Below are 115,343 nucleotides of genomic sequence, written 5' to 3'. Positions count from 1 at the left end.
TCTTACATGGATGGTGGATATCAATGATGCCGTCTGGGTTCATAGCGTTACTTGCAGGTTGGTTTACTACTGAAATTGGTCGTCAACCTTACACTGTATATGGAATTATGCGCACAATTGAATCATTTTCACCTGCGATTACCGGTCCTCAGGTTGCATGGTCTTTGATTGCATTTATCGTTATGTATACCCTTATATTTGGAGCAGGCAGTTACTATATCCTAAAACTTATATATAAAGGAATTCCTGTCATTAAAGAAGAAGAGCAATTTTATAAACACGGTATTGGAGCTTCAGTGATTGATGCTGGTACATCTGGAAAGGACAACAATCATGTTTGATTTTTCTTCCTTAATTAATTTACCCCTAATCTGGGGATTACTAATTGCCATAGCTGTTTTACTGTATATTTTAATGGATGGGTTTGATTTAGGTATTGGTATTTTACTTCCTTTTGCACCGTCAGATAAATGCCGTGATCACATGATAAGCTCAATTGCACCATTTTGGGATGGAAACGAAACATGGTTGGTATTGGGTGGTGGAGGGTTGTTTGCTGCTTTTCCTCTTGCATATTCAATATTAATGCCTGCTTTTTATATTCCAATCATTATTATACTGCTTGGCCTTATAGTGCGCGGAGTATCCTTTGAGTTTCGTTTTAAGGCAGAAGGAAAATACAGGCGATTATGGGATTATGCCTTTCATTTTGGGTCACTTGGTGCTGCATTTTGCCAAGGCATGATTTTAGGTGCATTTATACATGGTGTAGAAGTAAACGGACGCAACTTTTCTGGTGGCCAATTTGATTGGGCAAGCGCTTTTAGTGTAATGACAGGCATTGCTGTGATATTTGGATATGCACTTTTAGGTTCTACATGGCTCATAATGAAGACAGAAAATATAACACAAGAATGGGCACGCAAGGTTGCTTCTTATACGCTTGGTTTTGTAGGTATTTTCATGGGACTAGTGAGTGTAGTGACACCATTTTTAAATGAACGTATTAAAAACTTTTGGTTTAGCATGCCAAATTTTTATTATTTATTTTCTATTCCATTACTCACATCTTGGCTATTTTTCATGCTGTGGTTTGATCTTCAGAATACTAAACGGGAGTACCGTCCATTCTTTCTCAGTATTGCTATTTTTTTTATGGGATATTTAGGTTTAGGAATTAGTATCTACCCATGGATTATACCTTTTCAATATACCATTCTGGATGCAGCTGCTTCTGGGCCAAGTTTATCTTTAATGCTCATTGTTATAATACCGCTTTTACCAATCATTTTAACTTACACTGGTTATTGCTATTATGTCTTTCGTGGAAAATCAAATTATGAACACACATATTAAGGAGTTAGTGACCTTATGGTTAAAACGTTACCCTTAAATCAAGCAGTCGTTCAGGCAATGGCGTCAACTTAAGAGCCTTCATTAGCAAACCCTCCTATGGATTTTCTGAAAAGTTTTTGAGTATATTGTATTTTTAATTTGTAGAATAAGTTTTTTTCCTTTTTGCATGCTAACCAAAAAGGTTTCTGTCATCCTTCTTGTCATATAAGTAGCTTGACGCGGGCATTCAGTTTTCTTTATAATTTTCTTTGTGAAAGAACAAAAATGCTTATTTGTAACCATAGCTGGCTTACCAAATGCTGGGAAGTCTACATTAATTAACAGCATCATAGGCAAGAAAATTGCAATTGTCACTCCTAAAGTGCAAACAACAAGGACGCAAATAAGGGGTGTTGCAACATGCAACAACACACAAATTGTCTTTACTGACTCCCCAGGAATTTTCTCAGCAGAAACAAAACTTGAAAAAGCTTTAGTCAAATCTGCATGGTCGGCAGTTAAGGATAGTGACATCACTTTGTTGCTTGTTGATGTAAGCAATTATTTGAAAAATATAGAAAGAATTAAGACTATATTTATGCGGCTGCAGCGCACAAAAGGCAGATGCATTTTGGTTATCAATAAAACTGATTTGGTAAAAAGGCCTGAATTAAAGATGGCGCATGAGCATCTGAATTTGCTTTATAAATTTGAAAAGGTTTTTATGATATCAGCATTAAAGAATGATGGACTTTCTGATTTGATGAATTACTTGTCTGAAGTTGCATCGGTGAGCTCCTGGTTTTATGAAGAAGATCAAATAACCGATTCCTCGACAAATTTTTTATCAGCAGAAATTACGAGAGAAAAATTATTCTTGAACTTGCGTGAAGAATTGCCATACTCTACAGCTGTTATAACTGAACAATTTGAGGAAAAAAAAGATAAGAGTTTAGTCATCAAGCAGATCATATTTGTGTTGAAAGATAGTCATAAAAAAATAGTGCTAGGAAAAGATGGCAGTAATATTAAAAAAATTAATATCGAAGCGCGTGCTGAACTAGAAAAATTATTTGAGTGCAAGGTACACCTCTTTTTATTTGTGAAAGTGCGACCTTGGATCGACCGTCCGGAGGAGTATATAGGCAATGCTTAATTCTTTATTGGTATTTGATATTGAAACTATACCAGATGTAAATTCCTGCAAAAATTTACTCAATATTAGTGATGATAGTAGTGTAGAAGAGAAGAGGGATGCATTAACAAAATATCATCTTGAAATAACAAACGGGCAAAACTCTTTTCTGCGTCAGCCTTTTCACCTTGTTGTAGTTATTAGTTTTTTACTTTGCAATATAAGCTACCAGAGTGGTTATGAGGTGTTCACACTGCAAGAAATAAGATCTGGAGGCACACTAAATTCCAGTGAAAAGGAGCTAGTGAAAGGATTTTTTAACTACATATCAGAGAAAAAGCCAAGATTAGTTTCGTTCAACGGACGCACTTTTGATATACCAGTGCTGAAGTATCGTGCTATGGTCCATGGCATTCAAGCGGAATATTTTCATAAAGCTGGCGATAAGTGGAATAGTTATAATCAGAGATATAGCAGTGATTGGCATTGTGACTTACTTGAATCCCTCTCTGATTTTGGAGCTTCTGCGAGAGTAAAAATGAACGAAGTTTGTGCAGCATTTAATCTTCCTGGTAAGATTGGAGTTGATGGGTCACAAGTTATGGACTTATACGATAGCGGCAAGATACAAGAGATTCGAGATTATTGTGAAACAGATGTAATTAACACTTATTTGATTTACTTAAGGTTCATGCATCATCAGGGAAGGATTACTACTGAAAGCTACAACAAAAGTGCGGAAGAGCTGCTTTTAGAGTGCGAAAAAAAAGAATACCTAAAGAAATTTAAAGAAGAATGGGAAAGAACTTGTGGTGGAAAAATTTTACTTCCATAGAATAAATAGTCGAGTTATAATGCACTAACAAGCGAACCTCTGTACTAAATTTTGGTTAATATACACGTTGAGCATATTAAGAAAGTTGCTTTTAAGGTATTGCATTTTACTTTTATTTTCGTTATAAGGTTGCTTTAAGTTGAATTTTCAACATTTTTATACTATTTACATTTAAGATATGATTTCGAAATTTTTTGGGGGCACTTCATGAAAAAGTCTATGTATACTAGAACTGCTCTAGTTTCTTTATTAACTTTATGTTCTTTCAGCAGTTTTGCAGCTGACTTTCCTGATGAGAGTATGAAGGAAATAAAAAAGCAAGAGAGCACAAAAACTTCTGGAAAAACAGAAGTTATGAAAACATCAAATAAAAAACTGAAAGAAAAGATGGACAGAATATGTAATGCTTATCCAAGAAAAAAAGCTGAAGAGCTTAAGAAAAAGGAGGAGATGAGATTAGCAGCCGAACAGAAGAAAAAAGAGGAGATCAGGCTAGCAAATGAGAAAAAAGCAAAGCTTATAGAGGATTCAAAAGCGAAAGCTCTAAACGCTAAGAATTCTAATATAGAAAAAGGTAAAGTTTCAAAAACTAAGCGTTCTAAAACTAAGAATGCTAAAGTTGAAGCTAAAGATGTAAAGAAGGATGTAAAAGTTGTTAACAAAAATACAGAGGAAAAAGGTAAGGCAAGTCCTGTTGTTTCAGTTGGTGGAGTTGATATTATCGATACCAATCAAGGGCAAAGTAATTTAAGAATAACTTTTGGTGGTGTTGTTGATGCTCAAGGTTATGGTAAAGCTGGACCAAGTGGCGCAGATTATAAACGTTATAACGTTATGCCAAACAGATCTACAGAGTATTATGATGCCACTCCAGATATAACAAGAGGAGCAAATCCAATATTCTATGAAGGAATAGGAAATATTGGTGATTACAGCAACGATATGGGTATGATTGCTGATGCAATATTGCACCTCAGAGCAGAAAATAAGAATGAAGATTTAGGTCTTCTTTATGGTGCTGACGTGCAGTTTCATGTCCCAGTGACCGAAGGTAAGGGAGCTTCACAGGGTGTTTATGCTGCAAAAGGCAGAAGTGCGCATGTGTTTGTTAACTCAAAATATGGTGACGTGAAGCTTGGTTATCAATTTGGTCCTGAGGCTCTGATGAGACTTGATGCAACAAGAATTGCAACTGTTGACGGAGCTGCAGATAGTGATTGGTTCAGAAAAGTGAACTTAGAAGGAAGCGCTGCAAGCTTTCCATTTTATGTAACACCACGTCTTTACACTGAAAGTTTTTCGAGTGAAAGTGAAAAATTCTCTTTCCGCATGGCAGGGAAATATAACAAAGGCGTTATGACTACACTGCCATTTAGAGTTGCTTACTACTCACCAAATTATATGGGCGCAAGGTTTGGTATCAGTTATGCACCTCGTTATGATAGTAGTTTGTTTACTGTAAAAGAAACAGTTCCTTTTGAGGAGGATATAAGTGGTACCAAGGTGATAAAGCATAAAGAAGAGATAAAGCATGTCGGTCCAGACTATGAGCACATAGTAAGTGCTGGTGCATCATATGAATATGACTTTGATAAATATAACATAAAAGTTAAAACTTCTGCAGTTGGTGAATATGGCTTTCCAAAGCAACCAAGTAAAGATAAGCATCTTTATAAGGAATTTGTGGAGTATAATGATCTGATGGGTGTTAATTTGGGTGTAAGCGCTGATTATAAGATTAATGAAGATCAAGGCATAAAATTTGCTGCCTCTTTTGCATACTTGGGCAAATCTGGTCAACCGAAGGGTATTAAAATAAAAGGTAATGATGACTATAAACAAATTCCTGAAAAGGATCCTCAAGATCAAAGTAAGGACAATAAAGAGTATGAAAGAATTAAAGGCTTAGCTCAATTCGATAACAATACCATATATTGGACTGTAGGAGCTGGGTATCAACATGAGAATATCTACACAAGTTTGACGTACTTTGGCAGCAGAATGAATGACAAAGATATGCTTCATGATGGTGCACTTGGCGTTCAATATGATCTGTCTCCTGCATGCAGTAAGAGCAAATTTGTTCCTTACGCAGCTCTCCATTATTTTATGACTAACGAAACAGGTAAGCTGAAAGATGAGTCTGATGCTGATGTACCTTCTAACCAAGGAATTCTCCTTCTTACTGGTGTGAAGTTTTCTTTCTAACCAGCCAGTACACACCACAGTTAACTGTGGTGTGTATTTCCAGATGAAAATTTTATATTGAAAAAATTTCCAATATATGGTATAATAGCTTAAAGTAGAAGTAACAATATCATGGATATAACAGTAAATCTTGATGGAGAATTTGAGGAAATAGTACAGTCCCATTCCATGTTACAAAATCGTTCCGTACCACAACAAATCGAGCATTGGGCTAAAATTGGTCAAGTTGTTGAAGATAACCCGGAGCTAAGCTATAACATCATTAAAGAAATCCTTTCAGGTATTGAGGATGCTAAATTAGGCAATATTGAAGAGTATAAGCCTTTGTAGCCATATTCCATAAGTGCTCCTTTTCTATCGTCTCAGTGCCAATTTTTGTCATACCAGTATTTCTCTCCTTGTTATCCCAGCACCCCTTTCCTGTCATTCCAGTGCTTGACACTGGAATCCAGCTTTTGATCGAAAATGTTGTATAATGCACAATCAATTTTTCTGGATCCCAGTGTCTGGGCACTGCCTTTGTCTTTGAGGCAAAACCGGCTATAACACTTAACATACTGCCTTTACAAACAAATGTTTGTACAGCTGTATGTCAAGCACTGGAATGACACCCTATGGTCACCGGAATGACGCTTTATGGCTACTTAGATGATGAGAAAAGAACACACTGCCCTTATTCTACTGGCCGTATAGCTACTTTCAAATTTAATCAATTAAGCAGGAGGCCCCTATGCAAACCACACTAAAAAATCATTTAGCTGGAGAATTACTTACCACCGCTACGTGCTGGAAATTAAAGCTCGCAGGTGGAGAAGTAATGGGATTCACTGACTATGATGAAGATTTAAATATTGATAATATACTCTATAAATCTTCAAGTGGATTTACAGCCAGTAGTATAATATTAAACAGCGATTTAAAAACTGATAATCTAGGCTCTGTGGACAAAAAATATGAAAAGAGAGAAAAAGATGGTAGTTTAGCCTAATAGGTAAAAAATGGAGAAACTACCATATGCAATATTACATCAAAGAGGAAAATTGGAAACAAATTTTAGAGTTCATAAAAAGCGTAAAAGGAATGCACAGCAAAGATGAAAAACGTTTAAGAATATTCATAGAGGCAGTGTGGTACATAGTGCGAAGTGGTTGCCAATGGAGACTTTTACCAAAAACTTATGGTAATTACAGGAGTATACATAAGCGATTTAAAAGATGGTGTGAAAGAGATGTCTGGAAAAAATTGCTTGAATATACTAAACAAGAGCCTGATTTAGAAGTTGCTATAATCGACGGTACGATCATCCGAGCCCATCCATGTTCATCTGGATATACAAAAAACTCCAAGGATCAAGAAGCTTTAGGGAGGAGCAAAGGTGGCTTTACAACTAAAATACATGCGCTTGTCGATGCACTTGGAAATCCACTTAAATTTACTCTGACTCCTGGTCAAAGAAATGAAATTACGCAGGCACAAGTGTTGACCGAAAGTATCTATAACTCTACTGTAGTAGCTGACAAGGGCTACGATAGCAATGCCTTTGTTACAAGTCTTGAAGACAAGGGATGTACAGTAGTTATTCCGCCAAAACGGAATCGAAAAGTGCAAAGGTATTACGATGAGCATATCTACAAAGAACGTCATTTGATTGAGTGTTTTTTTGGTAAAATTAAAAATTTTAGGCGCATTTTTTCCAGATTTGATAAAACTGCTGAGGTTTTTATTGGTTTTCTCAATTTTGTTGGAGCTCTTGTATGGCTTCTCTAAAATTTTGTCCACAGAGCCTAGAAATTGAAGGGATATTAAATAGTATTGATATTAAAGAAGAAGATGTTTTATCAGGAAAGTACGACTTTGCAAATATTGAGATATTTCTTGTGAATTATAAAGACTTGACCCAAGAGACAATGAATCTACATTCAGGAACTTTTGGTAAAGTGACATTAAGTAGTGGAAGATTTATTGTTGAAATTAGAGGGCTCTCAGCAAAGCTTGAGAGAAGCATAGCAGAATTATACTCTCCTGCATGCAGAGCACAATTTTGCGATGATAAATGTAAAGCCGATACTAAAAAATTTAGTAAAATAAGTACAATCACTAAAGTAATAGATGAAAGAAGATTTGAAGACACAAATTTAACTGAGAGTGATGAATATTATAAGCACGGAGTAGTGAAATTCTTTGGCTCAACAGCATTTGAAGGTGTAGTAAAAGAATATAAAAATAAAGTAGTTACATTGTTTACTGTGCCTCCATACCAAATTTTTGCTGGAGATAAATATTCAATACTTGCAGGTTGCGATAAAACATTTCCAACTTGCAGAAGCAAGTTTAACAATACTGTGAATTTTCGTGGTGAACCCTATATACCAGGTTTTTATATTGTTTAGCAGCACAATTTTCAATATCATGAATACATGGAAAGGTGGCTGAGTGGTCTAAAGCACACGCTTGGAAAGCGTGCACATATGAAAATATGTCGGGGGTTCAAATCCCCCCTTTTCCGTAGGTTACTTCTAGGCTCTGTGGACAAAAAATATGAAAAGAGAGAAAAAGATGGTAGTTTAGCCTAATAGGTAAAAAATGGAGAAACTACCATATGCAATATTACATCAAAGAGGAAAATTGGAAACAAATTTTAGAGTTCATAAAAAGCGTAAAAGGAATGCACAGCAAAGATGAAAAACGTTTAAGAATATTCATAGAGGCAGTGTGGTACATAGTGCGAAGTGGTTGCCAATGGAGACTTTTACCAAAAACTTATGGTAATTACAGGAGTATACATAAGCGATTTAAAAGATGGTGTGAAAGAGATGTCTGGAAAAAATTGCTTGAATATACTAAACAAGAGCCTGATTTAGAAGTTGCTATAATCGACGGTACGATCATTCGAGCCCATCCATGTTCATCTGGATATACAAAAAACTCCAAGGATCAAGAAGCTTTAGGGAGGAGCAAAGGTGGCTTTACAACTAAAATACATGCGCTTGTCGATGCACTTGGAAATCCACTTAAATTTACTCTGACTCCTGGTCAAAGAAATGAAATTACGCAGGCACAAGTGTTGACCGAAAGTATCTATAACTCTACTGTAGTAGCTGACAAGGGCTACGATAGCAATGCCTTTGTTACAAGTCTTGAAGACAAGGGATGTACAGTAGTTATTCCGCCAAAACGGAATCGAAAAGTGCAAAGGTATTACGATGAGCATATCTACAAAGAACGTCATTTGATTGAGTGTTTTTTTGGTAAAATTAAAAATTTTAGGCGCATTTTTTCCAGATTTGATAAAACTGCTGAGGTTTTTATTGGTTTTCTCAATTTTGTTGGAGCTCTTGTATGGCTTCTCTAAAATTTTGTCCACAGAGCCTAGAATAGTATAAAACCCTCGGTCGCGCACACAACTGTACGAACATTGTAATATGGTACAATGTTACAACTATGCGGTGGTAATTTACGATAAATTCATGTAGCCATTTCAAATTTAGCCATACCAATGTCAGTAAATTGATTAAGCAAATAACACTTGAGTAGCAGTTCCTTCCCACGATTAATTTCAGATTTGTTCCGAAAATTAAACCCGAATGTTTGTTTCAGTCGCGAGAAAAAACTTTGTACATAAGATCTTTTTCCGTAGTTTGTTTGCCTTTTCCACCTCTTCATTCCATCTTCGCTGTATGACTTTATTAGTCTAATTGCAGCATTTCTCTCTGCCATACTTTGGATGCTCTGCTGCATTGTTTTTTTGGAGGAATTTTTGTCTTTATGCCGCATTCATCACACAATTTATAGAGTTTATGTCTGTCATATGCTCTGTCTGCATATAGTGCTTTTATGGCATGCTGAAAATTAACTCCTTTAAGCAAATCGCAAGCTCCATAGTGATCAGACCGTTACTGTATTTTGCAGCTATGGCTTTTTTGCTGTTTATATTCAACATTACATGCAATTTTCTTGTCTGTTCATAGCCACGATATTTTCTGTCAGCGCTATTTTCCTTGCTGTGTGTTGTTATAAATGCTGATGCTTGTGCTATCTATGGCAATTTCGATATCTTCCATATTATTTTTATCAATTCTGCAATCATTGATCTTAATATTAAGTTTTTTTTGAAGCTTGCGAATAGCTGATAACTGCCAAATCTCTTCCTATTTGTTGCAAATATCCTTTTATAAACCCGACTGTTTGTCTTAAGCCAATTCTAAAAAGATTAACGATTATATGGACTAAAATCACAACTTTATCACTATAAATATAGTTGCCGCCCTGCATTTTTGGACTATTTTCATACCAATTTTCGATAGCTTTATCGATGTAACGAAAAATATTTCCTCTTTTTTCTAGAAATTTGTTATATTCATGGCAGTTACTAACTCTCATTTTTTGTGGCATATTTTTTCTTCAACAGTTAAATAGCTATTTATAATGAATTTTGTCAGTAGCCACCAGATTTTTTCAGTTGCTATGCAACAAAGCCATCCCAGTGTCAAGCACTGGGATGACAGGAAAAGAGGCTATTTGGATGACATCTTTCTTCTTGGTATAAATTACTTTTATATCTCAATGTTCATACAGCTATGCACGTTGCTGCATAGTGGATGAGGTGTATTACCTCTAAGAGTATAGTTTTTTACATAATAATGTGATATTCTGTTCATAAATCAATGTTTCAACGTACAACAAGAACATTTTCATTGTGATTAAGATTTCTAGTATGTATATTAATAAATCTTGTTCTCAACTAAGTAATGAAAGTAATAATTATTATAATAATGTTATTGTGTAGCAACTATACAATGGCAAGCGAGCGAATAAGTCTAGTGGATAAAAAACTATCTCAAGGGTATGTAGCTCCAGTGCTTACAGAAAATAGCGTTATTTTACCAGACAAGCACGGCGCTTTATATTCCTTTGATATTGATAACTCAAAGGCTATGAATTGGAAATTACACCTCTCACATAGGAAAAAAATCGGTAACATGAGCCTATTGCGTCACGGAGGAAATGTTTTCTTTATAGTGGATAACGTTCTACACACAATAGATGCAAAAACCGGCGAGATTCAGTGGGAAAAAGAATTGAGAGCTCCAGTAAGAGGGAAAGCAGGAGTAATAAACAATAAATTGGCAGTATTGACTATTGATAATTATCTGTACGTGTTTGATATAAAAGATGGCAGCTCCGTTTGGACTTATCAAAACGGTATCAATGAGGTTCGAGGTTTATATTCCATATCGCCAGCAATTTCTAACGATAAAATAATAGCGCCATTTTCAAATGGTGAGTTAATAGCTTTTAATAAAGACGGTAAAAAATTGTGGAGCCAAAAATTGGCTACAAACCTTTTGGATACACAGCTCACAGATGTAACTACTACACCGAGAGTGCTTGGCGATACTTTAATAGCTACAAATAATTCTTATATTTATGGCATTGAGGTGAAATCAGGAAATATTTTATGGTCAAAGTCACTGCAAGTAAAAAGTGTATCAGACATTGAGTCATATTATAGTCCTCTTATTCCTGCAGAGAAACAAAAAGAAGGCGGAAGAATTTTTATAGTAACTGAAGATAATAAAATAATCGGCCTGGATATAAAAAATGGAGAAACAGTCTGGGCATCTGATTTAATAGAAAATACGCAATTGTTTGCTCCAATTGTGCATGCCCATACACTGTGGGTGACAAGCAATAAAGGTTCAATGCTTGCTTTTCCTGGATCTGAAAGTGCAGGAAAGGTAGTCAAAGTACCTGGTAATGTGTTTCACACTCCAGTGTTTACTCACGATAAAATATATGTAACAACTGAGGGAAATGGTGTTTATTCTTTAGAAAATAGGTTTGTTCTTTATGATTGATTATGATCTGATTGTTATAGGTGGTGGTCCAGGCGGTTATAAGTGTGCTATCGCTGCTGCAAAACTTGGATTGAAAGTTGCCTGCATAGATAAAAATAGCATTTTTGGTGGTACATGCTTGCGAGTTGGGTGCATACCTTCCAAAGCACTACTTCATTCTTCCTATCAGTATGCTCACACGAAAAATGATCTGTCGAAGCTTGGCATAAAAATTAAGGATGCAAGTTTCGATTTAAAAGAAATGCTAGGTTATAAGGACGCCAGAGTTCAGGAACTCAGAAAAGGTATAGAATATCTGTTTAACCTTCACAAAATCACTAAAATCAATGGGCTTGCTTCTTTTGACCAAGGTAATCTTGAAGTTTCAGTTGAAGGTAAGGTGCTGAAGACAAAAAATATAGTAATTGCAACCGGTTCTGACGTTATTTCTTTGCCAGGAATTAATATCGATGAGAAAGACATTATTTCTTCCACCGGTGCACTATCTTTAACTGAAGTACCAAAAAAACTTGTCGTAATCGGAGCCGGGGCAATAGGGCTTGAAATGTCTTCTGTATGGAGGAGGCTAGGGTCTGAAGTCACTGTAGTAGAATTTTTTGACAGAATCGCTGCAGCAATGGATGGAGAATTAAGTAAGTCTCTACTTTCTAGTCTACAAAAACAAGGAATAAAATTTTTACTTAGCACTAAAGTTGAGGAGATAAAACAAAGTAGTAACTCTTTGAGTGTGAAAGTTTGTTCTGTAAAAGATAATCAAACAAACACTATAGAGGCGGATAAGGTATTGGTGGCAGCAGGACGCAAACCATGTACTGATGGTCTTGAAAAAATAGAAAAAGATAATCGCGGTTTCGTTCAAGTTAACAACAGATATGAAACTAATGTGAAAGGAATATTTGCTATTGGTGATGTGATCGGTGGAGCAATGCTTGCTCATAAAGCAGAGGAAGAAGGGGTAGCAGTTGCAGAGATAATCGCTGGGCAAGTACCTCACGTTGATTATGGAATCATACCATCTGTCATTTACACTCACCCTGCGGTTTCTTCGATTGGTAAAACCGAAGAAGAACTCAAAAATGCTGGCCGTGAATACAAAGTGGGTAAGTGTCAATTTGCTGCAAACGGCAGAGCAAAAATAACTGATGATGCTGAAGGATTCGTGAAAGTGCTAACTTGTAACAGAGCAGATACAATACTAGGTGTGCATATCATAGGGGCATACGCTGATACGCTAATCAACGAAGCAGCAGTTGCAATGGCATACGGCGCAGCAGCAGAGGATATATACAGAATTTGTCACTCTCATCCTGATATAAACGAAGCTTTCCGTGATGCGTGCATCGATGCTTTCTTTAAAAAATAATTGTGGACCTCGGTTCAATCATTGAAAAATGGTATGAGTGGCTGAGGTGCAACAGATCTTATTCACCAAACACTTTGGAATCATACATGAGGGACTTGAAGGACCTCATAAATTTCCTAAGCACTCACATTGGTGAAGAAGTAAATGTCGGCACTTTGGAAAAATTGAGCGTACCTGAGTTAAGAAGTTGGCTTACCTCTCGTTACGCAAGAGGTGTAAACGCAAGATCCAACACTCGAGCACTCTCAGTAATCAGAAATTTCTTCAAGTACATAAAAAACAACCACAATATAGACAATGAAGCTGTATTTTCCTTATCAAGGCCAATTCAGAGAAGAACTTTGCCCAAAGCACTTTCAATATCTAATATAAAAGCTTTATTAAAAGAAATGAAACTATCCGACCTGGGTGAACCTTGGGTGGTAAAAAGAGAAATTGCAATTATCGTCCTGCTATATGGTACAGGCTTAAGAATCAGTGAAGCGTTGAACCTTAGGGTTAGTGATATTAACAATGAAAGTTTAATAGTAACAGGTAAGGGAGATAAACAAAGGCAGGTATTCATTCTTCCGGTAGTAAAAAAATGTATACAAGAATATGTAAAAGCCTGTCCTTACCTTGATGAAGCACAACATCTTTTTTTGGGAGTAAGAGGAAAAAAATTGGGGAGAACTTATGTCGCTAATCGTTTGCAGAAAATAAGGAGAATATTAAATCTGCCAGAAATCTTATCTCCACATGCATTTCGTCATAGTTTTGCTACTCATTTGCTTCAGGAAGATATTGATATAAGATCAATACAACAACTGCTTGGTCATTCGAGTCTTGAGACCACTCAAGTTTACACTCACCTCAATTATCAAGATGTTTTTAATATGTATAAGAATTTCCAACAAAGTTTGGAGAAGAAGCCAAAACCCTTGTAACTCGAGGATTATCTGTGGCACTACCAGGTTCTATATCTTTTTCATCTCCTTTGTATAAAAAATATCCTACTAAAAGAAGAACAAGTGCAACTGCTGCAAGACAAGCACCTATTACTGGATAATCGTATAAAACTGCTAAACATGCACCAACAGCAAACGCTCCAGACAACACAAAAGCAGCAGAAGCGTAGTTGCTTAGTTTTCTACCAGGAGAAATTGCTTGCGAGGATTTTTCGTTTTTATTACTCAGACTTTTAGGCTCTGTGGACAAAATTTTAGAGAAGCCATACAAGAGCTCCAACAAAATTGAGAAAACCAATAAAAACCTCAGCAGTTTTATCAAATCTGGAAAAAATGCGCCTAAAATTTTTAATTTTACCAAAAAAACACTCAATCAAATGACGTTCTTTGTAGATATGCTCATCGTAATATCTTTGCACTTTTCGATTCCGTTTTGGCGGAATAACTACTGTACATCCCTTGTCTTCAAGACTTGTAACAAAGGCATTGCTATCGTAGCCCTTGTCAGCTACTACAGTAGAGTTATAGATACTTTCGGTCAACACTTGTGCCTGCGTAATTTCATTTCTTTGACCAGGAGTCAGAGTAAATTTAAGTGGATTTCCAAGTGCATCGACAAGCGCATGTATTTTAGTTGTAAAGCCACCTTTGCTCCTCCCTAAAGCTTCTTGATCCTTGGAGTTTTTTGTATATCCAGATGAACATGGATGGGCTCGGATGATCGTACCGTCGATTATAGCAACTTCTAAATCAGGCTCTTGTTTAGTATATTCAAGCAATTTTTTCCAGACATCTCTTTCACACCATCTTTTAAATCGCTTATGTATACTCCTGTAATTACCATAAGTTTTTGGTAAAAGTCTCCATTGGCAACCACTTCGCACTATGTACCACACTGCCTCTATGAATATTCTTAAACGTTTTTCATCTTTGCTGTGCATTCCTTTTACGCTTTTTATGAACTCTAAAATTTGTTTCCAATTTTCCTCTTTGATGTAATATTGCATATGGTAGTTTCTCCATTTTTTACCTATTAGGCTAAACTACCATCTTTTTCTCTCTTTTCATATTTTTTGTCCACAGAGCCTAGAAATTGCCTTGCTTCAGCCTTTTTGTGTAGGGCTATTTTGCTTGTTGCAAAACCTGTTGCACTTATTTTCTGGTAATATGCTATTCTTGCAAAATCGTATGCATACTCCGAAGGCGCAATCTTTAGAGGGAAGAGTTTTGCTGATAATTTTACTTGATCGCCTATTTTAATGCCTTTTTCCACTTTGGTTCTAACTGATATTCTGATGTTATCTAGAGCTCTATCCGGTGTCATTCCAGCGCGTGACGCTGGAATCCATATCTTTTTTTTCTGGATCCCAGTATCAAGTACTGGGATGACAAAAGGGGGCACTGGGACAACAGGAGAGGATTTTGAGATAGTAGGGGATTTTTCAACAGAAAGCAGAAATTGTTTATATGAGCCCCTGTCGTTAATATCCTTCACTGTGGCAACGATGTTTTTTACATACCTCTCTTTATCGAGGATTTGAGTATTAACTAAAGCTGTTCTTAATTTACTAGCTGTAAATCCTATGAGCACTGCAATTAAAGCAATGCATAATATTGCGTATTTTCTGTATAATATTGCAATCAAAATTAGTGTGGGTAAAAGCAAAAGAAAAATAGATATGCAGCTTGGTTCAAAATTTAGGGAAAAATAGGTTAAAATCCCTACACACTGACACACAGGAAACCATAGTATCAAGTTATATTTTTCATTGCATATGTTATGACGTATATAACTAACTATTATGTCAAGAAAGGTTAGTAAATATACTAGTATACGACCCATAGCGGATTTTATCCTTGTATATCCTATAATTGCAAGTATAATAGCTAAATAAACAACGACGCGGGATGGAGCAGCTCGGTAGCTCGTCAGGCTCATAACCTGAAGGCCGTAGGTTCAAATCCTACTCCCGCAACCATTTTCCAACTGTGCGAATATTGTGGTTTCAGGTAGCTCATGGAAACGGATTAAACGAAAAACGACTTGACAAACTCCGCCAGCCCCCTTATCATGAAACTGAAGCTATTTATTTATCTTCTCTGTACAGATTAAATGACAAAAAAACTCACGTATCTGGTGTCTCATGTTTAATTTTTTGCACTATGTGCACTCTATGTCTTTATCAAATTTCTAGGTTTTTACATACACAAGCTGAAATACGCTTATAAAGCATTTAAAATATTAAAAAACGCCAACTTAAAATGGATAGTGAATAACTAGCTACCCTAGGGTTTCTTTTGCCTTTTTTTCTGTTTAGTAAATTTCTTAACGTTTATAATTTAGATTAGTTGCGGCTTAAAAGCAGCCGAATCGCGGTTATTAAGTGTTTAGAATAAAAAAACGCCATACTTGAAAGTATAATGTAAGTAATTAGCCAACCATGGGGCTTCTTTTGCCTTTTTTTTTATTTGGTAAATTTCTTAATATTTATAGCTAAGAGAGCCCAAGAGAGGTGTCATTCCAGCGCGTGACGCTGGAATCCCAAAAAAAGGATGATGTCATCCCAGTGCGTGACACTGGGATCCAGAAAACTTAACTTTAAATAAGTGGCTGCATAATAAAGACTAGATCCCAGTGTCACGCACTGGGATGACAGGAGAAGAAGGCTACTCGGATGACATGGCTAAAAGAGCCCAAGAGAGGTGTCATTCCAGTCTGGGATCTAGGCTCTGTGGACAAAAAATATGAAAAGAGAGAAAAAGATGGTAGTTTAGCCTAATAGGTAAAAAATGGAGAAACTACCATATGCAATATTACATCAAAGAGGAAAATTGGAAACAAATTTTAGAGTTCATAAAAAGCGTAAAAGGAATGCACAGCAAAGATGAAAAACGTTTAAGAATATTCATAGAGGCAGTGTGGTACATAGTGCGAAGTGGTTGCCAATGGAGACTTTTACCAAAAACTTATGGTAATTACAGGAGTATACATAAGCGATTTAAAAGATGGTGTGAAAGAGATGTCTGGAAAAAATTGCTTGAATATACTAAACAAGAGCCTGATTTAGAAGTTGCTATAATCGACGGTACGATCATTCGAGCCCATCCATGTTCATCTGGATATACAAAAAACTCCAAGGATCAAGAAGCTTTAGGGAGGAGCAAAGGTGGCTTTACAACTAAAATACATGCGCTTGTCGATGCACTTGGAAATCCACTTAAATTTACTCTGACTCCTGGTCAAAGAAATGAAATTACGCAGGCACAAGTGTTGACCGAAAGTATCTATAACTCTACTGTAGTAGCTGACAAGGGCTACGATAGCAATGCCTTTGTTACAAGTCTTGAAGACAAGGGATGTACAGTAGTTATTCCGCCAAAACGGAATCGAAAAGTGCAAAGGTATTACGATGAGCATATCTACAAAGAACGTCATTTGATTGAGTGTTTTTTTGGTAAAATTAAAAATTTTAGGCGCATTTTTTCCAGATTTGATAAAACTGCTGAGGTTTTTATTGGTTTTCTCAATTTTGTTGGAACTCTTGTATGGCTTCTCTAAAATTTTGTCCACAGAGCCTAAGGATTTTTATTTAATTTAACTGCATCTTTTGCTTTATCTAATAACCCATTAATAAAACCAATTTCGCTTGGTTTATCAAGCAAATCAGATGCAATGTTAGTATACTCATTGATAACAACTGGAACTGGCGTATCACAATTAGCTAACTCACATATTGCAACGCGCAAGATAGATAAGCTTATAAGATTTAACCGTGAGAGGGACCAGCTTGGGTGTAAGTAAGACTCTATTATTTTATCATATTCTTCACTGCTTTTTATAACCTTATATAACAAATTTTCTAAGAACTGATGTTCAAATTCTTCACATTCAAATATATCTTTCAACTTACTTATGTAGTCCTTAAGCTCACAATTTTCCAATTTAAAAGTGCTTTTGTTGTAACCTACAAAAATATTTGAATAAGCAATTTGTACGGCAAGAAACCTTGCCGTGCTTCTTTTTATACGCCACTTTTTATCTACCGGTTTTTCCTCCATTACTTTAATTTGTTGTATAAATCTATCATATGCAAAACAGTTGAGGCTGCATGGCCACCAACGTTCTTTTTGTTTTTGTCAGCTCTAATTAGTGCTTTATCTTTGCTGTCAGCGGTAATTACGCCCATACCAAGGGGCATTGCATAATGCATAATAACTTCATTTAAGCCTTCGATTACTCCTTTACAAACGTATTTATAATGATCAGTTTCACCGCGAATCACGCACCCAAGAGCTAAATAACCGTCGTAATTAGCATTTTTACTTTTGATCGCAAAAAGAATTGTAGCTGGTATCTCGAATGCACCAGGAACTTCAATTATGTCATAGCTTACATGACTTTCTTTTAATCTATCAACTGCACCTTCAAGTAAAAGGTTTGCTATTTCAGCATAATAAACCGAATTAACTATTAGTATTTTCGACATTTACTACCACTTTTTTTGTTAAAAACAACTTTATTAATGACTGTTGAATTAAAGTTATAATATTACTAAATATCCAATATATTACCAGGCCGGCAGGAAAAGAAGAAAAAATAAATACAGAAATGTAAGGTAAAAACTTCATAACATTTACTTGAATATCATCTTTATTGGTTTGATCTTTCTCACTTAGCTTCTGCTGAATTATCATAGTAATACCAAAAATTATAGGCAAAATGCCTATAGAAATAGGAAAGTTATAATTAAACAACCCAAATAATGTAAAGATGTTCGTTGGGTCAGGAGCTGAAAGATCCTTAATCCATAAAAAAAAAGGAGCATGCCTCATCTCTATAGTAACAAATAATACTTTATATAGAGCAAAAAATACCGGTATTTGTATTAGCATGGGAAAAATGCTCGACATTGGGTTTACGTTGTTTCTCTTGAACAACGCAATTGTCTCTTTGTGCTGCTTTAAGCTGTCATTTTTATACAACTCTTTTATACGAGTTAATTCAGGCTGCAGGCTTTTCACCTTGAACATCGAAATATATGATCTATTAGATAAGGGAAGCATCAAAAGTTTGATTACTAAAGTGAGCAACAATATTGCTAAGCCAAAATTCTTTAAAACGAAGTTAAAATATTCAAGCAGTAAAAACACTGGCTTGGTTATAAAATAAAGAACACCAAAATCTACAGCTTTATCAAATAAAGGTATATTGAGAGTATCCTTATAAGAATCCAGTAAATTCAACTTTTTTGCTCCAGCAAAAAAATAATTCACATTAGAAGTGCTTGCACCAGGAAGTATACTCTTATAAGACTTAACAAAATCTACTTGAAATTTATCAATATCATTAGCGTTAGTATGTTTAATGCTTACATTTATTTTATCAGATTTTTCAGGTATGATGGCTGTGAGCCAGTATTTATCAGCAAAACCAAACCAATTTTTTTCACTTGTACTTGCTTTTATTAAATGTTTTTTGGAAATATCCTTATATGTCCACTCCTCTAGTTTATTATCAAATGCACCCAGTACTCCTTCATGGGATATCCAATAAGATTCGTTGATATTGTCACGTTTACGGTTGATTTTACCATAAGGAACCAAAACTACATTATCTTTTGTATTGTTTTCAATAATTTGCTCAACCTTAAACATGTAGTTATCGTCGAGGCTAATTTTCATTCTAAACAAAATGCCATTCTCATTATCCCAGAGTAAATTGACCTCTTTTTGATTGAGTTTCTCTGCTTGCCAAACTGCCTTAGAATCTGGAACTTTAATCTTGTTATTCGGATCGAGCCACCCAAATTCTGCGAAATATACATCTTTTGATTCTGCAGGTGACAGTAACACCACTTGTGGAGAAGAAGAACTCGGTTCTAAGTGGTAATTAGTTAAAATTAAGTCATCAAACCTTGCACCTTTCAGAGCAATTGATCCTTTAATCATGTTATTGGTTAAACTAACCCTCTGTTCTCGAGTAGAATTAATAATTTCAGAACGATTTTGGTATATTATAGGAGCAAGGTCGTTAAAAGATTCGATATGTTCAATATTTTCAATCAATGGCTGGTTTTGGTTTGTACTAAAAAAATTATCATAAATAATACGCCAAGACACCATGATTAACATGGAAAGGATAGCTGCCAAAATTAAACTTTTTGCTTCTGACATGAAATTAAATCAAACATATCTTCTTAAAGTGTATACTAAATATTGTACTAAAACAATGAAATTTACTTATTTTTAATAATAACTTTTAACGCTAATCTTTAAAATTTATTTTAATAGCTTCAAATTTTAACAATATGAACGCGGTGAAAAATCTAGTTATTTGGTTACTAATAATAGCCGCCACTTCAATGCTTATTGATTCACAAAGGGACAAACTAAGCGACAGATTTCTCAGTACTTTTTTACCATATAAAGGAAGAATTCAAAATAGTGGAAGTATCGAATTTACGAAATCATACGATGGACACTTTTATATTCAGGCTCAAGTCAATGATAGCAATATAACGTTTTTGCTTGATACTGGAGCAACCGATATTGTTCTATCACAAAAAGACGCATTACATGCTGGTATTAACTTACAAAACGTTCAGGATTTTAAAATATATGAAACTGCGAAAGGTCAAATAAAAGCTGGAGTGGTTCAAATACCTCAAGTTAAAATAGGAAATTTTTTGATTAATGATGTACAGGCAAGCGTTAACACTCATTCTATGTCTCATTCACTACTTGGAATGAGCTTTTTAAGGTATTTTCATTTCACTATAAGAGATAATAAGTTGATATTATACCGCGACTAAATATTCCTATGATCTAAAGCTCTGTAGGTCAATATAGGAGCAGAAATAAATATTGCAGAACAAGTGCCAATCAAAATACCAAAAAAAATGATCAAGCTGAAGTCTTTCACTGCATCTGTGCAGATTAATGCCAAAGGAAGAGCAGCAAGAAGGGTTGTACCCGAGGTTAATATAGTGCGAAATAATGTAGCGTTGATACTTGCATCCACTATCTCACTCATCCGCCCACTTTTACCACTCTTGCAATACTCTCGAATCCGATCGTATATAATTACTGAGTTATTGATTGAATAACCAATGACAGTGAGGAGAGCTGCAACTGATGAAATATTAAACTCAATGCCAGTTAGGCTAATAAAACCAATAGTTAAAATCACGTCATGAATCAGTGCTGTTATTCCACTGAATCCACATTGCCAATTAAATCTAAACCAAACGTAAAAAAATATTCCAACAATTGCAATCAACATGGATAACATTCCTTCAAATATTTGTGTTGAGCTTATTTGTGGGCCAACATAGTCTATTTTACGATAGCTTATTGAGCTCCCCAGCTTTTCTTCTAGTATGCTTTTTATCTTTTTGATTTTATTTTCGTCTCCCTCATCTTTAAAACGCATGACTAAATTATCACCCGCTTTTGAACTCTGCACTGTAAAACCATTTTCTTTTAATGCATCGAGAATAGAGTGATTCTCATCTGAAGATTTTATCTCTATCAAAATTCCGCCTGCAAAGTCTATGCCTAAGTTCACTCCACGCAGCACAACAGTGAGCATTGAAAAGATGATAAGAATAATGCTAACGAGTGCAGTCAAATCCCTATATTTACTAAACTTGATATTGAGGTTATCTGGAATGAGTCTAAGTGCCATGCTATTTACTTAAACTTGAATTTTATATACTTTTCAAAAAATTCACTAGTTTATTTTGTGGTTGTTTGACTATGTAAATTTTTCTGTCAGTTGATTCTTGTCTGTCAATTAAGTTCTATCTAGTGCAAACTTTGCAATTTTGAAGTACATGACAAGAGCAAAATACCGCCAATTTGGCCCATCATTTTATCTCTGCAAGTTCATCCCGCCTTTGCTATGTTAGCAACGCAACCTAAGCTAGGTTCCTTCATAGCAGTGTTAGGTACACTGCCATATCTTTCAAAACTTTTATGCTCTACAGCTTCCTCAACACTTTTTCCTCCTAAAAGACAGTTTTCCCCTAAACTTTTTCCCTTATCTTTTAACTCATTAAGCCTTGCTCTGTTTTCCCCATCAATCTCCACTTTTATTTTATTGCTGTCTTTCTCACTAGGACTTAGATAAATACTTATCTCTCCTACCTCAGTGGTAAAAGACATTTCAATACCACCTTTTGAGACATCCATGTAATTTCTTTTTCCCCCTATTTCTTCTACATTTTCAACTCTTACTATACTTTCTCCAATTTTGAGAATGCCAACTCTTAAATTTAAGTCTTTGGCTTTTTCATTGTTTAGGATTTCTGCAACTTCAACAATACTATCTTGCGAGTATTCTACACAAAAATATCCATTATCCTTGTCTACTCCTAATACATTTTGAGTCTGCTTGCTTTTGTTTACAATACTTTCATATGCTAAATTATTAAGTCCTAAAATATTTTTATTCCTTTGACTTAAAATCTCTTTTTCTCTGTAAATACAATTTACATAATTATCGTGATTCTCTTTAGTAAATTTATTTAAAGTTGCACCCTCCGATATTACTTGTAATATCTTTTTCTCCTCTAGAAGTCTAAAATTCTCAGTAGAATCGACCCAATATAGTGCTTGTATTGTATTAATTATATGGTCTACAAAGGACTCGCCGTCTTTATATGGAAAAGTGAACATAATTCCTTGTTCCAGTGCTTGGCTTATAACTTCATCAAGTCTCCCTTTCAACTCCCCAATATCATCTTCTTCACATTCACCAGCTTCATCTGAATCACTAAGGATTTTATCCATTTCTTGCCAAATACTTTCATACTTTTCCTCTTCTGCTTTATTCAGTTCTATTTGGGCTAAAGAAAAAGAATCTTCTTTTATTATGTTTGTGTTTTCATCATGAAAACTCAGATGACTGTAGCGTTTACCACAATCTGTATCATAATGACCAACATCATCATCACCACAGTCCGAACTATCTTCTGAGTTCCCATCACTATCTGACCAATTGTCAACTTTCGAAAATTCTGAGCTTTTCTGTTCACCTTCAAAAGTCTGATTACTACCGTCAGCGCCCTTTGTCAAATTTTCTTTACTTTCACAAGAACCATCTGAACCATAGCCCTCGTTCCCTTTTGGATCTGAATCATCTGGATTACAATCAGAAGTTATTTCTGTATCTTCAGAAATCTGTTGATTATCACTTTCACCTAACAAACCACCATTTGTTGGATTACATACATTTTCTGTATATTTTTGATTATTTTGTGCTTCTATTTTCTCCTTTTCGTACAACAGTTCAAACTGATCAATTTCAATCGATCGTACTTGTGTCCTTGAAAGAAAGTCCTCTGGAATCTGATCCTCATCGTCAGAATTGTGACCTGAATCACAAATTACATGATCATTGCAGGTAGAATTGTGCTCTACTGAATCAGTACTTTCAAAAATTTGTGGATTATTACTTCCGTCTGGCAAATTACCTGATAAACCAGTCTGATGATTATTTTCACCTACCCAACCATCAGTTGTTGTTGGAATATATATTCCTGTATATCTTTGGCTATCAAGAGAATCATTAGTTAATTGTACTGCTGTATAAGTTGTCCGGTCATCCTCATCATCGGAACTAATACCTGAATTATGGCCATCACCTTCTTCAATCTTTTGAGTTTCTATATCGTGTTCATCTATTTCGCTCGACGAATCATAGTTGGAAGGGTTATACTGTTGATTAGAACGGTACGTAGTGAAAAGCACTTGACTATGATTATTACTGTTATCACTTGTACAAGAATCATCGGAGTGCTGTAGAGGAGTTTGTGCATTACTTTCAAGAGTTTGACGCCACTCGCTGCAAAGGTCCTTAAAATTGAAAGCAGTGCGTATAACTTTTTCCTTGCCTGATACCCCACCATTCATATTGTATAACCATTACTCACTAATCCCTTAGTGAATATCGTAATATATAGGTCTGTCAATAAAAAAATATAACTTTCTTTGGTTCTAACCTTTGCAAATCAGTATCTATAGCTCGGTAATTTCTCATACGTTGCACTCTGGACCTAGGCTCTGTGGACAAAATTTTAGAGAAGCCATACAAGAGCTCCAACAAAATTGAGAAAACCAATAAAAACCTCAGCAGTTTTATCAAATCTGGAAAAAATGCGCCTAAAATTTTTAATTTTACCAAAAAAACACTCAATCAAATGACGTTCTTTGTAGATATGCTCATCGTAATACCTTTGCACTTTTCGATTCCGTTTTGGCGGAATAACTACTGTACATCCCTTGTCTTCAAGACTTGTAACAAAGGCATTGCTATCGTAGCCCTTGTCAGCTACTACAGTAGAGTTATAGATACTTTCGGTCAACACTTGTGCCTGCGTAATTTCATTTCTTTGACCAGGAGTCAGAGTAAATTTAAGTGGATTTCCAAGTGCATCGACAAGCGCATGTATTTTAGTTGTAAAGCCACCTTTGCTCCTCCCTAAAGCTTCTTGATCCTTGGAGTTTTTTGTATATCCAGATGAACATGGATGGGCTCGGATGATCGTACCGTCGATTATAGCAACTTCTAAATCAGGCTCTTGTTTAGTATATTCAAGCAATTTTTTCCAGACATCTCTTTCACACCATCTTTTAAATCGCTTATGTATACTCCTGTAATTACCATAAGTTTTTGGTAAAAGTCTCCATTGGCAACCACTTCGCACTATGTACCACACTGCCTCTATGAATATTCTTAAACGTTTTTCATCTTTGCTGTGCATTCCTTTTACGCTTTTTATGAACTCTAAAATTTGTTTCCAATTTTCCTCTTTGATGTAATATTGCATATGGTAGTTTCTCCATTTTTTACCTATTAGGCTAAACTACCATCTTTTTCTCTCTTTTCATATTTTTTGTCCACAGAGCCTAGAGCGTGAGAAAGAAAAGTGTAAACAATTATTAGAAGAAGAAAATGAATGGGGTGATGAATTGGTAGGAATGCTTGATGGACTGGAAGAAAAAATTCGTGCTGATGAACAAAGGAGCTTCAACAATCAATTAACGGGAGAAATTTCTAATGAGTCTGGTAATGCTCCACAAAAGAAGAGCGGGTTATCAAAATCTTCAAGCGTTGATAATGAGTCTTATGTTCCACTGAGAGAGAAGACAACATTACTCAGATCTTTAAGCGTTGATAGTGGACTTGATAGCGATGAAGAAAATTGTGATAATGATTTATCTTTCAACATAAGTCCTATAAGTTCTATTGAGAAGGTGGCAGAGAGTAGAAACGTAGGTAGGGTATCATTGTGAAGATGGTTGGGGTTAAGTTGCAACTTAAGTGGGGCGCAAAAGGTCTTTTGTGTTGATAATAATTTAAAATCTATAGTAGACTAAAAAAGATTATTAAATTATAATATAACATATGATAAAAGACGAGAAATCGAAAACAATTTTTGAAGTGGAAGGGACAGTAACTGCTTTACTACCTGCAGCAGAATTTAGAGTGAAACTGGACAATGAACATGAGATTATCTGTCATGTATCAGGGAAAGTGAGAAGAAGTAAAATACGCATCATTATAGGGGATAGGGTGTTAGTTGAGATGAGCATTTACGATAGGAATGCGAGAAAGGGTAGGATCATTAGAAGGCTTAAAGGTACAAGTGACAGAACGATCTCTAAATAATCTTATTCTTGCTTCATCATCGAAAAGGCGTATAGCTTTACTAAAACAAATAAACATTGAGCCAGGTTTAATTTTGCCAGCAGATATAGATGAAGCCCCTTTAAAAAAGGAACTTCCGAAGGATTACTCAATCCGTATGGCAAAAAGTAAAGCGGAGAAAATACAAAGCTCAAATCCAAATTATTTTGTGCTTGGTGTTGATACAGTTGTTGCTTGTGGTAGAAGGATATTGCTCAAAGCTGAAAACGTTGAGCAAGCAGAAAAATGTATCCGCTTGTTATCAGGAAGAAGGCATAGAGTATACACCAGTGTATGTCTATTAACTCCCGATCAATCTAAACAACATATCAGGACTGTGGTTACAATAGTGAAATTTAAACGTCTCAGTGAACAAGAAATTAAGTATTATTTAGCATCAGAAGAGTGGAAAAATAGGGCGGGGGGATGCAATATACAAGGCCTAGCTGGAGTGTTCGTATTGTTCTTACGCGGCTCCTACTCTTCCGTTATAGGGTTACCATTACATGAAACCTATTGTTTGCTAAGCAATTATTTTAACTTCAATTTATATTGAAATACCTTTATTAGTATCTTTTTTTTGTTGTGACTCAGCAACCTGTTTAGCCCAATCTAGTGGTCTTTTATTTCTGTTAGCTAATGCAATTCTATTGCGATCATAACCATCAGTGTGTTCTGTTAAAGTATCTCCTCTTTCTTCTTCTATTACTCCAGCTTTCAGTTGTGCTTCATCTTTCTCTAGTAATTTATATAGTTCGCTATTTTTATCTACGGTTGGATTAGTGTCAGCATTTTCTCGTTCTGCCACTGTTTTTTCTAACCACTTACGTATAGGGTCATATTGTTTACCTTCTCCTATCTTTTCTAAAACGTTTTCTGAGAATGAATCTTTAGGAATATTTTCTTTAGTAGCCTGTTGTGCCGGTTCTCTTAACCCTTTATCCAATGCTTCTTTTAACTCACTCGTATCTCCGATTTCTTTTGGTTCAATGTTTTCTAAGCTCTTCTTTAACTGCTCAGGATTTACTTGAGATTGTTCATGATTGGCATGAGTTGGAGATGAATAGCCCGAATCGTTTGTTTTTATGTCTGTTGAGCTGTCTTTGAGCAACCCAACTTCTCTCAAGCGTTTTTTAGTTTCTTCGCTAATCTGACTCTGATCAGCTGGTTTTAACCCGAGATTTTCTTGACCTAATGTATTTTTAAGTTCTTCAAATAGAGTTAGATTACTTTGTCTAATATGTTCTTCTAATTTCCTTCCTACCTGTTTTAAATCTGTTTGAGATTTACTATCACTATTAGTTGGAGATATATAGCCTGAATCACTTATACTATTTGGTGTTGAAGCAGAGACACTAACAGTTGGACCTTCCACTATTTTTACATCTGCTAAATCGTCTTTTTGCAATCCATCTTCTTTATCTTGTGACAGTTTATCAGTAGGATCAACTTGCCTTAATCCTCTATTATCCTGCTGTGATCTATCTCTGATTTCTTTAAGAAGATTTTCAGGTGGAGTTTGATCACTTTGTTCAATGTTCTCTAAGCTCTTCTTTAACTGTTCAGGATTTACTTGAGATTGTTCATGATTGGCATGAGTTGGAGATGAATAGCCCGAGTCACTTTTATTATTGAGTGCTGTAGCAGAGAGCGGCTGTTCACTTTCTTTCCACTTAGCATCACTAGCATCTTGGTTATCACTGTTATCTGGAGAAGATGAATAAGGAATTTTGTCCTTTAATGTCTCTAACGGTGATGGGTTATTTTTTCTACTTCCTGCAATTGATGCTTTTCTATCATCAACATCAATGTGCCGTAAGTTGTTTTTCTTGAAATTTCTGATGTCTTGTAACAGATCGCCTTTGCTATTTCCTTCTTGTTGCTGGGTTTTAGGTTGTTGCTGATCATTAGGTGTTTGCTCACTTCTATCTGGTTTTTGGCTTCCAGGTACAGCATGTCCAAATGTAGGATTGTCATACCGTTCATCTTCTTGCCTATTATCTTGATTGTGGCTTACAGACTTGGTGAAAGTAGAACTATCTGAAGAATCAGAAGTTGCACCTTTTTGCTGATTATTAGGTGTTTGCTCATTTTCGCGCAAGTCATCTGGTTTTTGGCTTCCAGATTTGGCTCCCCCTTGCTCATCGAAAACACCTTTTTCAGGTGGTAGTGAACTAGTTCTAGGTGGAAGTGGCGGAGGAGTTTTTTTGTTCTGAGGATTCTCCTCAAAAAGCGATTGTAGGTTATAAACTTGACCTCCCGAATTTGCTTCTCGTGCTGCTTGTCTAAGCTCACGCTTTTCTTTAGCCTCCTGAGAATTAATTTTATCGTCAAAATCTTTTCCAATTCCGTTATCGTAAGACTGCCTTCTGCTGTTAGATTGTAGTCCAAAATGTGAATGGTGGTCTTCTTTTTTTTGAGTTATATCAGTAGCTTGAACGCTAACACCTCTATTAACATCAATTCTTGTCGTAGTTTCAGATGATAGCTCGTTACTGTCTTTATTATGTTGCATCTCATTCGCTTTTCCTTGTCCTTTCTCCCTGAATTGTATTTCATGCAAGAATAAACCACCTATTTTTACATCTCTGTTTACTTCTAACCGTTCTAGAGAAAAATCATCACCTTTAACAAGGTCTACACCGTTAGCATCAATCTTAATTTTGATCTTACATTCCTTCCCCTCCGCATACCACTTTAAAGTCATTTCATATGAACCATCAGTTACGACATAATGTCTTATTTTTTTCCCTTCTTCCTTGGCAACAAAACCATGCATTCCGCTCTTTCCATCACTATGCAATGTTGAAAATCCCGAGATTTCATTCTTCTCACAAAAATCACTATTTAAAAATTCGCTAATTTTAAACTCTTTTTTGTTATCTTCCAGCGTAATACTTGCGTGATTACCGTATATTGAAACTCCTGCAACATCATCAACATACTCTTTCAACCTTTCTTTAACTTCACTTTCAAGCTCTTGTCCAGCTTTCTTTGTCTTGTCGCATTTCTGAAGAATAACTCCATATGCTTTATCTTTGTTTTCTTCTTCGTCCCAATTCCAGTTGGCGTGTTTTGTTAAAAACTTTACTGTGTTAAAATCAACTCTAGCATTATAAATTGGGTCGTCTTCCTTTTTTATTTTATCAAATAAAGGAAAAATTTCTTGAATGCGCTCATTATAAATGTGTTCTTGTTGTGTATCGTTAGTGCCCATATATCCCTCACTAATAACCCTCTGCCTTTAGTTCTAGCTAATACTAGCTAATATAATTATCACAAGCATTGGTTGAATTTTTATTAAGGAAGGTTGTGTTACTAATGTGATGACACAAGCTATTTTATGGTAACATCAAACGATTTAAGTTGTCATTCCAGTCTGGAATCCAGCCTTTCACGAACCCCATCAAAAATGTTGTGTTTTAACATAAGATTAGCTATTTTTATGCTCACTAACTTAGTGCCAATCAAGATTCCTGGATCCCAGTGTCTGGGCACTGGGATGACATCCTTCTTGGCGGAAATCACTCTTATATCACAACAGCTGCATAGCCTAAATTGCTTTAGCTATAGCTCTGTTTTTGCAACTTCAAATATCTGCTACTCATAGTAAACACTTCTGGATCTTGAGAGGTTAGCTTGAGTATAGCGAGTATGTTGATAAACAACAAAGCAGCAATCGAGATATCAGCAACATCCCATAGCAACCGGACTTTACCTATCGCACCAAGCGGAATGATCATGGTAAAAATTACAATCCAGATTTTAGTGTATTTATTATCCATAGACACATAGCGTATTGTCTGTTTTGAGCAAAAAAACCAAGTAAAAATAGTAGTAAAAGCAAAACAAAACATTATGGCCATAATTAAATAGTCAATATAAGGCCAATTCATTGCCTTTCTAAAAGCAAATATGCACATGTTAGTGCTCTCTAAATCAGTGACCCAAGAATCTGTGACAAGCAGTACCATTGTTGTAATAAACACTATAAACGCAACTATAAAAGGCGATATTATCGTAATTAGACTCTGCTCAATAATAAATTTATTATTATTTTTCTTAGGAACAATTGAAGAATGTACGATTCCTTCAAGGCCAAGCCCTATATCTGTTGCAAAAATACCTCGCAAAGTTCCGACTTGAATAATAGTCAACATTTCTAGAATCAAACCTAGAGATAAACCAGAGTTAAAGCTACTGGTTGTAAAAAAACTGCTTGTTATTAGTTTTAGAGAAGGAAGAATATTTTCACTAAATTTAAATAATATGATACCGCAAAGTGTGAGGTAACTTACCGTCATTATCGGTATCATAGCCGATATAAAAATTTTAATTTTTTTTAAGCTGAGAGCTGCAACAACAAAAAATATTATGGCCATTACAATGCCACCAACAACTACAGGCACATCTATCATATTAAGTGGTATTGATAGAGAATTTACCTGAACAAGGTTACCAACTGTTATTGAAACCATCATCATGATAACTAGAAAGACAATTGTGGCCTTCCTAGAGTTAAACGCATCAGTCATGTAGGCTACAGGGCCACCTATAAACCGTTCGTTCTTTTCCTTTCTGGTTTTTATACTTAGATAACAAGTGACATATTTTATCACAGAAGTGATAACAATAATTATTGCCATCCATAAAATAGAGCCCGGTCCTCCGGTTTTTAGAGCAACAGCAGTTCCTGAAATATTTCCTACTCCTAAATTTCCCCCTAAAATTGTAAACAGAGCGGCTATAGAAGAAAATTTATTTTCTCCTTTTTTAGCTCCAAGGAGTGAAAGGGCGTATGGTAATCTAAATACCTGTAGCCATTTTAGTTTAATCGATAGGTAAACACCAGCAACTAGCATGAGTAATATTGTTGGCAGTAATAAAACAAACTTTACTATATCCATTTACATACTAAAAGTGAGTGTTTTGACTTAAGTATACATACAAAAGTTGAAAATACCCAACCTATTTTCTATGTATGACTTCGTTTCCGTCATTCTAGAAACCTTTTCTTGTCATCCAAGTAGCTGACACATAACTGTACGAACATTGTAATATGGTACAATGTTAAGACGATGTCATTCCAGTCTGGAATCCAGCTTTTAATGCAACCCCTCACCAAAAATATTGTGTTTTAACATAAGGTTAGCTACTTTTATACTCACCAACTTAGTGTCCAATCTGGATCCCAGTGTCTGGGCACTGGGATGACATCTTTTTTCTTGGTACAAATTACTCTTATATCTCAATGTTCGTACAGTTAGTGCGTGACACTGGGATCTAAATTTTTTATGCGAAACCATTATGTTTATATACTTGTAGGCCCAAGTTCCTCACATAGTGAACAAAAAAGTAAATGAGATTCCAGTGTCACGCACTGGAATGACACCTACCCCATGAGAACCCTATTTTTCATACCACTCATTTATAAGTTCATTGACATCAGAATCTATAAAATTCTTCAGTGGCTGTTTGATTTTTATCTCAGCATTTTTAGGGATGCACCTATCTTTACATATCGCATAATTTATATGGAAGTTAAGGTCAATATACCCTTGATTTGAAAACACATTCATCTTAAAGGGAAATAACACCATGTCCTCATATACGTTACTGATAAATATCTCTCTTCCTAGGCTCTGTGGACAAAAAATATGAAAAGAGAGAAAAAGATGGTAGTTTAGCCTAATAGGTAAAAAATGGAGAAACTACCATATGCAATATTACATCAAAGAGGAAAATTGGAAACAAATTTTAGAGTTCATAAAAAGCGTAAAAGGAATGCACAGCAAAGATGAAAAACGTTTAAGAATATTCATAGAGGCAGTGTGGTACATAGTGCGAAGTGGTTGCCAATGGAGACTTTTACCAAAAACTTATGGTAATTACAGGAGTATACATAAGCGATTTAAAAGATGGTGTGAAAGAGATGTCTGGAAAAAATTGCTTGAATATACTAAACAAGAGCCTGATTTAGAAGTTGCTATAATCGACGGTACGATCATTCGAGCCCATCCATGTTCATCTGGATATACAAAAAACTCCAAGGATCAAGAAGCTTTAGGGAGGAGCAAAGGTGGCTTTACAACTAAAATACATGCGCTTGTCGATGCACTTGGAAATCCACTTAAATTTACTCTGACTCCTGGTCAAAGAAATGAAATTACGCAGGCACAAGTGTTGACCGAAAGTATCTATAACTCTACTGTAGTAGCTGACAAGGGCTACGATAGCAATGCCTTTGTTACAAGTCTTGAAGACAAGGGATGTACAGTAGTTATTCCGCCAAAACGGAATCGAAAAGTGCAAAGGTATTACGATGAGCATATCTACAAAGAACGTCATTTGATTGAGTGTTTTTTTGGTAAAATTAAAAATTTTAGGCGCATTTTTTCCAGATTTGATAAAACTGCTGAGGTTTTTATTGGTTTTCTCAATTTTGTTGGAGCTCTTGTATGGCTTCTCTAAAATTTTGTCCACAGAGCCTAGGAGTTATACTCTTCTTCTCTCCTCACTTTCGGACATGATGCTCGAAAATTCTGAGTCAACTATTCAAGCTAGGGAAGCTATAATGAACCTTATAAAGTGTGGTAATTTCAATAATCATGAGGGGCGTGAGGAAAAAGCTGCGGTATTTTTTTCTAATGGAAGGGTTCCGATTAAGCGTGCGCTTGCAGGATTGATTGTCGATTGGCAACTTGGTTGTACAAAAAAGGAAGAGGTGTTAAAGGTACTACAGTTTGCCAAAGAGTTTTGTGCAGTTGAAAGTTTTATGTATTTTAAAAAATCTGTTGTTGATAACCTAAAAATGGTTGGTAGGGATGGTATGAGAAAAAATATAGACTATGGTAAATTAGCAGAAAAGTTGTTTGCTGAATTAGATACGGTATCCGTGCCTAACGGAAGAGGTGATTTTGGTGGAGCTGGTGACCCACAGTCTACACTAGGAAGCACTGAAGTTAGTAGTTTTTCTGGTCGCAATAAGTAGGAGTATTTTATGCATGGGTTAGTTAGAAGTTTAATAAATGGAAATTGTGGAGAATTCACGGAAAAGTTTGAATATTTCTTGGATTCATGTCCATCTTTTCTGCATTCAGTTGGCAAAGATCACTTTTTTCCTGCGTTCTTTTTTGGCATGTTTGCTACTGCACATGATTCTGGTGTTGCAAACAATGATGAAAGAATCTTCTTTCGTTTTGATAATGATCCAGGTAGTCCTGGAAGGGGAAATCTAAAGGTTGCAATTCTAACAACTGATGGAAATAACAGAAGAGTTGTAAGGTGCTATACTATTGCTGACAGAGAGAATAGCTACGGTTCTAGGTTTAGCCAGCAGGAAAGGGAGCAGCTGGAAGGTATCCTGCGAGATGAAGAGCTTGAATGGCAAGAGTATAAAACATTTATATGGGCGGATAATCAAGGTGAAGATGAAGAAGAGGAAGCAGTAAGATGTAGGATATTTCAGGCAGGACAAGGGCCGTTTACTGGAAATCATGCATCTTATTTAACTCGTAGACATAGTTTTCAAGAGATTACCAGAACACCTGGGCTGCAAAATAATTATTTACCGGATTTGATGAATCAGCTAGAAAGTGATGATGCAGATGATGTACACGACACTACTGAGGAAGTGTTTCAGCATATTATTGGTGTCTACGATAGATATAGTCAGGCATTGGACTTCTATGGTAGAGAGTCTGACTATCATGGTTTTGTTTCCGGTGTTTTGATGCATTTTAGATATCGCAATGTAGCCAATATTTACCTTGAGCTGTTTGTAGGTGGTGGATATGCAGATATTACTTCTATTGTACGTGGTACACAGAGGTTAATTAATTCTGTTCCCTGTGTAACTGAACTTAAGGCAGGCAGAAGAGCAGATAGGAATGCTGGCCGTGCATTAGAGCAGGCTGGAAATTATGTTAATGGATGTCCCGTTTCATCCATATCTATTCCAACATTATCACCAAGAGCTGTCTGCGCTGGAGTGAATTTCGATTTTGGTAACCCAGGACGTTTACAGCTTGGTGTGAGGGCTTTTTTAGCAAAAGGTTCTTCTTTAATGGAAAGATTATTTGAACCTGTAGAGGATGAGGAGATTGGAGAAAATGTTAGGGATTATCTACTCCATCCAGCCTTTGGTGTACCTGCTGTACCAGGTATTAGGAATAGGGGTGGTGTTAACGCTAGAGATAGAAGAATATTTCTCTATACAAGTGGATTTGCTTTCGCAAGTATTGCATTTGCAAAAGGAACTGTGCCAATAGAAGGAAATCGTGCAATAGTAGATAAGCACTTGTTTCACTATGACGGTAATGCAAAAATGTTAGATGAGCAAAGATACAATACACAAGTAAATATTGGAGATCGTGCTTTGACTATGGTTTTGCATGTATCACGAGGTAGAGACCAGAAGGAGGAGGTGATCGTATTTCATGTTCGCCACGTATTGGCTAATCAACTTTTTCCGGACAATGGATTGGATCTATCGCGTTGGCCGAATGCTATGGTACATGAAGTGGTGTGTAATTTGACCATAAATAGAAGGACAAGAGGAGTAAATGATAATCTTGGTTTAACTGTTAATGTAGAAACATTTGACTCGCCTGCTGACTACCTGCTTGATAGAGGTAATCAGCCTTTTCAAGGTGAGCTTTTACGAATAGGTGGCGTTAGTAATGTGCATCGCGCTGCAAATGTAATGATGAATACTGGCTGGGAAAATGAAGATCCAGACAGTCATGAACGGTTTTACCAAGCAATTTCCAACGTGCTAAATCCACCCCAGCCAAATAATGCAGGACTCCAATCATTAGCATGGGTAGTGAACAGAGATAATGCTAGAGAAGCTGGGTTTCATGCTGCATTGCATGGATTATTTTACACTTGCGATAATCCTGCTAGGGTAGTTAGTGAATTTCAGGTTGGAGGAGGAGGAAAGTTAGACTTAGTATTGTCACGAGCTATAGGAAGGATGGGAGGTACTCATCCGATTGGAACAGAGCTAAAGTTTGCTGCCACTGAAGCAGACGTACAAAATAGAGAAGAAGAAGCAGATGAACAGGTGGAGGGTTATCTGCAGAGTAGAGGGTTTGATCGCATTACTGATGGAGATAAAATGGTTTTCTCGTATGCCGTATTTAATGATCAAGCGCCAGCACCAGCACAAAATGTCCCAAATACCCTTATAGCAGTTAGTAATGTTCTACGCATAAAAGATAACTTAGGAATTGACACTGTGGACGACTTTCCTTATAGATAAAAGGGATTATTGAGAGTTTAATTGTCTGTCATAAATAGCAGACGCCGTCTTGTCAGTCAACAAAAAAATTATAAAAATTGTCTCATTGCCTAGGCTCTGTGGACAAAATTTTAGAGAAGCCATACAAGAGCTCCAACAAAATTGAGAAAACCAATAAAAACCTCAGCAGTTTTATCAAATCTGGAAAAAATGCGCCTAAAATTTTTAATTTTACCAAAAAAACACTCAATCAAATGACGTTCTTTGTAGATATGCTCATCGTAATACCTTTGCACTTTTCGATTCCGTTTTGGCGGAATAACTACTGTACATCCCTTGTCTTCAAGACTTGTAACAAAGGCATTGCTATCGTAGCCCTTGTCAGCTACTACAGTAGAGTTATAGATACTTTCGGTCAACACTTGTGCCTGCGTAATTTCATTTCTTTGACCAGGAGTCAGAGTAAATTTAAGTGGATTTCCAAGTGCATCGACAAGCGCATGTATTTTAGTTGTAAAGCCACCTTTGCTCCTCCCTAAAGCTTCTTGATCCTTGGAGTTTTTTGTATATCCAGATGAACATGGATGGGCTCGAATGATCGTACCGTCGATTATAGCAACTTCTAAATCAGGCTCTTGTTTAGTATATTCAAGCAATTTTTTCCAGACATCTCTTTCACACCATCTTTTAAATCGCTTATGTATACTCCTGTAATTACCATAAGTTTTTGGTAAAAGTCTCCATTGGCAACCACTTCGCACTATGTACCACACTGCCTCTATGAATATTCTTAAACGTTTTTCATCTTTGCTGTGCATTCCTTTTACGCTTTTTATGAACTCTAAAATTTGTTTCCAATTTTCCTCTTTGATGTAATATTGCATATGGTAGTTTCTCCATTTTTTACCTATTAGGCTAAACTACCATCTTTTTCTCTCTTTTCATATTTTTTGTCCACAGAGCCTAGGCTCTGTGGACAAAATTTTAGAGAAGCCATACAAGAGCTCCAACAAAATTGAGAAAACCAATAAAAACCTCAGCAGTTTTATCAAATCTGGAAAAAATGCGCCTAAAATTTTTAATTTTACCAAAAAAACACTCAATCAAATGACGTTCTTTGTAGATATGCTCATCGTAATACCTTTGCACTTTTCGATTCCGTTTTGGCGGAATAACTACTGTACATCCCTTGTCTTCAAGACTTGTAACAAAGGCATTGCTATCGTAGCCCTTGTCAGCTACTACAGTAGAGTTATAGATACTTTCGGTCAACACTTGTGCCTGCGTAATTTCATTTCTTTGACCAGGAGTCAGAGTAAATTTAAGTGGATTTCCAAGTGCATCGACAAGTGCATGTATTTTAGTTGTAAAGCCACCTTTGCTCCTCCCTAAAGCTTCTTGATCCTTGGAGTTTTTTGTATATCCAGATGAACATGGATGGGCTCGGATGATCGTACCGTCGATTATAGCAACTTCTAAATCAGGCTCTTGTTTAGTATATTCAAGCAATTTTTTCCAGACATCTCTTTCACACCATCTTTTAAATCGCTTATGTATACTCCTGTAATTACCATAAGTTTTTGGTAAAAGTCTCCATTGGCAACCACTTCGCACTATGTACCACACTGCCTCTATGAATATTCTTAAACGTTTTTCATCTTTGCTGTGCATTCCTTTTACGCTTTTTATGAACTCTAAAATTTGTTTCCAATTTTCCTCTTTGATGTAATATTGCATATGGTAGTTTCTCCATTTTTTACCTATTAGGCTAAACTACCATCTTTTTCTCTCTTTTCATATTTTTTGTCCACAGAGCCTAGGCTGTATTGTAAAACTAAAAAATACTTCCAACTCACATCCTGTATAGCGGATACAGATTATAGTTATGTTGATAAGTAAATTTCTGCTGTCTTGTATATATAAAACTAATTTACTTATCAACATACCAATTACATTCAATGAATTTGTGTAAGATGCCATTTTACATAAGATAGAAAGGAAGCATTTTTTGATTTTAAAGTACTAAACCTTCAGTTAACCTCCTGGCCCTGTAGTTTTTGATATGGTCAGGATCAAAAGCCTTTTTTGATCTTAAAATACCAAAAACAATATGAAGTAACTTACGCATTGCAGACCCAACTATGGCCATATTATGCTTACCCTTTTTCTTTAATCTCTGGCAAAAGCTCATAATAATAGGATTGTGATTCTTAGCTACTATGGCAGGAAAGAAAAGTGCCTTACGTAATGGTTGTGAACCGGATTTACTTAATCTGGGTTTGGCATATACAGATGAACCTGATGTTATATTTCTCGGTATAACTCCTGCATATGCTGCCAATTGTCTGGCATTTCTAAAAACTTCTATGTCAGGAACCTCAGCTAAAATAGCTACTGCTGATTCCTCTCCTATTCCTGGAATAGTCAGTAGAAGTTGAAAATTTTCCAACAACTCTTTGTGTTGCTTTAATAGTTCACGTACGGAGTTTTTTATTGTTTCTATTTTTTGAGCTATATTCATTGCAAGGTCTTCCCAAGCATTTGCAACTTCTTTGGGCAGTCTCTCTTTTTTTTCTAAGTGGTTATTTACTAATATCAATTCATCTTTTAACGCAACCGAGCAACGATAAAGATGTTTTAATTTTTTCAGTTCAGGAGAAGGTGGTGTCCAACGAGTAGGTTCCTGTCTTTGGCAACAATCAGCAATAATTTCTGCATCAGTCTGATCATTTTTTTGCCGTGTAAGCTTACTTCTTGCGTAGGATTTTATGCAATAAGGATTTACAACACTAACAAAATGTCCAGTATTGTGTAGAAATTCAGCCAAAGCTTCACTATAACAACCGGTAGCTTCCATGCAGGCTTTTACTTGTTCTACATTATGTTTTTGTAGAAAGCTCAGTAAACCTTGAAACCCATGATCATCGTTCTTAAAGCTCCTTTTCCTAGTTTCACGTTTTCCTTTTTTACTTATAAATGAGAGAAAAACATCAAAGCGATCTTTTGATACATCTATGCCAAGAAAGTTGTTGATCATATATAACCCCATACGTTACCATTAAAAATGAAAAGTAAGGCTAACCTTGTTAATACAGAATTAGAACCATTTAGGTCTTTCTAAGACGCCGTCCAGCCTATACTTTTGAGAGGGAGCTCTTATCTGCAAAACAGATTTTATATCTAAGGTTTATATCAGAGTTCCTCCCTTCTCCAACTAATGCTTAAGCTTAAAACATTAGATGCTTTTTTCAAGATACAAGGTTTATAGTTAGAATTGGTTGATAGTGTTATATTGACTACTTCATTTTGTAACCAGATCGGCTTTATTGAGTAGTGGATTACAGATGGGCAGGCAAAAAAATCCGTGTAGTAAGTTCAAAATCAATGTCGGAGAATTTTATAGAAGTGTCAAGTTGAAGTTGATGTGGAAGGAAAGAGACTATAAATTCTGCTATGTTGATTGCTTAACACTCTGAATCAAGGTTGCAAGTTTACTATCCTATCAGGCATCTTTATTAGGTTAAAAGAAAGTTTATGTAAACACCTGAACTTACTACAAAAACTCAAAAATTGCAAAATAATAAAAATATTATATTAAAATCAGCTTGACTCATATTATATATTGTACATAATATATCAAGCTAGGAGGAAAATATGGTTATTGCTGAAGCTATCAACGGGCAAAGTAAACAAGCGAGCAAAAAGCTAGAAGAGAAATTAAGTCCTGGACAAGAGTGGTCAGAAACAGACAAACTATTGGATGAAGAGTACGAGTTAATTAAAAAATATTTATGGGTTCCATCTGAATTAAATGGAGGTAGATCTCTAGTTGATGGTCAATGTTCATTTGAGGAGCTGGTGTGTATATGGCTTGCTCATACAACAAATTTGAACGAGAATCAAAAAAAGTTAAATAAAGAATTACTAAAAACTCTTAAGGGTATAGGTTCTTATCTTCATGAGTACGATACTAAAAAACTTGAAAATTTTTTAAAAAATAACAAGGACGATCAAGATTTAAAAGTTGTTCTTAACCTTAAAAGGGGAGAGTCAGGATTAACGTTATTGCATGCTGCTTCAAGACTCAATGATGATCAGAGCGGTCCTACTTTAGTCAATTTACTTCTACAAGCAGGGGCTGATCCTAATATAGAAAGCAATGAAGGGAAAACACCTTTACATTATGCTGCTGATAGTAACTATAGGTATCTCACTATAAATCTACTCTTGGAGGGAAAAGCTGATCCTAACATACGGGACAATAAACGAAAAACCCCATTACAAACTGCTATTGATAATAATAACTGCCACATTTTAGAATGCTTCTTAACTGACAATCAGAAAAAGTTGAGTAAAGAGCTGTATGATATACTTTTAGGTATACTCTCGCCTGAAGATTATAAAAAACCTCATGTTATAGGTGAAGTTTTTAATCGTCAGGCTATTGAAAATTTAGGCAAGTTTCTGGATAAACATAAGAATAGTCAGGATCTCAAAATGATTTTCATTGTTCAGGATAGAGTAGGTATGTCAAAAGTACTTAGTTATGCTAGAGCTACTTGCAAAGAAGCAGTGGATTTACTTCTAAAGGCAGGAGCAACTGATCCTAAAAAAGATGCAAATATGTGCAATAAGAAGAAAAAGTGTTTGCTTCCACCTAGGACTTTATGGAGTATCCCAAACCAACAGATAGTGCTAGGTGGATTTTTAAATGACATATCTCAAGTTGAAAGTATGGATCAACTGGAAAAAGTTGTAGATAGAGCTATAGATTTCGGAGTAATGTTAAATTTCGCTAAAAAATCTTCTCAAGGTGAAAAGTACAACTTTACAGATTATGTAATAAAAGAAATTAGTAGATTAGAAAAGAATCCTAAAGTTGCAAGTGATATAGTATGTAAGTTGGTATCGTGGGGAGCAGCGTGCTATACTAAAAACAGTATAGATGTAATTGGCGAACTGGAATTAGAATTTAAAGATCACAAAGCTAATATGATAAAAGCTCATGAAAAGTATGTTAATTGTACTCAGAAATTCCTGAAAATCGCAAAAAATGCGACCAACGGCAAGTTAAATCGTGCAAAAATGGATAACGCTACTTTTTACTTAGAATATTCAGAGGACAGTACAATAGATGTTGCACAAATTACAGATGGAACAAGGGATTTAGGGCTAACCCATGGAGATGTAAAGTGTGGAAGAAATATAGTAAAGATCGGTAATAGTGAAGTAGAGATTATCACAAAAGATGGTGTAAGGAATTACACAGATCTTACAGAAGGTGGTGATATAGTATTAACTTTCTATACCATTCAGGGGGAACTAGAGGTCAGGTTATATCCTGATACACAAAATAAAGATCTAATAAGAGTAGAGGTGAACGATCAAGATTTACTGGAGGAATTAAAAAATTGTAACGAAAAAATAGGTAAGAATTGCTTACTAGGGGGGTTACCAGTTGATCAAGCCATAGAACGAGGTTTCTTTACTAGATCAGGAAAACTTTGTCAATATTCCGAAACAGTTAGTTCAGCTGCTCAAACTGTAAATGAAAAGCAACAACTATTACAGGATTTACGCTATATTGAGTCTAATATTGTAAAAAAGGAGAAGAATTTTGACATAAAAACTCACCTGGTAGAAATCTTTAAAACTTTATCTAGATTCTGTGAAGAAAAAGGGGATATTTCTAAAACAGACTTAGCTAAAGCAGCAGAAAAGGAAAGTAAAAAATTGGGGTTAGAAGGTAAATATAACTGGAGTAAGATTTTTGGTTTAGAGAAAGGAGTTATTGAAAAAGCAGAAAAACAAGGTGATAAAGAACAAAAATCAAACATACCTGATAATTTCTATTTAGGACAAGCAATTGAAGATGGAAACTGTTTTTTTGATTCGTTTAGACAAGAACTAGAACAACAATTAGGGATAAAAGCTACTGTTGAGCAATTGCGACAATATTGTAAAGAGTTTGCACGAAATAACCCACCAGAATGGTTCATAAATGCTATTACTAACAGTCATGATAATAATGGCGTGGTGCGTAGGGAAACTCCAGATTTTTATGCAAAAAATATTCTAAATAACAATAGATGGGGTGATCCTGAGGTTGAAGGTAGAATACTTTGCGGAAAGTATGGTGTAAAATTGCATGTTGTAGAGAGTAATCCATTACATGCTACTGATGAACAACAAGATCCATCCTTGCATCAACTAATAGATAGTTTAGGATCAAGAAGTACAGGTGAGTATAATAGGATAGATTATGATGACAATAATGTCTTACATATAGTAAATAAGGGACATGATCATTTTGAACCACTGTTTAATAGTAATAAAATCTTGGCAAAATGCTATTCAAGCTTACCAAGGTGTAGTATGGACGAGTTAAAGATAGAATCTCACCAACATAAGTCACTACTTGTAAGTGGATCATAGCTCCGTATATGACTTGTTACACAGCAATGATGGAGGAAGTTTATTTAGATGGTTAAAAAAGAATTTACTTAGCACTTATGAATTTTCAAGTACGCTTTCAGGTTCAAAGGAAGCTGTAGATTAGTCCACATGTACTACTTTCTCGAGTTGTATGCTGGGATTTAGAGTATTGTACGTTGCATTTTTCGATTTCTATAGAATTTTTCCCCAGATCTATTATTAAAATGTGCAGCTAAAATTCGATACATTTTCTGCCATTGTCGTATCTAGCATGCTAAAATCTTCGTCATTTATATTGATATTTTTGCATAATTGAGTGTCAGCTTTTATAACATTGATTTGCTTTTTTACATCAATCTTGACTTCCTCAACATCTTTTGGAATGGCCCTTCGTATCAGCTCCTTCTGGCACGTACTCTTTCTGTTACTTTTGTAAATTAAGACGCCATTCCTTACAATTTTTCCATCTGCTCACTCCACAACACCGGTATTTCTCTCAAATCAACTAATTTCAAATTTCTTGGCTGCCTCCCATTTACTATATCTTTTTTAATCTTTGGTGCTAAATAATTTCACCTTTTCTTTCCCTATTAAGAACTTCACAAACTCAAGATTTTCATGGTTATAACTGACAGCATGGTGCACAGCCATCTTCTCGACGTACATAATTAACATTAGCCCCTTTATCAAGTTGAGCTTCTACTCCACTGCGGTCTTTTCTCTTGACAGCATCAAGAAGTAATTCATTTCTTAGTAAACTTTCAACTTCTTCATGTCCTCCATCATTTGCAAGTTCCAATGGTGATCTATTATTGGAATTTTTAATATCAATTCTTGCTCCTTTTTCTATGAGAAACTCTACAGCTGATAAATGTCCTTCCTTGGCAGCATAGTAGACTGATCTGTGGTTTTAGAATTAATAAATGATTCTTGTTGTTGCTTTTATATTAGAAGCTTTACAATCCCTAGGCTCTGTGGACAAAAAATATGAAAAGAGAGAAAAAGATGGTAGTTTAGCCTAATAGGTAAAAAATGGAGAAACTACCATATGCAATATTACATCAAAGAGGAAAATTGGAAACAAATTTTAGAGTTCATAAAAAGCGTAAAAGGAATGCACAGCAAAGATGAAAAACGTTTAAGAATATTCATAGAGGCAGTGTGGTACATAGTGCGAAGTGGTTGCCAATGGAGACTTTTACCAAAAACTTATGGTAATTACAGGAGTATACATAAGCGATTTAAAAGATGGTGTGAAAGAGATGTCTGGAAAAAATTGCTTGAATATACTAAACAAGAGCCTGATTTAGAAGTTGCTATAATCGACGGTACGATCATTCGAGCCCATCCATGTTCATCTGGATATACAAAAAACTCCAAGGATCAAGAAGCTTTAGGGAGGAGCAAAGGTGGCTTTACAACTAAAATACATGCGCTTGTCGATGCACTTGGAAATCCACTTAAATTTACTCTGACTCCTGGTCAAAGAAATGAAATTACGCAGGCACAAGTGTTGACCGAAAGTATCTATAACTCTACTGTAGTAGCTGACAAGGGCTACGATAGCAATGCCTTTGTTACAAGTCTTGAAGACAAGGGATGTACAGTAGTTATTCCGCCAAAACGGAATCGAAAAGTGCAAAGGTATTACGATGAGCATATCTACAAAGAACGTCATTTGATTGAGTGTTTTTTTGGTAAAATTAAAAATTTTAGGCGCATTTTTTCCAGATTTGATAAAACTGCTGAGGTTTTTATTGGTTTTCTCAATTTTGTTGGAGCTCTTGTATGGCTTCTCTAAAATTTTGTCCACAGAGCCTAGAACAAAAGAGTCAACAACTCCTATATTCACCACGACTTTACTTCCTCAGTCTACTTCTTCACCACAACCTACTCAACTTGCTATAGGGTCTAATAAGGCAGGAATGATAGGGGGATCTTTGGTTGGAGCAATAGGTATTGTTGGAATTATAGGATTCATAGCATATAGATATGTTAAGGGTCGTAATGCTGCTCCTGTATTAGAACTAACTGATTTGGGTTATAGAAGGCGATCATCTTCAAGTAGCGATGAAGAAATTTTTACCACTGGTAACAGAATGCGAACTATATATCAATCTGAAACAGTGCTAAATAGTATATCAGTAGAAAGTAGTAGTCGATCAAGAAGTAGCTCATCGTCTTCAAGCGGTGGACCAGGCTCTTGACTAACTGAAGCGGAGTCTAAAAGTGAAAAAAGCTTATCTTGGGATAGTGATGATGTGCCGGAATATCACCTTTAGCTATTTGTCTAAATGTTTTTAATATGTAGACTGTTAGGAAATTGTCTTTTGCTTTTGTGATTTTCATGTTAAAGTATAATTCCTAGGTGAAATAAGTAGCTGCTGTTGTGTGATAAACATAGCAGAGGAAAGTCCGGGCTCCAAGGAAAAATAGTGACGGGTAATGCCCGCCGGAGGTAACTCCAGTTATAGGGCTACAGAAAATTACCGCCTAAAATATTTTTAGGTAAGGGTGAAAAGGTGTGGTAAGAGCACACCATGGCAATGGCAATATTGGTAGTCGAGTAACCAACACTAGGAGCAAGATTAAATAGAAGTGGATTTTATGTTTTCCTCATATCTACTCGGGTAAATCGCATGCGGTAAATGGTAACATTTACTCCAGATAAATAGCTACATAAACAGAACTCGGCTTATATTTCACCTAGGCGTTCACATGATACGTGCGATATAAGCCATGCTATATTTAAATGTGTAGGCATTTCATGCGTTGTCCTTCACTTGTTCTGCTTGATAGCCATCACTACTTTCGCCTACATTAACATTAGAATATTCATCATCATCAATATACTCTTTCAGAACATACCCTCTGCCCCAAACGGTTTCTATGTAGCTTTTTCCATCATTTGCACTTTCAAGTTTCTTACGTAATTTGCACATAAAAACATCAACTATCTTGTTATCTGAAGGTTCATCTAAGCCATTGTAAAGATGATTTAAGAACATTTCTTTTGTTAATACTGTTCCTTTACGCAGTGCTAGCAATTCTATCATAGAATACTCTTTATTAGTAAGGTGAACCGTTTTACCTTTCACCTCAACAAGCCTGTGATCAAAATTGATATTTATATTACCAATCTTTATCACCGATTCAGGATGGCCTTTAGTACGACGCACTATGGCCTTAATTCGAGCTAATAACTCACTTTTATGAAATGGTTTGGTTAAGTAATCATCGGCACCATACCCGAGTCCTTTAGCTTTGTGATTGACAGCGGATATACATGAAAGTATTAAGACAGGAACTTTGATTTTTGCACTTCTTAGTCTTAGCAATATATCATATCCGTCAATATCACCAGGCAAGTGTATATCTAAAATAACTAGGTCATAGTAATCTCCGTTTGAGGAAACCATATTATTGTTATAATCTTGTGCAGAAGTAACAACGTCACAGAAATGTCCATCAGAAGTTAAGGCGTTAACCACAGTCTTTGCACTTACTTGATCATCTTCAATTAATAATATACGCATATTTTACACCCCATAAATAATTTATAATTTTAGTAATATATATAACTAAGGAAAGTAATAAATCAAATTTTTATTAACAAATGATCAAAATTACACTTATTAATTAATAGTAAATATATTGTTCCAAAGTTATATAAATAGATCTAAAATATAATAGACATACCATGATAGTAATAATATTTTTAGTAAATATTGAATTAAAGTTACTATTATTAAAAGAATACTTCGGTTAATAAATATTTAACTATTCTATATGTCTGTGTTATATTTTTAATTTACTTATCCTACTATTTTAAAGTATAAGTAATATTTTCAGGAATATTGTGTGGCAATATCAATTTTAGGTGCTGGTGCATGGGGTACAGCAATCGCAATTTCATTAGGTAGTAAGAAAGATGTGATTTTGTGGACTCGCAATGAAACTACATTTGAATCAATCAACGGGAAAAGAGAAAGTGACAAGCTACCCGGTTGTCGAATTTCTGATAATGTGTCAGTAAAATTGGCTATTGAAGACACAATTAATGCTTCAGTAACAATCCTCGCTGTTCCCACTCAGTCTCTGAGGAAGGTATGTCAGCAATTGCATAATTGTAATCTGAAAAAAGATGTAGCAATAATTTTAGCTTGTAAGGGAATAGAAAAGTCTACATTAAAATTACCTAGTGAAATAGTAAATGAAATTTTACCTAACAATCCTATTGCTATTTTTTCAGGTCCTAGCTTTGCTGTAGAAGTTGCAAGAAAATTACCCTATTCAATGGTTCTTGCATGCCAAAATAACACATTAGGTTCAAAGCTAGTATCAGAGCTGCAACAAGAAAATGTTAAATTGGAGTTTAGTAACGACATTATAGGAGTACAGATTTGTGCAGCGTTAAAGAACGTTTTTGCTATAGCGTGTGGGATTGTTCTAGGTAGTAAACTTGGGTTTAATGCTCATGCAGCATTGATTACGAAAAGTATGAGCGAAATTAAGGCTTTATACTCAGCAAAAATTGGTGACGGTAGTGTGGATATAAATACACTACTTGGGCCAGCATGTCTGGGTGACCTAATTATGACATGCACATCCTTGAATTCAAGAAACTTATCTTTTGGGTTTAAAATAGGTAATAGTGACAATGGCTTTAATGTTCAGCAGATTTTGTCAGAAGGCAAGTCAGTGATTGAAGGTTTTAGCACTGCTGAGTCCATATTTAATTTAGCAGGAAAGCTAAAGATAAAAATGCCTATATGTGAAGCGGTCTATAGATTATTGTATGAAAGCGCCTCTATAGAGGATACTATTTCTGTTCTTATAAGTTAATTTTGTATTTGGATATATTGTGAAATTTTTATATAAATTAATATCAACGTGGTGGCTGTCTGGAACAGTAAAAAAAATGCCAGGTACTGTAGGTAGTTTGGCTTCTTTTCCGCTTGTTCCTGTAATCCTGAGCAACAAAATTTTAGGTGCAGCAATTATTTCTTTTTTATTCTTAATTGGATTATGGTCTACAGGTAATTATATAAAACATTACAAGACTTCATGTGATCCAAAAGAGGTAGTAATTGACGAAGTGGTTGGTCAATTGCTGACGATACTTTTAGTTTCGATATTGTTAAGCCAAGAGATGAATTGTTCTTCATTGTTGTTGTGCTTTTTTTCTTTTAGGTTTTTTGATATAATAAAAACGTGGCCTATAAATTTAATCGATAAAAATACCAAAGGTCCTTTAGGTATTATGCTAGATGACGTTATAGCTGCAATTTTAGCCTGTGTTCTTATAGGAGCCTTTTATTGTTTATTGTTGGTGTATGCAGGATAAAAAAATTTATTATTCAAGCTTAATTGTTCAAAATCTAAAGGATTATATACTGTACACAGCGAATTTATCTGAGTGGGAAGTACACGATGAATTTGATAACATCATATTTACAATAAATGGTACCAGGGAGTCATTATTTAATTTTGTGTTCTGTGGAGATCAATGTACCGAGCTTTCTATACAAAAAACTCTAGATTATCTCAGAACAAGAGATATAGAAGCAACATGGGTAATAAATTCACATATGAAAATAAGAGATATTTTAGAAAAGTGTGAAATAAAACACGTTAGCACACCAAAAAAAGCTTTACTTAATATGAAAAATTACTTTTTACCTGCTGATGTTATTCCAAACTTGAGGTTAAATGCTGTGAATGGTAGCAACCTCTTAGAACAGTTAGATCTACACACTTCTAAAATTTTTTATCATGGCGTTGGAATTGTCAGCACATTTTTTCGCGGATTATCAAATTATGATGATAAGAACTCAAGATTAAGATTTTTTCTTGTAACACTAAATAATGAAATTATTGGGACATGCGGTCTTTATGTTCAAGACAGCGTAGCTGGTTTTTATAGTGATGGAGTTTTACCAATTTACAGGAATCGTGGAATAGGTACCCAAATGGTTTTAGAAAGAATAAAGATAGCTAAACAGATTGAATGCAAATATATAGTAGCACATTGTATGAAATCTTCTGTGAACCTTTATAAGAGATTGGGCTTTCAAATGTTAGGCAATCTTTACTTATATACCTCTTCAGCATAATTCTGAGCGGTTACAAATTTTTACATTTGTTTTAAAAGTGCTATGTTTTTTTTGTATGAAGTGGTTTTAATATTGATTCTAATATTATTCTTTCTCTCTTATTCTAAATTAAAAATTAGTAATAAGATTAAGAACTTACAGCATCAAAATGTTATCATAAATAATTTAATTGATACTGTGAATGATGGGTTTTATATTTGGGATGCAAAAAAACGTATAGAAAAGTTCTCTCCCAATTTACTAATTTTGCTTAATACTGTTTTTTACTCATTTAATGAGTTTGTGAATTTTTTTGAGCAATCAAAAAGCTTAATCAAAAATTTTGTTGAGGCAAAGGAAATAAATAAATCTTTTACTCTAGATTTAAAGTCAAAAGACAGTGAGGTTTATTGCATATGTTACGGTAGAAGCATAATAGATGATTCTAACAATGTGATAGGTGTGCTGTTATGGATAAGGAATGTCTCAGACTGTAAGATAAAGGCTAACGGACTTGAGTTAGAAAATAGTAAGCTTACACAGGAAGTGGAGAGCTATAAAAACGTTTTCAACTCTTTACCATTTCCAATACTAAGATATAACAAGAGTAGAAAGGTGGAATTTTATAACTTGTTTTATGATAAATATGTAGATGGTTCTAAGAAATTTGCTATTACCGGTAGCGCTCATAGCACAAAACCAGGAAGACATGTCATAACTTATAAGAACGAACCTAAGGTTTTCGATTTTGTTAAAATTCCAATACAAGGTTCTGGTAGCATAGTAATGTATGGGAAAGATGTTAGTGATGCAGAGAAATTATATACTGAATTAAACAGTTATTTAGCTACACAGAAAAATTTGCTTGAGAGGTTACCGGTTGCTATAGTAATATATAGTAAGAATCAAAAGCTAAAATTTTATAATAATGCTTTTATAAAAACCTTTCAATTTGACCCAAAATTTTTGGCATCTTACCCAACTTATCACGAAGTTATGCTTTACCTCTTCGAATCTAAAAAGCTTTTAGAAAAAGAGGATTTTCAAACTATTAGTAACCAAAGACATGAGTTGTTCAAAAAATTATTTGAATCGTACGATGATACGATGCACTTCACAAACGGAAAAGCGTTCAGGGTATTAACAATACCCTACGCTTCGGAAGGTTTGCTGTTCTCTTACGAAGAATGCAAAAGATGATACTTAAACTCCTTCTCTCTCTACCATGAGCTGTTTTACTTTCGCTATTGCTCTTGCTGGATTAAGTCCTTTAGGACAAGTTTTTGTGCAATTCATTATTGTATGACAACGATACAACTTGAATGGGTCGTTTAAAACATCAAGTCTTTCACCTGTCTTATTATCACGGCTGTCAGCAATCCATCTGTAGGCTTGTAATAGTATTGCTGGTCCTAAAAATTTATCACTATTCCACCAGTAGCTTGGACAACCAGTTGAACAGCAAGCACATAATATACAGTCGGACAAGCCATCTAATTTTTTTCTATCTTTAGGAGATTGAGAGTATTCTTTATTTGGTAGGGCAGGCTTATCTGCTTGTAACCAAGGTTTAATTGATTTGTATTGCTCATAAAATTGGCTCAAGTCCGAGACTAGGTCCTTTATCACATACATGTGAGGTAATGGATATATTTTTACGTCACCTTTTATATCGTGTATAGATCTAGTACATGCAAGAGTATTGGTTCCGTCAATATTCATGGCACAAGATCCACATATGCCTTCTCTACAAGAACGTCTGAAAGTTAAAGTCGAATCTATTTCATCCTTTATTTTTATTAATACATCAAGTACCATAGGGCCACAACTATCCATATCAATAAAAAATGTGTCTATTCTAGGGTTTTTCTCGTCATCAGCAGACCAACGGTAAATTTGAAATCTTCTGATGTTTTTTACTCTAGCAGGAATAGGATAAATTTTGCCCTTTTGATTAATTTTAGAATTCTTTGGCAAAGAAAACTGAACCATATCACTTACCTTTTATTGTTTATAGCTAAAACCCTTTGTAGATAACATATTTTATTATCATCTACTATATTTTTATTAAATTCCTTTTAAATCGCACACATATTGTAGCCAAGCGAAGCTAAAATCTCTCTTTCTAGATTTTTCATTATAATTTCTTCATCTTTTTTTTGGTGATCATAACCAAGTAAATGCAGTAATCCATGCACTAATATGTGTGCAATGTGAGCAAGAATGGGTATACAATACTCATGCGATTCTCTTTTTATTGTGTCTATTGAAATTGCTATGTCTCCTAAATCGCACTCATTAGACAATTGTTCATACGGAAATGATAGTACGTTAGTTGGCTTATCCATTTCTCTAAATTTTAAATTAAGTTGATGTAGCAAGTCATCATCAGCCAGAGCTATTGATATATTTGGTTTATAGTGGTCTATTTTTAATTCTTTTAGAGAAGCATTGATGATACCTAATACAAAATTTTTAGGATTTTCTATAATGCTGCACCATTTCTTGTCAAGAATATTTACTTCTAACATGAGTGACACATCAGTAAGGGTGTCATGCAAATAGCTGACACTGGAATCCAAAAAAGAAGAGTTATAGACCCTTGTGTCATGTACACAACTGTACGAATATTGTACACTAGAAGGATGTCATCCCAGTGCCTAGACACTGGGATCCAGGAATTTTGATTAGACATCAAGTTAGTGAATATAAAAGTAGCTAATCTTATATTAAAACACAACGGCTTTAATGTGGTTGCATTAAGGCTGGATTCCAGTGTCAAGCACTGGAATGACACCTTTGTGTTTGATGCAAAATCGGCTATAACGTTTAATGCACTGCCTTCGAGACAAATATTCATACAGCTGTGCGTTGCGTGCTGAGATGACATCATTTAGGAACTGAAATGACAGGTATTACACATCACTCATCCTTATTATTTCATTCCATTCAATTTCCGAAACTGGGGCAATTGATAAACGTGGTTGTTTTAATATAGCCATATTTTTCAAAAGTGGGTTTTGTTTTATATTATTTAACGTTACTTGGTTATTTAAAAGTTTCAAAAATTTTACATTCACTAATCCGAACTTGGGATCATTAACATGATAATACTCTTTAAATACTTCAACGATTCCAATTATTGCTTTCTCTTTACCTGTATGATAAAAAAACGCAAGATCGCTTGCTTTCATAATTTTCATGTAATTTTGAGCTTGATAATTGCGCACACCATCCCACTCAACTACCTGCTCCTTTTCCATTTTTTGCCATGAGTATTCACTTGGCTCTGACTTGAGTAGCCAAAATTGCATTATTTTTTTCTTCTTAAGTAAGCTGGTATATCATAGATATTGCTGCCCCACTTAGCTCCTTCGCTTACCTGTTCAGCTGGTTTTGTTTCCAGTGTTTTGTCTTGCGTACTTTCACTTTGACTATATGGCCACTTAAATTTCTCTTTCTCTGAGTCTTCGCTCTGACTTATAGGTGAAGTTTCTGATTTATTATTGCGACCATCAATGCCAGTTGCAAGAACAGAAACTCTAACTCTTCCCTCCATCGCTTGATCAAAAGTAGCACCAAATATTATATTTGCATTTTCATCTACTTCTTCACGCACTCTATTGGCTGCAGCATCAACTTCAAACAGAGTCATATCTCCGCCACCAGTAATGTTAATTAATATTCCTTGCGCACCTTTCATTGATACATTATCAAGCAATGGATTGGATATTGCAGCTTCCGCAGCACTAATTGCTCTATCTTCTCCTTCTGCCTCTCCGGTGCCGATCATCGCTTTGCCCATCTCGCTCATTACTGTTTCTATATCAGCGAAGTCAAGATTAATAAGCCCTGGCATAACCATCAAGTCAGTTACTCCTCTGATGCCAATGTGCAGAACATTATCAGCAAGTTTAAATGCATCAGAAAATGTAGTTTTTTCATTTGCAATTCTAAATAAATTCTGATTTGGAATGACAATAAGTGTATCCACGTATTTTTGCAGTTCTTCAAGTCCAAGTTCTGCAATGCGCATGCGGCGCACACCTTCAAAACCGAACGGTTTAGTTACAACTCCAACAGTCAATATCTTTTTTTCTTTTGGCGCTCTATCCTTAACTGCGGCTCTTGCTTCTCTGGCTGCTTTTGCAATTACCGGTGCTGCACCGGTTCCAGTACCGCCGCCCATTCCTGCTGTGATGAAAAGCATATGACTATCTTTTATATGCTCCATAATCTCATCAATTGACTCTTCTGCTGCACCTTTGCCAACATCAGGCAAAGCACCAGCACCAAGCCCCTTAGTTAAATTAATGCCAAGCTGAATTTTTTTATCACATAACGACTTTTCTAGTGCTTGAGCATCGGTATTTGCGACAACAAAATTCACTCCTTGCAAATTAGATTGGATCATGTTATTCACAGCATTTCCACCAGCACCACCCACTCCCACAACGGTAATCCTTGGGTGTAATATAGGTAACTCCGGCAGACTAAGATCAATAGACATTTAAATTACTCAAATTTAGCGAATTCACTTGATAATAAGTTACCGCTTTTTTAATAATATGCAAATACTTTTCACTTCTATAGGCGTAAACAGTAAACGGGATTTACTTATTCTTAACATTTATACTAATAAGTGCCGTTAATTATAATAACTAGATTCTTAAATGACATCACTTAACCGATGCAAAAAATAGAAAATGTTTACAAAAAGGGACAGAGACTATCCCTTCTTGTTTTGTTGAAGTTATTATATAGCTTCTCCTTTTTCTTTTCCTTTACATGCTTCAAACGCAACATCTTTTAATTTTGAGGCAACTTGATATGTTCCATAAAGAACAGCAGCTGCAGCAATTGCCATTATGGCACCTGCAACACCTGTTCCGATAAATCCAGGTAATGAAGCAGCTATTGCTTGATTTGTTCCAACAAAGTAACTGGCAGTCTTAGCAAGAAACCCAGAAGCTTCTGCTGCACTAACAAAGCCTGCTTTCATATGCATTGCTGTAAAGACAATACTTGCAACTGCAAGCGGAAATAATGCTGTTCTTAACTTATTATCCTTAATATACTGACCAAACCCACCAGCAGCACCTGTAACTCCCCAGTGTTCATTACCAGCTTGTGTGTATCCCTCTGAAATAGCGCGAAAAACACTATGTTCTTGTTCGTAATTATATTTTGTTAATGCCATAACTCTACTCCTTAAATAGAATGTTAAAATTTCATTAAGGGCAGTATACAATGAAACAAATTATCTGTCAAGTAAACTAATTTTTTAATATACCCTTATCCTATAATTCAGCGCTTCAGCAATGTGTGCTCTTTTTACTTCTTCATTTTTTGCAAGATCTGCAATGGTTCTTGCAACTTTTAATACACGTGTGTAGCCCCGATTGGAAATATAATTTTCTTTCAGTACGTATTTTAGCAATTCTAACCCTGCCTGATCTGGTTCAGTAAATTTATTAAATGCTTCACCGCTCACTTCTGCGTTACAACGAACATTCAATTTACTATAACGCTCAGTTTGAATTTTTCTCGCTGTTATTACTCTTTCTCTTATAATCTTGGTACTTTCTCCCTCCACAGAGATTTCAGGAGAGAGTATGCTGACGTTTGGCATTTCAATGCATATGTCTATTCTATCAAGCAATGGTCCTGATATTTTGTTTTTGTAATCTGTGCCACACTTTGGAGCTTTGTTGCACGATCTGCTTGCATCACCTAGATAACCGCACCTGCAGGGGTTCATTGCAGCTATAAGTTGAAAATTGGCTGGATAAGTAATGTGAGCGTTCGCCCTTGCAACGGTAACTTTTCTATCTTCAAGTGGTTGGCGCAGAGAATCAAGCACGAGTCTTGGAAATTCAGGTAACTCATCAAGAAATAACACGCGATTGTGAGCCATGGTAATTTCTCCGGGTTTTGCATTCTTTCCTCCTCCTATCATTGCTGGCATGGAACATGAGTGATGAGGTTCACGAAAGGGGCGAGTTACTTTGAATATTTCATTACCAGTTTTTGTTATGCTGGAAATAATATTAACATCAATCATCTCCTGTTCGGTCAAATCAGGCAGCAACCCTATAAAGCGTTTAGCAAGCATTGACTTTCCAGTACCAGGAGGGCCAACAAGAAGCATATTATGCCCACCTGCTGCTGCAATTTCAGCTGCTCTTTTTGCAACAACTTGGCCTTTAATATCCTTCATATCGGGAACCAATCTTTTTTCTTTGGGTGCATCACTATATTTAAAAATTACTGGCTGAGTTAATTGTTCACCCTTAAAGTGTCTGATAATATCAGTTAATTTCTCTATAGCTAGGCTCTGTGGACAAAATTTTAGAGAAGCCATACAAGAGCTCCAACAAAATTGAGAAAACCAATAAAAACCTAAGCAGTTTTATCAAATCTGGAAAAAATGCGCCTAAAATTTTTAATTTTACCAAAAAAACACTCAATCAAATGACGTTCTTTGTAGATATGCTCATCGTAATACCTTTGCACTTTTCGATTCCGTTTTGGCGGAATAACTACTGTACATCCCTTGTCTTCAAGACTTGTAACAAAGGCATTGCTATCGTAGCCCTTGTCAGCTACTACAGTAGAGTTATAGATACTTTCGGTCAACACTTGTGCCTGCGTAATTTCATTTCTTTGACCAGGAGTCAGAGTAAATTTAAGTGGATTTCCAAGTGCATCGACAAGCGCATGTATTTTAGTTGTAAAGCCACCTTTGCTCCTCCCTAAAGCTTCTTGATCCTTGGAGTTTTTTGTATATCCAGATGAACATGGATGGGCTCGGATGATCGTACCGTCGATTATAGCAACTTCTAAATCAGGCTCTTGTTTAGTATATTCAAGCAATTTTTTCCAGACATCTCTTTCACACCATCTTTTAAATCGCTTATGTATACTCCTGTAATTACCATAAGTTTTTGGTAAAAGTCTCCATTGGCAACCACTTCGCACTATGTACCACACTGCCTCTATGAATATTCTTAAACGTTTTTCATCTTTGCTGTGCATTCCTTTTACGCTTTTTATGAACTCTAAAATTTGTTTCCAATTTTCCTCTTTGATGTAATATTGCATATGGTAGTTTCTCCATTTTTTACCTATTAGGCTAAACTACCATCTTTTTCTCTCTTTTCATATTTTTTGTCCACAGAGCCTAAGACCTGCTGCAAAAGGTGATTGAAAAAATGATGTGAGAGGGGTAGAAGAAGAATAAGCAGATCAAGTAAGGAAAAAAAATGAGCTTTAGTTACTATAATATGAAAAAACACCCAAGAAACTTTCGTAATATAACAGGTTTAAGTATAGAGGAGTTCGAAAAAGTAGTAGAAAAAGTGAGGTCTGGATGGAAAAAACTTGAAAAACAGAAAAAGTGTCATGGTAGAAGATCAAAACTACCAACTCTGGAAGATAAGTTGTTTTGCGTAATTTTGTACTATCGCACTTACATAACACATAGATTTTTAGGATGCCTATTCAATGTGCACAACGCAAATGTATGTAGGTTACTTAAGAGAATAGAGCCATTACTCGCCAAAAAAGTGACTATAACAAAAGATAGAAGTATGACGCCAGAAAAAATACTGAAGATTTTGGCTGATGTTACAGAACAGCAAATACAGAGGCCAGAAGATAGTAAAAAACGGAAGAAATCATATTCAGGAAAAAAAAGAACCAACACTATGAAAACTGAGATTATTATCGAAGAAGGAGGAAGAATTTTATCAGTGTCAAAGTCATACCGTGGTAGAATTAGTGATTTTCGCATAAGGAAACAAGAAAAATATTTACCACTTGATAGCATAAAACATGCTGATTCTGGATATCAAGGTTGGCAAAAATTGCAAAGCAATGTTATAATTCCATATAAAAAGTATCGTAAAAAGCCATTAACTCCAGAGCAGAAAGAGCATAATAGAAGGTTAGCATCATTTAGAATGAGAGTAGAAAATAAGATCCGAGAGATAAAGATATTTAAGATTATGTCGAATGTTTATCGCAATTTTCAGAAAAAATATAACTTGAGGTTCAATATTATTGTTGGTATTGTAAATCTTAAGCACGCCTTTTAGTTAACCTTGATTTTATTCACCCTCCTTTCCTTTTTTTTATCGCTTGATTCGCAGCAGGTCTATTGATAAAAACTTCTTTGTTTTGCTTAACTAATTTTAATATTTCGTCTTTTGTCTCCTTTGGTAATGGATCTGTGAACTTTAAATCACCAAATTTTGGCTCACCAATGACACTTTGTATACCACCAGAATCCAATTTTACAGTCATGCTGCAGTCTATGTTATTACCTTCAGAGTCCTTAGCCTGCCAGTTAATGGTCATTTCACATGAGCTTGAACCAGTAAAATCATAGTGCCTTTCGCTGCCTTTTTTGGTCGCAGTTATTTGACTATCTTTCCCTAAAGATATGTTATAAACCTTACCTTCACTGCTGGCCCTTAAAATATTGCTAATTTCTATTGGTTTTTCTTCATTTTCAAATCTAATTTTGAAGTCATTATCTTTTGTTGAATACGCTAAGAAATTTTGACTAGGCAGAGACGACTTAAGTTCTTTATGCATTGCGTCTATTGATTGCTCAAATTTTTGGAACTCCTTTTCCCACTTTAAATTTATCTGTCCTGTAATGTTTTCATCTTTACGTAAAGGACCAATAAAATACCAGATTAAGTTTTTTTTCTCCAATTGTTTTATAGTCTCCCGAAAGCTGCTGCAAGATTCAATCACATCTAAAATATCCTTTTTCTGCTGTTCATCTACATTTAAACTTTGACCCTCAGCTATAAATACACTTTCATCCTCCTCTGGCATAATTTTATATTTTTAGAGAATATGCTTAAATAGTAATATTTTTAATTTAAAAATTAATTAACAGAAAGCGTAAATTAAATTGAGTATTTGTAGATTCTCCCTATATACTATAAGGTAGTTACCACTTAAGAAGCAGTATGGACAATACCATTATAAGAAAATACGATATTAGAGGTATAGTAGGCAAAGACTTGCAGATTAATGATGGGTACGAAATAGGCAGAAAGTTTGGCCAAACCGTAGCTAATGTTTGTGTCGGCTACGATAGTAGAATAGATTCACCAGGTATAGAAAGAGAATTAATTAGGGGCTTAACTTTATCCGGTGCAAATGTTATACGCGTTGGACTATGCTCTTCACCTATGCTTTACGCTGCAACACAAATCACACAGGCGGATCTTGGTATCATAATAACTGCCTCTCATAACCCCAGCGAATATAATGGCTTTAAATTTTTTAGTAATAAAAAAGTCTTCTCAGATCAAGAAATGAAGGAAATTATAAGCAGTCCAATTAAAAACAGCACAAGAATTGGAAGCTTAATTAACATAAATATATATAGTGAGTACATTAGCATATTGAAAAGTGCAGTGAAGAATAATACTACACAGAAATTAAAAATAGCCTGGGATTGTGGAAATAGTCCAGCCAGTGGAATTATAAGGTATATTGAAAAGATCTTGCCTGGTCATACGCACATCGTAACCAATAACTCTATAGATGGGGCATTTCCACTGCATGATCCAGATCCCATAGAGGAAAAAAATCTCGCTCAATTAATTGACATTGTGAAGGAATATGGATGTGATCTTGGCATTGCGCTAGATGGCGATAGCGATAGGGTGCGCTTAATTGATAATAAAAGCAGTGTTGTTTCCAATGACCATTTATTCATAATTTTTGCACGTGAAGTGTTGGAGGAATATCCAGAAAGCAAAGTTATTGCCAACGTAAAAATGAGCATGAAAGTGCATGATTTTGTTAGTAAGTTAGGAGGGCAAGTTATTACCTGCGCTACTGGACATTCACTAGTTAAGAAGAAGATGGTAGAGGAAGAAGCAAAGTTTGCTGGTGAATTGAGCGGGCACTTCTTCTTTTCTGAGCTAGGTTTTGATGATGGGCTATATTCTGCTGTTAAAGCAGTTGACATTTTGCTTAAGAAAAACCAAAGCCTATCTCAGGTAATTGAGGATTTACCGAAGTTATATATCACTCATGAAGTAAAGATTGTAGTGAAAGATGAGAAAAAATTTCAAATAATTGAATCAATAAAGAAAACACTGGAGAAGCAAAATATTGTATTTTCAGATCTTGATGGTGTTAAAGTAACCGATAATAAAGGTTGGTGGCTTCTTAGGGTATCAAATACGCAAAACTGCATTACAGCAAGATGCGAAGGAGAGACTTTAGAGGGTTTTGAACTTACTAAAAAGGTTTTGTTCCATTACATTGATGAAGCAAGGTCTTTAAATTGTAGCTACTCACAGAAATAAATTTGATTTATAAAATTGACATGAAAGTATAAAGATAAATAGGCTAAATGTACTTATCACCTGGTCAGGCTGCAGCATTATTTCGTGTAACCGTTTGCGGGTCCACTTAATTCTGCAATTCTTTGATCTCACTCATGGAGAGGCCAGTAAACTTAACAATAGTGGTGACATCAACATTATTAGCCAGCATTGTTTTTGCAATTTCAATTTTTCCTTCCTTTTTAGCATCATCAAGTTTTTGTTCAAGAACAGCCCGTTCATCACGAATACGTTTTATTTCCTGTTCGTAGGCAATAAATTCTTTCTCTGACCAGTTGAATCTATTTAGTTCTTCATATGCCTTTTTAATTATTACATCACTACCTATTATCTTTTCCAATTCTTCTTCGCTAGTTTCATCTGCATATTTAAAATAATAGATCCATTTTTCAACTATACTCTCCAATTGGTCTTCTTTAGTTTTAGGAAATTTTGGTAACTCAATAAATGTAAAATAAAAATCTTTTAAATCATGTTCATAGCTATCTTTGTCTAACATTACATGATCTGATTTATATTCAGATTTATTAGGAAAGAGAATACAATCAGCAATAGCTATAAAAATGATTTCTTTAAGATCCTGATATTGATCACCTTTATCAGCTTGCCTTGAATAAGCTTTAGCAGCGTAATATTGAGCGCGTTTTTCAAAGCCTTTAGTTTTGGCAACTTGCATTTCGACTATTACTTGCACCCCATTTTCATCCCTGCAAAGAACATCAACGATACTTTGTTTTTTAGAGGCAATTTCAGCATCTTGAATAGTGCTGAGGAATTCTATTTCTTTTATTTCATCTTTGCCAGTGAACCCCAAAATATCATTGAGAAAGTGAATGAGGATGTCTTTATTTTTTTCAGTACCAAAAATACGCCGGAACGCAAGGAGAGTAGACCAGGAGAACTTCCCTCCTGGCCCCTTCCAGAACCCTACGTGAAACTCGCGCTTCATAAGGCTCCCACTAGTCATTGCCCTAACCCTATACTCAATTTCCAGTGCACAAACAGACTTGGTCTGCTCTTTGCAGTTCTTTCTAGGCTCTGTGGACAAAATTTTAGAGAAGCCATACAAGAGCTCCAACAAAATTGAGAAAACCAATAAAAACCTCAGCAGTTTTATCAAATCTGGAAAAAATGCGCCTAAAATTTTTAATTTTACCAAAAAAACACTCAATCAAATGACGTTCTTTGTAGATATGCTCATCGTAATACCTTTGCACTTTTCGATTCCGTTTTGGCGGAATAACTACTGTACATCCCTTGTCTTCAAGACTTGTAACAAAGGCATTGCTATCGTAGCCCTTGTCAGCTACTACAGTAGAGTTATAGATACTTTCGGTCAACACTTGTGCCTGCGTAATTTCATTTCTTTGACCAGGAGTCAGAGTAAATTTAAGTGGATTTCCAAGTGCATCGACAAGCGCATGTATTTTAGTTGTAAAGCCACCTTTGCTCCTCCCTAAAGCTTCTTGATCCTTGGAGTTTTTTGTATATCCAGATGAACATGGATGGGCTCGGATAATCGTACCGTCGATTATAGCAACTTCTAAATCAGGCTCTTGTTTAGTATATTCAAGCAATTTTTTCCAGACATCTCTTTCACACCATCTTTTAAATCGCTTATGTATACTCCTGTAATTACCATAAGTTTTTGGTAAAAGTCTCCATTGGCAACCACTTCGCACTATGTACCACACTGCCTCTATGAATATTCTTAAACGTTTTTCATCTTTGCTGTGCATTCCTTTTACGCTTTTTATGAACTCTAAAATTTGTTTCCAATTTTCCTCTTTGATGTAATATTGCATATGGTAGTTTCTCCATTTTTTACCTATTAGGCTAAACTACCATCTTTTTCTCTCTTTTCATATTTTTTGTCCACAGAGCCTAGTACCTTAGCTGCTTTGGTTTTGTGTCCTCTCAGCTTTTTGTACTTTGTCTGGAACCACTTTCTGAGTTTCCTATTAAACATTCTTATTATGCTATCTAGTGCAGTTATATGATGCTTCCCGTAATAGTTAAACCATCCTCTCAGGATTGGATTACATATTCGTGATATATCTTCTATTTCCAAGTTTGTTCTTCTAGGCTCTGTGGACAAAAAATATGAAAAGAGAGAAAAAGATGGTAGTTTAGCCTAATAGGTAAAAAATGGAGAAACTACCATATGCAATATTACATCAAAGAGGAAAATTGGAAACAAATTTTAGAGTTCATAAAAAGCGTAAAAGGAATGCACAGCAAAGATGAAAAACGTTTAAGAATATTCATAGAGGCAGTGTGGTACATAGTGCGAAGTGGTTGCCAATGGAGACTTTTACCAAAAACTTATGGTAATTACAGGAGTATACATAAGCGATTTAAAAGATGGTGTGAAAGAGATGTCTGGAAAAAATTGCTTGAATATACTAAACAAGAGCCTGATTTAGAAGTTGCTATAATCGACGGTACGATTATCCGAGCCCATCCATGTTCATCTGGATATACAAAAAACTCCAAGGATCAAGAAGCTTTAGGGAGGAGCAAAGGTGGCTTTACAACTAAAATACATGCGCTTGTCGATGCACTTGGAAATCCACTTAAATTTACTCTGACTCCTGGTCAAAGAAATGAAATTACGCAGGCACAAGTGTTGACCGAAAGTATCTATAACTCTACTGTAGTAGCTGACAAGGGCTACGATAGCAATGCCTTTGTTACAAGTCTTGAAGACAAGGGATGTACAGTAGTTATTCCGCCAAAACGGAATCGAAAAGTGCAAAGGTATTACGATGAGCATATCTACAAAGAACGTCATTTGATTGAGTGTTTTTTTGGTAAAATTAAAAATTTTAGGCGCATTTTTTCCAGATTTGATAAAACTGCTGAGGTTTTTATTGGTTTTCTCAATTTTGTTGGAGCTCTTGTATGGCTTCTCTAAAATTTTGTCCACAGAGCCTAGCAAATTTCCAGCTTCTAATTTCTTTCTTCATCTTGTTCAGACTTTCTTTACTTACAGTTGGAGTAAAGCTTACAAACAGACTACTATCTTTTCTATTTCGTACAAGTCTTTTTCGAAATTCATATCCAAGAAATGTAAATGATACATTCTCATGATTATCCCTTCGTTTTCCATCTTGACAATAGATAATTTTGGTCTTCGTATGTTTTATTTCCAATTTGCAAATCTTCAGTCTCTGTTCAAGTTGACCAAGAATTAGTTGTGCTTGACTCTTGCTTACACAATGTATAACACCATCATCAGCATATCTTGCCCACTTTACACTTGGATATTCTCTTCTCATCCACATATCAAAGCTGTAGTGCATAAATAGGTTGCTTAAGATAGGACTTACTACACCCCCTTGCGGCACCCCACTGAGACGCTTTATTTTTGTCCCATCTTTTTGCTGTATCTCTGCACTTAGCCATCTTTGTATATATAAGAGAACCCACTTATTTGTGGTATGCTTTCTGACTGCTTTCATCAGTAGATTGTGGTCTATGTTGTCAAACATTCCCTTGATGTCGAACTCTATTAACCAATCTTGGTCGAAGCATCGCCTTCTCGTTTTTCCTATGGCATCTAATGCTGACTTATTTGGCCTATAACCATATGAATCCTCATCAAATACCTTCTCAAGTTCTGGTTCTAAAACACTTCTCACCACTTCCTGTGCTATACGATCGGCAACAGTTGGTATCCCAAGTGTCCTTGTTCCTCCTTCTGTCTTAATTATATCACAAGCCTTGACTGCTGGTGGAAAATAACTACCAGAAGATAGCCTATTCCATAGCTTGTAAAGGTTCTTGCTTAAGTCTTGATCAAACTTTTCAATTGTTAGATCATCAATACCTGCTCCTCCTCTGTTTTCTTTAACTCTTTTATAAGCCGAAAACACTAGAGATTTCGGTATATCAAAAGGCTTTGTTCGTTCAATCATTTTCATCCTCCTTCAAGTTGAATGATTTACTAAAGTCGACTAGCTCAACCCCTTCGCTCCATAGTCATTACAACCACTTCTTCACTACTACGAGTTGATCCGCCCCAGTGATTTGCATTGCTACTCTAAAGCTTGAGGATTAGCCTCTTGCTTATCTCGCTTTTCATCAAATCGACTGGTTCCTGCAGTTCCTTATTAAAGCCCAGATCAGACTCGCGCCACCTTTATGCCGAACACCACCTACACAGTAATCAGGTTTCTTGTAAGCTCATTAAGAGGAGAACGACTCACTCCTCCTTTCGATGTTCACTTCCCTTTTCGACACGTTCATCAGTGGTTCACTTACGTTCGCCTTTCTGATCCACACCTTCCAGCTCTTACGCTGATTTTTCCTTAACGCTTATGACCCTATCTCTTAAATAGAGCCACTTAAGGTGGTTTGAAACCTGCTCCTGAAAACCGATTTCGAAGGACCTTCCTTCATCTTCAATAAAGCTTCTCACAAACATTACTTTGTTTGTTACTGCAGCACACCATCATTCTTGGGGTCGAGAAATTTAGAAAGAGCCATAAAAAAATTTTTAAATGTATCTTTATATTATATATTCTTATTGATAATAATTCAATAATTTGTCATCTTTTTTGTTAACTTTACTGATGTTGCCAGAAGGAACGTTGTTGCAAAATTTTGTAAAATTTATTATCCTAAGGTTTCAAGTTCTCACAGGTTTATTGGAACTATATGTACAATGTGTTTATCAGTGAAAATCCGGAGAAAATGATGGGGGAAAAGTTAATACATTACTTTAGCCAGGGTAAATGCGAAGGCAATGCAGAAATGAAAAATCTGCTGGGAGGAAAGGGGGCAAATTTAGCAGAAATGTGCAATGTTGACATTCCTGTTCCACCTGGTTTCACAATTTCCACCTCTGCTTGCAAAGTCTATTATCAAGACAATAGATCTTCTGTCATCCAAGTAGCTGACTACTCGGATCCAGAAAAAAATGTGGTCACGCACTGGAATGACATATGTAGTGGAATCAAAAACTACATGGCGATGCTCGAAAATGACATCGGTTGTAAATTTGGGGATTTAAATAATCCCTTATTAGTTTCAATACGCTCTGGTAGTGTTAGTTCAATGCCGGGCATGCTTGATACTATTTTAAATGTTGGTCTAAATGATGAAACCGTTGTTGGGCTTGCAAAAAAAAGTGGCGAACGTTTTGCTTACGATAGCTACTGCCGTTTCATCATGATGTACTCCAATGTTGTACTACAGCTTGATCATCACCTATTTCAAGATGTTGTTGATAATAAGCAGCAAAAGAGTGGAGCAAAAAGCTTAGCTGATCTTGATGTTGATGTTTTAAAGAGAATTGTTAACGATTTTAAAAAGATAGTATATGAAAAAACTGAGAAACATTTCCCGCAGAACGTTGAAGAGCAATTGTTAAACTCAGTTAATGCAGTATTTACCTCTTGGAAAAATGATAGGGCTGTTTCCTATAGAAGAATACATAATATTCCTGAAAACCTTGGAACAGCGGTCAACGTGCAAGCAATGGTTTTTGGTAATTTAAATGATAATTCTGCAACTGGTGTGATATTTACACGAAATCCTTCAACTGGAGAAAAAAAGCTTTTTGGTGAGTTTTTGGTTAATGCTCAGGGTGAGGATGTGGTTTCTGGTGTTTATACTCCTATGCCAGTTGACGGAGAGCAAAAAAACACCATGGAGAAGTTGCTGCCAAGTGTTTACCTGGAATTATGCGCAGTATGTGAAAAACTTGAGAGGCATTATAAAGACATGCAGGATATCGAATTTACTGTGCAGGACGGTAAGTTATGGATTTTGCAAACTAGGTCTGGCAAGCGTACGGCTGAAGCTGCTATTCGCATAATAGTTGATATGGTAAACGAAGGAACGATTACAAAGGAAGAAGGAATATTGAGAATTGATCCAAAAACTTTTGACAATTTGTTGCATCCAGTTCTTGACGTTAAGAGTGACCAGAAAGTAATAGGGAAGGGACTGCCGGCTTCTCCAGGGGTTGCTTCTGGATATGTAGTGTTTAGTGCAAGTGATGCTGAAAAAGCTGCAGAGCAGGGTAAAAAAGTGATTTTAGTAAGGTCAGAAACGAGTCCTGAAGATATTAATGGAATGAATGCTGCAAGTGGCATAGTAACAGCACGTGGAGGGATGACCTCGCATGCTGCTGTTGTAACTCGTGGAATGGGTAAGCCTTGTATTTGCAGTGTGAGTGGACTTTATATCGATAAAGATGGAACTTTCTTTTCTGTGTGGGATACAAAAGTAAATCAAGGTGAACCAATTACCATCAACGGAGGAACAGGGGAAGTTATGCTTGGCATTCTTCCTACAATTTCACCTGAATTATCGCAAGAATTCAAAACGATAATCAACTGGATAGATGAAATTAAAACGATCAAAGTGAGAGCGAACGCTGATACTCCAAAAGATGCAAAAATTGCAAAAGAATTCGGTGCAGAAGGCATAGGCTTATGTCGCACAGAACATATGTTTTTCGCTAGTGATAGAATCGAATTCATTCAAAAATTGATAATAGCTGATGATGAAAATGAAAGGACAAATGCATTAAATAAACTCGAAGAAATGCAAAGGTCTGATTTCAAAGAAATATTTTCTATTATGGAGGGCAGGGAAGTCACTATACGTTTGCTTGATCCACCTTTGCATGAATTTTTACCCAATAATCAGTCTACTATAGAAAAAATTGCTAAATCACTGAATAAGTCAGTTGAATCAGTAAAAAATAAAATAGCACAGTTATCGGAAAAAAATCCAATGCTTGGCCATCGAGGTTGTAGACTTGCCATTTCTCATCCTGAAATATATAGCATGCAGATTAGGGCAATACTTAGTGCTGCAAGTGAATTAAAGAAAGAAAAGAAGATAGAAGTGGAGCCTGAAATCATGATTCCTTTTATCATGAGCGAGAAAGAATTTATTCTGATATGCGAGCTAGCAAAGAAAGAATCCTCTGTTATCTCAGCTGGGATCCAGACGCAGATTCCAGCGTCACGCGCTGGAATGACATCAGACAAGGCTTATTCAATTGGAACGATGATAGAACTGCCACGAGCGGCACTAATTGCTGATAAGTTAGCAAAACATGCAGAGTTTTTTAGTTTTGGCACTAATGATTTAACGCAAACAACCATGGGACTTTCAAGAGATGATTCAGTTAATTTCCTTGATTCTTATAAGGAAAGCAACATATTCGAAAACGACCCATTTGAAGTGCTGGACATCGAAGGGGTAGGGGAGTTAATCAAGATGGCCATTGAAAGAGGCAAAAAAACCCGAAAAGAAATAAAACTGGGTATATGTGGAGAACATGGTGCAGATCCAGGATCTATAGAGTTTCTCATCGAATCAGGGGTGGATTATGTTTCATGCTCACCCTATAGAGTACCGATTGCAAAGTTAGTGGCAGCACAGTTTAGCATAAAATCTAAGTTTGTTGGGTAAGTGAAAAACATTGGACCGCCTTGTGGAGCTCTATCATTCAAGTGCTCCTTTTTTTGTCATTCCCATGCGTGACACACAATTGTACGAACATCGTGATTTGAGAGCAATCTTCATAAGGGAGGATGTCATCCCAGTGCCCAGACACTGGGATCCAGTTTTCCATGCAATCTCGCAAAGACATTTGTTTGAGTATAAGACAGCTACTTTTACGCTCACCAGTTCAGTGTGCTTCTACAATAAAATTTCTGGATGCCAGTGTCACGCACTGGCATGACACCATCTGTTGTGCGAATTACCTCAACAAAAGCAAATGTTCGTACAGTTATGTGTCACGCACTGGCATGACATCCTATATTTTTACAACTTGTGAATTTACGTGTTCAACTTTATTTTCTTCCATTTCTCTATAGCTTGGTAATGTAGAATTTTTTATATGCAACCCGGTATATATTGCAACCAAAGCAGCTATAATACCACAAACTATAGCACCAGCCACAGATGGAACCATCACAGCAGCAGCAATGAATAATCCTGTAACAACAACTCTAACAACATCTTTTGTCAATGAGGTGTAAAAATCCTTTTTGCTCTCTTTATATTTAGTTTCTTGTTCATTTGGCATAGAAAATTGAGCATCTACAAAGCCGTTAGCTTTATTATCATTATTTGGTGTGGCAGTTTGCTTAGTATTTGTTTCCTCTGGTATTACAGGCGTTTTATTTTTGTTATTATGATTATCACCATTGGTACTGGTTAGAGGAACTGTTGCTATAGGTCTACTACCAATGTTCCCATTACTGCTGCAAGGTTTTGCTCTGTTTTCTTCATTAAGCTTACCACTATTCAAGAACGCATTAACAATTTCAGTTTTACCTACCTGTATGGCCACTTCTAAAGCCTCTTTCCTGTTTGCAGGACTCACGTAACCTAAAATTAGCTCAACTTCTTGGACATTACCTTGAACAATAGCAGAATTCAAGGCATGCAATTTTTCTTCTTCATTAAATTTGCCACTATCCAAAAGTACCTTAACAACGTCAGCTTGTTTTGTTATTGCAGCTATATCCAATATAGTCCTGGAAGCAGTATCTGTAAGATGGATTACAGCATCTAAATCTGTAAACAATTTTACAACATCTAGAAATACGCTACGATCGCCGGTAATATTGGACTCTCTTACAGCATTTGCAAACGAGTCAAAAATTGCCGAATTTGTTTTTTTTCCTTGTATTAGTTGCCCGTAAAGTACTTCAGCAGTCATACCAGGGTTTATGGAGTTACTAGAATCTACTTCATTGCTGTCTGCTTTATTTTCTCTTATATCAGGTGTGTTTTGCTCCTCTTCTTCCTTGTTTATTGCTGCGGTTATTTGCTCTTGTTGAAGGGGTTTACACCCATTTTGGAGGAGAAAATCCTTAACGCGTGTGTTGTTATTTTCGGTTGCATGTTTTAGAAGTAAGTCTTCTAATGAATTGTCTCCTTCACATTTATCTTGGAAATTAACTTCTTTCCACTTTGGTTCCTTTTGCAAATCTTTAAGACTAGCAATTCCCTTATCATCATATTTTACAATTGTAGCTATCTTTCGATACAACTCTCTAATATCATCATTACTATATATCATAACTAAACCTACTACTATATGTTAGTTTATTACAGCAACTTTCCCAAAACCAGTCAAGACATATTGCAGTTTCAAGCAGCATGATATATATTCAATGCTTTATTTATAGTTCTTAAAGCAAATGATGGAAGATTTAGCCTATAAATTAGTTAAAGTGACCGAAGCTGCGGCGCTTGCTGCATATAAACTAGCAGGCTTCGGCGATGAAAAAAAGGCTGATCAGATTGCAGTTGATGCCATGCGTACAGTATTAAATTCAATGGAAATAAATGGTACTATCGTAATTGGTGAAGGTGAGAGAGATGAAGCGCCGATGCTATATATTGGCGAGAAGGTTGGCACTGGAAATGGTCCTGAGATTGACATTGCTGTTGACCCACTTGAAGGCACTACAATCTGCGCTCACTACAAACAGGGGGCAATGTCTGTTCTTGCTGCAACGAAAAAAGGTAATTTTTTACATGCACCTGATGTTTATATGGAAAAGATAGCGGTAGGAAAAAATCTTCCAGAGGGTGTAGTCTCACTAAAAAATAGCCTTGAGAAGAATCTAGACAATTTAGCCAAGGTAAAAAAATGCAAAGTGAATGATCTTGTGGTAACTGTACTTAAACGTGAAAGGCACAATGAATTAATAGAGAAAATCAGGAAATTAGGAGCAAAAGTTAAACTAATAGATGATGGTGATATTGCGGCCGTAGTTTCACTAGTAAATGGCAATCATGATATGTATATCGGTATAGGAGGAGCACCAGAGGGAGTGCTTGCGGCTGCAGCGCTAAGCTCTATCGACGGACAGATGGAGGGAAGATTAGTACTTGATACGGATCAGTTAAGAGAAAGAGCAAAAAATTTAAATATTGATGACCCAGAAAAAGTCTACGCCGTAAAAGATATGGCAAGAGGTGAATCAGTGTTCATTGCAACTGGAGTAACAAGCGGAGAACTTGTGGATGGAGTTGATAACGTCTGTTCAACTAGTTCTTTAATAATTCTACCTAATAAGCTGATAAAGCTGCAAACAATGCAGAACTTATGTTAGCTTTTTTAGTTTCTAATTTTAGCTTTACAACATTTAGCATTAAGATATAATCAAGTTTACTTATAACAATAGAGGTGTGAAATGTTTTCTAGTATTATAAATCTATTTAATGGTTTGTACAAAAATTCGAGTACCAAGGAAAGTGAAGAAAAGTTGACTCTTCTATCTCCTCAAGCAAATCTTCAATTCGATGAGATTCAGGTACAAAGTGTGCTCTCAGATTTTGAGGAATTGGAGTTTAAGGATAATAAGTGTTTTGACAAAATAGCAGACGATTATGAAAAGAAGGGGGAGAGTGCCCTTTTTAACTATGTAATATTGAATAAGCGGAAAGAAATAATCGATATATTAGATAGGAATCTTCCTCTTCTCGAAGAACAGGAGGAGTTTAGAAAGAAATATAGTCAATATGTTCTTCAAGTTGACAAAGGAATGAGTTATGGAAAAGAACTTCAAGATGGACTTCGGTCTTTTAAAGATAGGGCAGAAGAAGTGTTATCAGATTTTGAAAAATTGAATTTCAATTTTAAGGATAATAAATGTCAAGATTCTTCTGATTCTGTAAATTATAATAACGGCCGGCCAGCAGATCCATTTGAAAAAATAGCAAACTATTATCGACGGGAGAAGGAGAGCATTTTCCTTTTTAACTATGTGGTATTAAGTAAGCAAAGAGAAATAATGGATATATTGGATAAGAAGCTTACTTCTAAAGATCAGGAGGAGTTAAAAGAAAATTTTAAAAAGAGGTTGGGTGGATATCTTCTTCGAATTGACGAAGGAATGAATGATGCAAAAGAATTTCTAAACGAAGATGATCTAACTGGTTTCTTTGATGGATGTTATTGGCCAGACAAAAAGGCAGGACATCTTGTTAATCATTATGATAATCTTAGTATTAATATTACTAAACCTGGACAGAGTTTAGAAACTAGTCGTCTTTTTAGCAAAAAAACTAAAAGGATGGAAACAATTAAAAATGAGGTACAAAGGGTAAAAATATACAGTAATGATAAAAGAATAGTAACAATTGAGAAGAATGAGAAACAACAGAGGAACTACTCCTTTACAGAATTTGCAATATGTGACATCGAAATTAGTTGGGGTGCAAAAGATGAATCTGGAAAAGACCTTAACTGTACTGTTGTTCTAAATATAAATTTAGGTCAAGTTAGTATTAAAAAATCAACTATTGACGGTAAAGATGTTGAACCAAAGAAAATTTTAGAGTTAGCTAAGCAAAACGAGGCTGTGCTTATAAAAGGTAAAGCTTTACATGAAGTTTTAGCAGCACATTTCATTAAGCAAACACCATGTGAGGAAAAGAAGGATACGCAATCGCACGAGAATATTGTTGTACCTGGTTCTGGTGCACCTCGCTCGGCTATTGATGAGGAAATAACTGTAGAGCATCCGTCCGGGAAAGCGGCAAATAAAAATAATCATAGAGAAAATGTGAGTTTACAACAAATGGTGCCATGAAAGTAGCTGATACATAACTGTACGAACGTTTGTTTGCGAAGAAATGTTATAGCAGGTTTTGCCTCAAACACAAAGGTGTCATTCCAGTAGCCTCCTTCCCCTGTCATCCCAGTGCCCAGACACTGGGGTCCAGGAAACTTAATTGCAAGCAATGCATTGGGTTTGGTGAGTATGGGTTTTGCGTTATAGAATGAAGCACTTTTGGTGAATTTATAAAGAAAACTGGATTCCAGACTGGAATGATACCATCTTGGATGGAAACCAGTGTCTGGGCACTGGGATGACATCCTCCCTAGTGGATTCAAATCACAATATTCGTATAGTAAGCACTGACCACTTTTGCTTCAATATTTGCGATGCCCCTGAGCAGATACAATTATTCTATTATCAGGAGGATGCCGTTAATCGCCTTGTATGATGCTACTTGTAACACTTATACCCTGAACGGAGACAGTTTAGGCTGTTATGCCTGGCGGCTTTATTGAAATAAGTTTTTCAACACTGCTAACAATAAAGTCAGTTATATCGTCAGCTACCTTATCGAATTTATTGTTTATATCTTTTCCTATTTCTTCATTTTTAACATATTCGTGTAGAGCTAAAGAAGTTATAGCTGCACATGCTGCAATCAAGCCAGTTTGTGCTATAATGAATAGTGATAATCCTCCTACAAGTATAGATGTTAATCCAATAGCTAGGTTTATAATTTTACTTTGTGTTGTTTGTTGCGTCGCTTGGCTTTGATCTGCCTGTTTATCCTCTAAAGCATTCGATGTTGTTTTTGAGGCAATTTTTACCGCGATTGTTGCAATTGCGGTCATAGCTAATCCTATGGCTATTTTTGCTAAGAGAAAAAATGATGGCAATATCATTGCAAAGAATAGTAAGCCAGCTCCTACAATTAGTAACTTATTTTTAGGTTGGATTTCATTTGACATAATAAACCTCTATTTCATAACTGCCGGAGTATACCTAATATAAAATATGGAGATAGTCAACATATTTTATGAAAGGGCGCGTTAAAAATTTTTTTCATATTGTTCTTCGCCGCCTCGTGGTTAAATTTGGAATTTTAGAAAGAGTTACGTATTATTTGAAATTCTTGTATACTGTTTTGAATCAATTAAATAGATAATGAAGTGCAGGACGCAGTTTTAATTTTACAAGATGACAAGTGCTTTTGGGGAAAATCAGTAGGTAAAAAAGGCAAATGCATAGGTGAGGTCTGTTTTACCACTGGTATGACCGGTTATCAGCATACTATAACTGATCCTTCTTTTGCCGATCAAATTATAACGTTCACTTTTCCTCATATTGGTAACGTTGGAATAAACCATAAGGATAATGAAGGAGAGAAAATTTTTGCAAGTGGTGTGGTTATGCGTGAACTTTCTTCTATGTCCCACCCTTCTTCATATATCAGTTTAAATGATTGGTTAGAGAAAAATAACGTGATTGGGATATCAGGAGTTGATACTAGAGCTTTAACGAGACATTTGAGAGAACATGGGTCTCAAAATGGAATGATATGCCCGTCAAGCGAGACGCATGCGTTGGACAAATTGAAGGAATACAAATCTGTAAATGGGATAGAAATAACCAATAAAGTTAGCTTGCATAGTAATTTTAAAAGTGACCTTAATGCAAAATATAGGGTTGTAATCGTTGATTTTGGCGTAAAAATCAGTATAGTTTCACGCTTAATAGAACTTGGTTGTACAGTTGAATTAATCAGACCAAGCACAGGTTTTGCTCAAAAAGTGTTGAGTATGAATCCAGATGGTATAGTGCTTTCAAATGGTCCTGGTGATCCGCAAGAAATAGGAAAAAGTGTAGTTTCAGAAATAGACATTATTATAAAATCTAAAATACCAATTTTTGGCATATGCATGGGCCATCAATTACTTGCGATTACTTTGGGGGCAAAGACCATCAAGATGGATATAGGTCACCGAGGGAGTAACCATCCAGTTTATGATGTAATTAGTGGAAAAGTTGAGATCACTAGCCAAAATCATGGTTTTGTTGTTGATTCAGCTTCTCTTCCAAGGAATGTTGAAATTACTCACATTTCTCTATTTGATAATAGTGTAGAGGGAATAATGATGGAGGATTACCCAGTCTTTTCTGTGCAATACCATCCAGAAGAAGCGCCAGGTACGCATGATTCGCATTATCTATTTAAGCATTTTATTGATAATATTGCGTTATATAAAATGAAATCTGCATGATTTTAATCAAGGTAGGTTTTATTGCTTGATTTTTTAATTTTAGGTGTTTAGTATTTAAATACAATAAAAGCTTGAGTTAAGGTACTAAAATAGCGTTCTCTTAACAAATTTTTGTGGAGGAGTGACCGAGTGGTTAAAGGTAACAGACTGTAAATCTGTCCGCGTGAGCGTACGTAGGTTCGAATCCTACCTCCTCCATTGTGCGGGTATAGCTCAATGGTAGAGCTCTAGCCTTCCAAGCTAGTGACGTGGGTTCGATTCCCACTATCCGCTCTTTTTTTTGTTGTATTTTTATAAAATCAACATATTATTTATTGATGTATTTGTATTTTAGGTAGAAAAGTTTAAATTATGACAGCAATAGTGGAAGCATTTGGAAAGCCGCATGTAAATGTGGGAACAATAGGACATGTGGATCATGGGAAGACAACGTTGACAGCGGCGATAACGAAGCATTATGGAAATTTTGTAGCGTACGATCAGATAGATAAAGCGCCAGAAGAAAGGAAGAGGGGGATAACGATAGCAACAGCGCATGTTGAGTATCAGACGGAAAAAAGGCATTATGCACACGTTGATTGTCCTGGACATGCTGACTATGTAAAGAACATGATAGTAGGTGCAGCACAGATGGATGCGGCGATATTGGTAGTGTCAGGGGTTGATGGGCCAATGCCACAAACGAGAGAGCATATATTGCTGGCGAAGCAGGTGGGTGTTGGATATATCGTGGTGTATATAAATAAAGCTGATGTTGCTGATGCTGATATGATAGATTTAGTGGAAATGGAAGTGAGGGAATTGCTGAATAAATACGGATTTCCAGGGGATGAAGTGCCTGTTGTGGTTGGTTCAGCACTCAAGGCGCTGGAGGATGACAGCAGCGAATATGGAAAAAAATCAATAGACAAATTGATGGAAAAGTTAGATGAATATGTGGCGGTTCCACCAAGGCCTGTGGATTTACCATTTTTATTGCCAATCGAAGATGTATTTTCGATATCGGGGCGAGGAACAGTGGTAACAGGAAGAATAGAGAAGGGAGAGATAAAGACGGGAGAAGAGATAGAGATAATAGGTCTGCAAGCGACGCAAAAGACGATATGCACAGGGGTTGAGATGTTTAAGAAGTTGCTGGATAAGGGAAGTGCAGGACTCAATGTAGGAATATTGTTAAGAGGAACAAAAAGAGAAGAAGTGGAGAGAGGGCAAGTATTAGCAAAACCGGGGACGATAACGCCGCATAGAAAGTTTAAGGCGGAGGTTTATATATTAAAGAAAGAGGAAGGAGGAAGGCATACACCATTTTTTGCGAATTACCAGCCACAGTTTTATTTAAGGACAACGGATGTAACTGGGAGCATAAAATTACTAGATGGGAAGGAGATGGTAATGCCAGGAGATAATGTGAGTGTAGAAGTAGAATTGCAAGTACCGATAGCAATGGATAAGGGATTGCGTTTTGCGATAAGAGAAGGCGGTAGAACTGTTGGTTCTGGTGTTGTTTCTGAAATTTTGGAGTGAGTGTAGTAACTAAGATGAAGCAAGATATATATATTAACATTAAGGCTTTCGATTGTTCTTTGTTGGAGGAGTGTGTTCGAAAATTTGTTGATGAATTAAAGCGGTCCAGTGCAAAATTATCTGGTCCGATTGCGTTGCCAAGAAAAGATTCTAAATTTATTGTTAATAGATCTCCTCACGTTGATAAAAAATCTCGTGAACAGTTTGAAATAAGAACTTCTAGGCGTTTGATTGTTTTACATGATCTTACTCCTACTATGATGCAGATGCTTACAGGTTTATCTTTTTCTGCTGGCGTAGAAGTGGATTTAAAAGTCAAGGAAGTTAAGGTTTAGGAGAAGGAAATGAAGAGAATAAATTCGCTGAGGAGAATTGGTTTACTAATGATGAATATTGGTCATACTGCTATGTATTCTGACAATAGTCGCATGGCTGTAACTTTATTGCATCTCAGCGAAACTTATATTATTGATATGAAAGGACAAGATAAATGTGGCTATAATTCAGTTATTTTAGGCACAGGAGATTTTAAAAATATAGCAAAACCTCAGTTGGAATATTTAAAGAAAAAGGGTATAAATAATAAATGTAAGTTATACGAAAGTAGATTAAATGACCTGTCGGGAATAGAATGTGGTAAAAAAGTGGAAATCAATCATTTTGTGGTTGGTCAATATCTTGATATTACGGGTTATTCTATAGGTAAAGGATTTGCTGGTGTGATGAAGCGGCATAATTTCAGTGGGCTTAGGGCATCTCATGGTGTTTCTATTGCTCACAGGTCACAAGGTTCCACTGGCCAATGTCAGGATCCTGGTAGAGTATTCAAAGGAAAGAAAATGGCTGGTCATTTAGGTAACAGCAGGATAACTGCACAAAATATGAAGATATTATCCATTGATCATGAAAATAGTATAATTGCTGTGAAGGGTAATAATGTTCCTGGGTTTAAAAATTCCTATGTTTTTGTAAGAGATGCAGTTAAAAAATCTTTACATAAAGATGTTCCTTTTCCGGTAGGTCTGCTGTTAGATGTAAATGATGATGCTAGTAATTTGGTAAGTTAGTTATGGAATGTAATTTAGTTAATCTATCTAATAATAATGTAGGTACTGCTCAGCTCAATCCTTTGATATTTTCTGCTAAGCAAAAATTGAGTATTTTGCATGATATAGTGAGATGGCAATTAGCGAAGAGAAGAGCTGGTACTCATAAAACAAAAGGTATCAGTGATGTCTCTGGTACAACAGCTAAACCTTATGGTCAAAAACGTACCGGTAGGGCAAGACAAGGGAGCTTGCGATCTCCTCAATTTAGAGGTGGTGGGGTTATTTTTGGCCCTGTTGTGAGGAGTCATAGTTATTCTCTTAATAAGAAGGTACGCAAATTTGGTTTAAAAATTGCTTTATCTCTAAAGTATTTAAATAATCAAGTAATTATTCTGGATAATTTAAATATTGATGTGAAGAAAACGTCTGAAGTGTGTAAATGTATTAAAAATTTTAAATTTTCTTCCTTTTTGATAGTTGGTGATTATGGAGATGATTTGTTGCGTGCGGCTAAAAACTTGCACTATGTAGACTTAATCAAACCTATTGGGTTAAATGTTTTTGATATATTGAATCACGAATGCGTGATGTTGACAAAGGATACTTTAAAGCATCTTGAAGGTAGATTGTTATGATCAAATATAATAATATAATAAAATCTCCTATAATTACAGAAAAGGCCTCTTTTTTGAGGGAGAAGTTTAATAAATATTCTTTGTATGTTTTTGTAAATGTAAATAAGCGTCAAATAAAGTTGGCAATAGAGTCTCTATTTGATGTTAAAATTTCTTCTATAAATGTTGTTAGAGTTAAGCCTAAATATAGGCGTTTTAGGGGTGTGATTGGTTGTGAAAAACAGAAAAAGAAAGTTTATTTTTCTTTGATGGATGGTCAAAAATTAGATATAATGAGCGTTTAATATGGGTATGAAATTTTTTAATCCTGTTACTCCGTCTTCTCGTGGGACTGTGTTAGTAAGTAAAGTTGGTTTATCAAAAGATGAGCCAGAAAAGTCTCTTACATCTGGTAAAAAGTCCAGTGGTGGAAGAAATAATCATGGTAGAATTACAACTCGTCATAGGGGTGGTGGTCACAAAAAGAAGTATAGAGTGATAGATTTTAAGCGTAATAGAAGTGGTCAAGGTATAGTTGAAAAAATAGAGTATGACCCAAATAGAAGTGGGTTTTTGGCGTTAATATCATATAAGGAAGATGATATTAAGTCTTATATATTAGCTCCTCAAGGTATGAAGCCAGGTGATGTTGTTACAGCTGGGAATGATGCTGATATTTTGCCAGGGAATTGTTTGCTACTCAAGCATATACCTGTTGGTTCTTTCGTTCATAATGTTGAGCTGAAGCCAGGTAATGGTGCTGCGATTGCTAGAGCTGCTGGTTGTTATGCACAAATTGTTGGTCGTGATGGCCAATATGTTTTATTACGACTCAGGTCTGGTCAAATTAGGTTGATTTTATCTTCTTGCAAGGCTACTATTGGTGTAGTATCTAACCCTGACCATAAGAATAGAAAGTTGGGTAAAGCTGGGAGAAGTAGGTGGCTTGGGATTAGACCTACTGTACGTGGAGTTGCAATGAATCCGGTTGACCATCCTCATGGGGGCGGGGAAGGAAAAACCTCTGGTGGTCGTCATCCTGTTACTCCTTGGGGTGTTGCAACAAAAGGAAAGAAAACTCGGAAGAGAAATAAATCTAGTGATAAGTATATAAAACAGTTGAAAGGTTAGTTTATGAGTAGATCTGCATGGAAGCCTCCTTTTTGTCATCCTTCTATATTAAAGTCGGTGAATAATGCTTTAAACAAGGGGTTTGTTAACATGGCTATAAAAGTTCATTCCAGGGCTTCTGTAATTCTTCCTAATTGTTTAGGTTTAAAATTTGCTGTTTATAATGGTAAGGATTACATTCCTGTGAATGTTAATGATCAGAATATGATAGGTCATAAGTTTGGTGAGTTTTCACCCACTCGTAAATTTACTGGGCATAGTAGTGATAAAAAGGCGACAAGAAGGTAATTGATATGAAAAACAGAGATGTAATAGTTAAAGCTGGTTCTAGGGTTTTAAAATCAACTCCTCGTAAATTGAATTTGGTTGCTGGTTTAGTACGTAATAAAAAAGTTTCTTTTGCCACTGTGCAATTAAGATTTTGTGAAAAGAAAGCTGCAGGTCTTATAAGGAAGGTATTAAATTCTGCGATTGCTAATGCTCAAAATTATGGATTGGATATCGATAATTTATATATAAAAGAAATTTTAATAGGTAAGTCTCTTACTTTGCGTAGGGTATGTCCAAAAGCTATGGGTAGAGCTAATAGAGTTAGTAAACGTTATAGTAATATAACTGTAAAATTGGGGGAAATTATATGATTCATAAAAATAGAAAATTAATAAGGAAAGTGCAAAAATATGGGAAACGTTAATCCTAAAGGATTTAGGTTAAAAATAATTAATACTTGGTCATCTATTTGGTATGCTGAGAAGGGTTATAAACAAGGGTTGCATCAAGATTTATCTATTCGCAGTTATATAAATGAATCTTTTAAGCATGCTGGTGTTTCTAAAGTAATTATAGAGCGTACGATCGATTTGGTATCTGTAATAATACATTCTTCTAGACCTGGAGTGATAATAGGTAAGAAAGGCTCGGATATTGAGAAGATAAAGCAAAAGATAGCTGAAAAAGTAAAAAATAATGTGGAAGTGAATGTAGTAGGGGTTAAAAGGTCTGAAATAGATGCAGTTTTAATATCAAACAGCATTGCACAGCAGTTAGAAAAAAGGGTTTCATTTAGAAGAGCGATGAAAAAAGCTATTCAAAGTTGTTTGAGGATGGGTGCTAGAGGTATTAAAGTAAGTTGTTCTGGGCGCCTTGGCGGAGCTGAGATAGCTCGTACTGAGTGGTATAAAGAAGGCCGTTTGCCTTTGCATACTTTACGTGCTAATATAGATTATGCTTTTGCTGAAGCAAAAACTATATATGGCATCATAGGAGTTAAGGTCTGGGTTTATATTGGTAACTAATTAGGTATATTGAAATGTTTGTTCCTAAAAAAAGTAAATATAAAAAAGTATTTAAAGGACGAATTAAGGGTAACACGAAAGGTGGTAGCACATTATCTTTTGGAGATTATGGTCTAAAGGCTATGGAAGTAGGTAGGATTCAATCTAAGCATATTGAAACTGCAAAGCGTGTAATATCTAGAACATTAAAACGCTCTGGTAAAGTGTGGATAAGAATTTTTCCTGATACCCCTGTTAGTAAAAAGCCGGCGGATGTGCGTATGGGTAAAGGGAAAGGTAGTGTTGAGTTTTGGGTATTTAAAGCTAAGCCCGGTAGAATGTTGTTTGAAATTAGCAGTGATGTTCCCATGCATTTAGCAAGATTGGCGCTTGAAAAGGCAACTGCTAAGCTTCCTATGAAGTGTAAATTTGTATCTAATCATAATTAAATGGAGTTGCAATGGATATAGCTGACATTGAATCGAGGTCCTCGCAAGAATTGCATGAAATTCTTGTGAATTTGAGAAAAGAGTTTGTTAATTTGGTTTTTCAAAAAAAGCTGGGCCAGTGCAACAATATTTCGCGTTTTAGCTTAATAAAAAAGAGCATAGCTCGTATTCTAACTACATTAAATAAAAGAAGAAGAGAGGAAAAGAATGCCTAAAAAGGTTTTTTGTGGTACTGTAACTAAGGCTGAGTGTGATAAGACTGTAAAGGTTTCGGTATTACAAGTGTATAAGGATGAGCTGTATAAAAAGGTTATAAAAAAATACAAGAAGTATACAGCACATGATGAGAATAATAGTTGTAAAGAAGGGGACAAGGTTTTAATACAAGAACACAAGCCTATTTCTACTACTAAAAAATGGGTTGTTGTTAATAGCTCACATTGAATAGGATATTTACATGATTCAAAAAAATACATTATTGGAAGTAGCTGATAATTCTGGTGCGCGTGCAGTGCTTTGTATTGGTTTATTGGGTGGTAGAAAATCTGCATCTATAGGTGACACAGTTATTGTATCTACTAAATCTATTACTCCAAGAGGGAAGGTTGAGAAGGGAAAAGTATATAGAGCAGTTGTGGTGAGGGTGAAAAGCCCTATTAGAAAATCTGATGGTTCTGTAATTCGTTTTTCTAGCAATGCTGTAGTTTTGATTAATGATCAAGGTGAACCACTTGGCACTCGGGTGTTTGGTCCGGTAAAAAAGTTATCATCTGGTTCTTTTATGAAGATAATGTCATTAGCTGTTGAGGTTTTATAATGAGTGCTAAAATAAAAAGTGGTAACGACGTTATAGTTTTAACTGGTAGAGATAAGGGAAAAATTGGTAAGGTAATCAAAGTTATAGCACGTGATGCTAAAAAGAAAGTAATTGTTTCTGGAGTGAATGTGCATAAGAGACATACTAAACCAAAAGCTGGTAGTAGTGGTGGTATATTAAATAAAGAGTTAGCTATTGATATATCCAACGTTGCAACATTGGACCCTAAATATAAAACTCCAACTAAAGTGGGGTTTAAGGTTATAGACGGTAGAAAAGTGCGTTTTGCAAAAGTTTCTGGAGAAGTGATAGATTAGGTTGATATGTTTAAAGAATTATATAAAGATAGCGTAGTAAAGTCCTTAAAGGATAAGTTTAATTACGGCAATATAATGCAAGTGCCTAAACTTGTCAAGGTGTGTATCAATATGGGCGTTGGAGATGCTGCTACAGATAGTAAAGCAATAAATGAACCACTTGATAGCCTATATTTGATTGCTGGGCAGAAGCCTTTATCAACTTTTGCAAAAAAATCTATTTCTGGCTTCAAGATCAGAAAAGGTGCTACAGTAGGTTGCAAAGTAACTTTGCGTAGAGATAAAATGTATGAGTTTTTAGAAAGATTGATATATATTGCTTTGCCAAGGGAAAAAGATTTTAGAGGATTTAGTGTGAAGCAATTTGACGGTAATGGTAATTTTTCCTTTGGTATAAAGGAACATATCTCGTTTTTAGAAATAGACTATGATAAAATAAGTAAAATTAGAGGTATGGATATTAATATTATAACAAGTGCAGTTAGTGATAAGGAAGCAAAGGAATTATTACTGGCTCTTAAATTTCCTTTTTTTGATTAATTAAGAGGAGAAATATATGGCAAAAAAATCTATGATAGAAAAAAATCTTCGCAGAATAAAGTTGTGCGATCAATATAAAGAAAAAAGAGAAAAATTGAAATCTATAATAAATAATAAGAATTTGTCTATTGTAGAAAGGTTTACAGCTCAAAATAAATTAATTAAAAAATTGCCTAGAAATTCTTCTAAAACCAAAATTAGAAATAGGTGTGCTTTAACTGGGAGACCAAGAGGAGTATATAGAAAATTTGGTTTATGTAGAATTGTTTTGCGTGATTTATGTTCTTTTGGGCAAATTCCAGGAGTTACAAAGTCTAGTTGGTAAATATAATATAAGGAGTATATTGTGGCGTTATCTGATAGTATTGGTGATTTTTTAACAAGGATACGTAATGCTCAATTGGCAATGCATAGGGCAACAAGGGTACTATTTTCTAAGATGAATTCTTCTATATTGGAGATTTTAAAAGAGGAAGGGTATATCCTTGATTATGAAAAGCAAGTTGTAGATAATTTACCTTCTTTCATTGTAAAATTGAAGTATTATGAGAAGTCACCTGTAATTAGTGACATAGTTAGGGTGTCAAAGCCTGGTTGTCGTCGTTATTCTAAGTATAAGGACATTTCTAAAGCATATAATGGTTTTGGTATTTTTATTATATCGACACCCAAAGGAGTGATGACTGATTATAATGCACATAAGTTAAAGGTTGGTGGAGAAGTTTTGTGTCGTGTGTTTTAAATAATAGGAGAAATTCATGTCTCGTATAGGTGCTGCTCCTATCAATATTCCTGCTGGTGTTTCAGTTGAATATAATAATGGTAGTATGTTAATAAAGAGTGCTAAGGCTGAAAAGGAAGTTAGCTTGATCAGGGATGTTGTGTGTCAGATTATTGATAATCAGCTATTGCTTTCTGTTGATCAAGATAAAGATAATTATGATAAAATAAAGCCTATGTGGGGCACTTATAGGAGTAATATTAATAATATCATTAACGGCATGGTTGATGGTTTTTCTGTTAATCTTGAGATTAACGGTGTGGGATATAAGGCAGAGTGTGATGGTAAGTATTTGACTTTGTATCTTGGTTATAGCCATAATGTTAAATATAAAGTGCCTAAAGATGTTGAGATTAAGTGCATAAAGCCAACTTACTTAGTAGTTAGTGGTATGGATAAGCAGAAGGTCTATATGGTGGCGTCTGATATATGCAAAATTAGAAAATATGATCCTTATAAAGGTAAGGGTGTTGTAATAAAAGGCAAATTTATGCTGCGTAAGGTTGTAAGTAAAAAGAAGTAATAAAAATGAAAAGATCGTATAATTTTTTAAGTAATTCTGAAAAAAGGAAGTTACGTAATAGAGCGAAGCTTGACAAGAGCGCTGAACGTTTACGTATATCCATATTTAAATCTAATAGGCATTTTTATGTCCAGTTAATTAATGATGTAAAAGGAATAACTCTCACTTCAGCTTCTACTTTGGATGCTAAAATTAAGGATGTATGTAAAGGGAAAGTCAACGCTGAAACTATAAAACAGGTTTCTTCTTTAATGGTTGAGCGTCTGTCTGGCATGAAATTAGAGCAGCAGCTTACGTTTGATCGTGGAGCGTATAAATACACAGGATTAGTTTCTCAATTTGCTGAGGCTTTAAGAAGTTCTGGATTTGAATTTTAGAAGGTTTTGAATATGGCTATAAAGAATTTACAAAATAATAATGATTTATCAGAGCTTTTAGTTTCGGTACGAAGAGTGACAACGGTTACCAAAGGTGGTAGAAGATTTTCATTTTCAATTTTGGTTGTTGTTGGCGATGAGAAGGGTAGGGTAGGGTGTGGAATAGGTAAGCACGCAGAAGTTGCTGAAGCAAGAGTCAAAGCTGTAAATGCTGCAAAGAAATCAATGATTAGAGTGTACTTGCGTGAAGGTAGAACTTTGCATCATGATATTAAAGCTAAATTTTGTTCTGGTGAGATAGTTTTAAGAACCGCAAGAGCCGGAACAGGTATTATTGCTGGTGGAGCGATTAGATCAGTTTTTGAGGTGTTAGGTATAAAGGATGTGGTAGCTAAATCCACTAGATCAAATAATCCTCATAACGTTATATGTGCGGTGTTTAAGGCTTTTGATAGTATGTTATCTCCTCGTCAGGTAGCAAGCAAAAGAGGCAAAAAGATTAGCGAGATAGTTGGAAACAGGTAAAGTATGAATAATGCTGTAAAATTAAACTCTATATTTACTAAATTATCTAAGAAAAAGAAGCCTAAGTTGCTGGGTAGAGGTATCGGTTGTGGTAAAGGTAAAACATCCGGTAGAGGGCATAAAGGGCAGAAGGCTAGAAGTGGAGTTTCTATAAATGGTTTTGAGGGTGGACAACAGTCTATATATACTCGTTTGCCTAAAAGAGGTTTTAAGCCTATACGTAGGAGCATATACTCTATAATTAATGTTGGCGATATACAGCGCTTAATGGAAGCTAAAAAAATAGTGAAAGACTCTGTTATAGATAAGGAGAGGCTGTATAAATTAGGTTTTATAAAGTCTATTAAGGATAAAATTAAACTTCTTAATAAAGGTAAGTTGAGCGAAAAATTTGTGTTTCATGTTAATTTTGCGTCAGAAGCTGCAAAAAAATCTGTAGCTTCAGTTGGTGGTAGTGTGGAAATACTATCGTAAGTCATGGGCAATAAATCAGCATTTAATAGCTTGGATCCTACGTTGTTATATAAAGGCGATTTATTAAAGCGTATATTTTTTACGCTAATAGCTTTAATTTGCTATCGCTTGGGTACTTATGTGCCTATTCCTGGAATTAATCTTGATGTAATTAATGATATATTTCCCAAAGATGGCTCAGGCGTTTTTGGAGTATTTAATTTATTTTCTGGTGGTGCATTGGCTAGAATGACAATTCTAGCATTGAACGTTATGCCATATATAATGGCTTCTATCATTATTCAGTTACTTTCTTCTGCGATTAAAGGAATGAAGGAAGTTAAGAATGATGGAGAGTCAGGCCGTAGAAAGATGAATTCTTATATACGCTATCTGACCATAGTAATTTGTGTATTTCAATCAATTCCAATTTTGGTTGGATTGGAAGGGATGAATAGGGAAGGGGTATTGGTTGTAATCGAACCTGGTGTTATGTTTCGTACAATAGGTGTTTTCAGCCTTTTAGGTGGAACTATGCTTTTAATATGGCTTGGTGAACGAATCAGCGCTAGCGGTATAGGCAATGGTATCTCATTAATCATTTTCACGGGTATAATATCAGAGTTACACAGTGCTTTGTCATCTTTGTTAACGTTAAATAAAAACAGTAGCGTATCGTTATTTATTATCCTTTTTGTTTTGGTATTGTTTTTTTTGCTGCTACTCTTAGTCATTTTTGTAGAGTCTTCTTATAGAAAGGTTATTGTTCAACATCCTAAAAAGCAATTTAAAAGATTACATAATGACGATTTTACTTATATTCCATTGAAGATTAATTTATCTGGTGTAGTACCAACCATTTTTGCTAATGCAATTTTATTGACACCTATTTCAATTGCAAATTTCTATAAGGGGCACGCTTTTTCTGATTTTATTTTGAATTACTTTATGGCAAATAAAGTAGTATATATTGTAGCCTATTTGGTGCTGATAGTATTTTTTAATTTTTTCTATACCAATTTTATATTTAATCCAGAGGAAAACGCAGATTTTCTTAAAAAAAATAGTGGTTTTATACCTGGTAGAAGGCCTGGGAAACATACTTCTGATTACCTTCAAGATATAGTTTTTAAGTTGACATTCATTGGCTCTGCGTATTTGGTAGTCATATGTACTGTACCTGAAGTTATGAGATATTATTATGATATACCATTTATTTTTGGTGGGACGAGCTTACTGATTATAGTGAACGTTATTACTGATACTATTATGCAAATACAATCTTATATTTTTTCAAATAGGTACGACAACTGGATAAAGAAATATGAGTCTAAAACGAGGAAAGTAAGATGATCATTACGATTTTTGGTCCTCCAGGTTCTGGTAAAGGTACTCAGTCAAGCTTGTTAATAGCAAAATATAATTTAAAATTAATTTCAGTAGGGGATTTATTAAGGAATATTATATCTAGCAGTAGTCAGTTAGGTAAAAAAATAAAGGGTACCGTGGAATCTGGTAATTTAATTCAAGATGAAATTATATGTGGATTATTACGTGACCAGCTTGCATTAGTGGATGATAATTGCTTATTAGATGGTTTTCCGAGAAATTTAAACCAGGCTCATTTTTTGACTCAAGTTTTGCAAGAAAAATATAATAGGGATGTTGACATTGTAGTTGAGCTGCAGCTTGACGATAATATTGCAATCGATAGGTTAAAAAATCGTCTCGCGTGTTTGGACTGTAAAAGCATATATAGTGTATCTTCTTTTAAGAGTACTACTTGTGCTAAATGTAAAAGTACGAGGTTAGAGAAAAGAATTGATGATGCTGATATGTCTGCAATTAATAAGAGAATAAGTGAATATCACCTTCAAATGAAAGGTTTACGCGAGTATTATAAAGGCAAATTATTAACAATTGACGCTAATTTGAGTGTTGATGAGGTAACGCAAGAGATTGAAAGTAAAATTTCTTGTAATTTGGTTTGACTTTGAGTTGTTTTATGGTATAAATTAAGAGTTGTTATTAATAAAGTATCGAGGTACCAGTGGCACGTATTGCAGGCATAAATATTCCAGTGAGGAAATGTGTTCCTTTTGCATTAACTTATATATATGGTATAGGTATTGCTACTGCGAATGTAATTTGTCACGCTTGCGAAGTTGATAAGCGCAAACGTGTTTCAGAATTACGAGATGAAGATATAGAAAAGATCAGCGGTTTCATTAGACAAAATTATGTTATAGAAGGTGAGCTCAGAAAAGAAGTGGCTATGAACATAAAATCTTTAGTGGAAATGGGATGCTATAGAGGGGTGAGACATAGAAAAGGTTTACCTGTGAGAGGGCAAAGGACTCATACTAATGCTAAGACTCGTAAAGGTAGATCTCGGTTGCCTATTGCTGGGAAAAAATAAAATTTATTATTATTGTGAGTTTTAATGAAAAAAGTCAAAACGGTTGGTAAGAGTAAGAAGGAGTTTATTACTGGTGTTGTCCATATTCGTGCAACTTTTAATAATACTTTTGTAAATGTAACTGATGTTCATGGTAATACGCTATGTCAAACTTCTGTGGGTGCATGTGGTTTTTCAGGTTCGAGAAAATCCACACCTTATGCTGCAGGTAAGGCTGCGGAGTCTGCTGCGAAGAACGCAATGGAGAGATTTGGTATGAAGGTTGTCTCTGTAATAATTCGCGGTCCTGGCTTTGGTACCGAAGCTGCGGTTAAAGCACTTCAGAGCTGTGGGTTGACTGTGACTTCAATTGCAGATAAAACCGCAATTCCTCATAATGGGTGCAGGTTAAGAAAAAAAAGAAGAGTATAGGATATTTGAAAAGGTTGTTTTATGTATTATAATAATGATGTTTCTCTCTGTAGCAATTTAGATAAATTGATTAAACCTAGTTCAGTTAAGGTAATATCAGATGATTCAAGTGAAAAAAGTGATATAGTGCTAGAACCGTTGGAAAGTGGTTTTGCTTTAACATTAGGTAATGCATTAAGACGTGTAATGTTATCTTCTCTTAAAGGTAGTGCTGTTTATGGAATAAAAATTGAAGGTGTAACTCATGAGTTCACTTCAATTCAAGGGGTGAGAGAAGACGTAACTGATATAGTATTAAATATGGGTATGTTGAGGTGTAAATTAAATGGTGCTTCTAATAAATGCTTAAATTTAAACGCTAAAGGGCCTTGCCAGGTATTAGCTGGGATGATAGAAACTGATGATCAATGCTCTATTGTTAATAAAGATTTGTTAATATGTACGCTGGGGCAAAATGTGGAGCTTAACATGACCATATATGTGGCTAGCGGAAAAGGTTATCTTCCTGTAACTAAATATAAAGAAAATGAACTTTTGAAGCTTATGAGTGAACAGGATTTAATTGGTTTTATTCCAGTTAATGCTTTGTATAGCCCTGTCAACAGGGTTTCGTACAGGGTAGAGAACAGTCGTGTTGGCCAAGTGACTGATAAGGATAAGCTGATATTGTCAATTGAAACTGATGGTACAATTTCTCCGAGTCAAGCTGTTGACTCTGCTGCAAGAATATTACAGGAGCAACTTCAGCCCTTTATTAGTTCTGATGTAAGTTATAAAAAATCGCAGGTTTCTTCGTCTAGTGGTGCTAAAGATTTGGGTTATGACCCTGTCTTATTGCGTAAGGTAGATGAAATGGAATTATCTGTCAGGTCTCATAACTGTCTGAAAAACGAAAACATCACTTATATAGGTGATCTTGTGCAAAAGACAGAAGGTGAAATGTTAAGAACTGCTAATTTTGGCAGAAAGTCTTTGAATGAGATTAAGGCAGTTTTGACTAATTTTGGCTTGTCTTTGGGTATGAATGTGCTAAACTGGCCACCTAAGGATATAGATGAGTTGGCTAAACAACATACTGATGAAGATTAGGTGATATATGAAACATGGAATAAAAAAACGTAAACTATCTCGTTGTACTGAACATAGATTATCGACGTTAAAGAATCTATCTATCTCATTAATTAACCATGAGCAGATTGTAACTACTTTACCAAAAGCTAAGGAACTTCGTCCATATGTCGAAAAGTTTATTACAATTGCTAAGAATAAGAATACTTTACATGGTAGAAGACTTTTGCTTTCACGCCTTCATAATAGTAAGTTAGCAGTTGATAAGTTATTAAACGTCTTAGCCAGCCGTTATCAAGATCGTAAAGGTGGGTATTCTAGAATAATAAAATTTAGCACTCGAAAGGGTGATTGCGCTTCAATGGCAGTGATAGAACTGGTTGATAGGGATATTGCAGCAAGAGGTAAGGTTTATAGTAAAAATAAAGAAGGAGGCAAAGTAGTTACACAAAGTTAATTGTTATCATAATTGTTCTTCTTGTGGTAAGTAGGTTACGCTACTTTGTAGGTTACTTTGGCGAGTTATTAGTTTTAGTATATTTAAAACTGAAATGGTATAATGTTATAAAACGCCGTTACCGTTGCAAGTTCGGTGAAATTGACTTAATTGTATCTAAAAAAAAGGAGCTGATTTTTATAGAAGTTAAAACAAGTTTACTTGGAAAAGAAATACCGATATCTCATCTTCAATGTCAGTCTATTATAAATTCTTCTAAGTATTTCTTAAGTAAAAACCTTAGTTTTTTAGATTATTCAGTCAGATATGATTTATATTTTCTTTCCTTAAAGAGAAGACCTGTTTATATAAAAAATGCTTGGATTGAAGAATGAAAGATTTGTAGCTGAATTAATTTAGATTTACTGGATTTAATATGAAAAAGACCCAATACAATAATTTAGTTTCATCTTACGCTAGAGTGCTATTTCATGTCTCAGGAAGCAGGTTAGGTATTATAAGGAAAGAAGTAGAATTTTTGTTGGCTTTTTTTAAGGATCAACGTGATGTTTTTGTGTACCTATCTCATCCTATGATTTCTTTTGCACACAAAAAAGAAGTGATGCTTTCTATAAATGAGCACTTGAGTGAGAATTTAGTAAAATTTATTATGGTTATATTTGCAAATAAACGCTCTAGTTTATTGATCCTTATATTAGAAAAATTCTTAAGTCTTGCAAGAGAAAATGAAAATGAATTCGAAATTACTATAAAGTCAGCAGAAACTTTAAAGGAATCTGATATAAAAATAATTACTGAATCTTTGAGCTTTCTTGGTAAAATAATAAAAGTAAGCAATGTGGTTGACCCTTCTATACTAGGTGGCTTCGTAGTTAGGTATGGTTTTAATTTGATCGATGCTTCGCTAAAAAGTTACTTGGATAGGTTAGTTGACTTAAGTAAAATGGAAATATTAAAAGTAAGGAATTTTGTATGAAGAACAGTATGAATGTTTCTGAGATAGCAAGTGTAATAAGGGAAAAAGTTGAGACGTTTGATAATCCTATAAAGCGGGAAAATATAGGTGAAGTAATTTCAGTAACAGATGGTATCGCATTGGTTTATGGGCTGGAAAAAGCAAAATTCGGTGAAAAGGTATTTTTTGCAAGTGGTGTAGAAGGAATAGTTCTCGATTTAGATCATGATACAGCTGGAATAGTTGTGCTTGGTAATGACCGTGATGTGAAAGAAGGGGACGTTGTAAAATGTAGTGGTGATGTTGTGCAGGTGCCTGTAGGGCATGAATTGTTAGGGAGAGTTGTAAATGCGTTGGGCCATCCTATGGACGACGGTGGGGAAATTAGAGCCAAAAACAGAATGGATATAGAATCTAAAGCGCCAGGCATTATTGATCGTAAGTCTGTGCATGAGCCACTGCAAACAGGAATTAAAATTATAGATTTGCTAATTCCAATAGGTAGAGGGCAGCGTGAATTAATTATTGGTGATAGACAAATTGGTAAAACTACTATTGCGCTTGATACTATTATCAATCAGAAGAAGATTAACGATGAAGTAAACGAAAATCAAAAAGTTTACTGTGTTTATGTTGCTATTGGGCAAAAAATTTCAACAGTAGCAAAAGTGGTAAATAAGCTGAAAGAAAGCGGAGCATTAGAGTATACAACTGTAGTTGTGGCTAGTGCATCTGACTGCGCGCCTATGCAATTTTTAGCACCTTATGCTGGTTGCACTATTGGGGAATTTTTCCGTGACAAAGGAATGCATTGTTTGATTATATATGATGATTTATCTAAGCATGCTGTGGCATATAGGCAGATGTCTTTATTGCTCAGACGTCCTCCTGGTCGTGAAGCTTACCCTGGAGATATATTCTATGTACATTCTCGCTTGCTTGAAAGAGCTGCTAAAATGTCTGATAAAAAAGGGCAGGGTTCTTTAACTGCTTTGCCAATTGTCGAAACTCAAGCTGGTGATGTATCTGCATATGTGCCAACAAATGTTATTTCAATTACCGATGGGCAGATCTTTCTTGAGTCTGAATTATTTTATAAAGGATTTCGACCTGCAGTAAATATAGGTTTGTCAGTTTCACGGGTTGGTTCTGCTGCACAACTAAAGTCTGTGAAGAAAGTTGCTGGTTCTATAAAGCTAAGCTTAGCTCAGTATAGAGAATTAGAAGATTTCGCAAAATTTGGTTCTGATCTTGATGCTAGTGTTCAATTATCCTTGAATAAGGGTAAATATCTTGTCGAGTTATTAAAGCAAAAACAACATTTATCTATGTCAATAGAAGAGCAAGTAGTGCTGATGTATATTTTTTCTAACCTATATAATCAGTTAAGTAAAATACAAATAAGTTACATTAATAAATTTGAACATGATCTTATTAATTATTTTCATACTGTGCATCCTGGGGTTTTAAAAAAGTTGTCAAATGACATGAGTGATGATATAAAAGGTGATATTTTTAACATTGTGAGTAATTTCGTTACTCAATTTAATTGCGTTTAGGTGGTGATTATGGCTTCATCCATTATTAATAAATTTCCTATAACGAGTGAAGGTTTTGAGAATATGCAAGCCGAACTTGAAAAATTAAAGGAAGAAAAACCTTCTGTGATACAGGCTATTTCTGATGCTCGTGATCAAGGTGATTTGTCTGAAAACGCAGAGTATCATGCAGCACGGGAAAGGTTAGGTTTTATTGAAGGCCGTATAATGGAGATAGAAAGTAAGCTCTCACATGCGGAAGTAATAGAAGTAAAAAATTTGTCTGGTGATTCAGTAATGTTTGGTGCAACTGTGACATTAAGCATGTTAAGTGATAATAACGGTGAAGTGGAATATGTTTATAAGGTTGTAGGCGAATATGAAGCTGATGTTTCAAAGCAGTTAATATCTACTAGTTCACCACTTGGGAGTGCCTTAATCGGCAAAAAAGTCGGTGAATATGTGGAAGTGACAGTGCCAAATGGAGAGAAATTGTATAAAATAGTTAAGATTGAATTTAAGTAAATTATTATGGTACAGGCTACTTATGCTTCAATGAGTCTACCAGGTATTTCTTCTGTGGAAGATGTATTAGAGGATGCTCGTTCCGGTAAATTATTCATTTTAGTTGATGATGAAAATAGAGAAAATGAAGGCGATTTGATTGTCTTAGCTGAGAAAATAAAGCCGGAACATATGGCTTTTATGGTTAGGTACGGTACAGGGGTTGTTTGCTTAGCAATGACTAAATTTCACATGAAAAGGTTGGGCCTTAATTTCATGGAAAAGAAAAATATTGGTGAAAATCATACCGCATTTACTACATCAATTGATGCACGTTATGGCATTACAACCGGTGTTTCAGCAGAGGATAGAACGAAAACTATACATGCTGCTATCAACAAGGATGGTACTCAGGATGACATCATAACTCCAGGTCATGTTTTTCCTGTAATTGCACATAAAGGTGGGGTGGCACAACGTGCTGGTCATACTGAAGCGAGTGTTGAAATGGCGAAGTTAGTAGGGTTTGATCATTCAGCAGTTATTTGTGAATTAGTGAATGATGATGGCTCTATGATGCGCTTACCTCAGTTACTTAAATTTGCTGAACAACATAAAATTAAGTTAACTACCATCGACAAACTTATCAGTTACGTTAAAAATTTAAACTAGCGTTTATAAATTTGTATAATTTAAGTGTTAAAATATAGAATTTCTATAAATTATACAAGCACAGAATTTTCATGTTTAGAGTTGCTAAGTTTTTGACCTTATTGTTCTTTTTTGCATATTATAATAATGCTTACTCTATTAACATTATTAGAGATAGTGAAGTGGAAGCAATAGTGAAAGAGCTAGCGCAACCTTTATTTTCTGCTGCGGATATTGATCATGAGCAAATAAAAGTTTTTATAATTAATGACAATTCGATTAATGCTTTTGTAATTAACAATAACAGTATTTTCATTCATTTAGGCTCTGTGGACAAAATTTTAGAGAAGCCATACAAGAGCTCCAACAAAATTGAGAAAACCAATAAAAACCTCAGCAGTTTTATCAAATCTGGAAAAAATGCGCCTAAAATTTTTAATTTTACCAAAAAAACACTCAATCAAATGACGTTCTTTGTAGATATGCTCATCGTAATACCTTTGCACTTTTCGATTCCGTTTTGGCGGAATAACTACTGTACATCCCTTGTCTTCAAGACTTGTAACAAAGGCATTGCTATCGTAGCCCTTGTCAGCTACTACAGTAGAGTTATAGATACTTTCGGTCAACACTTGTGCCTGCGTAATTTCATTTCTTTGACCAGGAGTCAGAGTAAATTTAAGTGGATTTCCAAGTGCATCGACAAGCGCATGTATTTTAGTTGTAAAGCCACCTTTGCTCCTCCCTAAAGCTTCTTGATCCTTGGAGTTTTTTGTATATCCAGATGAACATGGATGGGCTCGGATGATCGTACCGTCGATTATAGCAGCTTCTAAATCAGGCTCTTGTTTAGTATATTCAAGCAATTTTTTCCAGACATCTCTTTCACACCATCTTTTAAATCGCTTATGTATACTCCTGTAATTACCATAAGTTTTTGGTAAAAGTCTCCATTGGCAACCACTTCGCACTATGTACCACACTGCCTCTATGAATATTCTTAAACGTTTTTCATCTTTGCTGTGCATTCCTTTTACGCTTTTTATGAACTCTAAAATTTGTTTCCAATTTTCCTCTTTGATGTAATATTGCATATGGTAGTTTCTCCATTTTTTACCTATTAGGCTAAACTACCATCTTTTTCTCTCTTTTCATATTTTTTGTCCACAGAGCCTAGGACTTTTACAATATTCGGCTAAACCTTATGTCCTGCTTGGTATATTAGCACATGAGATTGCTCACATATCTGCTGGTCATATATTGCAAATGAGTAGTGCTATGGGTTATTTTCAATCGATAGCAATGATTAGTTATATGGTAGGATTAGTTTCTAGGCTCTGTGGACAAAATTTTAGAGAAGCCATACAAGAGCTCCAACAAAATTGAGAAAACCAATAAAAACCTCAGCAGTTTTATCAAATCTGGAAAAAATGCGCCTAAAATTTTTAATTTTACCAAAAAAACACTCAATCAAATGACGTTCTTTGTAGATATGCTCATCGTAATACCTTTGCACTTTTCGATTCCGTTTTGGCGGAATAACTACTGTACATCCCTTGTCTTCAAGACTTGTAACAAAGGCATTGCTATCGTAGCCCTTGTCAGCTACTACAGTAGAGTTATAGATACTTTCGGTCAACACTTGTGCCTGCGTAATTTCATTTCTTTGACCAGGAGTCAGAGTAAATTTAAGTGGATTTCCAAGTGCATCGACAAGCGCATGTATTTTAGTTGTAAAGCCACCTTTGCTCCTCCCTAAAGCTTCTTGATCCTTGGAGTTTTTTGTATATCCAGATGAACATGGATGGGCTCGGATGATCGTACCGTCGATTATAGCAACTTCTAAATCAGGCTCTTGTTTAGTATATTCAAGCAATTTTTTCCAGACATCTCTTTCACACCATCTTTTAAATCGCTTATGTATACTCCTGTAATTACCATAAGTTTTTGGTAAAAGTCTCCATTGGCAACCACTTCGCACTATGTACCACACTGCCTCTATGAATATTCTTAAACGTTTTTCATCTTTGCTGTGCATTCCTTTTACGCTTTTTATGAACTCTAAAATTTGTTTCCAATTTTCCTCTTTGATGTAATATTGCATATGGTAGTTTCTCCATTTTTTACCTATTAGGCTAAACTACCATCTTTTTCTCTCTTTTCATATTTTTTGTCCACAGAGCCTAGTATTATCATTAACCCTCAGGTTGCTGGTGCAATTTTGCTTAGTGGTGTAGCGTTTAGTTCAAGGCTATTTTTTAACTATTCTCAAGAGCAAGAAAGTGTAGCAGATAGCTATGCTTTAAGGTATCTTGATGAATCTGGCTATGATAATTCAGGTATGAAAGAGATTTTTGATTATTTTAAAAGTATTGAGCATGAGAACACCGAGGAATATTTCCGCACTCACCCACTTAGTGAGAAACGTATATTTGCTGTACAAAATTATAAGGTTAAAAACAACGTAAAACCAATTTTTGCGGATAAGTTACTAAAGTTTGAGCGTGTGGTTGCCAAGCTAGACTCTTTCTTTGCTCCTATTCATGTGTTATCTAATAAATATGAAAATAATTCTGAGTATGTAAATGCTATAGTTTGCTATAGGCAAGGAAAGATAGAAGAGGCTATTGCTAAAGTTAATTCATTGATTCAAGAGTCACACAGTGATCCATACCTATATGAATTAAAAGCAGAAATGCTATACAAGGCCGGAAATTTAAGTGAAGCAATAAAAATGTATGAGGAATCGCTTAGGTATTTATCTGAGAAAAACAGTTATTTAGTGAAACTTGCATTATCTCATACTTTATTATTACACGGTGATGCAAAAAAGGCGATTTTTTACCTGGAGCAGATTTTGAATGTAGAACCAAATAACGCTTTTGTCTGGAAATATTTAAGCATTGCATATAAATGTGAAGCTGATACGGCAATGCATTATTTTGCCTTGACAAAAAAGGCTTGTATTGAAGGTGATTTAAAGCAATTTACAAAATATGCTGAGCTAGCTGTTAAAACTCTACCAAAAGATAGCCCTTATTTGTTGCAAGTTGAAGATATGAAGCGGTTTAATGGATAACAAAAAAGCATTTCTGCACTTTTTGGATTATTTTTGTCCACACTTTTCCAACATAGTTTTTGCTTCATCGCTTACGTTGGGCATAATTTTCGTTATGATAGTTTTAGCGCCAAAAAATACACCACAGAACACGCCAAGAGCAAAGAGGGCTGGCCACGGCATCCTGCCAAATATTGCAAGCAAAGCTGCACCAATTATTACTACCGTCATAAGTGGACCGCCTATCCCCCAAACATAACCAATAATATTGCATATTACTTTAGTTGTGTCATCCATATCAGGGTCAGCTGCATAACCTGAGAAAGAGAAAAGCAATACTACGCAAAAAACACTAAAAAATTCCATTATAGAGCTCATTTTTTTGCCTCTAAATAATAAATTAACGTAAACCTAAACCTACACATATTTTTGTTTTAAAGTAAAAATTATAATTTGTCCATACATAAGTGTTGCTACATAAATAACCCACCATTAATGTTAAGCACATGCCCTGTTATATATTTTGCTTCATCACTTGCTAAAAATAAGACCCCTGCTGCTATTTCTTCCCCTGTTCCCATTCTTTTCATTGGAATATTATCTAATATTTTTCCCTTTTGCACTTCATTTAAAACTTCAGTCATTTTAGTATCTATAAACCCAGGAGCAATACAATTTACTGTTATATTACGACTTGCAACTTCTTTTGCTATAGATTTGCTCATAGCTATTATTCCAGCTTTAGACGCCGCATAATTTGCTTGCCCGGCGTTTCCTGTCAGCCCTATTATTGAGGAAATATTTATAATTCTTCCCCAATTATTCTTAATTAGTTTTCTGCATGCTTCTCTACTCAGCTTAAATGTAGAGCTCAAGTTAATATCAATTACTTTTTGCCATGCTTCATCTGTCATTCTCAATAATAAACTGTCTCGCGTAATACCCGCATTGCATACGAGCCCGTCAAAGCCTTCCATCAGCTCACTTGCTCTATTTATTAGTTGATTTACTTCCTCAGCATTTGATAAATCACAAGGGAGTACATGCATGTTTTTTTCATATTGTTTAGCAACTTCTTCGAGCACTTCTTTTTTTGTGCCAGAAATACATAAAGTTGCTCCGGCTTTGTGCATAATTTTTACAATTGCTTGCCCTATTCCGCCTGATGCGCCAGTGATCAGGAACTTTCTGCTTTCCAATCCAAACATAATAACTTTATATTATCTTAATTCCTAACAGAATATTGACTAGTTGGCAATAGATTTCTTACATAATATAAGTAACTCAGATATTCACAAAATAAAGGAAAAGTTATAATAAAGTTAAACATCAAAAAATTTTAAAAACATAAGACCTGCTGCGAATCAAGCGATAAAAAAAAGGAAAGGAGGGTGAATAAAATCAAGGTTAACTAAAAGGCGTGCTTAAGATTTACAATACCAGCAATAATATTGAACCTCAAGTTATATTTTTTCTGAAAATTGCGATAAACATTCGACATAATCTTAAATATCTTTATCTCTCGGATCTTATTTTCTACTCTCATTCTAAATGATGCTAACCTTCTATTATGCTCTTTCTGCTCTGGAGTTAATGGCTTTTTACGATACTTTTTATATGGAATTATAACATTGCTTTGCAATTTTTGCCAACCTTGATATCCAGAATCAGCATGTTTTATGCTATCAAGTGGTAAATATTTTTCTTGTTTCCTTATGCGAAAATCACTAATTCTACCACGGTAAGACTTTGACACTGATAAAATTCTTCCTCCTTCTTCGATAATAATCTCAGTTTTCATAGTGTTGGTTCTTTTTTTTCCTGAATATGATTTCTTCCGTTTTTTACTATCTTCTGGCCTCTGTATTTGCTGTTCTGTAACATCAGCCAAAATCTTCAGTATTTTTTCTGGCGTCATACTTCTATCTTTTGTTATAGTCACTTTTTTGGCGAGTAATGGCTCTATTCTCTTAAGTAACCTACATACATTTGCGTTGTGCACATTGAATAGGCATCCTAAAAATCTATGTGTTATGTAAGTGCGATAGTACAAAATTACGCAAAACAACTTATCTTCCAGAGTTGGTAGTTTTGATCTTCTACCATGACACTTTTTCTGTTTTTCAAGTTTTTTCCATCCAGACCTCACTTTTTCTACTACTTTTTCGAACTCCTCTATACTTAAACCTGTTATATTACGAAAGTTTCTTGGGTGTTTTTTCATATTATAGTAACTAAAGCTCATTTTTTTTCCTTACTTGATCTGCTTATTCTTCTTCTACCCCTCTCACATCATTTTTTCAATCACCTTTTGCAGCAGGTCTATAGTTGATGCAGGAATTGTTACTAAATAGTTTATTCTGGTGCTCTACAGTCTAAATGGAATGCTTAAATTATAGATTCTTTGTTTTTGTGTGTTATCTTGAGTTAACACAAATTCACAGTAGTATTATGATAAGTAAGTTGAAAAAGCTTAGCACTGGATTTTCTTTGACAGGCCTGATTGGCCATAGTGATAATATAAATATGCAAGGAGCAAAAAATAAAAAGAAGAAGTACCCAAAGTTTTTAGATAAGACGTTCGCATTGATTGATGCGATGATAAATTTTATTTTAAAACGCGAAAGTAATAACGTAAATGAAGTCCTGAAAGTAACATGGGGACCACTATTTTTTGGTCTGGTAGTAATACTCATCTTTTTTGGGATAGGTGGTATTTGGTCGGCTATAGCTCCAATTGACGGTGCGGTGCATGCAAGTGGAGAAGTTATTGTATCTTCAAATAGAAAAATAGTTCAACACTTGGGCGGAGGAATAATAAGCAAAATTTTAGTAAAAGAGGGTCAAGCAGTTAAAAAAGATGAGCCTCTAGTTTTGTTGAGTGATGTTAACGAGAAGGCGAATTTAAGTATCATCAAAGAGAAGCTCTTATCATTTTTAGCAACAGAAGCAAGGCTTCTTGCAATCAGAGTAGATTTGGACACGCTCGAGTTTCCTGATGAGGTTAAAAAATTATCTCACGATGAACTTGTAAATAAAGCGATAAAGAATCAAGTAAAGTTGTTCAACTCTCAGAGAAAGAGCATATTGGGAAAAACAGACATACTGCAACAACGTATAAAGCAGTTAAATGATGAATTAGCGGGGCTAAACTTTCAACTAAATGCAGCTCATAAGCAATATGACTTGATAACTGAGGAGTTGGAAACAAAAAGACAATTACTTGATAGTGGCCATATAAGCAAACCACACATTTTAGCTTTAGAAAAGCAGTTTGCTGAAATTGAAGGCAGAGTTGGACATTACCGTTCTGCAATATCTCAAGTGCAGCAAAAAATTGGAGAGAACGAATTAGAAATTATAAACGTGAGAAATGATTCTCAAGAAAGAGCAAACGCTGAACTTAAGGAAGTTAGTACGTCTATTGCAGACTTGAAAGAGAGACTGATGGTTGCTGAAGATTCATTAGCACGTACAATAATTAAATCGCCTCAAGATGGGATAGTCACAGATATAAGATACCATACTGAAGGTGGTGTTATACAATCTGGAGTTCCGATCATGAGCGTAGTGCCATCGGATGATGACCTAATAATAGATGCTAAAATTCAGACCAGAAACATAGAAGAGATACTGTCAGCACAAAAGAAAGATAGCAATATAGTCTCTATTGATGGGCTAGAAGGGCTAAAGGTTAAAGTTCGTTTAAGTGCTTACAGTGCACGTCGTTTAAGTTTAATTAATGGTATAGTAAGCAATATTTCTCCCGATGCCCTTGATGATCCAAGGCTAGGGCGTTATTATTCAGTACGTGTAGTGATACCAAAACCAGAGCTTGCTCAGTTTAAAAACGTATACCTATACCCTGGTATGCCAGCAGAAGTGTACATAGTTACTCAATCCCGTACTCTTTTATCATTCTTGTTTACGCCTATAATTGCAACAGTCGATAGGTCTTTTATAGAAAGGTAGCTCACTCGTTAAAGTAGTAGTGAAAGTGCCGTAATAAAATTTAGGTACATAATTAGACAATAGGCTTCTTGCACTACCTCCCAGTGTCATTCAATAGAAACGAAAAACCTACTTGACACCCTTCGCCAGCGCCCTTATCATGATAGTGAAGCTATTGTATTTGCTTTCGCCAATCTGCAGATTAAAAGGTAAGGATTACTTAATGTATCGGCGTCTTATGTTCAATTTTTTGCAGTATATAGATACTGTATGTCTTTACAAAACTTCATCTACATCTAGATTTTTATCTAAATAAGCTGAACGCGCTTATAAAGCGTTACAAGACATCAAAAAATGCCAATACTTGACAGAGATAGTAAAAGACTAGGCTCTGTGGACAAAATTTTAGAGAAGCCATACAAGAGCTCCAACAAAATTGAGAAAACCAATAAAAACCTCAGCAGTTTTATCAAATCTGGAAAAAATGCGCCTAAAATTTTTAATTTTACCAAAAAAACACTCAATCAAATGACATTCTTTGTAGATATGCTCATCGTAATACCTTTGCACTTTTCGATTCCGTTTTGGCGGAATAACTACTGTACATCCCTTGTCTTCAAGACTTGTAACAAAGGCATTGCTATCGTAGCCCTTGTCAGCTACTACAGTAGAGTTATAGATACTTTCGGTCAACACTTGTGCCTGCGTAATTTCATTTCTTTGACCAGGAGTCAGAGTAAATTTAAGTGGATTTCCAAGTGCATCGACAAGTGCATGTATTTTAGTTGTAAAGCCACCTTTGCTCCTCCCTAAAGCTTCTTGATCCTTGGAGTTTTTTGTATATCCAGATGAACATGGATGGGCTCGGATGATCGTACCGTCGATTATAGCAACTTCTAAATCAGGCTCTTGTTTAGTATATTCAAGCAATTTTTTCCAGACATCTCTTTCACACCATCTTTTAAATCGCTTATGTATACTCCTGTAATTACCATAAGTTTTTGGTAAAAGTCTCCATTGGCAACCACTTCGCACTATGTACCACACTGCCTCTATGAATATTCTTAAACGTTTTTCATCTTTGCTGTGCATTCCTTTTACGCTTTTTATGAACTCTAAAATTTGTTTCCAATTTTCCTCTTTGATGTAATATTGCATATGGTAGTTTCTCCATTTTTTACCTATTAGGCTAAACTACCATCTTTTTCTCTCTTTTCATATTTTTTGTCCACAGAGCCTAAGAGATGCCAAAGACCTTCATGAAACTTTGCCCATTTGGCTTCTCTAAAGATTTCGTTTACAGAATCTAGTAACTCAGCTATGCAGAATGAAAAAAGTTTGTATGGTATACAAATAGTGTGCTTTTTTATAATTATTTTCTATAATGCATAAACCTTTGGTCCAAGCTATAAATGCTACCATAGGCATTAAAAGTTAATTAACAAACTGCAATGTATAATGAAATAAAGACACTTGCAAGATTTTGATCTTGCAAATCATAAACTTATCATAAAGTTTAATAGTGTCTGTTACTGCTTTTAGGTGTGAGGCTAGAGGGTTATTAGCAGTAACAGACACTATTAAACTTATTATAGAATTTACTTAAAGTAAATACTTAATTTAAAATATTATAATATTTTTACTTACAATAGATTTATGTAAATGCTTTTTTCCTCAAATTAGTATTGTACTATTATACTTGTTGAATGCTAAAAAATTATTAACCATCACTAATCTCTATTTGCATAGTAAGTTTATATATACTATTATACAGTATATCACTTAGTTTTATAGCAAACAAACAAAAGATATGGTGAAGTTATTTGCACTATTGATAATATTTTACTCAAATATATCTGTTGCCTCTGCTCCTACTTCCTGGCAATTTGGATTTCCTGCTCCTGCAACTGAAGTAATGGAGGCTGTAGTTAGGTCACATTCGTTTGTGATGCTTGTGATGGTTGCAATAATGCTCTTTGTGTGGGCGCTGCTTGCTTATATAGCGTTTCGCTTTCGTAAAAGCAAAGTAACAAACATAAGTAAAACTACCCATAGTGTTCCTTTAGAAATTATTTGGTTTGTTATACCAACTATCATTGTTGGAATATTAGCCTTTGAAAACGCTAAATTACTGAAGCTACAGGAAGAAATACCGAAAGCTGATATAACACTAAAAGTTATTGGCCATCAATGGTATTGGAGCTACCAATATCCAGAATATCAAGGTGTGTCATTTGATAGTTATATTAAGGGAAAAGAAGACTTTATCGAAGGAGATTTAAAGCTATTCTCTGTTGATAACAACATCGTTTTACCCGTTAATGCTAACGTTCGTTTACAAGTTACAGCAGGAGATGTGATACACAGCTGGGGAGTACCAGCTTTCGGTGTAAAAATTGATGCAATACCAGGAAGGCTGAATGAGGCGTGGTTTAATATCAAAAAGCCTGGTGTTTATTACGGGCAGTGCTACGAATTGTGTGGTCAAGGCCATGGATTTATGCCAATTGTTGTTGAAGCAGTAAGCAAAGAAGATTTTAATAAGTGGATTGAAAATAGAAAATTAGTGAGTTAAATTTGGAGTATAGATATGAGTGACGTACCAAAGGGCATAAAGCGTTGGTTGTTTTCCACTAATCATAAAGACATAGGGACACTGTACATTATTTTTTCCATATTAGCTGGAATTATTGGTGGATTATTATCGGTGATTATTCGCACTCAGCTAATGCACATTAATATACTTAACAATAACTATCAATTATATAACGTAATGGTTACAGGGCATGCGTTGATAATGGTGTTTTTTATGATAATGCCAGCCCTCATGGGAGGATTTGGTAACTGGTTTGTGCCTCTTATGATCGGTGCACCCGATATGGCATTTCCTCGTATGAATAATTTAAGTTTTTGGTTATTAGTGTCATCTTTTATTTTGCTCATTCTCTCAGCATTTGCTGGCGAAGGTGCAGGTACGGGTTGGACTTTATATCCACCTTTATCACAGGTAATGTCCCATCCAAGTGCAGGAGTTGACCTTGCTATACTTGCACTTCATGTTGCTGGTATGTCGTCAATTGTTGGGGCGATCAACTTTATAGTTACTATATTTAACATGCGCGCAAAAGGCATGTCATTAACTAAGATGCCACTATTTGTTTGGTCTGTCTTGCTAACAGCATTTATGCTGATTGTCGCCTTACCAGTGCTTGCCGGTGCTATAACTATGCTTCTTACTGATCGCAATATTGGTACTTCCTTTTTTGATCCTGCCGGTGGTGGCGATCCTGTGTTATTTCAACATCTATTTTGGTTTTTTGGTCATCCAGAAGTTTACGTAATTATTTTTCCTGCATTTGGCATCATAAGTCAGGTTGTATCAACTTTTTCTCACAGACCTGTATTTGGTTACATAGGGATGGTTTATGCAATGATAGGTATAGCAGTATTTGGCTTTATGGTTTGGGCTCATCATATGTTCACTGTTGGGCTTAGTGCTGACGCTGCTGCATTTTTTAGCACTACCACAATTTTTATCGGTGTTATAACCGGTATAAAAGTCTTTAGTTGGATTGCAACTATGTGGGGCGGAGCAATTGAGTTTAAAACCCCTATGCTATTTGCGTTGGGTTTTATTTTCATGTTTGTTGGCGGTGGCATAACGGGAATAATTCTTTCTCATGGTGGAATAGATAAGCTCCTGCACGACACCTATTATGTTGTTGCTCACTTCCATTATGTCATGTCACTTGCTGCATTATTTGGAGCTTTTGCTGGCTTTTATTATTGGATTGGTAAAATGTCGGGTAAACAATATAATGAGCGCTTAGGTCAAATCCACTTTTGGCTTACTTTTATTAGCACCAATATCACTTTTTTACCTCAACATTTTTTAGGATTAGCTGGTATGCCAAGGCGTATACCTGATTATCCTGATGCGTTTATCTCTTGGAATTATATATCCTCAATTGGTTCGTATATGTCCTTTGTTTCAGTTATGTTTTTTGTGTTTATAGTTATACATCTCTTCAAATGGGGCAAAAAAGCTGGAGATAATCCTTGGGAAGGTGACACCTTGGAATGGACGGTATCTTCACCACCGCCTTTTCATACTTTCGAAAAACCACCAGTGATAAAATAGAATGCATACAAGTGTTTTGCTCAATGTTGAATCAACAATACTGGATTTTTGGCGTTTGCTGAAGCCAAGGATAATGTATCTTGTGGTATTTACTGCAGTTGCTGGTATGGTTACTGCACCAGGTAGTATACACCCTTTTCTAGCACTAATATCTCTTATATGTGTTGCTCTTGGCTCAGGATCTGCAGGTGCTATAAATATGTGGTATGACAAAGACATAGATCTGCTCATGGAAAGGACAAAAAACCGCCCTATACCTTCAGGTAGAGTTTCTGCAGAAAGCGCGCTTGAATTTGGTATAACTCTTGGAATATTGTCAGTATTTATCATGGCAATAGCAGTAAATTATATTTCTGCTGCTTTGCTTGCAGTTAGCATATTATTTTACGTTTTCGTATATACAATTTGGCTAAAAAGGCGTACTCCGCAGAATATCGTTATCGGTGGTGCAGCAGGTGCTTTTCCTCCAATGATTGGCTGGGCAGCTGTAACTAATTCTGTCAGTTGGGAAAGTTTCATTTTATTTTTAGTAATTTTTATGTGGACTCCGCCACACTTTTGGGCCCTATCTTTAAATAAGTCTGAAGACTATGCAAAGGCATCGATTCCAATGTTCAATATTGTTTATGGTCCGGAAAAAACAAGAAAATATATATTAATTTATAGTGTCTTGCTGGTGCTAACTAGCTTGCTTCCAGCTCTATTCTTGAAAAAGGCTTTACTTTATCTAAGCATGGCAATTTTTGTAGGTTGCATCTTTATTTGGTACGCTGTATCTGTTATGAAGTTCAAGAACCACAACTCACAGAAACAAATGTTTTCTTATTCAATTTCTTATCTATTTTCCCTATTTGCCAGTATTATTTTTTGTTCTATTGATTTATTTTAGTTATGAAAGAACGGCAGAAGTATAAAAACTATTTTTTACTTTTCCTTTTGGTAATGCTCGTTGTCACACTTTTTTTTGTTTCTATAATAAAATTTAAAGGTGCAGCTTAAACTACCTTTAGAAATTGTGCTTTCATAGAAGCAACTATATACTTTATTAATTCATTACAGTGAAAGATGAGCAAAAAGGAAGTGACAATATATACGGATGGGGCGTGTTCTGGTAATCCTGGAGCGGGAGGATGGGCAGCTATCATATTATTTCAAGATTATAGAAAAGACATTTATGGTAGAGAAGAAAATACCACAAATAATAAAATGGAGTTAACAGCAGTAATCAATGGACTGAAAGCGTTAAAATTTTCTTGTAATATTAATTTATATACGGATAGTCTCTATGTTAAACATGGTATAACAGAGTGGATAAATAAGTGGAAAATGAATGGCTGGAAAACAAGCAATAAAAAATCAGTAAAAAATATGGAATTGTGGAAAGAGCTAGACAACGTTGCTTCACAACACGAAATTGATTGGAAGTGGGTTAAAGCACACAGTGGCGATAAGTATAATGAGGAGGCTGATAGTTTAGCAAGAAAAGCAATAATCGATGCTTAAAAAAATTACTATATTATTTTCCGTAGCTTTATTATTCATATTGTGCTTCTTTATTTTTTTTAAGCCTTTAGGAATCAATATTAATTATATTAATTTCTATGTTAAACATAAAATATCAAAAATATTTGTTGGCTCAAGCGTTAATATGGAGAATACCTCAGTTGTTTGGCAGAAAGATGGCAAAGATCCGTATTTAGTCATTACAGATTTGGCAATAGCAAACCCTAATTTTACTATAAAAGTTCCTGAGCTTTTTGTACATTTTAAGTTAAGTTCCTTATTTAAAGCTAGCACAAATCTCTCTCAGGTTTCAGCTGATAATGTGCATGTATGTATCAAGAGAGAAGAAACTAATGTTAATCCGCAAAACTCATTAGACCTTTTGGATAATCATTATTTAAGTAATAACCGCCTTCCTTCGGTGTCATTCCAGCGCGTGACGCTGGAATCTAGAAAAAAAGAAACAAGTAGTCAAGCTACTTGGATGACAAGGACGAGTGCTGGGATGACAGGAAAAAAAGATACTGGGATGACAGGGAAGAATTTCAAGATGACAGAAAGTAGTGCAAAAAATCTATTAAAAACAATAAGGGAATTTTTTTTTGACTTAAATGCGGATTCAAAAATTGAATTTACTAACATCGCTATTAATAAAGGCACGGAAGATGAATTTTTTATTGATAAATTGTATATAGGGAAGGGGGAAGATTTTAATGTTTTAGATATTCATGTGAATACAAAAGATGGAAAGGGATTTTTGGATGATTTATCAATTACGATAAAAAATCGCAACAATTTGTTAAATGTGTACGGGACATTTTATGATCTAAAATTGGGACTATTGAGCGAGTTTTCTACATTAGTTAAAAGCTACAATTTGGACAAAAATGTAGGATTCAAAGGAAGCTTCTCAGTGAAAATTAATAAAAAGGATGAAATTGTAGATGGAAATATATACGTATTGAATACAGAAAATTATTTGAACAAAAATTTAGCCTTAACTAATGTAAATATAAATTTAACATATAGTGATGGAATTATTAGTGTAAAAAACTTCCATTTTAAGTTAAATGACACGTATCTCTCTTTAATAGGCAAGATGAACTTTAGTACAAGCCATGCTTTGCTTAGAATTAATATTAGTAAGTTTGCTGCAAAGGATTTATGTACTTATGTACCAGATGGTGTAGTAAATAGTAAATTAAAAAGCTGGTATTGTGATAATATTGATGGGAATGTTTTAAACACAATTGTAAGTTTCAATGGCAAAATTAAAAATTTATTTAATAACGATCTGTCAGATATCGTAGTAGTTGCTGATATAGAAAACGGTAGCGTAAAATTTGATGAAGATTTTGAGCAAGTAAAGGAATTAAAGGGTGATTTGATCATCAAGAATAACGATCTTGAAATTACTGTAAATAGTGCTAAGTTTCAGAATTTCACTATTAATGGTGGTGATATTGAAATGAAATCTCTCAATAAGGAAAATTCAGTTCTAACCATTAATGGCCAAGCTGTAAGTGATGCATATGGTTTATATGAGCCTATAAGATTTAAGCTGGATGATGTGGTGAAGGTTGAAAGGGATAAAGTAAGTGGAATGGCAAAATCTGTATTCAGTTTTCGCATTTTTAATCTAAATGCTGATGACAAAAAAGTAGATTTTTCGGCCAATTTTCATTCCGAAATTGACAATTTGGCCGTCTATAATGCAAGTCTTGGTAAATATGATATTAAGCTTAGTTTTGGCAGTGACTTTATAGATTTAAATGGTAGTGGTATGGTGAATAACACACAGCTATTATTTGACCTGAAAAGTAGCAATAGGAATGAAAGTTTCGCCTGGAATTTGACCGGAGATTTACCTGCTCAAATATTTAATTTTGATAGTGGCTATGTCAGTGCAAATTTAGAGTCAGTGATAAATCAAGATAAGACGGGGTATGTTAATGGTGATATAGATTTATCAGAATTTGAATCACATTCAAGCTACTTAGGGTGGAAAAATCGCTTTGAAGATCACAATAAAATTTTGTTTTCTACAAGGTTAAAAGGAGCAGGTGAATTGTTAGTAGATAAATTAGACATTGTAGGAAATGACCTAGATATAAAATTCAGCGGAAGAGTAGAAAATGGAAATTTATATTTAAATTCTAGTAGCTTTAAATTGCCTGATAATGATTTTAGTATAGAAATTGAATCAGGTAAGGAGAAAAATGCCATAACTATTTATGGTGAGGAAATTAACTTAAGTGATATTTTAGGCTTGCTTGGCAAAAACAGTAATGGATTAAATAAAGATATAGAGATTAGTATGAATGTTGACAATGTAATTATGAAAGAAGGCATCGTTATCAAAAATGCTAAGCTGAATGTAACCTGTACTAAAGGTAATTGCAATGGAAGTCAATTTACAGGGCAGTTTCTGGAAGATAGCAGCAACATACTAGCAGAATACAGTGGAATAGGGCTCGAAATATATGCGGATAATTCAGGTATGCTTTTGCGTTCCTTAGGCATTAGTAAATCAATTAAAAACGGCAAATTGTCTTTTTATCTCTCTCCTCAGAGAGAAAGTGGAGAACATTATGGTACGTTATCCATTAGCAATTTCTACATCAAAGATGCTCCACTACTTACTACTTTATTGTCGATGTCTTCATTGCCTGGCATTGTAAATGCCATAAAAAATGAAGGTGTATACTTTTATAAATGTAATGCACCTTTCTCATACAAAGACGGCTCTGTCGAAATTGAAGAATCTTGGCTTGAAGGAGCGGAATTAGGCATTAGCACTAGCGGTAAGCTCGACATTAGAAATTATAAATTCCAAGTTGAAGGACAGGTAATACCAGCATATTCAATTAATAAATCTTTGTTAAAAATTCCTATAATTGGGAAACTTCTTACTGGCGGGAAAAGTAGGGGAATCGTTTCAATAGACTATAAAGCAAGTGGTGATGACAAAAACAATAACGTATCTGTTGATCTTATCTCTTCGCTAACTCCAAACCTATTAAAGAGGTTATTGGGAGTGTTTGATCGCATTATGACAAAAACTAACAAGGCTATTGTCAGCAATTAAAGTGGTATGAAAAAAAAAATTTGGTTCAATATGACCAAAAGGGAAGTTGTTCAACAGTATCTGTTCAGCGGAGTGGCAAAATAAGGTAGACGAGAAAAGACAACTATAGGAACAAATGGGTGTCATGCAAGTAGCTGACACTGGTTTCCATTCAAAAGGGCAGTGCCCAGACACTGGGATCCAGAAAATTTGATTGTGTACTATATAGCATTTTCGATCAAAAGCTGGATTCCAGTGTCAAGCACTGGAATGACATCAAGGGGCACTGGAATTTTTGTTTCAATATTTGTACATTAGCCATGCATCTGAACAGATACTGTAAATTAGCTATAGCCCATCAGATGAGTTGTAATGGTTATAATTGTCTGATAAGTGATCTCTAACATCGTGACCTAACTCATTGGCATCAGGCTTAACATCGTGATCTAACTCATTAGCATCGAGCTTAAACAAAGAAAGATTGTCATCAGATTTTTCCTCTTTAGACCCAAATAACCATGAAAAGAGTGATGAGATAGAATCAATAATAGATTTAATTGTTGAAAAAATATTGGATAAGAAACTACTGGGTTGCTGAGTATCCTCTTCGGCTGATCCTGGTTCAGGTTCTTTTCCTGCTGTGTCATCCACATCTTGTTCAGGTTTACCTCTGCTTATGAGTGTCTTATCTAACCATTTAGATATATTCTTGTCGGGATTATGAAAATACATTTGACTTATCTCCTTATTTTCATCAATGTAAATCACTAAAGTTGTATTCTCGTTTCCCAATCCATCACATTCACTAACGAGCGATTCATGAGAGTTCTTAATGTCTTTAATAAATTGAAGTTTTTCTTCTTCTGCTGAAAGATAATCTCTGTGTTCTGCTCTATAAGTGGTGCCTTTGTATTTAAAACTAAACATTGATCCATGGTCTTCATATTCATCTACTAGGCTCTGTGGACAAAAAATATGAAAAGAGAGAAAAAGATGGTAGTTTAGCCTAATAGGTAAAAAATGGAGAAACTACCATATGCAATATTACATCAAAGAGGAAAATTGGAAACAAATTTTAGAGTTCATAAAAAGCGTAAAAGGAATGCACAGCAAAGATGAAAAACGTTTAAGAATATTCATAGAGGCAGTGTGGTACATAGTGCGAAGTGGTTGCCAATGGAGACTTTTACCAAAAACTTATGGTAATTACAGGAGTATACATAAGCGATTTAAAAGATGGTGTGAAAAAGATGTCTGGAAAAAATTGCTTGAATATACTAAACAAGAGCCTGATTTAGAAGTTGCTATAATCGACGGTACGATCATCCGAGCCCATCCATGTTCATCTGGATATACAAAAAACTCCAAGGATCAAGAAGCTTTAGGGAGGAGCAAAGGTGGCTTTACAACTAAAATACATGCGCTTGTCGATGCACTTGGAAATCCACTTAAATTTACTCTGACTCCTGGTCAAAGAAATGAAATTACGCAGGCACAAGTGTTGACCGAAAGTATCTATAACTCTACTGTAGTAGCTGACAAGGGCTACGATAGCAATGCCTTTGTTACAAGTCTTGAAGACAAGGGATGTACAGTAGTTATTCCGCCAAAACGGAATCGAAAAGTGCAAAGGTATTACGATGAGCATATCTACAAAGAACGTCATTTGATTGAGTGTTTTTTTGGTAAAATTAAAAATTTTAGGCGCATTTTTTCCAGATTTGATAAAACTGCTGAGGTTTTTATTGGTTTTCTCAATTTTGTTGGAGCTCTTGTATGGCTTCTCTAAAATTTTGTCCACAGAGCCTAGTTCATGAATACTCTTGACATTTTGTATAGCTTTAAATTTTTCTTCTTCTGAAAGGTTCTTGTGATATTTATAAAGTGTACCTTTATATTTAAATTGAAACATCGATCCACGGTCTTCATATTCATCTAATCCAGAGTTCTTGATACGTTGTATAATTTGAAATTTTTCTTCTTCTGAAAGATCTTTGCGGTATATACTACCAGTTGTATCCTTATATTTAAATTGAAACATCCATCCACGGTCTTTATATTCATCTACACCCATCTGCTTGCAAATAGCTTTATAATTTTTTTCTTCTACCTCTCGTCCAACAACATTTGCTATGAGTTCAGTATCCAGAATATTCAAAAGACCTGCTGCGAATCAAGCGATAAAAAAAAGGAAAGGAGGGTGAATAAAATCAAGGTTAACTAAAAGGCGTGCTTAAGATTTACAATACCAGCAATAATATTGAACCTCAAGTTATATTTTTTCTGAAAATTGCGATAAACATTCGACATAATCTTAAATATCTTTATCTCTCGGATCTTATTTTCTACTCTCATTCTAAATGATGCTAACCTTCTATTATGCTCTTTCTGCTCTGGAGTTAATGGCTTTTTACGATACTTTTTATATGGAATTATAACATTGCTTTGCAATTTTTGCCAACCTTGATATCCAGAATCAGCATGTTTTATGCTATCAAGTGGTAAATATTTTTCTTGTTTCCTTATGCGAAAATCACTAATTCTACCACGGTATGACTTTGACACTGATAAAATTCTTCCTCCTTCTTCGATAATAATCTCAGTTTTCATAGTGTTGGTTCTTTTTTTTCCTGAATATGATTTCTTCCGTTTTTTACTATCTTCTGGCCTCTGTATTTGCTGTTCTGTAACATCAGCCAAAATCTTCAGTATTTTTTCTGGCGTCATACTTCTATCTTTTGTTATAGTCACTTTTTTGGCGAGTAATGGCTCTATTCTCTTAAGTAACCTACATACATTTGCGTTGTGCACATTGAATAGGCATCCTAAAAATCTATGTGTTATGTAAGTGCGATAGTACAAAATTACGCAAAACAACTTATCTTCCAGAGTTGGTAGTTTTGATCTTCTACCATGACACTTTTTCTGTTTTTCAAGTTTTTTCCATCCAGACCTCACTTTTTCTACTACTTTTTCGAACTCCTCTATACTTAAACCTGTTATATTACGAAAGTTTCTTGGGTGTTTTTTCATATTATAGTAACTAAAGCTCATTTTTTTTCCTTACTTGATCTGCTTATTCTTCTTCTACCCCTCTCACATCATTTTTTCAATCACCTTTTGCAGCAGGTCTTATGTACCACACTGCCTCTATGAATATTCTTAAACGTTTTTCATCTTTGCTGTGCATTCCTTTTACGCTTTTTATGAACTCTAAAATTTGTTTCCAATTTTCCTCTTTGATGTAATATTGCATATGGTAGTTTCTCCATTTTTTACCTATTAGGCTAAACTACCATCTTTTTCTCTCTTTTCATATTTTTTGTCCACAGAGCCTAGTGTGTTATTAAAGTAAATTGTCATATAGTCTCTTGTGGTATATTGATAACTTTCTCCATCTAGTCTGCTACTTTGTGCGTTAGAACTATTGTTGCTTTTGAAATAACCAAATATGTTGTACATTTTGAGCCGCCATTAATTACTAACATACACATATTATATATTGATAAATTAAAATAGTCAAGGATAAATTAAGGATTTAGTGTATTGATTAAGCACTTAGAGAGCGCTCTGTATAATAATTTAAAATGGAGCTGGAGCTTTGTAGTACAATGTTTTCAAACGTTTAATATAATATTGACTTTACCACGATAGTTACTTTAAATTAGTAACTATTGTTGCAGTTAAAGTATCGATGCCTTTTTTCTTTTATTTTTTTGCAATTCTTAGCATTTTATCTGCTGTTTGTGTAATTAGCGTAAGAAATCCTGTGCATGCAGTATTATTTTTAATTTTTACCTTCGTTAATTCTGCAGTTCTTTTTATTCTCCTTGGAGCTGAATTCATCGCTATGATGGTGCTGATAGTATACATCGGTGCAGTTGCAGTGTTGTTCCTCTTTGTAGTTATGATGCTCGATATTGACTACATAAGGTTGCGCCAGGGTTTTGCAAAGCATTGCACTCTTGGTGCTATGTTGTGTGTTGTGTTTTTTCTAGTCATCAGCTTTGTAATCCGCAGCTCAGCACCGAATATAAGCAATGTTATAAACTATAATACCAATAATGTGAAAGCTATTGGTAATTTGCTGTATACCGACTACATGTACGCTTTTCATCTTTCTGGTATTCTGCTGCTTGTTGCAATTGTCGGTGCAATTGCTCTTACTTTGCAGGACAAGAAAAAAGGAGTTAAAAAACAGAATGTATTAAAGCAATTGACACAATCTTCATCTGTAAAATTGATTAAGGCTAAATTTGGAAAAGGAGTAGAATGGAAATAGGATTAAATCACTTTTTGATAGTTGCTGCTGTTTTGTTCACTATTGGAGTGTGCGGTATTTTCATCAACCGTAAGAGCATAATCAATATATTGTTATCAATAGAAATATTATTGCTGGCAATTAATATCAACTTAGTTGCTTTTTCTGCCTTTATGAATGATATAGTTGGGCAAATTTTTGTGATGTTTGTGTTGACTGTTGCGGCAGCAGAGTCAGGAGTTGGGCTTGCAATATTGGTTGTATATTATAGAAGCCGTGGCAATATAGATGTTGAACAAGCAAATTTAATGAAAGAATGAAAGTATGATGGATATACTGAAATTAATAGTATTTTTGCCACTTTTTGGTTCGCTATTTGCAACACTTTTTAGAAAAAGTCAGTTAGTTACAACGGCAGGGATTGGAATATCTGCAGTTTTATCTTGGTATGTTTTTCTCACCTTCTCTGAAAATTATCACTTGAGTTTATTTCCTTTGTTTTCATTAAGTGTATTAAAAGTAAATTGGGCAATTAGTGTGGATGCTCTCTCATCCTTAATGCTTATTGTTATTACCACCGTTTCACTAGTAGTCCACCTCTATTCTATCGGTTATATGGAGCATGATAAAGGGAAGTCGAGGTTTTTTTCTTACCTATCGCTATTTACGTTTTGCATGATTGTGCTGGTTGTAAGCGATAATTTCGTGCAGCTTTTTTTTGGCTGGGAAGGGGTTGGCCTATGTTCTTATTTACTCATAGGATTTTGGTTTCAAAAATATTCTGCCAATAATGCAGCACTCAAAGCATTTGTTGTGAATAGGGTAGGGGACTTTGCACTATTGATTGGAATCTTTCTTATTTATTATACATTTAATTCTCTAGAATTTGCATATATATTTGATACAACTGATTTTCTTGGCACTCAAAACATTCGTGTGTTCTGCTGTGAATTTAAAATAATGCATATAATATGCATATTACTTTTTATTGGCTGTATGGGAAAATCCGCGCAACTTGGCCTACATGTTTGGTTACCAGATGCAATGGAAGGGCCAACTCCTGTTTCTGCACTCATTCACGCAGCAACGATGGTAACAGCAGGTATATTTTTAGTAGCAAAGTGTTCTCCATTGTTTGAGTTATCAAATGTGGCACGAGAATTAATAGTTATCGTTGGTGCACTTACTGCTTTTTTTGCAGCCACCGTTGCGATTACTCAGAACGATATAAAGAAAATAATTGCTTATTCAACCTGCAGTCAACTTGGTTATATGTTCATGGCATGTGGGCTTTCTGCTTACAATGTTGCTATTTTTCATTTAATGACACACGCTTTTTTTAAAGCTCTACTATTTCTTGGTGCTGGCAATGTGATTCATGCAATGCATCATGAGCAAAACATTCAGAAAATGGGAAATTGCTGGAAGAAAATCCCTTGCACTTACACTCTCATGTGGATTGGGTCTCTTGCGCTTTCTGGAATATTTCCATTTGCAGGTTTTTACTCAAAGGATTTGATAATTGAACATGCTTATAGCACGGATAGCTTTGCTTTTGTAATAAGCTTAGTTGTTGCATTCTTCACAGCGTTTTACTCTTGGAGGTTATTGCTTCTTGTGTTCCATAGCCAAAAACAAAGTAAAATTAATATACATGAGGCACCAAAGATTATGCTTATACCATTACTGATACTTGCTTTTGGATCAGTATTTTCTGGAATATGGGGAGCAAATATTTTGAACATAACTAGTAATGCGTTTTGGAAATCAAGTTTAGTGATGATTGATGAGCATGGAGTTCATAATTTCTTTATAAAACTACTGCCAACCTTAGCAAGCCTAAGTGGAATAGCACTTGCGTACCTAATTTACCAATATCAAGTAATTAGGCAAATTAAGAGTAAATTTTTACTTAAGTTTTTGCAGAATAAATGGTACTTTGATGAGGTGTATGAGTTTGTTATAATTGCACCGATAAGGTTTATATCTAGGCTTCTATGGAAGTTTGATGTTAAGGCTATTGATTCATTTGGGCCAAATGGTGTTGTAAGGTTGGTTAATGAATGTTCAAAAAGTTCTATAAAGTTACAAACTGGTTATATATTTGATTATGCATTTATTATGTTTGTTACTTTAATAATCGGTGCTTTATATATTATTGGAATTAAATAGAAGGTGTTGTTACTTAGTATATTTTTGCTTCCACTGATAGGAGCGTTGATTTTATCCTTAATCAGGATTAATCATCAATCTATACACTTAAGATTCCTTGCTCTATTTTTTGCTGTACTTCCATTTTTGCTTAGCATTGTAGTTTGTATAGAATTTGATTATAACGATGCGGACTTTCAGTTTGTCAGCTACCCAATTAGAAATGTTGGAATAGGGATAGATGGTATATCGTTGCTTTTCCTTCTGCTTACAACTTTCTTGTTTGTAATTTGTATACTCTACAACTGCAAAATGAGTTATACAACCCTTAGGCCATATATGGCATTATTTCTACTGCTTGAGAGTTTTGTAGTCGGTTTTTTCGTTTCACTGAATGCTATAAGCTTTTATGTGTTTTTTGAAGCTGTTTTAATACCAATGTTCTTTATTATTGGCATTTGGGGAGGAAAACACAGGGTATATGCAACGTTTAAGTTGTTTCTTTATACATTAACTGGCTCATTATTATTTCTACTTGGATTGGTGTACATCTATAGCACTTTTGGGACGTTTAATATACAAAAATTAGCTACATTAGTGCCAAACCTTGATCTTGAAGTGCAGTCATTGCTGTGGATTGCATTTTTTATTTCTTTTGCAGTAAAAGTACCGATGTTTCCATTTCACACTTGGCTTCCTGATGCACATGTGCAATCACCAACTTCTGGATCTGTGATTTTAGCTGGCTTGCTTATTAAAATGGGGGGATATGGATTTTTAAGGTTTTCTATTCCAATGCTTCCTCAGGCAAGTTTGTATTTTTCAAATTTCGTTGTTGTGCTGAGCATTATTGCGGTGATATATGCTTCGCTAGTTGCGTTTGCTCAAGATGATATAAAGAAGTTAATAGCTTATTCTTCAATAGCACATATGGGGATCGTTACCGCTGGCCTCTTTTCATTTTGTGAGGAAGGAGTACTGGGTAGCATATTTCAAATGATTAGTCATGGCCTTATTTCTGCTGCTTTATTTTTATGTGTTGGAATGCTATATACTCGAACTGGGACTTTGGAGATTGCAAAATATTTTGGCATAGTAAACACAATGCCAAAATTTGGTTTTATGTTCATTTTATTTTCAATGGCTTCAATAGGGCTACCTGGAACATCTGGGTTCGTAGGTGAGTTTTTGGCTATGATTGGAATGTTTAAGAGCATAGGGTTTTTTACAGGATTTATCGCACTTGGCACTATTTTAAGCGCAGTTTATATGCTGAATTTATGTAAGCAAATAATATGGGGGGTTAGCTATTCTAAATTATTAAATAACCGCTTGGATAGCATAGAATTTTCTGTCTTAATTCTGCTTGCAGTGTTTGTTATTTTGCTTGGATTCTACCCAACCCTTGCACTGAATTATTTGAAGCCATGCATGGCAAATTTGTTAGTCAAATATAATGCGCTATGAACTATATACAGATATTGCCGGAAACGTTCTCTATTATCTCCTCGTTAGTGTTGCTGCTGCTTGGGATTATATTTAACCGCCGCACTATCAATTTACTAGCACTTGGCTGCACAGTGGTAACCTTGATTATTTTAATTCTTTCGGCAAAAAACAATGAAATTTTTCTCTTTAATTCGTTGTTAAAACTCAATTTATACATCAGGTCAGCCCAAGGGTTAATTCTCAGCACAGGAATTTTAATACTTTTGATGCTGAATTTATCAAAATATGACTATAAATATGAATTTTCAATACTGATTCTTTTTGCACTGTTTGGCATGATAACTTTGGTTTCAGCAAATAGTCTGATTTCTTTTTACTTAGCTTTTGAGTTGATGAGTATATCTTTATATGTTCTTGCGAGCTTTAATAAAGATTCAGCTTATTCATGTGAAGCAGGAGTGAAATATTTTACACTCAGTGCATTATCTTCCTGCATTATGCTATATGGAATGTCGCTACTTTATGGATATACAGGACAAGTCAATTTCTCTGAGCTCGGTTCATTCTTGCAAAGCCATCAGATAACTTATGGAATAGTTTTTGGGTTAGTTTTTATCCTTATTGGTTTGTGTTTCAAGCTTGCTATTGCTCCTTTTCATATGTGGGCTCCAGATGTCTATCAAGGTGCACCTACCATAGTAACTGCGTTTTTTTCTACGGCCCCAAAAGCTGCACTTGTAACATTTTTAATTCGATTGATGAATGAAGAGTTAGTAAATGTAAAAAGTTATGTTCAGCCTATTTTCTTATACGTTTCAGCATTGTCTGTGCTTATCTCAGCTTTTGGGGCCTTGCGTCAGCAAAACTTAAAAAGGCTGCTTGCTTACAGTTCAATTGGTCACATTGGTTTTATATTTGCTTCACTTTCTATTTTTACACAAGCAGGAACAGATAGTGCTTTAATGTATCTGGTGATATATATCATCACAAGCATAGGGCTATTCTCATATCTCGTACAAATTGACGATGACGATTGTGATATTGCAAATTTATCTGGTATAGGGAAGAAACGCCCAATTGTAGCATTTCATCTTTCTGTGCTGTTACTCTCGATGTCGGGAATACCTCCACTTGCGGGTTTTATCGCTAAATTTTTTATATTCAAAAGTTTAATAAATTCTGGCTTTATCAGCCTGTCCTTGATTCTTGTAATAGCAAGTGTGATATCATGCTACTATTATTTAAATATCATGAAAGTTATGTATTTTGATAAAGCTAGTGGTAATAAGGTTGCTTATTCTAAGGGCCTATTCATTATCACTTCGGTGGCTTCACTGATTAACCTCGTTCTTTTCTTGTACGTTTTACTCACTCATTGAACTAAAGGGCTGACAAAGTGACCCCTGAGGGCTTTCGTATTCATCATTACAAAGAAGTTTCAAGCACTAATAAAGAAGCGTTGGATTTAATTGGGAGAGGAATATCTAATGAAACTATTATTATTGCCGACAAACAAACAGAGGGTAGAGGGCGCACTGGAAAAAACTGGATTTCTCCAGAGGGTAATTTTTATGCGAGTTTGGTGATAAACCTCTTTAACGATTATCTGAATGAAAGCCAGCTTTCGGTGTCATTCCAGCGCGTGACGCTGGAATCTAGAAAAAAAGAAGAATGGATCCCAGTGTCAAGCACTGGGATGACATCAGAGGGCATTGGGATGACAGAGAAGGGTTTGGTGAATAAAATTGCGGATGTTAGCAAATTAACAGAATTGACTTTTGTTACTGCCCTTGCTGTTGGCAACACATTACTGTCACTTATAGCTGATAGTAACGTTCAATACAAATGGCCAAATGATGTCTTAGTTGATAGTAAAAAAATCAGTGGAATATTGCTTGAAAAAAGATCCAATTCGAATTGGCTCATTATAGGAATTGGAATTAATGTCAATCATGCACCACTTCCAGGAACAACGTGCATTAGCAATTACGGTGAGTCTGTGTCTAATACAGACCTGTTAAAAGAATTAATAATAAACTT

Annotated in this window: 114 protein-coding genes, 4 tRNA genes, 1 other RNA gene and 10 pseudogenes (2 of these 129 only partly in view); 88 read left to right on the top strand and 41 right to left on the bottom strand. The window is 35.2% G+C overall.

Going from position 1 to position 115,343, the window contains the following annotated elements; genetic code table 11:
* The 11 genes and pseudogenes from OPR60_RS03255 to OPR60_RS03200 form a co-directional block, all read left to right on the top strand.
* Positions 1-341 carry the 3' portion of a cytochrome ubiquinol oxidase subunit I gene (locus OPR60_RS03255; protein WP_065094886.1) on the top strand. The gene continues 1,066 nt to the left of window position 1, outside the view, so only the last 341 of its 1,407 coding nucleotides appear in the window; its start codon lies off the left edge, out of view; it ends in the stop codon at positions 339-341.
* On the top strand, positions 334-1,356 hold the full coding sequence (gene cydB / locus OPR60_RS03250; protein WP_265040030.1) for a cytochrome d ubiquinol oxidase subunit II: 1,023 nt from the start codon (positions 334-336) through the stop codon (positions 1,354-1,356). Before OPR60_RS03255 ends, cydB begins: the two co-directional genes overlap by 8 nt.
* A gap of 250 nt (positions 1,357-1,606) precedes the next feature.
* Positions 1,607-2,491, top strand: coding sequence for a GTPase Era (era, locus tag OPR60_RS03245; protein WP_065094885.1), 885 nt, complete (start codon positions 1,607-1,609; stop codon positions 2,489-2,491).
* Positions 2,484-3,305, top strand: coding sequence for a 3'-5' exonuclease (locus OPR60_RS03240; RefSeq protein ID WP_065094884.1), 822 nt, complete (start codon positions 2,484-2,486; stop codon positions 3,303-3,305). The genes era and OPR60_RS03240 overlap by 8 nt, the downstream gene beginning before the upstream one ends.
* A 207-nt stretch (positions 3,306-3,512) precedes the next feature.
* On the top strand, positions 3,513-5,513 hold the full coding sequence (locus tag OPR60_RS03235; RefSeq protein ID WP_265040029.1) for a WD0745 family porin: 2,001 nt from the start codon (positions 3,513-3,515) through the stop codon (positions 5,511-5,513).
* Between the two features lie 111 nt (positions 5,514-5,624).
* Entirely contained in the window at positions 5,625-5,843 is a 219-nt protein-coding gene (locus OPR60_RS03230) for a TA system antitoxin ParD family protein (protein ID WP_065094882.1), read from the top strand.
* Between the two features lie 400 nt (positions 5,844-6,243).
* Positions 6,244-6,501 carry a DUF2163 domain-containing protein gene (locus OPR60_RS03220; RefSeq protein WP_265040028.1) on the top strand — a complete coding sequence of 86 codons (258 nt, stop codon included), beginning with the start codon at positions 6,244-6,246 and terminating at the stop codon, positions 6,499-6,501.
* A gap of 26 nt (positions 6,502-6,527) precedes the next feature.
* The gene (locus OPR60_RS03215; RefSeq protein WP_265039632.1) at positions 6,528-7,280 is read left to right on the top strand and encodes an IS5 family transposase; all 753 of its coding nucleotides are present in this window, start codon (positions 6,528-6,530) and stop codon (positions 7,278-7,280) included.
* A gap of 14 nt (positions 7,281-7,294) precedes the next feature.
* Positions 7,295-7,903, top strand: a pseudogene (locus OPR60_RS03210) (DUF2163 domain-containing protein); the annotation flags it as partial.
* Positions 7,904-7,932: 29 nt separating this feature from the next.
* Positions 7,933-8,019, top strand: a tRNA-Ser gene (locus tag OPR60_RS03205).
* A 93-nt stretch (positions 8,020-8,112) separates the two neighbouring features.
* On the top strand, positions 8,113-8,865 hold the full coding sequence (locus OPR60_RS03200; protein WP_265039632.1) for an IS5 family transposase: 753 nt from the start codon (positions 8,113-8,115) through the stop codon (positions 8,863-8,865).
* A gap of 113 nt (positions 8,866-8,978) precedes the next feature.
* Here OPR60_RS03200 and OPR60_RS07015 read toward each other — a convergent pair.
* Positions 8,979-9,905: pseudogene (locus OPR60_RS07015) on the bottom strand (IS5 family transposase).
* 356 nt (positions 9,906-10,261) lie between these two features.
* On the opposite strand from OPR60_RS07015, the gene OPR60_RS03185 reads away from it, so the two are divergent.
* From OPR60_RS03185 to OPR60_RS03175, 3 genes are read left to right on the top strand one after another with little or no spacing between them, the layout of a single operon-like run.
* Positions 10,262-11,371 carry an outer membrane protein assembly factor BamB family protein gene (locus tag OPR60_RS03185; RefSeq protein WP_265039763.1) on the top strand — a complete coding sequence of 370 codons (1,110 nt, stop codon included), beginning with the start codon at positions 10,262-10,264 and terminating at the stop codon, positions 11,369-11,371.
* The gene (lpdA, locus tag OPR60_RS03180) at positions 11,364-12,734 is read left to right on the top strand and encodes a dihydrolipoyl dehydrogenase (protein ID WP_265039764.1); all 1,371 of its coding nucleotides are present in this window, start codon (positions 11,364-11,366) and stop codon (positions 12,732-12,734) included. The genes OPR60_RS03185 and lpdA overlap by 8 nt, the downstream gene beginning before the upstream one ends.
* A gap of 2 nt (positions 12,735-12,736) precedes the next feature.
* Positions 12,737-13,660: a tyrosine recombinase XerC gene (locus OPR60_RS03175; protein WP_065094582.1), complete on the top strand. Its 924-nt coding sequence runs from the start codon at positions 12,737-12,739 to the stop codon at positions 13,658-13,660.
* On the opposite strand, the gene OPR60_RS03170 is transcribed toward OPR60_RS03175, so the two are convergent.
* From OPR60_RS03170 to OPR60_RS03160, 3 genes and pseudogenes are all read right to left on the bottom strand, one after another.
* Positions 13,605-13,931: a TomO hydrophobic C-terminal domain-containing protein gene (locus OPR60_RS03170; RefSeq protein WP_265040027.1), complete on the bottom strand. Its 327-nt coding sequence runs from the start codon at positions 13,929-13,931 to the stop codon at positions 13,605-13,607. The two genes, OPR60_RS03175 and OPR60_RS03170, sit on opposite strands and share 56 nt — an antisense overlap.
* 4 nt (positions 13,932-13,935) lie before the next feature.
* Complete coding sequence (locus tag OPR60_RS03165; protein WP_265039632.1) at positions 13,936-14,688, bottom strand: IS5 family transposase; 753 nt, start codon at positions 14,686-14,688, stop codon at positions 13,936-13,938.
* An 83-nt stretch (positions 14,689-14,771) separates the two neighbouring features.
* Positions 14,772-15,524 (bottom strand): annotated as a pseudogene (locus tag OPR60_RS03160) (ComEC/Rec2 family competence protein); the annotation flags it as partial.
* Positions 15,525-15,583: 59 nt separating this feature from the next.
* On the opposite strand from OPR60_RS03160, the gene OPR60_RS03155 reads away from it, so the two are divergent.
* Positions 15,584-15,660, top strand: a tRNA-Met gene (locus tag OPR60_RS03155).
* An 827-nt stretch (positions 15,661-16,487) separates the two neighbouring features.
* Positions 16,488-17,240: an IS5 family transposase gene (locus OPR60_RS03150; protein WP_265040025.1), complete on the top strand. Its 753-nt coding sequence runs from the start codon at positions 16,488-16,490 to the stop codon at positions 17,238-17,240.
* A 17-nt stretch (positions 17,241-17,257) separates the two neighbouring features.
* On the opposite strand, the gene nusB is transcribed toward OPR60_RS03150, so the two are convergent.
* From nusB to yidC, 3 genes are read right to left on the bottom strand one after another with little or no spacing between them, the layout of a single operon-like run.
* Positions 17,258-17,740 carry a transcription antitermination factor NusB gene (nusB, locus tag OPR60_RS03145; RefSeq protein WP_265040023.1) on the bottom strand — a complete coding sequence of 161 codons (483 nt, stop codon included), beginning with the start codon at positions 17,738-17,740 and terminating at the stop codon, positions 17,258-17,260.
* Positions 17,740-18,168 carry a 6,7-dimethyl-8-ribityllumazine synthase gene (locus tag OPR60_RS03140; RefSeq protein ID WP_265040021.1) on the bottom strand — a complete coding sequence of 143 codons (429 nt, stop codon included), beginning with the start codon at positions 18,166-18,168 and terminating at the stop codon, positions 17,740-17,742. Before OPR60_RS03140 ends, nusB begins: the two co-directional genes overlap by 1 nt.
* Positions 18,146-19,855 (bottom strand): membrane protein insertase YidC, encoded by a 1,710-nt coding sequence (yidC, locus tag OPR60_RS03135; RefSeq protein ID WP_265040019.1) that lies wholly within the window; start codon positions 19,853-19,855, stop codon positions 18,146-18,148. Before yidC ends, OPR60_RS03140 begins: the two co-directional genes overlap by 23 nt.
* Before the next feature lie 134 nt (positions 19,856-19,989).
* On the opposite strand from yidC, the gene OPR60_RS03130 reads away from it, so the two are divergent.
* Entirely contained in the window at positions 19,990-20,493 is a 504-nt protein-coding gene (locus OPR60_RS03130) for a TIGR02281 family clan AA aspartic protease (protein ID WP_065094710.1), read from the top strand.
* On the opposite strand, the gene secF is transcribed toward OPR60_RS03130, so the two are convergent.
* The 3 genes from secF to OPR60_RS03115 form a co-directional block, all read right to left on the bottom strand.
* Complete coding sequence (gene secF, locus OPR60_RS03125; RefSeq protein WP_065094711.1) at positions 20,490-21,368, bottom strand: protein translocase subunit SecF; 879 nt, start codon at positions 21,366-21,368, stop codon at positions 20,490-20,492. The genes OPR60_RS03130 and secF overlap by 4 nt on opposite strands.
* A 200-nt stretch (positions 21,369-21,568) precedes the next feature.
* Positions 21,569-23,596, bottom strand: coding sequence for a hypothetical protein (locus tag OPR60_RS03120; protein ID WP_265040017.1), 2,028 nt, complete (start codon positions 23,594-23,596; stop codon positions 21,569-21,571).
* A gap of 164 nt (positions 23,597-23,760) precedes the next feature.
* Entirely contained in the window at positions 23,761-24,513 is a 753-nt protein-coding gene (locus tag OPR60_RS03115) for an IS5 family transposase (RefSeq protein ID WP_265039632.1), read from the bottom strand.
* Between the two features lie 151 nt (positions 24,514-24,664).
* On the opposite strand from OPR60_RS03115, the gene OPR60_RS03110 reads away from it, so the two are divergent.
* The 3 genes from OPR60_RS03110 (at position 24,665) to OPR60_RS03100 (ending at position 25,929) form a co-directional block, all read left to right on the top strand.
* Positions 24,665-24,979, top strand: a complete 315-nt coding sequence (locus OPR60_RS03110) for a hypothetical protein (protein ID WP_265040016.1) — start codon at positions 24,665-24,667, stop codon at positions 24,977-24,979.
* A 112-nt stretch (positions 24,980-25,091) separates the two neighbouring features.
* Positions 25,092-25,355, top strand: coding sequence for a translation initiation factor IF-1 (infA, locus tag OPR60_RS03105; protein WP_265040014.1), 264 nt, complete (start codon positions 25,092-25,094; stop codon positions 25,353-25,355).
* Entirely contained in the window at positions 25,333-25,929 is a 597-nt protein-coding gene (locus OPR60_RS03100) for a Maf family nucleotide pyrophosphatase (protein ID WP_007550161.1), read from the top strand. Before infA ends, OPR60_RS03100 begins: the two co-directional genes overlap by 23 nt.
* Here the strand turns inward: OPR60_RS03100 and OPR60_RS03095 are convergent.
* Positions 25,921-28,590, bottom strand: coding sequence for a hypothetical protein (locus OPR60_RS03095; protein ID WP_265040013.1), 2,670 nt, complete (start codon positions 28,588-28,590; stop codon positions 25,921-25,923). The genes OPR60_RS03100 and OPR60_RS03095 overlap by 9 nt on opposite strands.
* Positions 28,591-28,936: 346 nt before the next feature.
* Positions 28,937-30,280 carry an alanine:cation symporter family protein gene (locus OPR60_RS03090; protein WP_065094755.1) on the bottom strand — a complete coding sequence of 448 codons (1,344 nt, stop codon included), beginning with the start codon at positions 30,278-30,280 and terminating at the stop codon, positions 28,937-28,939.
* A gap of 811 nt (positions 30,281-31,091) precedes the next feature.
* Between OPR60_RS03090 and OPR60_RS03085 the strand changes: the two genes are divergently transcribed.
* Genes OPR60_RS03085 through OPR60_RS03075 form a run of 3 tightly spaced genes read left to right on the top strand, consistent with a single transcriptional unit; the run spans position 31,092 to position 34,638 of the window.
* Entirely contained in the window at positions 31,092-31,844 is a 753-nt protein-coding gene (locus tag OPR60_RS03085) for an IS5 family transposase (protein WP_265039632.1), read from the top strand.
* Positions 31,845-31,848: 4 nt separating this feature from the next.
* Positions 31,849-32,364, top strand: a complete 516-nt coding sequence (locus OPR60_RS03080) for a hypothetical protein (RefSeq protein ID WP_265039633.1) — start codon at positions 31,849-31,851, stop codon at positions 32,362-32,364.
* Positions 32,365-32,373: 9 nt separating this feature from the next.
* A complete protein-coding gene (locus OPR60_RS03075) occupies positions 32,374-34,638 on the top strand; it encodes a hypothetical protein (RefSeq protein ID WP_191111445.1) in 2,265 nt (754 codons plus the stop codon).
* 110 nt (positions 34,639-34,748) lie between these two features.
* On the opposite strand, the gene OPR60_RS03070 is transcribed toward OPR60_RS03075, so the two are convergent.
* The 3 genes from OPR60_RS03070 to OPR60_RS03060 form a co-directional block, all read right to left on the bottom strand.
* Positions 34,749-35,501 (bottom strand): IS5 family transposase, encoded by a 753-nt coding sequence (locus OPR60_RS03070; protein WP_265039632.1) that lies wholly within the window; start codon positions 35,499-35,501, stop codon positions 34,749-34,751.
* Positions 35,502-35,601: 100 nt separating this feature from the next.
* Complete coding sequence (locus OPR60_RS03065; RefSeq protein WP_265039632.1) at positions 35,602-36,354, bottom strand: IS5 family transposase; 753 nt, start codon at positions 36,352-36,354, stop codon at positions 35,602-35,604.
* Positions 36,355-36,631: 277 nt separating this feature from the next.
* A complete protein-coding gene (locus OPR60_RS03060; protein ID WP_265039631.1) occupies positions 36,632-37,654 on the bottom strand; it encodes an IS110 family RNA-guided transposase in 1,023 nt (340 codons plus the stop codon).
* Between the two features lie 617 nt (positions 37,655-38,271).
* Here OPR60_RS03060 and OPR60_RS03055 point away from each other — a divergent pair.
* Entirely contained in the window at positions 38,272-41,052 is a 2,781-nt protein-coding gene (locus OPR60_RS03055) for an ankyrin repeat domain-containing protein (protein ID WP_264377396.1), read from the top strand.
* 452 nt (positions 41,053-41,504) lie between these two features.
* On the opposite strand, the pseudogene OPR60_RS03050 reads toward OPR60_RS03055, so the two are convergent.
* Both OPR60_RS03050 and OPR60_RS03045 read right to left on the bottom strand, forming a co-directional pair.
* A pseudogene (locus OPR60_RS03050) lies at positions 41,505-41,624 on the bottom strand (zinc ribbon domain-containing protein); the annotation flags it as partial.
* 50 nt (positions 41,625-41,674) lie between these two features.
* Positions 41,675-41,935 (bottom strand): annotated as a pseudogene (locus tag OPR60_RS03045) (hypothetical protein); the annotation flags it as partial.
* Between the two features lie 165 nt (positions 41,936-42,100).
* Here OPR60_RS03045 and OPR60_RS03040 point away from each other — a divergent pair.
* The 3 genes from OPR60_RS03040 (at position 42,101) to rnpB (ending at position 43,766) form a co-directional block, all read left to right on the top strand.
* Positions 42,101-42,853 carry an IS5 family transposase gene (locus OPR60_RS03040; RefSeq protein WP_265039632.1) on the top strand — a complete coding sequence of 251 codons (753 nt, stop codon included), beginning with the start codon at positions 42,101-42,103 and terminating at the stop codon, positions 42,851-42,853.
* Between the two features lie 4 nt (positions 42,854-42,857).
* Positions 42,858-43,259 carry a hypothetical protein gene (locus OPR60_RS03035; RefSeq protein WP_265040012.1) on the top strand — a complete coding sequence of 134 codons (402 nt, stop codon included), beginning with the start codon at positions 42,858-42,860 and terminating at the stop codon, positions 43,257-43,259.
* 157 nt (positions 43,260-43,416) lie between these two features.
* Positions 43,417-43,766, top strand: an RNA gene (gene rnpB / locus OPR60_RS03030) — RNase P RNA component class A.
* Between the two features lie 51 nt (positions 43,767-43,817).
* On the opposite strand, the gene OPR60_RS03025 is transcribed toward rnpB, so the two are convergent.
* Complete coding sequence (locus OPR60_RS03025; RefSeq protein ID WP_265040011.1) at positions 43,818-44,588, bottom strand: response regulator transcription factor; 771 nt, start codon at positions 44,586-44,588, stop codon at positions 43,818-43,820.
* 325 nt (positions 44,589-44,913) lie between these two features.
* On the opposite strand from OPR60_RS03025, the gene OPR60_RS03020 reads away from it, so the two are divergent.
* From OPR60_RS03020 to OPR60_RS03005, 4 genes are read left to right on the top strand one after another with little or no spacing between them, the layout of a single operon-like run.
* Positions 44,914-45,897 (top strand): NAD(P)H-dependent glycerol-3-phosphate dehydrogenase, encoded by a 984-nt coding sequence (locus tag OPR60_RS03020; protein ID WP_006280098.1) that lies wholly within the window; start codon positions 44,914-44,916, stop codon positions 45,895-45,897.
* Between the two features lie 19 nt (positions 45,898-45,916).
* Positions 45,917-46,399, top strand: coding sequence for a phosphatidylglycerophosphatase A family protein (locus OPR60_RS03015; protein ID WP_006279290.1), 483 nt, complete (start codon positions 45,917-45,919; stop codon positions 46,397-46,399).
* Entirely contained in the window at positions 46,389-47,168 is a 780-nt protein-coding gene (locus tag OPR60_RS03010; RefSeq protein WP_265040009.1) for a GNAT family N-acetyltransferase, read from the top strand. Before OPR60_RS03015 ends, OPR60_RS03010 begins: the two co-directional genes overlap by 11 nt.
* A 42-nt stretch (positions 47,169-47,210) precedes the next feature.
* Positions 47,211-48,347, top strand: a complete 1,137-nt coding sequence (locus tag OPR60_RS03005) for a transcriptional regulator (RefSeq protein WP_065094692.1) — start codon at positions 47,211-47,213, stop codon at positions 48,345-48,347.
* Positions 48,348-48,350: 3 nt separating this feature from the next.
* Here OPR60_RS03005 and OPR60_RS03000 read toward each other — a convergent pair whose 3' ends face one another.
* The 7 genes and pseudogenes from OPR60_RS03000 to OPR60_RS02965 all read right to left on the bottom strand — a co-directional run bounded on the left by OPR60_RS03000 (position 48,351) and on the right by OPR60_RS02965 (position 54,251).
* Positions 48,351-49,139: a succinate dehydrogenase iron-sulfur subunit gene (locus tag OPR60_RS03000; RefSeq protein WP_265040008.1), complete on the bottom strand. Its 789-nt coding sequence runs from the start codon at positions 49,137-49,139 to the stop codon at positions 48,351-48,353.
* 86 nt (positions 49,140-49,225) lie between these two features.
* Entirely contained in the window at positions 49,226-49,678 is a 453-nt protein-coding gene (gene ybeY / locus OPR60_RS02995; protein WP_265040007.1) for an rRNA maturation RNase YbeY, read from the bottom strand.
* Positions 49,679-50,062: 384 nt separating this feature from the next.
* Positions 50,063-50,461, bottom strand: coding sequence for an EVE domain-containing protein (locus OPR60_RS02985; RefSeq protein ID WP_065094695.1), 399 nt, complete (start codon positions 50,459-50,461; stop codon positions 50,063-50,065).
* Positions 50,461-51,657, bottom strand: a complete 1,197-nt coding sequence (gene ftsZ / locus OPR60_RS02980) for a cell division protein FtsZ (protein WP_010962790.1) — start codon at positions 51,655-51,657, stop codon at positions 50,461-50,463. Before ftsZ ends, OPR60_RS02985 begins: the two co-directional genes overlap by 1 nt.
* Positions 51,658-51,903: 246 nt before the next feature.
* Positions 51,904-52,347: a hypothetical protein gene (locus OPR60_RS02975; RefSeq protein ID WP_265040006.1), complete on the bottom strand. Its 444-nt coding sequence runs from the start codon at positions 52,345-52,347 to the stop codon at positions 51,904-51,906.
* Between the two features lie 84 nt (positions 52,348-52,431).
* A pseudogene (locus tag OPR60_RS02970) lies at positions 52,432-53,481 on the bottom strand (YifB family Mg chelatase-like AAA ATPase); the annotation flags it as partial.
* Between the two features lie 68 nt (positions 53,482-53,549).
* Positions 53,550-54,251, bottom strand: coding sequence for an IS5 family transposase (locus tag OPR60_RS02965; protein ID WP_265039835.1), 702 nt, complete (start codon positions 54,249-54,251; stop codon positions 53,550-53,552).
* 182 nt (positions 54,252-54,433) lie between these two features.
* Here OPR60_RS02965 and OPR60_RS02960 point away from each other — a divergent pair, with 182 nt between their 5' ends.
* Positions 54,434-55,246 carry a transposase family protein gene (locus OPR60_RS02960; RefSeq protein ID WP_406829678.1) on the top strand — a complete coding sequence of 271 codons (813 nt, stop codon included), beginning with the start codon at positions 54,434-54,436 and terminating at the stop codon, positions 55,244-55,246.
* A 43-nt stretch (positions 55,247-55,289) separates the two neighbouring features.
* Here OPR60_RS02960 and OPR60_RS02955 read toward each other — a convergent pair.
* Positions 55,290-55,997: pseudogene (locus OPR60_RS02955) on the bottom strand (hypothetical protein); the annotation flags it as partial.
* Positions 55,998-56,134: 137 nt separating this feature from the next.
* Here OPR60_RS02955 and OPR60_RS02950 point away from each other — a divergent pair.
* Positions 56,135-57,490 (top strand): phosphomannomutase/phosphoglucomutase, encoded by a 1,356-nt coding sequence (locus OPR60_RS02950; protein ID WP_065095121.1) that lies wholly within the window; start codon positions 56,135-56,137, stop codon positions 57,488-57,490.
* Positions 57,491-57,596: 106 nt separating this feature from the next.
* Here OPR60_RS02950 and OPR60_RS02945 read toward each other — a convergent pair whose 3' ends face one another.
* The 3 genes from OPR60_RS02945 to OPR60_RS02935 form a co-directional block, all read right to left on the bottom strand.
* Complete coding sequence (locus tag OPR60_RS02945; protein ID WP_265040002.1) at positions 57,597-58,478, bottom strand: Rpn family recombination-promoting nuclease/putative transposase; 882 nt, start codon at positions 58,476-58,478, stop codon at positions 57,597-57,599.
* Between the two features lie 103 nt (positions 58,479-58,581).
* Complete coding sequence (locus OPR60_RS02940) at positions 58,582-59,334, bottom strand: IS5 family transposase (RefSeq protein WP_265039632.1); 753 nt, start codon at positions 59,332-59,334, stop codon at positions 58,582-58,584.
* A 26-nt stretch (positions 59,335-59,360) separates the two neighbouring features.
* Positions 59,361-59,627 (bottom strand): group II intron maturase-specific domain-containing protein, encoded by a 267-nt coding sequence (locus OPR60_RS02935; protein ID WP_265040001.1) that lies wholly within the window; start codon positions 59,625-59,627, stop codon positions 59,361-59,363.
* 66 nt (positions 59,628-59,693) lie between these two features.
* Here OPR60_RS02935 and OPR60_RS02930 point away from each other — a divergent pair, with 66 nt between their 5' ends.
* Positions 59,694-60,446 (top strand): IS5 family transposase, encoded by a 753-nt coding sequence (locus tag OPR60_RS02930; protein WP_265039632.1) that lies wholly within the window; start codon positions 59,694-59,696, stop codon positions 60,444-60,446.
* Here the strand turns inward: OPR60_RS02930 and ltrA are convergent.
* Complete coding sequence (gene ltrA / locus OPR60_RS02925; RefSeq protein ID WP_265040000.1) at positions 60,412-61,449, bottom strand: group II intron reverse transcriptase/maturase; 1,038 nt, start codon at positions 61,447-61,449, stop codon at positions 60,412-60,414. The two genes, OPR60_RS02930 and ltrA, sit on opposite strands and share 35 nt — an antisense overlap.
* 781 nt (positions 61,450-62,230) lie before the next feature.
* Between ltrA and ppdK the strand changes: the two genes are divergently transcribed.
* On the top strand, positions 62,231-64,966 hold the full coding sequence (gene ppdK / locus OPR60_RS02920) for a pyruvate, phosphate dikinase (protein ID WP_265039999.1): 2,736 nt from the start codon (positions 62,231-62,233) through the stop codon (positions 64,964-64,966).
* A 349-nt stretch (positions 64,967-65,315) separates the two neighbouring features.
* On the opposite strand, the gene OPR60_RS02915 is transcribed toward ppdK, so the two are convergent.
* On the bottom strand, positions 65,316-66,590 hold the full coding sequence (locus tag OPR60_RS02915; RefSeq protein WP_265039997.1) for an ankyrin repeat domain-containing protein: 1,275 nt from the start codon (positions 66,588-66,590) through the stop codon (positions 65,316-65,318).
* Positions 66,591-66,714: 124 nt separating this feature from the next.
* Here OPR60_RS02915 and glpX point away from each other — a divergent pair, with 124 nt between their 5' ends.
* Both glpX and OPR60_RS02905 read left to right on the top strand, forming a co-directional pair.
* Positions 66,715-67,632, top strand: coding sequence for a class II fructose-bisphosphatase (glpX, locus tag OPR60_RS02910; RefSeq protein WP_265039995.1), 918 nt, complete (start codon positions 66,715-66,717; stop codon positions 67,630-67,632).
* 153 nt (positions 67,633-67,785) lie between these two features.
* Complete coding sequence (locus tag OPR60_RS02905) at positions 67,786-69,114, top strand: hypothetical protein (protein WP_265039994.1); 1,329 nt, start codon at positions 67,786-67,788, stop codon at positions 69,112-69,114.
* Between the two features lie 455 nt (positions 69,115-69,569).
* On the opposite strand, the gene OPR60_RS02900 is transcribed toward OPR60_RS02905, so the two are convergent.
* On the bottom strand, positions 69,570-70,052 hold the full coding sequence (locus OPR60_RS02900) for a hypothetical protein (protein WP_265039992.1): 483 nt from the start codon (positions 70,050-70,052) through the stop codon (positions 69,570-69,572).
* Between the two features lie 201 nt (positions 70,053-70,253).
* On the opposite strand from OPR60_RS02900, the gene carA reads away from it, so the two are divergent.
* From carA to OPR60_RS02720, 36 genes and pseudogenes are all read left to right on the top strand, one after another.
* Complete coding sequence (gene carA / locus OPR60_RS02895) at positions 70,254-71,345, top strand: glutamine-hydrolyzing carbamoyl-phosphate synthase small subunit (RefSeq protein WP_265039990.1); 1,092 nt, start codon at positions 70,254-70,256, stop codon at positions 71,343-71,345.
* A 115-nt stretch (positions 71,346-71,460) separates the two neighbouring features.
* Positions 71,461-71,543: transfer RNA gene (locus OPR60_RS02890), tRNA-Tyr, on the top strand.
* Positions 71,544-71,547: 4 nt separating this feature from the next.
* Positions 71,548-71,618, top strand: a tRNA-Gly gene (locus tag OPR60_RS02885).
* 78 nt (positions 71,619-71,696) lie between these two features.
* On the top strand, positions 71,697-72,869 hold the full coding sequence (gene tuf, locus OPR60_RS02880; protein ID WP_265039989.1) for an elongation factor Tu: 1,173 nt from the start codon (positions 71,697-71,699) through the stop codon (positions 72,867-72,869).
* A 14-nt stretch (positions 72,870-72,883) separates the two neighbouring features.
* Positions 72,884-73,204: a 30S ribosomal protein S10 gene (rpsJ, locus tag OPR60_RS02875; protein ID WP_065094535.1), complete on the top strand. Its 321-nt coding sequence runs from the start codon at positions 72,884-72,886 to the stop codon at positions 73,202-73,204.
* Between the two features lie 9 nt (positions 73,205-73,213).
* Complete coding sequence (gene rplC, locus OPR60_RS02870) at positions 73,214-73,936, top strand: 50S ribosomal protein L3 (protein WP_065094536.1); 723 nt, start codon at positions 73,214-73,216, stop codon at positions 73,934-73,936.
* A 2-nt stretch (positions 73,937-73,938) separates the two neighbouring features.
* Positions 73,939-74,553 carry a 50S ribosomal protein L4 gene (gene rplD / locus OPR60_RS02865; protein ID WP_065094537.1) on the top strand — a complete coding sequence of 205 codons (615 nt, stop codon included), beginning with the start codon at positions 73,939-73,941 and terminating at the stop codon, positions 74,551-74,553.
* Positions 74,550-74,837, top strand: coding sequence for a 50S ribosomal protein L23 (locus OPR60_RS02860; protein WP_065094538.1), 288 nt, complete (start codon positions 74,550-74,552; stop codon positions 74,835-74,837). Before rplD ends, OPR60_RS02860 begins: the two co-directional genes overlap by 4 nt.
* 1 nt (position 74,838) lies before the next feature.
* Positions 74,839-75,663, top strand: coding sequence for a 50S ribosomal protein L2 (gene rplB / locus OPR60_RS02855; protein ID WP_012673181.1), 825 nt, complete (start codon positions 74,839-74,841; stop codon positions 75,661-75,663).
* 3 nt (positions 75,664-75,666) lie between these two features.
* A complete protein-coding gene (gene rpsS, locus OPR60_RS02850) occupies positions 75,667-75,951 on the top strand; it encodes a 30S ribosomal protein S19 (RefSeq protein WP_265039987.1) in 285 nt (94 codons plus the stop codon).
* Between the two features lie 5 nt (positions 75,952-75,956).
* Positions 75,957-76,304, top strand: coding sequence for a 50S ribosomal protein L22 (rplV, locus tag OPR60_RS02845; protein WP_007549821.1), 348 nt, complete (start codon positions 75,957-75,959; stop codon positions 76,302-76,304).
* 39 nt (positions 76,305-76,343) lie between these two features.
* Entirely contained in the window at positions 76,344-76,958 is a 615-nt protein-coding gene (gene rpsC, locus OPR60_RS02840) for a 30S ribosomal protein S3 (RefSeq protein WP_010962753.1), read from the top strand.
* Positions 76,959-76,972: 14 nt separating this feature from the next.
* Positions 76,973-77,386 (top strand): 50S ribosomal protein L16, encoded by a 414-nt coding sequence (gene rplP / locus OPR60_RS02835; protein ID WP_265039986.1) that lies wholly within the window; start codon positions 76,973-76,975, stop codon positions 77,384-77,386.
* Positions 77,387-77,397: 11 nt separating this feature from the next.
* A complete protein-coding gene (rpmC, locus tag OPR60_RS02830; RefSeq protein ID WP_064124648.1) occupies positions 77,398-77,601 on the top strand; it encodes a 50S ribosomal protein L29 in 204 nt (67 codons plus the stop codon).
* Positions 77,594-77,830, top strand: a complete 237-nt coding sequence (gene rpsQ / locus OPR60_RS02825) for a 30S ribosomal protein S17 (protein ID WP_064124649.1) — start codon at positions 77,594-77,596, stop codon at positions 77,828-77,830. The genes rpmC and rpsQ overlap by 8 nt, the downstream gene beginning before the upstream one ends.
* Before the next feature lie 13 nt (positions 77,831-77,843).
* Positions 77,844-78,203 (top strand): 50S ribosomal protein L14, encoded by a 360-nt coding sequence (gene rplN / locus OPR60_RS02820; protein WP_006279348.1) that lies wholly within the window; start codon positions 77,844-77,846, stop codon positions 78,201-78,203.
* A complete protein-coding gene (gene rplX, locus OPR60_RS02815; protein ID WP_406829670.1) occupies positions 78,203-78,520 on the top strand; it encodes a 50S ribosomal protein L24 in 318 nt (105 codons plus the stop codon). Before rplN ends, rplX begins: the two co-directional genes overlap by 1 nt.
* A 6-nt stretch (positions 78,521-78,526) precedes the next feature.
* Positions 78,527-79,060 carry a 50S ribosomal protein L5 gene (rplE, locus tag OPR60_RS02810; protein ID WP_064124652.1) on the top strand — a complete coding sequence of 178 codons (534 nt, stop codon included), beginning with the start codon at positions 78,527-78,529 and terminating at the stop codon, positions 79,058-79,060.
* Between the two features lie 16 nt (positions 79,061-79,076).
* Positions 79,077-79,385: a 30S ribosomal protein S14 gene (rpsN, locus tag OPR60_RS02805; protein WP_265039984.1), complete on the top strand. Its 309-nt coding sequence runs from the start codon at positions 79,077-79,079 to the stop codon at positions 79,383-79,385.
* Between the two features lie 21 nt (positions 79,386-79,406).
* Positions 79,407-79,802, top strand: coding sequence for a 30S ribosomal protein S8 (rpsH, locus tag OPR60_RS02800; RefSeq protein WP_265039982.1), 396 nt, complete (start codon positions 79,407-79,409; stop codon positions 79,800-79,802).
* 16 nt (positions 79,803-79,818) lie between these two features.
* Entirely contained in the window at positions 79,819-80,364 is a 546-nt protein-coding gene (rplF, locus tag OPR60_RS02795) for a 50S ribosomal protein L6 (RefSeq protein ID WP_265039980.1), read from the top strand.
* A 5-nt stretch (positions 80,365-80,369) separates the two neighbouring features.
* Complete coding sequence (gene rplR, locus OPR60_RS02790; RefSeq protein WP_006279867.1) at positions 80,370-80,741, top strand: 50S ribosomal protein L18; 372 nt, start codon at positions 80,370-80,372, stop codon at positions 80,739-80,741.
* Positions 80,742-80,753: 12 nt separating this feature from the next.
* Entirely contained in the window at positions 80,754-81,266 is a 513-nt protein-coding gene (rpsE, locus tag OPR60_RS02785) for a 30S ribosomal protein S5 (protein WP_010962748.1), read from the top strand.
* Between the two features lie 3 nt (positions 81,267-81,269).
* A complete protein-coding gene (gene rplO / locus OPR60_RS02780; RefSeq protein ID WP_265039979.1) occupies positions 81,270-81,740 on the top strand; it encodes a 50S ribosomal protein L15 in 471 nt (156 codons plus the stop codon).
* 3 nt (positions 81,741-81,743) lie between these two features.
* Entirely contained in the window at positions 81,744-83,072 is a 1,329-nt protein-coding gene (gene secY / locus OPR60_RS02775) for a preprotein translocase subunit SecY (RefSeq protein WP_265039977.1), read from the top strand.
* The gene (locus OPR60_RS02770; protein ID WP_265039976.1) at positions 83,069-83,710 is read left to right on the top strand and encodes an adenylate kinase family protein; all 642 of its coding nucleotides are present in this window, start codon (positions 83,069-83,071) and stop codon (positions 83,708-83,710) included. Before secY ends, OPR60_RS02770 begins: the two co-directional genes overlap by 4 nt.
* Before the next feature lie 59 nt (positions 83,711-83,769).
* Positions 83,770-84,138 carry a 30S ribosomal protein S13 gene (rpsM, locus tag OPR60_RS02765; RefSeq protein ID WP_010962745.1) on the top strand — a complete coding sequence of 123 codons (369 nt, stop codon included), beginning with the start codon at positions 83,770-83,772 and terminating at the stop codon, positions 84,136-84,138.
* Between the two features lie 24 nt (positions 84,139-84,162).
* Positions 84,163-84,549: a 30S ribosomal protein S11 gene (gene rpsK, locus OPR60_RS02760; protein WP_065094543.1), complete on the top strand. Its 387-nt coding sequence runs from the start codon at positions 84,163-84,165 to the stop codon at positions 84,547-84,549.
* A gap of 21 nt (positions 84,550-84,570) precedes the next feature.
* Positions 84,571-85,638: a DNA-directed RNA polymerase subunit alpha gene (locus OPR60_RS02755; protein ID WP_012673178.1), complete on the top strand. Its 1,068-nt coding sequence runs from the start codon at positions 84,571-84,573 to the stop codon at positions 85,636-85,638.
* A gap of 7 nt (positions 85,639-85,645) precedes the next feature.
* Entirely contained in the window at positions 85,646-86,074 is a 429-nt protein-coding gene (rplQ, locus tag OPR60_RS02750) for a 50S ribosomal protein L17 (protein ID WP_007550873.1), read from the top strand.
* Between the two features lie 23 nt (positions 86,075-86,097).
* Entirely contained in the window at positions 86,098-86,448 is a 351-nt protein-coding gene (locus OPR60_RS02745) for a YraN family protein (RefSeq protein ID WP_012673177.1), read from the top strand.
* 41 nt (positions 86,449-86,489) lie between these two features.
* On the top strand, positions 86,490-87,050 hold the full coding sequence (atpH, locus tag OPR60_RS02740) for an ATP synthase F1 subunit delta (RefSeq protein WP_010962742.1): 561 nt from the start codon (positions 86,490-86,492) through the stop codon (positions 87,048-87,050).
* Positions 87,047-88,588: a F0F1 ATP synthase subunit alpha gene (gene atpA, locus OPR60_RS02735; protein WP_065094545.1), complete on the top strand. Its 1,542-nt coding sequence runs from the start codon at positions 87,047-87,049 to the stop codon at positions 88,586-88,588. Before atpH ends, atpA begins: the two co-directional genes overlap by 4 nt.
* 9 nt (positions 88,589-88,597) lie before the next feature.
* Positions 88,598-89,092, top strand: a complete 495-nt coding sequence (gene greA, locus OPR60_RS02730) for a transcription elongation factor GreA (protein WP_077190318.1) — start codon at positions 88,598-88,600, stop codon at positions 89,090-89,092.
* A gap of 6 nt (positions 89,093-89,098) precedes the next feature.
* Entirely contained in the window at positions 89,099-89,743 is a 645-nt protein-coding gene (ribB, locus tag OPR60_RS02725; protein WP_007549343.1) for a 3,4-dihydroxy-2-butanone-4-phosphate synthase, read from the top strand.
* 71 nt (positions 89,744-89,814) lie between these two features.
* Positions 89,815-90,078 (top strand): annotated as a pseudogene (locus OPR60_RS02720) (M48 family metalloprotease); the annotation flags it as partial.
* On the opposite strand, the gene OPR60_RS02715 reads toward OPR60_RS02720, so the two are convergent.
* On the bottom strand, positions 90,064-90,816 hold the full coding sequence (locus OPR60_RS02715; protein WP_265039901.1) for an IS5 family transposase: 753 nt from the start codon (positions 90,814-90,816) through the stop codon (positions 90,064-90,066). The pseudogene OPR60_RS02720 and the gene OPR60_RS02715 overlap by 15 nt on opposite strands.
* A gap of 79 nt (positions 90,817-90,895) precedes the next feature.
* Between OPR60_RS02715 and OPR60_RS02710 the strand changes: the two are divergent.
* Positions 90,896-91,060 (top strand): annotated as a pseudogene (locus OPR60_RS02710) (M48 family metalloprotease); the annotation flags it as partial.
* A gap of 13 nt (positions 91,061-91,073) precedes the next feature.
* Here the strand turns inward: OPR60_RS02710 and OPR60_RS02705 are convergent.
* On the bottom strand, positions 91,074-91,826 hold the full coding sequence (locus OPR60_RS02705) for an IS5 family transposase (protein WP_265039632.1): 753 nt from the start codon (positions 91,824-91,826) through the stop codon (positions 91,074-91,076).
* Between the two features lie 81 nt (positions 91,827-91,907).
* On the opposite strand from OPR60_RS02705, the pseudogene OPR60_RS02700 reads away from it, so the two are divergent.
* A pseudogene (locus OPR60_RS02700) lies at positions 91,908-92,801 on the top strand (tetratricopeptide repeat protein); the annotation flags it as partial.
* Positions 92,802-92,828: 27 nt separating this feature from the next.
* Here the strand turns inward: OPR60_RS02700 and OPR60_RS02695 are convergent.
* From OPR60_RS02695 to OPR60_RS02685, 3 genes are all read right to left on the bottom strand, one after another.
* Entirely contained in the window at positions 92,829-93,158 is a 330-nt protein-coding gene (locus tag OPR60_RS02695) for a TrbC/VirB2 family protein (RefSeq protein WP_065094548.1), read from the bottom strand.
* A 95-nt stretch (positions 93,159-93,253) separates the two neighbouring features.
* A complete protein-coding gene (gene fabG, locus OPR60_RS02690) occupies positions 93,254-93,988 on the bottom strand; it encodes a 3-oxoacyl-[acyl-carrier-protein] reductase (RefSeq protein ID WP_065094549.1) in 735 nt (244 codons plus the stop codon).
* Between the two features lie 203 nt (positions 93,989-94,191).
* Positions 94,192-95,004, bottom strand: a complete 813-nt coding sequence (locus OPR60_RS02685) for a transposase (RefSeq protein ID WP_265040287.1) — start codon at positions 95,002-95,004, stop codon at positions 94,192-94,194.
* A gap of 227 nt (positions 95,005-95,231) precedes the next feature.
* Here OPR60_RS02685 and OPR60_RS02680 point away from each other — a divergent pair, with 227 nt between their 5' ends.
* Positions 95,232-96,752 (top strand): HlyD family type I secretion periplasmic adaptor subunit, encoded by a 1,521-nt coding sequence (locus OPR60_RS02680; protein WP_174525401.1) that lies wholly within the window; start codon positions 95,232-95,234, stop codon positions 96,750-96,752.
* Positions 96,753-97,136: 384 nt separating this feature from the next.
* On the opposite strand, the gene OPR60_RS02675 is transcribed toward OPR60_RS02680, so the two are convergent.
* Positions 97,137-97,889 carry an IS5 family transposase gene (locus tag OPR60_RS02675; protein WP_265039975.1) on the bottom strand — a complete coding sequence of 251 codons (753 nt, stop codon included), beginning with the start codon at positions 97,887-97,889 and terminating at the stop codon, positions 97,137-97,139.
* Positions 97,890-98,541: 652 nt separating this feature from the next.
* Between OPR60_RS02675 and coxB the strand changes: the two genes are divergently transcribed.
* The 5 genes from coxB (at position 98,542) to OPR60_RS02650 (ending at position 105,463) form a co-directional block, all read left to right on the top strand.
* The gene (coxB, locus tag OPR60_RS02670) at positions 98,542-99,306 is read left to right on the top strand and encodes a cytochrome c oxidase subunit II (RefSeq protein ID WP_065094994.1); all 765 of its coding nucleotides are present in this window, start codon (positions 98,542-98,544) and stop codon (positions 99,304-99,306) included.
* A gap of 15 nt (positions 99,307-99,321) precedes the next feature.
* Positions 99,322-100,872: a cytochrome c oxidase subunit I gene (ctaD, locus tag OPR60_RS02665; protein WP_265039974.1), complete on the top strand. Its 1,551-nt coding sequence runs from the start codon at positions 99,322-99,324 to the stop codon at positions 100,870-100,872.
* A 1-nt stretch (position 100,873) separates the two neighbouring features.
* Positions 100,874-101,761, top strand: coding sequence for a heme o synthase (locus tag OPR60_RS02660; RefSeq protein WP_265039973.1), 888 nt, complete (start codon positions 100,874-100,876; stop codon positions 101,759-101,761).
* Between the two features lie 176 nt (positions 101,762-101,937).
* Positions 101,938-102,375, top strand: coding sequence for a ribonuclease HI (gene rnhA / locus OPR60_RS02655; protein ID WP_065094991.1), 438 nt, complete (start codon positions 101,938-101,940; stop codon positions 102,373-102,375).
* Positions 102,368-105,463 (top strand): DUF3971 domain-containing protein, encoded by a 3,096-nt coding sequence (locus tag OPR60_RS02650; RefSeq protein ID WP_265039971.1) that lies wholly within the window; start codon positions 102,368-102,370, stop codon positions 105,461-105,463. Before rnhA ends, OPR60_RS02650 begins: the two co-directional genes overlap by 8 nt.
* A 327-nt stretch (positions 105,464-105,790) precedes the next feature.
* On the opposite strand, the gene OPR60_RS02640 is transcribed toward OPR60_RS02650, so the two are convergent.
* Positions 105,791-106,369 (bottom strand): hypothetical protein, encoded by a 579-nt coding sequence (locus tag OPR60_RS02640; RefSeq protein WP_265039967.1) that lies wholly within the window; start codon positions 106,367-106,369, stop codon positions 105,791-105,793.
* A 109-nt stretch (positions 106,370-106,478) separates the two neighbouring features.
* Here OPR60_RS02640 and OPR60_RS02635 point away from each other — a divergent pair, with 109 nt between their 5' ends.
* Entirely contained in the window at positions 106,479-107,231 is a 753-nt protein-coding gene (locus tag OPR60_RS02635) for an IS5 family transposase (RefSeq protein WP_265039965.1), read from the top strand.
* 431 nt (positions 107,232-107,662) lie between these two features.
* Here the strand turns inward: OPR60_RS02635 and OPR60_RS02630 are convergent, their stop codons facing one another.
* Together OPR60_RS02630 and OPR60_RS02625 are read right to left on the bottom strand one after the other, a co-directional pair.
* Positions 107,663-108,475: a transposase gene (locus tag OPR60_RS02630; protein WP_265040287.1), complete on the bottom strand. Its 813-nt coding sequence runs from the start codon at positions 108,473-108,475 to the stop codon at positions 107,663-107,665.
* Positions 108,476-108,551: 76 nt separating this feature from the next.
* Positions 108,552-108,698 (bottom strand): hypothetical protein, encoded by a 147-nt coding sequence (locus OPR60_RS02625; protein ID WP_265039964.1) that lies wholly within the window; start codon positions 108,696-108,698, stop codon positions 108,552-108,554.
* 438 nt (positions 108,699-109,136) lie between these two features.
* On the opposite strand from OPR60_RS02625, the gene OPR60_RS02620 reads away from it, so the two are divergent.
* The 6 genes in view from OPR60_RS02620 to OPR60_RS02595 are tightly spaced (at most 17 nt apart) and all read left to right on the top strand, a layout consistent with a single transcriptional unit that may run on beyond the window.
* Complete coding sequence (locus tag OPR60_RS02620; protein WP_065094386.1) at positions 109,137-109,724, top strand: NADH-quinone oxidoreductase subunit J; 588 nt, start codon at positions 109,137-109,139, stop codon at positions 109,722-109,724.
* Positions 109,715-110,023: an NADH-quinone oxidoreductase subunit NuoK gene (gene nuoK / locus OPR60_RS02615; protein WP_006012916.1), complete on the top strand. Its 309-nt coding sequence runs from the start codon at positions 109,715-109,717 to the stop codon at positions 110,021-110,023. Before OPR60_RS02620 ends, nuoK begins: the two co-directional genes overlap by 10 nt.
* 4 nt (positions 110,024-110,027) lie before the next feature.
* Positions 110,028-111,875: an NADH-quinone oxidoreductase subunit L gene (nuoL, locus tag OPR60_RS02610; protein ID WP_065094385.1), complete on the top strand. Its 1,848-nt coding sequence runs from the start codon at positions 110,028-110,030 to the stop codon at positions 111,873-111,875.
* Positions 111,876-111,878: 3 nt separating this feature from the next.
* Positions 111,879-113,321, top strand: coding sequence for a complex I subunit 4 family protein (locus OPR60_RS02605; protein WP_265039963.1), 1,443 nt, complete (start codon positions 111,879-111,881; stop codon positions 113,319-113,321).
* Positions 113,318-114,682 carry an NADH-quinone oxidoreductase subunit N gene (locus OPR60_RS02600; RefSeq protein WP_065094383.1) on the top strand — a complete coding sequence of 455 codons (1,365 nt, stop codon included), beginning with the start codon at positions 113,318-113,320 and terminating at the stop codon, positions 114,680-114,682. Before OPR60_RS02605 ends, OPR60_RS02600 begins: the two co-directional genes overlap by 4 nt.
* Positions 114,683-114,699: 17 nt before the next feature.
* A protein-coding gene (locus OPR60_RS02595) for a biotin--[acetyl-CoA-carboxylase] ligase (protein WP_265039961.1) crosses the window boundary here: on the top strand, positions 114,700-115,343 show its 5' portion. The gene runs 229 nt beyond the window's last position; 644 of the gene's 873 nt are visible here — the first part of the coding sequence; the start codon lies at positions 114,700-114,702; its stop codon lies off the right edge, out of view.

The organism is Wolbachia endosymbiont (group A) of Trypoxylon clavicerum (assembly GCF_947251665.1).
Taxonomy (GTDB): Bacteria; Pseudomonadota; Alphaproteobacteria; order Rickettsiales; family Anaplasmataceae; genus Wolbachia; species Wolbachia pipientis.
Note: the sequence above shows the minus strand (reverse complement) of the source record. Positions and strands in the feature narration are given on the sequence as shown.

Coding starts and splice junctions, on each gene's coding strand:
- cydB (WP_265040030.1), top strand. CDS start 334: ATGTTTGATTTTTCTTCCTTAATTAATTTACCCCTAATCTGGGGATTA.
- OPR60_RS03240 (WP_065094884.1), top strand. CDS start 2,484: ATGCTTAATTCTTTATTGGTATTTGATATTGAAACTATACCAGATGTA.
- OPR60_RS03235 (WP_265040029.1), top strand. CDS start 3,513: ATGAAAAAGTCTATGTATACTAGAACTGCTCTAGTTTCTTTATTAACT.
- OPR60_RS03230 (WP_065094882.1), top strand. CDS start 5,625: ATGGATATAACAGTAAATCTTGATGGAGAATTTGAGGAAATAGTACAG.
- OPR60_RS03220 (WP_265040028.1), top strand. CDS start 6,244: ATGCAAACCACACTAAAAAATCATTTAGCTGGAGAATTACTTACCACC.
- OPR60_RS03215 (WP_265039632.1), top strand. CDS start 6,528: ATGCAATATTACATCAAAGAGGAAAATTGGAAACAAATTTTAGAGTTC.
- OPR60_RS03200 (WP_265039632.1), top strand. CDS start 8,113: ATGCAATATTACATCAAAGAGGAAAATTGGAAACAAATTTTAGAGTTC.
- OPR60_RS03185 (WP_265039763.1), top strand. CDS start 10,262: ATGAAAGTAATAATTATTATAATAATGTTATTGTGTAGCAACTATACA.
- lpdA (WP_265039764.1), top strand. CDS start 11,364: ATGATTGATTATGATCTGATTGTTATAGGTGGTGGTCCAGGCGGTTAT.
- OPR60_RS03165 (WP_265039632.1), bottom strand. CDS start 14,688: ATGCAATATTACATCAAAGAGGAAAATTGGAAACAAATTTTAGAGTTC.
- OPR60_RS03150 (WP_265040025.1), top strand. CDS start 16,488: ATGCAATATTACATCAAAGAGGAAAATTGGAAACAAATTTTAGAGTTC.
- nusB (WP_265040023.1), bottom strand. CDS start 17,740: ATGGAGGAAAAACCGGTAGATAAAAAGTGGCGTATAAAAAGAAGCACG.
- OPR60_RS03140 (WP_265040021.1), bottom strand. CDS start 18,168: ATGTCGAAAATACTAATAGTTAATTCGGTTTATTATGCTGAAATAGCA.
- yidC (WP_265040019.1), bottom strand. CDS start 19,855: ATGTCAGAAGCAAAAAGTTTAATTTTGGCAGCTATCCTTTCCATGTTA.
- OPR60_RS03130 (WP_065094710.1), top strand. CDS start 19,990: ATGAACGCGGTGAAAAATCTAGTTATTTGGTTACTAATAATAGCCGCC.
- secF (WP_065094711.1), bottom strand. CDS start 21,368: ATGGCACTTAGACTCATTCCAGATAACCTCAATATCAAGTTTAGTAAA.
- OPR60_RS03120 (WP_265040017.1), bottom strand. CDS start 23,596: ATGAATGGTGGGGTATCAGGCAAGGAAAAAGTTATACGCACTGCTTTC.
- OPR60_RS03115 (WP_265039632.1), bottom strand. CDS start 24,513: ATGCAATATTACATCAAAGAGGAAAATTGGAAACAAATTTTAGAGTTC.
- OPR60_RS03110 (WP_265040016.1), top strand. CDS start 24,665: ATGCTTGATGGACTGGAAGAAAAAATTCGTGCTGATGAACAAAGGAGC.
- infA (WP_265040014.1), top strand. CDS start 25,092: ATGATAAAAGACGAGAAATCGAAAACAATTTTTGAAGTGGAAGGGACA.
- OPR60_RS03095 (WP_265040013.1), bottom strand. CDS start 28,590: ATGGGCACTAACGATACACAACAAGAACACATTTATAATGAGCGCATT.
- OPR60_RS03090 (WP_065094755.1), bottom strand. CDS start 30,280: ATGGATATAGTAAAGTTTGTTTTATTACTGCCAACAATATTACTCATG.
- OPR60_RS03085 (WP_265039632.1), top strand. CDS start 31,092: ATGCAATATTACATCAAAGAGGAAAATTGGAAACAAATTTTAGAGTTC.
- OPR60_RS03075 (WP_191111445.1), top strand. CDS start 32,374: ATGCATGGGTTAGTTAGAAGTTTAATAAATGGAAATTGTGGAGAATTC.
- OPR60_RS03070 (WP_265039632.1), bottom strand. CDS start 35,501: ATGCAATATTACATCAAAGAGGAAAATTGGAAACAAATTTTAGAGTTC.
- OPR60_RS03065 (WP_265039632.1), bottom strand. CDS start 36,354: ATGCAATATTACATCAAAGAGGAAAATTGGAAACAAATTTTAGAGTTC.
- OPR60_RS03060 (WP_265039631.1), bottom strand. CDS start 37,654: ATGATCAACAACTTTCTTGGCATAGATGTATCAAAAGATCGCTTTGAT.
- OPR60_RS03055 (WP_264377396.1), top strand. CDS start 38,272: ATGGTTATTGCTGAAGCTATCAACGGGCAAAGTAAACAAGCGAGCAAA.
- OPR60_RS03040 (WP_265039632.1), top strand. CDS start 42,101: ATGCAATATTACATCAAAGAGGAAAATTGGAAACAAATTTTAGAGTTC.
- OPR60_RS03025 (WP_265040011.1), bottom strand. CDS start 44,588: ATGCGTATATTATTAATTGAAGATGATCAAGTAAGTGCAAAGACTGTG.
- OPR60_RS03010 (WP_265040009.1), top strand. CDS start 46,389: ATGCAGGATAAAAAAATTTATTATTCAAGCTTAATTGTTCAAAATCTA.
- OPR60_RS03005 (WP_065094692.1), top strand. CDS start 47,211: ATGTTTTTTTTGTATGAAGTGGTTTTAATATTGATTCTAATATTATTC.
- OPR60_RS03000 (WP_265040008.1), bottom strand. CDS start 49,139: ATGGTTCAGTTTTCTTTGCCAAAGAATTCTAAAATTAATCAAAAGGGC.
- ybeY (WP_265040007.1), bottom strand. CDS start 49,678: ATGTTAGAAGTAAATATTCTTGACAAGAAATGGTGCAGCATTATAGAA.
- OPR60_RS02985 (WP_065094695.1), bottom strand. CDS start 50,461: ATGCAATTTTGGCTACTCAAGTCAGAGCCAAGTGAATACTCATGGCAA.
- ftsZ (WP_010962790.1), bottom strand. CDS start 51,657: ATGTCTATTGATCTTAGTCTGCCGGAGTTACCTATATTACACCCAAGG.
- OPR60_RS02975 (WP_265040006.1), bottom strand. CDS start 52,347: ATGGCATTAACAAAATATAATTACGAACAAGAACATAGTGTTTTTCGC.
- OPR60_RS02965 (WP_265039835.1), bottom strand. CDS start 54,251: ATGCAATATTACATCAAAGAGGAAAATTGGAAACAAATTTTAGAGTTC.
- OPR60_RS02960 (WP_406829678.1), top strand. CDS start 54,434: ATGAAAAAACACCCAAGAAACTTTCGTAATATAACAGGTTTAAGTATA.
- OPR60_RS02950 (WP_065095121.1), top strand. CDS start 56,135: ATGGACAATACCATTATAAGAAAATACGATATTAGAGGTATAGTAGGC.
- OPR60_RS02945 (WP_265040002.1), bottom strand. CDS start 58,478: ATGAAGCGCGAGTTTCACGTAGGGTTCTGGAAGGGGCCAGGAGGGAAG.
- OPR60_RS02940 (WP_265039632.1), bottom strand. CDS start 59,334: ATGCAATATTACATCAAAGAGGAAAATTGGAAACAAATTTTAGAGTTC.
- OPR60_RS02930 (WP_265039632.1), top strand. CDS start 59,694: ATGCAATATTACATCAAAGAGGAAAATTGGAAACAAATTTTAGAGTTC.
- ltrA (WP_265040000.1), bottom strand. CDS start 61,449: ATGATTGAACGAACAAAGCCTTTTGATATACCGAAATCTCTAGTGTTT.
- ppdK (WP_265039999.1), top strand. CDS start 62,231: ATGGGGGAAAAGTTAATACATTACTTTAGCCAGGGTAAATGCGAAGGC.
- OPR60_RS02915 (WP_265039997.1), bottom strand. CDS start 66,590: ATGATATATAGTAATGATGATATTAGAGAGTTGTATCGAAAGATAGCT.
- glpX (WP_265039995.1), top strand. CDS start 66,715: ATGGAAGATTTAGCCTATAAATTAGTTAAAGTGACCGAAGCTGCGGCG.
- OPR60_RS02900 (WP_265039992.1), bottom strand. CDS start 70,052: ATGTCAAATGAAATCCAACCTAAAAATAAGTTACTAATTGTAGGAGCT.
- tuf (WP_265039989.1), top strand. CDS start 71,697: ATGACAGCAATAGTGGAAGCATTTGGAAAGCCGCATGTAAATGTGGGA.
- rpsJ (WP_065094535.1), top strand. CDS start 72,884: ATGAAGCAAGATATATATATTAACATTAAGGCTTTCGATTGTTCTTTG.
- rplC (WP_065094536.1), top strand. CDS start 73,214: ATGAAGAGAATAAATTCGCTGAGGAGAATTGGTTTACTAATGATGAAT.
- rplD (WP_065094537.1), top strand. CDS start 73,939: ATGGAATGTAATTTAGTTAATCTATCTAATAATAATGTAGGTACTGCT.
- OPR60_RS02860 (WP_065094538.1), top strand. CDS start 74,550: ATGATCAAATATAATAATATAATAAAATCTCCTATAATTACAGAAAAG.
- rplB (WP_012673181.1), top strand. CDS start 74,839: ATGGGTATGAAATTTTTTAATCCTGTTACTCCGTCTTCTCGTGGGACT.
- rpsS (WP_265039987.1), top strand. CDS start 75,667: ATGAGTAGATCTGCATGGAAGCCTCCTTTTTGTCATCCTTCTATATTA.
- rplV (WP_007549821.1), top strand. CDS start 75,957: ATGAAAAACAGAGATGTAATAGTTAAAGCTGGTTCTAGGGTTTTAAAA.
- rpsC (WP_010962753.1), top strand. CDS start 76,344: ATGGGAAACGTTAATCCTAAAGGATTTAGGTTAAAAATAATTAATACT.
- rplP (WP_265039986.1), top strand. CDS start 76,973: ATGTTTGTTCCTAAAAAAAGTAAATATAAAAAAGTATTTAAAGGACGA.
- rpmC (WP_064124648.1), top strand. CDS start 77,398: ATGGATATAGCTGACATTGAATCGAGGTCCTCGCAAGAATTGCATGAA.
- rpsQ (WP_064124649.1), top strand. CDS start 77,594: ATGCCTAAAAAGGTTTTTTGTGGTACTGTAACTAAGGCTGAGTGTGAT.
- rplN (WP_006279348.1), top strand. CDS start 77,844: ATGATTCAAAAAAATACATTATTGGAAGTAGCTGATAATTCTGGTGCG.
- rplX (WP_406829670.1), top strand. CDS start 78,203: ATGAGTGCTAAAATAAAAAGTGGTAACGACGTTATAGTTTTAACTGGT.
- rplE (WP_064124652.1), top strand. CDS start 78,527: ATGTTTAAAGAATTATATAAAGATAGCGTAGTAAAGTCCTTAAAGGAT.
- rpsN (WP_265039984.1), top strand. CDS start 79,077: ATGGCAAAAAAATCTATGATAGAAAAAAATCTTCGCAGAATAAAGTTG.
- rplF (WP_265039980.1), top strand. CDS start 79,819: ATGTCTCGTATAGGTGCTGCTCCTATCAATATTCCTGCTGGTGTTTCA.
- rplR (WP_006279867.1), top strand. CDS start 80,370: ATGAAAAGATCGTATAATTTTTTAAGTAATTCTGAAAAAAGGAAGTTA.
- rpsE (WP_010962748.1), top strand. CDS start 80,754: ATGGCTATAAAGAATTTACAAAATAATAATGATTTATCAGAGCTTTTA.
- rplO (WP_265039979.1), top strand. CDS start 81,270: ATGAATAATGCTGTAAAATTAAACTCTATATTTACTAAATTATCTAAG.
- secY (WP_265039977.1), top strand. CDS start 81,744: ATGGGCAATAAATCAGCATTTAATAGCTTGGATCCTACGTTGTTATAT.
- OPR60_RS02770 (WP_265039976.1), top strand. CDS start 83,069: ATGATCATTACGATTTTTGGTCCTCCAGGTTCTGGTAAAGGTACTCAG.
- rpsK (WP_065094543.1), top strand. CDS start 84,163: ATGAAAAAAGTCAAAACGGTTGGTAAGAGTAAGAAGGAGTTTATTACT.
- OPR60_RS02755 (WP_012673178.1), top strand. CDS start 84,571: ATGTATTATAATAATGATGTTTCTCTCTGTAGCAATTTAGATAAATTG.
- rplQ (WP_007550873.1), top strand. CDS start 85,646: ATGAAACATGGAATAAAAAAACGTAAACTATCTCGTTGTACTGAACAT.
- atpH (WP_010962742.1), top strand. CDS start 86,490: ATGAAAAAGACCCAATACAATAATTTAGTTTCATCTTACGCTAGAGTG.
- atpA (WP_065094545.1), top strand. CDS start 87,047: ATGAAGAACAGTATGAATGTTTCTGAGATAGCAAGTGTAATAAGGGAA.
- greA (WP_077190318.1), top strand. CDS start 88,598: ATGGCTTCATCCATTATTAATAAATTTCCTATAACGAGTGAAGGTTTT.
- ribB (WP_007549343.1), top strand. CDS start 89,099: ATGGTACAGGCTACTTATGCTTCAATGAGTCTACCAGGTATTTCTTCT.
- OPR60_RS02715 (WP_265039901.1), bottom strand. CDS start 90,816: ATGCAATATTACATCAAAGAGGAAAATTGGAAACAAATTTTAGAGTTC.
- OPR60_RS02705 (WP_265039632.1), bottom strand. CDS start 91,826: ATGCAATATTACATCAAAGAGGAAAATTGGAAACAAATTTTAGAGTTC.
- OPR60_RS02695 (WP_065094548.1), bottom strand. CDS start 93,158: ATGAGCTCTATAATGGAATTTTTTAGTGTTTTTTGCGTAGTATTGCTT.
- fabG (WP_065094549.1), bottom strand. CDS start 93,988: ATGTTTGGATTGGAAAGCAGAAAGTTCCTGATCACTGGCGCATCAGGC.
- OPR60_RS02685 (WP_265040287.1), bottom strand. CDS start 95,004: ATGAAAAAACACCCAAGAAACTTTCGTAATATAACAGGTTTAAGTATA.
- OPR60_RS02680 (WP_174525401.1), top strand. CDS start 95,232: ATGATAAGTAAGTTGAAAAAGCTTAGCACTGGATTTTCTTTGACAGGC.
- OPR60_RS02675 (WP_265039975.1), bottom strand. CDS start 97,889: ATGCAATATTACATCAAAGAGGAAAATTGGAAACAAATTTTAGAGTTC.
- coxB (WP_065094994.1), top strand. CDS start 98,542: ATGGTGAAGTTATTTGCACTATTGATAATATTTTACTCAAATATATCT.
- ctaD (WP_265039974.1), top strand. CDS start 99,322: ATGAGTGACGTACCAAAGGGCATAAAGCGTTGGTTGTTTTCCACTAAT.
- OPR60_RS02660 (WP_265039973.1), top strand. CDS start 100,874: ATGCATACAAGTGTTTTGCTCAATGTTGAATCAACAATACTGGATTTT.
- rnhA (WP_065094991.1), top strand. CDS start 101,938: ATGAGCAAAAAGGAAGTGACAATATATACGGATGGGGCGTGTTCTGGT.
- OPR60_RS02650 (WP_265039971.1), top strand. CDS start 102,368: ATGCTTAAAAAAATTACTATATTATTTTCCGTAGCTTTATTATTCATA.
- OPR60_RS02640 (WP_265039967.1), bottom strand. CDS start 106,369: ATGTTTAGTTTTAAATACAAAGGCACCACTTATAGAGCAGAACACAGA.
- OPR60_RS02635 (WP_265039965.1), top strand. CDS start 106,479: ATGCAATATTACATCAAAGAGGAAAATTGGAAACAAATTTTAGAGTTC.
- OPR60_RS02630 (WP_265040287.1), bottom strand. CDS start 108,475: ATGAAAAAACACCCAAGAAACTTTCGTAATATAACAGGTTTAAGTATA.
- OPR60_RS02625 (WP_265039964.1), bottom strand. CDS start 108,698: ATGCAATATTACATCAAAGAGGAAAATTGGAAACAAATTTTAGAGTTC.
- OPR60_RS02620 (WP_065094386.1), top strand. CDS start 109,137: ATGCCTTTTTTCTTTTATTTTTTTGCAATTCTTAGCATTTTATCTGCT.
- nuoK (WP_006012916.1), top strand. CDS start 109,715: ATGGAAATAGGATTAAATCACTTTTTGATAGTTGCTGCTGTTTTGTTC.
- nuoL (WP_065094385.1), top strand. CDS start 110,028: ATGATGGATATACTGAAATTAATAGTATTTTTGCCACTTTTTGGTTCG.
- OPR60_RS02600 (WP_065094383.1), top strand. CDS start 113,318: ATGAACTATATACAGATATTGCCGGAAACGTTCTCTATTATCTCCTCG.